Raw genomic sequence first — 115343 nt, forward strand, 5'->3', positions numbered from 1 at the left:
ATAAGAGCAAGCTCTTAATCCATTCGCTCGACTTGCATGTATTAGGCACGCCGCCAGCGTTCATCCTGAGCCAGGATCAAACTCTCCAATAAAGTTAGTTTGTCTAGCATCATAAAATAAAAATTGACGTTTCACGTTGTTTGTTTCGTTCAGTTTTCAAAGAACTACTTAGTCGCTCATTTGCGACTTCCTTATGTTAACATCTTCGTATTTCGATGTCAACTAAGTTTTTCAATTTCTTTTTTGTCGTTTTCTGCGTTTCCGCATCAGCGACGGTTATTAATATATCATGCAGTACATACAGGGTCAATACTTTTTATAAAAAAATTTCACATCCCGTTAAAACTTTAAAACCATGTTCCAAAAACCATTATAGTTTCCCTTCATCCTACTCCACATTTCATATCTTATCACTCTATCACATTTTTCAACGAGTGAAAATTCTAAATTTTATGTTATATTATTGTTATAGGAGTGTGGTGAGAATGGGCATTAAATATTCGAACAAAATCAATAAAATCCGGACCTTTGCATTAAGTTTAGTATTTATCGGTCTCTTTATTGCATACTTAGGAGTCTTTTTCCGTGAGAACATTATTATTATGACAACATTTATGATGGTTGGCTTTTTAGCTGTTATCGCTAGTACTGTCGTTTACTTTTGGATTGGTATGTTATCTACTAAAACTGTACAAATTATTTGTCCAAGCTGCGATAAGCCTACAAAAATGCTCGGTCGTGTCGACGCATGTATGCATTGCAACCAACCTTTAACAATGGATCGAAATCTAGAAGGAAAAGAATTTGATGAAAAATATAATAAGAAGAGCTATAAATCATAGGCACATATGAGTACAGTAAGGAAAATGTATCCTTATAGGGCTAAACATCAAAAGGTGATTTCTTGGTTAAGAAATCACCTTTTGTATTTATTCTTAATTAAATTAGATCTCTACTGAACATTTTAACTCCTTCTGAACTTAGCGTAATTCCCATATATAATAAAGAAAGAGGTTGACGTAAAGCCGTCAGCCTCTTTCTTTATTATATATTACGCCTTATGACACTCTGGACAAACGCCATAAATTTCTAAGCGATGACTATTAATAACGAAGCCTGTTGTTTTTGCAGCTTCCTCTTCAAGTTGTTCCAAACCTCCATAAGGAAAATCAACAATTTTACCACATTTTTCACAAATCACATGATAATGTTGACTTGTAACATAATCAAATCTACTTGAAGCGTCTCCATAAGTTAATTCCTTTACAAGTCCAACCTCTTTAAATACACGTAAGTTATTATAGACAGTTGCAACACTCATATTTGGAAACTTACCTTCTAATGCTTTATAAATGTCATCCGCTGTTGGGTGCGTCATTGATTCCACAAGGTACTCTAAAATAGCATGACGCTGTGGAGTAATGCGTACACCCGTATTTTTCAGCATTTCTAGCGCTTCTTTTAATTCTTCTTTGACCACCGTCATGCACCCCGATTCTATACGGATTATTATTTTATAATTCTTATAAAGAGTGTACTCCTTTTCTTATAAATCGTCAATATTTCTACTATAAGTATGTGGTTTATTTTTGTATATAGCCTTATTCTTATGTATCTTTCCCCATTTTTTATACATTTACATAGAAAAAAAGTGCGACATAATCGCACTTGGAATACTATCATCTGAGGAGGTATGCCCTACACTTCACTTTATGTAAGACAATAAAATATGTATAGACACTCGCCTTACTTCTATATATTTTATCTCCACAATGGATTTACTTTATATAAGAAAGAACATCTTCAATATGTCCCTTCACTTTCACTTTACGCCACTCTTTTACAAGTTCACCGTCTTTATTAATAAGGAATGTAGAACGCTCAATTCCCATGTACTCTTTCCCAAAGTTCTTTTTCAATTTCCAAACATCATACAATTCCGCTACCTTATGATCTTCATCTACTAAAAGTACAAATGGAAGTTCATGCTTCTCAATGAACTTCAGATGTCTGTTCGCTGAATCAGGGCTTACACCAAGAATAACTGTATCTTTCTCTTGAAATAATCCATATGCATCTCGAAAATCACATGCTTCAGTTGTACACCCTGGAGTCATATCTTTCGGATAAAAATATAGAACTACATTTTTACCACGAAAATCAGCTAAGCGAACTTGTTCCCCGTTACTTCCCTCTAATGTAAATTCTGGAGCCATTTCTCCTACTGTGATCATTGTTATCACTCCTACTCTTTTCTTTTACTATAACAAATGCTTCCTTATTTTTCATTGTCTATTACAGACCTCATCACGAAAGCAAACGGTAATGTATATCCAATTAGCGCTTCTCCAATTGCAATCCACCGCCCAATTCCAATTGGAGATATATCACCATATCCAACAGACAATAAAGTAACTGCGCTAAAATATAAACAAATTTCAACGAGTTGAAAAGAGTGAGCGTTTAAGCTTTCTCCATCCTCTTTCAAAACTGCAAAACCCATTTCTTCTAATACAACATAACTTAATCCAAACGCAATTAGTACAGTTGTATAAATCAAAAATAATGTGGCTAGATTATACAGCGAAAAAAAACGCGTTGAATCTGAATAGGAACTCCATAACAATTGGACACTTCTCAAAATAGCAATTGCTACAATTAATAGAATAAATCCCCATAACATGTCCTCCACCTCATTTTATATGTATGAGACAGCCATTGGATTTATCCCTTAGAAAGAAACAAGCTTTTATAATTAATTCCCTGCACCACGGTACCTTTTTACCCCTTGATTCCAAAGAGTAATTGCAATCGTAAAACAGATAACACCAACGAGCGGTGTTGCAAATGCATAGCTATTCCACTCTGTTTTTCTTAAAAAGTACGCTGCTGGATACACTCCGACAAACGCAAATGGTAGGACAAACGTTAAAATGAAGCGAATCACACGGTTATAAATATTAACAGGATAGCGGCCATAATTCCCTATGTTATACATTAGCGGCATAATCGAACTTTTCGCGTCCGACCAAAAACCAAGACTTGCAAGCGTAACAAATATTCCTCCGTATACAAGTGCGCCCCCTCCTACCATCAACAAGAATAAGAAGATATCGTACCAGTAAAAAGATAATTGCAACTCCACTGCTGCGTAGCCCATTACAATCATTCCCGTAATCGCTCCAATTAAAGATTCAAGCTCCATTCTTTCTAAAATAATTTGAAATAAACTATGAATCGGTCTCGTTAATATGCGATCCATTTCTCCTTTAATAATGTAACGATCATTAAAGTCCCATATGTTAAAGAAAGCTGAGAAAATGGCAAACGGCACTAAAAAGAAACCATAAATAAAGATGACTTCTTCTCTACTCCAACCTTTTAATGCTTGCGTATGTCCAAACACAACAAGAATAAAGATTAAATTAACAGCCTGTAGTGATAAATCAGAAAGTAATCCAACGATAAAATCGCCCCGATACTCCAATTTTGTTTTTATATATTGACTTGCATATTGCAAAAATAGTTTTATATATATCATCTCATCATCCCCCTTGTACAATTAGACGTTTTCTCGCCGTTCTCCACATGAGTACAATCGGAATAATAAGTACAATGGCCCAAATTACTTGGAATAATAATGCCTCATACAATTTACTTCCTTGTATACCTTCTGAGAAAATCATACTCGGAATATAACTAATAGCCTGAAACGGTAAAAACATCATTGCCTTTTGGGCCCATAACGGATAAAAACTAATTGGTAATAATAGACCTGAAAACAAATCAATAACAACACGTTTTGCATACATAATTCCGCTATTATTAAATAAGAAGAATGTGAGCATTCCCGTCATTAAATTAATTTGTGTATTAATAATAAAACTAAATATTAAAGATAAGAAGAAATATAACCACGTTTGAAAGTTCGTTGTAATTTGCAATGAAAATAATAAGGTAACGATCACCATACCCGGAATGGAAAAGAAGGCAAAGCGAAATATTCCTTCACCAAGACCTTGCATCACTTTCATCCCTAAATAGTTATATGGACGTATCAGTTCTACCGCTACACGTCCTTCTTGAATCTCCATCGCAATTTCCCTGTCTATATTATTAAAATAAAAAGCACGTGCCATCCACGCAATTGCGATATACGTAGTCATTTGCGAAATAGATAAACTTTCAATATTCTCTTTTCCGCTATAAATTGCTTGCCACAAAAAATAATATGCGCCGATATTAATTGTATAAATTAAAATCCCGCTATAGTAGTTTGTACGATACGCAAGCATCATTAAAAAGCGAATTCGAATCATTTCAATGTACTTACCCATGTTTAATACCTTCCTCATAAATGTTACGAATAATTTCCTCTGTAGACACTTCGTTAATTTTTAAATCTTTAATTTGAAAGGCTTGTACCACTTTAGAAATAAGCATTGAAATAATAACTTCTTCATTCGGTATTTTGGCAATCCACGCGTTTTCCTCTTTCGCTTTCGACCAAACGACATGACTATCTGGCATAACCATTGATAAATCCTGATAAGAAACTGGTGCGACAAACTGAAAATGTATTTCTTTCTCTGCTCCCCACTGCGTACGAAGATTATTTAAAGAACCGTCATACATAATATTGCCTTCATCCAGCATGATAACGCGCTCACATAAAGCTTCAATATCAGTAATATCATGAGTTGTTAATAAAATCGTTGTTTTATAACGTTCATTCATTTCTTTTAAAAATTCACGTATTTTCAATTTCACAAGTACATCTAACCCAATTGTTGGTTCATCTAAAAATAATAACGGCGGATTATGAATTAATGCTGCCGCTAATTCACAACGCATTCTTTGACCTAAAGATAGCTTTCGAACTGGCTTATCTAATAAAGGACCAATATCTAACGTTTCGATCACGTGCTCCATATGTTCTTTATACTGAGCGTCTGATACACCGTACACTTTTTTTAATAAACGAAACGATTCTTGTACCGCAATATCCCACCAAAGCTGTGAGCGTTGCCCGAAAACAACACCAATCGTTCTTACAAATTCTTCCCTCTGCTTATGCGGGTTCATCCCGTTTACTAAAATGTCTCCTGATGTCGGAGTCAAAATCCCCGTAAGCATTTTAATTGTCGTTGATTTACCAGCACCATTCTCACCGATATATCCAACCATTTCACCTTGTTTCACAGTAAAAGATACATCATTTACTGCTGGTACTATTTTATAATTACGATTTAATAAATCGCGAAATGCACCCTTTAAACCTGGACGACTTGAATAGGCTGTAAATTCTTTACGTAACCCTTGTACCTCAATTACCGATTTCATAACCGGACCCCCTTCCTAAATGTCACAACGAATAGTTTACCCAACTGCCTTCTCTATCACAAACAATACGTCTTTTCGAAAAACATGTTAGAATAATACATAGATTTTTGTAAGGAGATGAATGGTAGTGAAATTCACAAAATCAGAAGCATTACATAAAGAAGCTTTAGAACATATCGTTGGCGGTGTTAATAGTCCTTCTCGTTCTTTTAAAGCAGTTGGTGGCGGCGCTCCTGTTGCTATGGAACGTGGAAAAGGTGCTTATTTCTGGGATGTAGACGGAAATAAATATATCGATTATTTAGCAGCATACGGTCCTATTATTACTGGACATGCTCACCCGCACATTACAAAAGCAATTACAACAGCTGCTGAAAATGGGGTACTTTACGGAACTCCAACAGCGCTAGAAGTAAAATTTGCAAAAATGTTAAAAGAAGCAATGCCTGCATTAGATAAAGTCCGCTTCGTAAACTCTGGTACTGAAGCTGTAATGACAACAATTCGTGTCGCTCGCGCTTACACAGGCCGCACAAAAATTATGAAATTCGCTGGTTGTTACCACGGTCATTCTGATTTAGTACTTGTAGCAGCTGGATCTGGCCCTTCTACACTAGGAACTCCTGACTCAGCGGGTGTACCACAAAGTATCGCTCAAGAAGTTATTACTGTTCCATTTAATAATGTAGAAACTTTAAAAGAAGCATTAGATAAATGGGGACATGAAGTAGCAGCTATTCTTGTAGAACCAATCGTTGGAAACTTCGGTATTGTAGAGCCAAAACCTGGCTTCCTTGAGAAAGTGAATGAACTTGTTCACGAAGCTGGTGCACTAGTAATTTATGATGAAGTTATTACTGCTTTCCGCTTCATGTACGGTGGTGCTCAAGACTTACTTGGCGTAACACCAGACTTAACAGCGCTTGGTAAAGTTATTGGCGGCGGACTTCCAATCGGTGCTTACGGTGGTAAGAAAGAAATTATGGAACAAGTTGCCCCTCTTGGACCTGCATATCAAGCTGGTACAATGGCAGGAAATCCTGCTTCTATGGCATCTGGTATTGCTTGTCTAGAAGTTCTTCAACAAGAAGGGCTTTATGAAAAATTAGATGAACTTGGTGCAATGCTTGAAAAAGGAATTTTAGAGCAGGCTGAAAAACATAATATCGATATTACATTAAACCGCCTAAAAGGCGCTTTAACTGTATACTTCACAACAAATACAATTGAAGATTACGATGCAGCACAAGATACAGACGGTGAAATGTTCGGTAAATTCTTCAAGCTTATGCTTCAAGAAGGAGTTAACTTAGCACCTTCTAAATATGAGGCATGGTTCTTAACGACAGAACATACAAAAGAAGATATTGAATATACAATTGAAGCTGTAGGTAGAGCATTTGCTGCTTTAGCAAACAATAAATAATCCCGCCATTAAAAGGAAAAAAGAAAGCACACCTTTCTTTTTTCCTTTTTTCTATTTCATAAATCCCTCATTAATAGTATAATTATTCATAATTATCTGTTTAATTTTTTATATCCTTACTATCTTTGTATACAAGGCTGCTCACGCCTCAAATAGTAAGATTATTCAAACTTTCATAAGAGGGGGGATTGACGGATGCTCAATAAAACAAACACATGGACACCGTCTTTATTTCGAGATTACAAAAATGCGGAACACGATGCGTGTGGAATCGTTTCCGTTATGGAGAAACGAAAAATTCCTACAAAAGAAAATATTGACCTTTGCATACAATCGCTCGTCAAAATGAATCATAGAGCTGGTTTCATTAATGGCGAAGGCGATGGAATTGGTATTCACATTGATGTACCAAAATCACTTTGGAATGAAAAATTAAAAAGTAGCGGATATAATCCAACGATCGTGGATCATCCCCACTTTATCGTTGGACATTTTTTTCTAAACAAAAACGAAAATATAGTTAATTTAAAAAATCATATTCGTACACAACTAAACAACGAAAACTTTGCAATTCTTTTCGAAAGTGATGATGTAATCAACTCCGATGCACTCGGTCCACTTGGTAAACAAGAAGAACCTTTATTTTGGCAAGTTGCTCTTATCGCAGAAAATGAAGTTACAAATATTGAGCAAACATTATTTACAGTAACGATAAAAATAGAAGAAAATGAAGCGATTCATGTTGCTTCCTTAAGTCGTGATCACGTTGTATATAAAGTTCTCGGTGCTGGGGATACACTTGTTGCCTATTACAATGATTTACAACACCCACTTATTGCTTCAACTATGACACTAGGACATAATCGCTATTCTACTAATACATTATCTAACTTCTTTCGTGTACAACCATTTAGTATCCTCGGACATAATGGTGAAATTAACACAATTGCAAAATTACGCGATCAAGCTGAAATGATTCACGTTCCACTTACTGCTGGGGGCAGTGACTCCCAAGATTTAAACCGCACCTTAGAAACTCTACTTGTTCAATACAACTACAGTTTATTTGAAGCAATGGATATACTATTCCCGCCAATTATTAATGAAATTAAACTTTATGAACCACATCTACAAGATTTATATACGTATATACGTGAAGCATGGGGCCATTTTGCACAAGGTCCAGCTGGCATTATTTCACGTTATAAAGATGAAGCTGTTTTCAGCGTGGATTCCCTCGGGCTACGACCAGTATGGAAAGTAGAGACAGAAAGCTCTTATATTTTCTCTTCTGAACCTGGAGTTGTATCCCCAACTGAATATGTAGCAGAACCAAAACCACTCGCTCCAGGGGAAAAAGTCGGACTAAAGTGGAATGAACAAGATGAGCTTGTTCTTTATGAATATGACAAATACCAAGCTCAAGTATATGACCGTTTTAAAAAACGAGTGGATACTAAAGATTATCATTTAAACTTATCTACCCCTGAAACGAAAGAAATCCAAGGATTATGTGATTCTATGCAAGTTGACACAAAACAATACGTTGCTTTCGGATGGGATCGTGAACATATTCAGCTTCTTGAACAGATGGCAACAAAAGGTGTTGAACCAATTCGCTCACTTGGGCATGACTCACCACTCGCTGCACTTGATACTGATAGACGAAATATCGCTGACTTCATTAAGGAAAGTGTAGCTGTTGTTACAAATCCAGCAATCGATCGCGATCGAGAAGTTGAACACTTCTCCACCCGAACGATACTTGGCAAACGTCCAAGTTTATTGGCTGATGCTAAACAGCCATTTGTAGTTGAGATGCTTTCCCCAATCATTTTAGAAGGAAGTGTAGCACAATCTATTGTAGAAGAATTACACACAATTACGTACGAGCAACTTATACAACTATTCAATACTCATAGCTCTATCGCTACAATCTCTGCTACATTCAGTCAGGCAGAAACTTTACAATGTGCCTTAAGTCGAATTAGTTCTGAAGCGATAACAGCCGTGAACGATGGAGCTTCCCTATTATTAATAGACGATGCTGACGCTCACCTAAATGGACGATTATGGATTGATCCGCATTTAGTTACCGCGAAAGTACATCAAGTATTAAGCGAAAATAAATTACGCCGAAACTGCTCTCTCGTTATACGTTCTGGTGCCCTTCGCTCCTTACACGATATCGTCACACTGTATGGATTAGGAGCAGATAGTATCAATCCATATTTACTATTTGCAACCGTAAATGATGGGACAAAAACACCAATTACGAATTTATATCATGCACTTAATAAAGGACTGGAAAAAGTCATTTCAACAATTGGAATCCATGAATTGCGTGGTTACGGTCGCCTCTATTCTTCTATCGGGTTACATGAAGAAATCGCAAATATATTGCAAATTACAAATTTCTTAGGTTCAAATGATTTAGCTTTTTCTCTTGAATCACTTGCTGAAGATGCACAAATGCGAGCGAACGATTATAACAATCCTAAAGTTAGAATGCGAAAATCTTTTCATATATTCCCGCGAATTTGGAAAGCAATCGGCGATGTTGCAAAGGGAAACTCTTATGATGATTACCGTGAAAAATTAAGTGAATTAGAAGAAAATAACCCAATCGCAATTAGACATCTTGTTCAAACGAAAGAAACAAAACATGTCGTTCCGGCTGAAGAAGTGTCCATCAGTATTCAAAATCATGATTTACCATTTATTATTAGTTCCATGTCATTCGGTTCTCAAAATGAAATTGCCTTTCGTGCATATGCAGAAGCAGCCGATCAGCTAAATATGATTAGTTTGAACGGTGAAGGCGGCGAAATTAAAGATATGATTGGAAAATATCCACATACACGTGGACAACAAATCGCGTCCGGACGATTTGGCGTAAACGCCGAACTACTCAATTCATCAAACTTAATTGAAATAAAAATTGGGCAAGGTGCCAAGCCTGGTGAAGGTGGACATTTGCCAGGTTCAAAAGTAACAGCCAAAATCGCTGAAGCGCGTAATGCTACAATTGGCTCTGATTTAATTTCACCTTCTAACAATCATGATATTTATTCCATTGAAGATTTAGCTCAAATGATTACAGAAATTAAAACGGCTAATCAACTTGCAAAAGTAGCTGTAAAAGTTCCTGTCGTCCCTAACATTGGAACAATTGCTGTCGGTATCGCTAAAGCTGGTGCTGATTTTATTAACATTAGCGGATTTGATGGTGGTACAGGTGCCGCACGTATTCACGCATTGCAACATGTAGGGCTTCCTGTAGAAATTGGTGTGAAAGCCGCTCACAATGCTTTATTAGAAGCAAATATGAGACATAAAGTAGAAATTTGGGCTGATGGTGGTATTCGAAGTGTGAATGATGCCTTGAAAATTATGCTCCTTGGAGCAAACCGCATTGGATTTGGTACATTATCCATGATTGCAATTGGCTGTACAACTTGCCGCGGATGTCATCTAGATACTTGCCACGTTGGAATCGCAACACAGATTGAATCTGAAGCTCAAGCGAAAGAACACGGATTACGCCGCTTCGTCCCGCGTGAATTAGAAAGCGCCGTGGCTGGATTATTACATTTATTCACTACTTTTGGCGAAGAACTAAAACGATTAACAGGAAATCTCGGCTATACAAATTTACAAGAAATTGTCGGGCGTTCCGATTTATTAGAACAAGTTCGAGGCAAAAATTTATTAAACTTATGTAATTTACTACAAACGATAGAACATCCATCTGGTACAAAAACAGAACACGTACTAGAAAAACAATTTGAAACAATTCATTCTCCTCATTCAAAAGAATTAGTAGGCGTTGGCGTAGAGCAACGCGTTATGGGTGGTCTAGAATCTTGTTATCGCGTTCGTAGTAAATTATATGAAGACACGAAGCTTGAACCACTTACATTAAAGTATACGAATGGCTCGATTCCTGGAAATGGATTAGGTGCTTACAATAGTGAGAACTTATTTATACACGTAAACGGCGGCGCACAAGATGGTATTGGTAAAACCTCCTTTGGTGGTGGTATTTATATAACGAAAGCAAAAGGAAAAGATGGTCTATATTATAACGGTTCTGTCGGAAAAGGTTTTGGATACGGTGCACAAAAAGGGGCGCTATACGTTCAAGGTAACGCTGATGCTCGCGCTGGCATTCGCCTCTCTGGAGCAGACATGATAATTGGCGGACGCATGATAAAGCCACTCCGCGAAAAAGAACAAGGGAATATAGGAGCATACTCTAATATTAAAGGTTTCGCTTTTGAATATATGACAAATGGGCGCGCGCTTGTTTTAGGAGATCCTGGTCCATGGATTTGCGCTGGTATGACTGGCGGTGTTGTTTATTTACGCCATGATTCAAGCTTAGGTTTAACAGAACAGGCCTTAAAAAGAAGAATCGCAAAAGGAGCAAATGTTACATTACAACCACTTAGTAAAAATGGTGTGCAAGATGTGACCGAGTTATTACTAGATTATATCCGTGTATTAAATGAACATGAGCAATACGAGGAAGTTGCTTTATTGACACCATTATTCGATGATATGCAGCAACAGTTTTTTGAAATCATCCCGAAAAAAGAGCAGGCTGATCCATCTATCTCAACAGAGTGATATGCCTAATTTTCATCTTCAAGAAAAAAATTGACGAAGTACACTTCTCATAGTAATCTATAGTAACAATTTGAAACCTGCTGAAATTCAGCAGGTTTTTTTACTAAAAATTGATGTTTAAAAAGAATTAGGAAAAAGTATAAAATGAATCTTAATTTCTTATTAACGTCACTAAAATATCACTTGCTAACATATTGTAATGAATGTATAGTATCATGTTGTACATTCATTATGACAAGAGAAAGGATCTTATTAAGGGTATGAAACTTGGTGCTCGCATTTTAAAAACGGGTATTGCCATCACATTAGCTTTATTTGCTTGTATTTTACTTAACTTACCGAGTCCAGTATTTGCGGGAATCTCAGCTATCTTCGCTGTTCAACCGTCTGTATACCGTTCGTATTTAACTGCACTTGAACAAATTCAAGCAAACGTCATTGGTGCGGTATTCGCTATCGCATTCGCTACTGCTTTTGGACATAATCCTTTTATTATTGGATTAACATGTATATTAGTAATTGCTCTTACATTGCAATTACGATTAGAAAACACAATATCAATTGCTTTAGTAACAGTTATCGCTATTATGGAGTATCAAGGTGAAGATTTCTTTAGTTTTGCCTTACTTCGCTTTGCGACGATTATGGTTGGAATTATTGCGGCTTCACTTGTAAATTTAGTGTTTATGCCGCCAAAATACGAAACAAAGTTATATCATCGCATCGTTGATAATACAGAAGAAATTGTAAAATGGATTCGAATGAATAGCAGGCAAGCTTCTGATTTTACAACATTAAAAACTGATATTGATCGTATGAAAGAAAAAATGATCAAATTAAACCATTACTATTTGCTGTATAAAGAAGAAAGAAGCTATACGAAAAAAGTAAAGTTCGCAAAAATTCGTAAGCTTGTTTTATTCAGACAAATGTTAGCGACGACAAGTCGTGCTTTAAGTACGTTAAAATCATTACATCGTACTGAAAACGAACTGCGCTATATGCCAGAAGAATTCCAGGAATCTATTCAGAACGAGCTTGATTCATTAACACATTATCATGAACAAGTTTTATTAAAATTTATTGGTAAAGCAAAAAAACAACAATCTGTTGAAATGCTTGATGAAGTTGAAACAGGTAAACAGGAATTAATTGATATCTTTATGGAATATCAAAACAAGGATGATGAAGAGGCATATAAAACATGGCTACATCTCTTCCCTCTTATTTCTGCTATTATTAACTATAGTGAAGAAGTAGAGCATTTAGATTTACTTGTGGATAGCTTCTACACATACCATAAACCAGAAGCAGAACTCAAAATCGATGATAAAAAAGAAGACGAATAAAAAACAGCTCCTTTTACGCTAAAGGAGCTGTTTCTGTTATATGTTGAAGTTGATATAAATTGTGGTAATATCCTCTTTTTTTCATTAATTCTTCATGAGATCCTGTTTCTTTAATTTCACCATCTTCAATGTAAATAATCGTATCCACATGCGTAATCGTCGCCAATCGATGTGCAATTATAATCGTCGTTCGATCAGCAGCTAACGTTTGAAGCGCCTCTTGAATATATCGTTCATTTTCTAGATCCAAAGCGGAAGTCGCTTCATCTAATATAAGTAACGATGGATTCTTTAAAAACACGCGTGCAATCGCTACACGTTGCCTTTGCCCACCAGATAACTTCACACCGCGCTCCCCGACGACAGTATCATAACCATCAGGTAACTCAATAATAAAATCATGAATTTGCGCAGCTTTGGCAGCTGCAATTACTTCTTCCTCTGTAGCTTTCGGATTCCCATATAAAATATTTGCCCCGATTGTATCGCTAAATAACAAATTATCTTGCAGTACAATTCCAATATGGCTACGTAAATTTCTCATATCATACTTTCTAACATCTATCCCATCTACATAAACTACGCCTGAAGAGACATCATAGAAACGTGGGATTAAACTAGCAAGAGATGACTTCCCTCCCCCACTCGCTCCTACAAGTGCTACCTTCTCTCCTGGTAACATAGTTAACGAAAGGTTATGTAATACCTCTTTTTCATCCGAATTGTAACGAAAAGATACATTATCAAATATCACTTCACCATTTAATTTTTTCGTTTGTACCGCACTTGGCACATTCACAATATCGTATTTTTCATCTAATAGTTCAAACACCCGATCCATCGATGCAAAAGACTGTGTTAATGTCGTAGAGGAATTGACAAGGCGGCGAAGTGGACTATACAAACTATCCATATATCCAACAAAGGCAACCATAGTTCCTAAGGTTAACTGCCCCTGAATCACTTCATACGCCGCAAAACCGATCACGAGTAACGGCCCTAAATCTGTTAACGTATTTACTGCCGAAAATGTTCTCGCCGTCCAACTCGTATGTGTTAACGCTTTCGTCAAAAATTCATTATTTCTTTTTTCAAATTGCTTCCCTTCATACTCTTCTAATGCAAAGCTACGTGTCACTTGCATCCCTTGAATACGTTCATGTAAATACCCTTGCATCGTTGCTAACGCTTGTGAACGCTCTTTCGTCAATTTTCGAAGACGCCCGAAAAAATATTTCACTGCCACTACATAAATAGGTAAAATTAATAGCGCAACAAATGTCAATTTTATATTCATAGAAAACATAACAATGATAGCGATAGCAATTGTTGCCGTGTCTAACCAAACATTCATCAAACCAGTAATTACAAAATCCTTCGTTTGTTCTACATCATGAATGACGCGCGAAATAATCTCCCCTGTTTTTGTATTCGAATAATAACGTAAACTCAACTTTTGTAAATGACCAAAAATATGTTTTCGCAAATCATATAGTATTGTATTTGCGATACGCTGCGCAAAATATTGACGATAATATTCAATCGGTGGTCTTAACACTGCAAAAATAAAAAAAGCAATCCCAATCGCTGTTACTAGTTGGGACGTCTTATCTTGAAGTGACCCTCCGCCCTGAATGACATCATCAATAATATATTTTAATAACCACGGCATAATGAGCGGGATGCCGAATTTAACTAGACCAATCATAATCGTAATAGCAATAAGCCATCGATATGGTTTAACAAATTGCAAATATCTTTTTATACCTTGCACATAATCCCCCCTCTAATAGGACAAACCTGCGGGGAAATCCCCTGCAGGTTTGTTTTAATTTCTGTACATTAAATATCTCTCATACCACATATCTACAAAGTCTGGTGCGAATGGCCCTTTTCTTTGATGAATCCATTGTGTTAATTGTGCTACATTTCGTTTTAAAATCGTATCAATCACAGGTGGATATTGCATAATTTGACTATGTTTTTCATATTCATCTTCATCTAAAAGCGTATATGTCATATCTGGATACACTTTAATATCTAAATCATAATCAATATACTTTAACGCTTCAGAATCATATGCAAAAGGTGAGCTTAAATTACAATAATAATATACTCCCTCTTCCCTTAACATTCCAATTACATTAAACCAATAGTTTGCATGAAAATAACAAATTGCTGGTTCACGAGTAATCCATGTTCGGCCATCTGATTCCGTCACTACTGTACGATCATTCGCTCCGATTACAAGGCTCTGTGTCCCTTTTAAAATCGTTGTCTCTTCCCACATTCTATGAATGGAGCCATTATGTTTATAACTATGTATTTGTACTTTTTCTCCTTCTTTGGGAAATCCCATATATGCTCCCTTCCTTCAACTGCAAATGCCCTTTGAACTGCATTCACTTTTTTTCTATTATAACTTTTTTGTCGAAATTTTAAAACTAAAGCGATAAGACTCTATATTTTACACTGAATACGATATCCTTAATCCTATTAAGAAACAAGGATCTTCGCTTAACATTTTATAAAGGAAGAAATGAGAATAAAAAAAGTCCTTCCTCATTTCCATGTAAAGAAGGACCTTTCACCTAAAGGTAACGATATATCTTATCCTAAATTTGAAATCATTTTTTCAGTTTCAAAAGATTGAATTACACTATTTGTTTGCTCTTCAAATTTCTCATGTAATAGCTTGAGCGCTAATTCTGTTCTATATATTTCTTGGCGGATAAAATGTAATTCCTTTTTATCGCACGTATCCTTTTCGCTCATTTCAATTTGCTGATACTTCTCTAGGTGAGCTTGTAACTTCAACAACTCATCCATCGTTTCCAATTGCTCTCCTACCAACTTATCAAAATCGTTCATTACTTACCCCCTTTTGGACTTATTTATCATTTATTATTCCTCATTACATATTTCTAATCTTTAACTTCCTTCTCCTTTGACTACATTTGTTGACTTATTAGAAGTTATGTCGTTCGTTTTATTTTCATTCCCATGACCAAAGCACAAAGAAAACACTTCTCTCGAATTAGAGAAGTGTTTTTCTTTCATTACTGATTTGAACTAGAAGATTGTGATTGTTTTGCAGCTGATTGTGCATTTTGTTTTTTCACAGCATGCACGTCTGTTTCAGTTGCAAATTCAGTACCATAACTAGCGTTTGCACTTTGTGCACCAGAAGCTTGTGCTTTCTTCGCTTCTGATTGTGCGTTTGCTTGTTTTACTGCTTGCACATCTGTTTCAGTTGAAAACTCTGTACCATAACTAGCATTTGTACTTTGAATGCTAGCACCAGAAGTTGCCTTGTTATAACCTTGTTGTTTTTTACTCATCTTTCTCACCTCCACAATCAATAATGTAACCAATTCAACTAGAAGCTATCCGTAATTTTCTTTTGAAAAAATTCCGCATATATCTCTTGTTACTCATTCAAACTATAGAAAATGGAGGTGGGAATATGTATGTAGGACGCGATATGACTGAACTAACGATGGTTTCAAAAAGTGAGTGGAAAGAAGATGAATTGGCTTATTTTCATCATTCATTACAACAGATTCTGCCGTATTTAAATGCAGAAGGTCAAAGTATCTACAAAGAAATTGTAATAGAAATTGAATCAAGAGGCGGCTTACAAGAAGGTGATGCTAGTTGGACTCATGGGACAAAAATTTCTTACGATTAAAAAAGTGTTCCCAACCTGGGAACACTTTTTTTGTTTATCCCGCTTTAATGGGCAGTAAGACCCCCACCTCAAAATGCAGCGAAAGCAAAGAAGTGAGGTGGGGGTCGGGCTGCCCATAAAAGTCCGATTGGTGAGGGCTGATAATCAGTGGGGGATGAAGAAAACCCCCACTGATTAAAGTTTCACTTTATTGCATTGTAATTTTCTCAACACAACTCTCATAAATCGTACGATGCGATTTAGAGAAAGGTAACTGCTCAAATGCTTCTTTCGATACAAATTTCAATGTATCTGTTTCAACAATATCACCAGTTACTTTTCCGTAAAATACGAATATATCCCAAGTACGATGTGTAAACGTATGTTGTACATTCATTGCGTATTCTTCAATAGAAATCGAAAGCTCAAATTTTTCTTTCATATAATCTATAAGCTGTTCCTTCTGATTACGAATCCCTTCGCCAAGTTCAATATTCGGAAACTCCCACATATTAGCTAATAAACCGGTACTTGGACGTTTATTAATGACGTAACGACCATCTTCCGTTTGAAGTACTCCCGCAACAATCGGTACCATCGTAGGGGCTTTCGCTTTACTTTTTACTGGTAATTCCTTTTGAACACCTTCAGCATATCCCCTGCAATGCTCACGTACAGGACAAAGTAAGCATGCTGGATTTTTAGGAATACAAATCAGTGCTCCTAATTCCATCAAACCTTGATTAAAATAAGATGGATTTTCAGCCGAAATAATTTCACGCACAATCTCTTCAAACACTTTTCTCGTTTTTGGTTTTGCAATGTCATCCCATACTGATAAAATGCGAGATAATACACGCATAACATTTCCGTCAACTGCCGGCTCTGGTATACCATAGGCGATACTTAAAATAGCACCTTTTGTATAGGGACCGACTCCCTTTAATTTCTCAATCTTCTTTACATCACTTGGCACAATCCCGCCATATACTTCTTTTACTTCTTTTACGGCTGCATGTAAATTTCGCGCTCTAGAATAATAGCCTAAACCTTCCCATGCTTTTAACACTTCTTCATCATCAGCATTTGCCAAAGCTTCTAGAGTAGGAAACTTCCCCATGAAATTTGCGTAATATGGTTTTACAGCTTCTACCCTAGTTTGCTGCAACATAATTTCCGAAACCCAAACACGGTATGGATCTTTATTTTTACGCCACGGTAAGTCGCGTTGCTCTTTTTCAAACCAACCAATTAAATCATTTTGAAACTGCTCTATGTTAAAATTATTTAATATTTCAAGTGTCAAACTTGGTCCCCCTCATTTTTTTGCATATAAGTACTATTATAAAGATTTTAGGAAAAAATTTAAGTAAGATGACATAGGAAATAGAAGGCAAAGGACTTGAGGTATCGAATAAAAAGAGTTACATTAATAAAAAACGGAGGTGGATTTCTATGGACACAGCCACTCACCTTGTTATGGGCGTTACTCTAGGCAGTTTGGCCACGTTAGATCCAGCCATAGCACAAAGTGATATTGGGCCACAAGCAGTTATGCTTGCTACAATTGCCGGCTCCAATATTCCTGACATCGATACAGTTTTAAAATTGCGTAATAACGCTAAATATATAAGAAATCATCGTGGGATTACTCATTCCATTCCTGCAGTGATTCTTTGGTCTTTCCTTATAAGTGGCATCTCTTTCGCCTTCTTTTCAGACGCTCCATATTTGCATCTACTACTTTGGTCCTTTATTGCCGTCTTTCTTCATGTCTTTGTAGATATTTTTAATGCCTACGGTACACAAGCATTACGGCCCTTCACAAAAAAATGGGTAGCGCTCGGCATCATTAATACATTTGATACCGTCATTTTCTTTATCCATATACTCGCAATTGCTTGTATGCTCGTAGGTTCCCATAAAGGATATACTGCCTTAGCAGCGTATATATTAATGATTGTTTACTACATCGGACGGATTATGATGCATAGAAATATAAGAAGTGTTGTACAAAAACGTTTCAAACATGTTGAGAAGATAATCATTTCTCCTTCTTATCGATTTTATCATTATCATTTAGCAGTCGTTACAAACGATTATTACTACGTTGCTAGATGGCATCGTGGTAACATTATGATCTATGATAAGTTCGATCGGGTACCGTTCCCAGATAATGCTATTATGCGCGCAGCTAAACAAGATGAAAACATCTCAGCATTTTTATCTTTCTCCCCTGTATATCGCTGGGACATTTTCGATTATGATCATTATTATGAAGTTCGATTCATTGATTTGCGATATCGTAGTAAAGACTATTATCCATTCGTTGCGATCGTTCAACTCGATCATAATTTAAATATTATTAGTTCCTATACAGGATGGATTTTTAGTGAAGAAAAACTTCGAAAAAAACTGGAGTTACTTCCACATTAAAAAAAGCGACTTCAGTCGCTTTTTTTAATGTTTCAAATGATCTTCTTGATTGATTAAATGGCTATATTTCGGATTATTTGTACGCATTTCATGAAGGCGTCCTCCATGATTATTAATCCATGATCGCACAACTTGTTCAGTCATTTCTTCTCCTTGATAACGACCTGATTTCGCATAAGTCGTTTGAAAATCTTCCCACAGTAATTCAACCCAAGCACGCGCTTGTGCGTAAGAAAGCTTGTCATTTTTGTCTAATAGTTCTTTCGTTAATGCTTCATAAATATCATTCATGTTCTAGTCTCCTTTACCTAATTATCCCTTCATTTCTAAAGGATAGTTTCTTCTATTTTGCACATTCTATAATTGATACTTCTTCAAGAGGTATCAACTGATGATGAGGAGGGCGTTCGCAATGGGTAAACAAGCCGAATTTTGGTCTGAGTCAAAAAACAACAGCAAAATCGACGGTCAACCGAAAGCGAAATCACGCTTCGCTTCGAAACGACCTAACGGCACAATTAACACGCACCCACAAGAACGTATGCGTGCTGCAAATCAGCAGGAAGAGTAGTAACAAAGTAACTTAACTTCCTACACGAGGTGATAAAGATGAGCTACCGTGATCGCTTAGATAGTCGTTCTGAATTATTTAACCATACGTGGACTCGTCCGAAACATGCAAAAGCGCAAGTTAACGGACAGACGCAACAAACCCAGTCTCTCATTATATTGGCGAATGAATGTAAAAAACGCCAATTTTAGAATCTCCTATCTCCTGTAACGCCTACCAAAGATGAAAACCAGAGAGATATTCGCTCTCTGGTTTTTATTTTTCTTGCAATAAAGAAATCGGTATTCCAATCTCTTCATTATCATTTTGCTTATGTCCCCAAGCAAATACCCCATTGAAATACGTAATTTCAAATAATATACCAGGTTCTTCTACTAATTCATATGTCTCACCGATATGGAATTTGTTTATGTCAGTCATATAAGCGCGAGCCATTGCTATCTTTCGCATTAATACATCGAACTCATTTACAATTCCAAGTTGCTCAGCTTTTATCGCTTGCTCTTTCAAAACCCCAATTTCTTCCCTTAGCTCATATGGTGTCATTTCACTGTAGCGTTTTGGCATATTCATTTTATTCCCTCATCCCTCTTCGCGTTTCATTTGCAAAAATATCTCTATCTCATCGATAGAGAATCCTTTGCGATATAACGCTTGTTTCATCTTATTTTCAAATGTCCAGCCATCATACTTCTTATATTTCTCATAGTATTTATTCCCATGATAGTGTAACGCTTCTTGTTGCTTTTCGTCATCTTTTTCGTCTTTCAATTCTTCTAAACAAATTTGAATCACATCTCTAGAATATCCTTTACGAACGAGCATTTCGTCTAACTTTAGCTTCATTTGTAAAAAGGAATGCTTTTGATAAGATTTCTTCTTCTTTTCTATAAGAATTAAAGCATTCTCAATTTGCTTTTCCTTCGGATATTCTTGTAAACTATGCGTAATAATTAAATCCTGAACACCTTTATTTAACAACTCTCTTTTAATAACCGTTGGACCTTTTCGATTCACATTACTTTGCGTTCTCGTATATAAAATAGCATACTCTTTATCATTAATATATCGGTCATGTAATAATTTCGAAACGACCTCAGAGATGATGGCTTGTCCAACTTCTTTTTTTCGTAAAAAATCTTCTATTTCTAGTTTCGTTCTCATTTGATAGGATAAATAGGAGATTGCTTGTAAATATGCTTTTTGTACCTCTTCATTGTACAAAATATTTCCTAAAGCTATTTCATCAATTTCTAAGCCTTTTTGTAATCCATGTTTTATTAAGATTACTTCATTGACACTAAATCCGTATTCTTCACCTTGACCTTTATCGATATAAATATTAAACCGTTCTTTCGATCGTTTTTGCACTTCTATTTTTGTAATGACAGCCATACTCTCACCTCTCTATTATTTTAACATAGTTAAGGAACGTTTTTGCTTTTCAAGAATATATATAATGAGGAGGAAATAATTGTGAAAATCGCAATTTCTGGTGGTACCGGCTTTATAGGTAAATACCTTTCTACCTTTTTTATTCAAAAAGGATATACTGTTTACATTCTCTCACGAAAAAAAACTGCTGAAACTTCCGATCCTAACCTTCAGTATGTACAATGGACACCAGATTTACACACCTTCCCCCTCTCTTCTATTGATGTAGTTATTAATCTAGCTGGAGAGTCTATTAATAGTAGATGGACAAAGAAACAAAAGAAAGTCATTTTAAACAGTAGAATTCAAACAACAAAAGGACTCATTAAACAATTGCAGGCACTCCCTACAAAACCACACACATTTATTAACGCAAGTGCAATTGGATACTATGGAACGTCTGAAACCGAATCTTTTACAGAACAGCATGTGACTCCTGGAAATGACTTTTTAGCAAATACAGTATATTCATGGGAACAAGAAGCATCTAAAGCACGTGCTCTCGGAATACGGACAATCTACGCAAGATTCGGAGTCGTATTAGGTCCAGACGGAGGAGCCCTTCCAAAAATGCTACTTCCCTATCAATTCTATATCGGAGGTACAGTTGGATCTGGAAATCAATGGTTATCATGGATTCATATAGACGATGTCGCTTCCATGATTGATTTCATCATACACAAAGAAGAAATTGATGGACCGATTAACATTACAGCTCCTGATCCTATAAGAATGAAGGAATTTGGAGAAATCATTGCAACTATAATAAAAAAACCTCATTGGTTACCTGTCCCTTCATTTATGCTTCGTGCTTTATTAGGCGAGATGAGCATACTTGTACTAGAAGGGCAACATGTATTACCTAGTAAAGCAATTGAGTATGGGTATCAATACACATTTCCGTCAATAGACCATGCATTACAAAATATACTTTCGCATACAATGTAGTACTTCTAAAACACAGTTTTACAGAGGGCCCTTTCAAAACTTTTATTTTCTAGCATCCGGAGCATTATTACACAAATAATCTTTCAGTTACTTTCCCTTACATTCCATTAACATTATAAAGTAACAGAAATGAGGTACCTATGAAAATATTGCTCAAACAAGCCATTGTCTATCCTATTACATCCCAAAAATTTCAAGGGGATGTACTCGTTATAGGAGAAAAAATTGCTGAGGTCAAGCCTTCCATTCAACCTACTCAAGATATGACAGTTATAGACGCACGTGCTCTTCATCTCTTACCTGGATTTATTGATGTCCATACCCATCTTGGTCTCTATGATGAAGGTACTGGTTGGGCTGGCAATGATGCAAATGAAACGTCTGAAGTTTCAACACCCCATATCCGTTCTTTAGACGGAATCCACCCTTTGGATATTGCATTTAAAGATGCGGTACAAAATGGAATTACAACTGTTCACGTTATGCCAGGAAGTCAAAACATTATCGGTGGTACGACTTGTGTAATAAAAACAGCCGGAACTTGTATTGATCATATGATCATTCAAGAACCTGCTGGCTTAAAGATTGCCTTTGGCGAAAATCCTAAAAAAGTCCATAGTAATGGAACAAAAGAGTCCATTACGCGTATGGGAATTATGGGATTACTTCGGGAATCATTTTATGAAGCACAGCACTACGGGCATGAAGCAGATTTTCGAATGCTTCCTATTTTAAAAGCATTACGCCGTGAAATACCCGTACGTATCCACGCTCACCGAGCAGATGATATTAGTTCCGCTCTACGCTTTGCAACAGAGTTCAATCTTGATTTACGTATTGAACATTGTACAGAAGGACACTTTATTGTTGAAGAACTTTCAAAACACAATTTGAAGGTTTCAGTTGGCCCCACGCTTACACGCCGTTCTAAAATCGAACTAAAAAATAAAACATGGGATACTTACCATATATTATCAAAAAATGGAGTGGAAGTTTCCATCACAACAGATCACCCCTATACACCCATTCAATATTTAAATGTTTGTGCTGCTGTCGCAGTAAGGGAAGGATTAGACGAAAAAACTGCACTAGAAGGAATCACTATATTTCCAGCGCGAAATTTACGTTTAGAGGATAGAATTGGAAGCATTGAGGCTGGAAAAGACGCTGATCTTGTGCTCTGGACCCATCATCCTTTCCATTATTTAGCCAAGCCTGTACTAACTATGATTGATGGAAAAATAATTTACAAAAAAAATAAAAAAAACTAGTTTATTTTTTTGACTAGATAAAGTATTATACGATTATAAACTGAATGAAACCATAATCAATTTGTGTCGTGATTATCATTTTCAAATTGATGAATGGGGAAGGCAAATGGTGCGCCACCAGCGTTAGAAACTGGTTCTAGTGGGTTCGATTCCCACCCCGAAATTTTTTAAAGATTGATATAAAAATTTCGAGGGTGGGGTGTTTTTTCGTCATGCTACCCTCGTGTGAGGAGGAGTTAGTATGTTGAAAAAACGCGACTTACACGACAGCCACGTTCTATACGAGTTAATGGTGGATCCAGCTGTCTTCCCTTTTGTGCGTCAAAAGGCTTATTCTTATGAGGAATATTTATTTTTAACGAAACAAACGATTGAAGCTGAAGAGCGTGGGGAATTAATTTCACGCACAATTTTAGATGAATGGGGTAACCCTATCGGAACAATTACTTTATTTGATGTGCAAGAAAAAGCCGGATTCCTTGGAACATGGCTTGGCAAACCTTATCACGGAAAAGGCTACAATAAATTGGCAAAAGATTCATTTTTTAGCGAACTTTTCTACGAGTTAGATATTGAAACGATCTTTATGCGTATTCGCAAAATAAATATTCGTTCTATTAAAGCTGCAGAAAAATTACAATATGTAAACCTAGCAAACGAAACAAGAAAAGCCGTTTATGATGAAATTAATGCAAATGAAGAAGTATATAACTTATATGAAATTCCAAAAGATCAATATACACTTGCTACAATGCGAGATACAACGTTCCAAGATTCTCATCACTTAAAAGAAGCGTAATCTAAATTTTCAGAAATAATAATTAACCATTAACATTTTGATATATACGTATATCACCCCATGTCTTTGGAAACGATAAATAGTGACTTTAGGACACGAGGTGATTTGTAATGGATAAAAAGAAACGTGATAAAGCAAAAAACGCATTATCTAGTACACAAGAAGTTCTCTACCAACGAGAATTTCGTAAAGCAGATCGCGCAGCGGGTTATCGCTCGAAAAGTATTTAAAGTGAGAATGAATAATTAGAAGTTCTCCCCCCTAATTATTCATTCTCATTACATATTTTTTCTACGTGATAGAGTAGGAAAAAGGTTCCTTATAAATAAGGAACCTTTTTTATGTGGATAACGTTATCCACATAATTTATAGAATTGTGAATAAATTAGGCAAACCTTTCACCAGTTTATATATCGTAACGCACATCAAATGTTAGAATTGTGGATATTTTTCTAAAAATTGTGGATAATGTGGATATAGTTGTTAATATTCCGACTTTACTGTTTAATGAAAGCGCACTCTTCATGTGGATAAGTCTTTATCTTCGAAAATAATAAAGAACCCTCTTTAAACATACAAAAGAGGGTTTCATATTAAGTAAATGATTGTGCAAGAGCAGGTGATTTAATAGGTATATGATTCGGTTCTACATGGTTTTCTGCCAAAATTGTATCCACAATATGATCAGCTGGCTCTGGACGATAAATGCTTTTCATCGCTTCTTTCATTTGAAGAAGCCTCATATCATCTTGTAATAACGCCTCTGTTTTTGCAAAAACCTCACTATCATCACGAATGACAACTGCAGCCCCTTTTCTTTCAAAGTACATCGCATTTTCATTTTCTTGTCCTGGAACAGGCTTATATAAAATGACAGGTACTTGCAATGCTGCCGCTTCACTTAACGTAATACCGCCTGGCTTTGTAATCATACAAGAAGTAACACGGAATAGTTCATCAATATTTTCTACATAACCAAATACTTTTAATGCATCAGGATTTTTTTCCTGTAACCCTAACAAATCCTGTTTTAACGCTTCATTTTTCCCACAAACAACAACTACTTGTAAATCAGGTACTGACATAAATGATTGGCATAGTTCTTTTACACTTCCTAATACTCCATGAGCACCTGCTACAATTAGTAAAATCTTTTTATTCTTACATAACTGATATTTATTATATATAATATCTGAATTGATCTTTAACTCAAAACTACTACGAATCGGAATTCCAGTTTCAACAATTTGCTCCGCAGGCACACCAATATCAACCATAACTTCTTTTACGTGATCAGTTGCTACAAAATAACGATCTACTTCCCGATGAATCCATATTTTGTGCACACAGAAATCCGTTAATACGTTATACACAGGAATTGAAATACCTGTTTGCTTTTTTAATTCTGGTACAGCTATAATCGGAAACGTATTAATAACAATATCCGGTTTCTCCGCTTGTAAAAGTAATTTCAAACGTTTTCTTCCAAAATTAGCATACCAAGATGCTATTTTTTTATCATAAATTTTTTCCACGCCATAATAAAACAAGCGGTACAATTCTTTTCCTATTGTATAACTTTTTAAATATAAATATTTTGTAATATCGGTTATAACCGGATGTGATTCTCCGAACAAATCGCATACAATTACATCTTTAATTCCTTTTTGGCGAAATGTTTGTTCTAATGTTTTCGCTACTTGCACATGACCGTTTCCGTAATGTGCAGTTAATATTAAAACCTTGGGGTTTTTTATCAAACAAATCCACTCCTAGCTTATTGTTTCTCCATATTGCATATACGACAATAGGAAAAACATTTTCCTTAAAAATTACATAAACAGACTCTAATATTTCTCTTTCAGCTATGTACCTGTCGTGGATATGCAAAGCATATAAGATTGACCCCTTAATCCTATCTGTGCTCATATCTTTACATTATACTTTCCTATAAGAGCTTTCGCAATAACTTACAAATGTTCTCTATTCCATGATACTCACTCTTTTACTTCTTAATTCTTTTTACTATTTTGATTTCCCTTTACAATTATGTAAATTTCTCCACTTATTCCTTACAAAAATATGGATATTCTATTTTCAGTATACTCTTTTCTCCATATATACTCTAGGTTTTATTGTAAAGAAAGCAAAAAGCCTAACCCAACATTTGGATTAGACTGCTTGTAAAATATGTCTTGCTTCTTCTACATTTTTTTCAGTAGGCGGTTCTACATTTGCGAGTGGATACTTATGCCCAAGTGCCTCCCATTTATATACACCAAGCTTATGGTATGGTAGCACTTCAACTTTCTGAACATTAGACAGACTTTGAATAAAACTAGATAGTTTTTGTAGATCCTCCTCATTATCAGTAATACCAGGAACTAATACGTGTCGTACCCAAATCGGTTTATTTTTATCCGATAAATAACGAGCAAATTGTAAAATATGTTCATTTGGTTTTCCTGTTAATTTACGATGTTTCTTTGAATCAATATGTTTCAAATCCAATAAAACTAAATCTGTGTACTCCATTAAAATATCTAGCTTATTTTGGAATTCTGGTTCTTCAGAATAACAACCACCCGAAGAGTCAATTGTTGTATGAATTCCAATTTCCTTACATTTCTTAAATAATTCAATTAAGAAATCTAGTTGTAATAATGGTTCCCCACCACTAACTGTTATACCGCCTCCGGAAGCTTCAATAAAAGGAAGGTAACATGTCACATCCTGCATTACTTCTTCGACTGTTATTTCTTTTCCTTTACCGATCTCCCACGTATCAGCATTATGACAATATTGACAACGTAATAAACACCCTTGTGTAAATATGACATAACGAATTCCTGGGCCATCAACAGTACCACAAGACTCTACAGAATGAATTCTTCCTTTTACCATGTTACTTCCTCCTTTATTGAAACAGCCTCCCTCTGCTATTTATAAAATGCAGAGGGACACTTTTTTCATTTACATGCTTTCATGCATTGTACGGTTAATTACATCGATTTGTTGTTCACGAGTTAATTTAATAAAGTTTACAGCGTAACCAGATACGCGAATTGTTAATTGTGGATATTTCTCAGGATGTTCCATTGCATCCATTAATGTTTCACGGTTAAATACGTTAATATTTAAGTGATGTCCTTCTTTTACTGCATAACCATCAAGCATTGATACTAAGTTACGTACTTGTACTTCATCCTCTTTACCAAGTGCTTTTGGAATAATAGAGAATGTATTAGAAATGCCATCTTGTGCATCTTCATATGGTAATTTAGCTACAGATAATAATGAAGCTAACGCACCTTTTGTATCACGTCCATGCATCGGATTCGCACCTGGTGCAAATGGTTCTCCAGTACGTCGACCATCTGGAGTGTTACCAGTTTTCTTACCGTATACAACGTTAGATGTGATTGTTAAGATTGACATTGTATGAACAGAATTTCTATATGTTTTATGTTTACGAAGTTTATTCATAAATGTTTTCACAAGATTTACAGCAATTTCATCTACACGGTCATCATTGTTACCGTATTTAGGGAAATCTCCTTCAATTTCAAAGTCAACTGCAATTCCGTTTTCATCGCGAATTGGTTTTACTTTTGCGTATTTAATTGCACTTAAAGAGTCTGCTACTACAGATAGACCCGCGATACCTGTTGCCATTGTACGAAGAACATTTGTATCGTGAAGTGCCATTTCAATACGTTCATAGCTATATTTATCGTGCATGTAGTGAATAACATTTAATGTGTTTAAATATAGACCCGCTAACCATTCCATTGTCATATCAAACTTATGCATAACTTCTTCATAATCTAATACTTCAGAAGTAATCGGTGCGTACTCAGGACCAACTTGTGCTTTAGATTTTTCATCTTTACCACCGTTAATCGCATATAGCAATGCTTTTGCTAAGTTTGCACGTGCACCGAAGAACTGCATTTGTTTACCGATTCTCATTGCAGATACACAACAAGCAATCCCGTAGTCATCGCCGTAGTCAGCACGCATAATGTCATCATTTTCATATTGAATTGCTGATGTTTTAATAGACATTTTCGCACAGTAGTTTTTAAAGTTCTGTGGTAATTGTTTAGACCAAAGAACTGTTAAGTTTGGTTCTGGAGCTGGTCCTAAATTATCTAGTGTATGCAAGAAACGGAATGAGTTCTTTGTTACTAATGGACGGCCATCTAATGCCATACCGCCGATAGACTCAGTTACCCAAGTTGGGTCACCAGAGAATAATTCATTATAATCAGGTGTTCTTGCAAATTTCACAAGACGTAATTTCATAATGAAGTGATCCACAATTTCTTGTACGTCTTCTTCTGTTAAAGTACCATTTGCTAAATCTCTTTCAATATAAATATCTAAGAATGTAGAAGTACGTCCAAGACTCATTGCAGCTCCGTTTTGCTCTTTAATTGCTGCAAGATATGCGAAGTATAACCATTGGAATGCTTCTTGAGCAGTTGTTGCTGGCTTAGAAATATCAAAGCCATGAGAAGCAGCCATTTGTTTTAACTCTTGAAGTGCACGTATTTGTTCAGATAACTCTTCGCGTAAACGCATTGTATCTTCACTCATTACACCGCCAGTTAAATTTAAATCTGCTTTCTTCGCTTCAATTAAATGATCTACTCCATATAATGCTACGCGGCGGTAGTCACCGATAATACGTCCACGTCCGTATGCATCCGGAAGACCCGTAATAACACCTGATTTACGAGCAGCTCTCATTTCTGGTGTATAAGCATCAAATACACCTTGGTTATGAGTTTTTCTCCAATCTCTAAAAATACGACTAAGCTCTTTATCCATTTCGTATCCATAAGATTCACAAGCTTGTTCCGCCATACGAATACCACCATACGGTTGTAAAGAACGTTTAAATGGTTTATCAGTTTGGAAACCGACTACTTTTTCAGTCTCTTTATTTAAATATCCTGGTTCATGTGATGTAATAGAAGAAACAATTTTTGTATCCATATCAAGAACGCCACCGTTTTCACGTTCTTTCGTTGTTAAATCCATTACTTGATCCCAAAGTTGTTTCGTTGCTTCAGTTGCTCCCGCTAAGAAAGATTCGTCTCCCTCGTAAACGTTTACATTATTTAAAATGAAATCGCGAACATCAATCTCTGCTTTCCATTTTTCACCTTTAAAGTTTTCCCATGCATTTTTAACATTTTCTAATACTTGAGTCATCCTAATCTCCTCCATTTTTGATTAGTACAGGACTAAGATTTTTTATATAACAGCTTACACACTTAGAATACTACTTTTTTACGAAAGTGAACGAAATAGTTGTGACATGTTTGTGAAATGTTGAGCAAACTACTATATACATAGTGTTAACTTCATTTTAAAGTCTTTAAAATTAACCCTTTCCTTAATTGTATTTTTTTGGTATTCTTATATACGAGTCCTATTTTGTAATATAAAAACAATACCCATTGTAGAGCTGTAATACTCTTATCTCCTAATCTGTTATAGTTTTTATAACAGAACAAAAAAGTGTACATATGTTGTACACTTTTTTGTTACCTATAAAATATCTCTTTTTCTATTTCCATCATGGAATCCACCACGACTGCCTGTTAATACAATTAATTGCTCTAACCCTTCTATATGATCACCAATAATTCGAAGTACAGCTGGTGGATGACCTATTTTAGCAAAATGTTCACTGGGTCGAATACGGTTCATCTTATCGACTTCAACACGACTTACACATGCAACTTCAAATCCTGAAAGAATAGCTTTCACTTGAGCTACACACGGTGCCAGTAAAGATCTATATCCAATTTCTTTCAAACACTTACGACTAAATGCATTCGGTACAGCGATAAGAGAGCCTACGCCTAGATCTTTTCTATCACAAGCTAAATTTAATGCATATTTAAATGCAGTTACAAGATGAAGCGGTACTCTTAAATCTAAATAATGATTTAGATCATTTAATGCAACATCTGTTCCATCTGCAATAGCTTTCGCAAAAGGATATAACTCACTCGCTGGAATAACAAAATCGCCGTCTATAAATAATACAATTTCTCCTTTTGCGAAATACGTTCCAAGTGAGCGCCCCACATCATTTCCGAGTGCTTCTTTATATACGATTGTCGTTGCTCCCTTTTCTTTTGCAATCGTTGCTGTTTGATCAGACGAACCATTTACAACAACGATAATTTCAAAAGGTTCAATTTTGCGAAGTTCTTCTATAACGTTTCCAATTGTTTTCTCTTCATCTTGTACAGGAATAATGACCGATAATTGCTTTCCCTTATACAAATTCGATGTAACGCCCCATCCTTGATAAAAATCTTCAAAATCTAAAGTATGATAGACACTATCTCTTTTCCTATTTCCATCATAATACCCTCCGCGCTCATCGCTACCTACTATTCGCTCCGCTACAGCTTCTATATGGTCACCTATCATCCGTTTTTCAGAATGAGAAAGACCCGTGCCATACGCAGCATGCTCGGTCGGTCGAAATTTATTTGGTGTAATAACGTCAATTGCACAATGTCGACTAATTCTCCATTTGCTTTGAACAAGACGTAAATGAGCGACAATAGGATTAACAAAACATTCATACCCAATGCTTTGAACAACTTCTTTCGTCAACGCATGAGGTACAGATAATAAAGAGTCAATTTTTAACTCCTCACTCTCTAACATTGCATTTAATATTTGGCGCCACACTGTCACTGAGTGCGGTTTTTGTTTCTTTAAAAATAACGCATCCAAATTATTTAAAACGATGTCGGCCTGATCATGTAAAATTGGATTTAGGAATAATTGTAACTTTGAAGTTTGAATAACAAAATCTCCATCTATAAATAGTAATACATCACCTATCGCGTGTTTTGCGCCAACTGCACGGCCCACATCATTCCCCAGTAGCTCTGTATACTTGATTACTTTACACCCTAAACGATCAGCAACCTCTTCTGTACCATCGTTACAACCGTTTGCTACTACAATAATCTCTACTGGATTTAATCCTTTTGCCGATTGAATAACGTCTGAAATCGTATCCACTTCATTACATACAGGTATAATAATCGATAGTGACTTAGCCATTGTTTTCTTCACGAAACCATTTAATAGTTTCTTTCAACCCTTGTTCCCACGTTACTTTCGCTTGAAATTGAACAAGTTCTCTTAATTTCGTTACATCTGGTCTTCTATTTGGAATTTCTTCAAAGCCATGTGGATATACCTCTTCGAAAGGAACTTGAACAATTTTTGAAGAAGAATTCGTTAATTTTTTTATTACTGCTGCTACTTCTTTTATACTCTTTTCATTCTCAGAACCTATATTAATAATCTCACCATTTACCTTCTCATCCATTGCTCGAATCGTTGCCTCTACCGCATCACTTACATACGTAAAACAACGTGTCTGCTTTCCATCTCCATATACGAGAATGTCTTCTCCTCGCAGTGCTGCGCGGATAAATCGTGGGATTACCCCTGCATACGGACCATCTTTCGCTCTTGGACCATAAATATTAAAATAACGAACAATCGTTACAGGTAAACCTTCTAAAGCGTATCCTAAACATAATGTTTCTTCTAACGTTTTACAAATTGCATAACTCCAACGTATTTTAGAGGTTGCACCGTATAATCGATCTCCTTCTTCAGAAAAGGGCGGCTTTGCCTTACCATATACTTCTGAAGTAGACGCAAAAACTACTTTCTTCTTTCCTTTTAGCGCTGCTTGTAAAATGTTTCTCGTTCCATCAAAATTCGTTTCAATAAGCTCTATGCTCTTTTCCATTGTCGTTTTCACACCTAAAATTGCTGCTAAATGAAACACTACATCATGTTGATTTACTAATTCATAAATAGAATTTTTATCTAAAACACTTATTGGAATAACCCGAATTTCTTTCATTAACTCATCATGATATTTATTTTTCCCTTTATAAAAGTTATCAACGATAGTGACATCATAACCTCTTTTCACCAGCTCTTCAGCTAAATGCGATCCAATAAATCCTGCTCCACCTGTAATTAAACATTTCTTACTCATACACTCACCTTCTTTATAATTCCACGTGTATCTACGACTTGCTTTACCCCTTTAAAAACCTTCCAATCGATATTAGAGTGGTCTGTTAAAATTAAAATACAATCCGCTTGTTTAACGACTTGTTCATCCAAAGAAACAGATTGATACACCTTATCTCCAAATTTTGCAGAAGAAATATATGGATCGTGATACGTTATCTCATATCCTGCTTTTATTAACAATTCAATAATTGGCAACGCTGGCGATTCTCTTAAGTCATTTACATCTTTTTTATATGCAATCCCTACAATTAAAACCGTTGCAGGTGATTGCACCACACCTTTTACTTTCCGGACCACTTTCTCTGGCATTTCCTCATTAATTACATGTGCCGCCTCAATTAATTGACTAATTGCTCCATTCTTTTTTATTCTCCACTGGAAATATAAAGGATCTACCGGAATACAGTGTCCCCCTATCCCTGGTCCTGGCCAATACGGCGTAAATCCAAACGGTTTTGTAGATGCCGCTTCAAGTGCCTCATAAAAATCAATTCCTAAACTTTCACATAGTGTATTTAACTCATTTACTAATGAAATATTGACTAAGCGCTGAATATTTTCAAATAGCTTACACATTTCTGCTACTTTTGGGGAGCTAACTGGAACAACTACATCAAATATAGTGCTATACAAAGCCTGTACTTTTTGTTTACACATTTCTGTTTGTCCACTAATGACTTTTGGAATCGTTTGAACTGAATATTGACTATTAGCTGGGTCAATTCTCTCAGGAGAATACCCAATATAGAAATCTTCTCCTACCTTTTTTCCTGTTTGAGAAATAATCGGAATAATAACTTCCTCGAGCGTACCTGGATATGTGGAACTTTCGAAAATGAAGGTTTGTCCTTTTTGAAGGTTTTGTTGTATATAATGCGAAGCTGAAATGAGGGCACTTAAGTCTGGTTCTCTTTGTTCATTAATTGGAGTTGGGACAGTGACAATAACGTAATCACTATTTTGAAAATCAGCAATACCTTGATCCGGTGTATTGACTATTAATTTTTTTCTAGTCAATAAACTTTGTAACAATTTAGAAGAAACATCTGGAATATAACTTTCTCCCTGTATAATTGATTCTATTTTTCTAGTATCTTTATCTAATCCAAGCACTGTATGTCCTCTCTCTGCAAAATGAACTGCCAAAGGAAGACCAACATATCCTAATCCGATAATGGCAACTGTACTACTAACATTCATCTGTATTCTCTTCTTCCTTTCTCAATTGTTGAATGATATTTCTATTCCGCTCTCCATCTGTAAAACTCCCGCGCTCGTCTGTGGATTGCAATAAATATGCAATCGCCTCAAGTTGATCACCGAAAATACGATCAAATGCTGGAATACGCCCATTTACAAATCCATGTTGCTCTGGGCGTACTCGATTTGTTTTTATGACATCTACAAAGTCTACCGCTGTAATAGAAAATCCCTCCAAAATAGCTTTCATTTGAGCTAGTGGTGGAATGATAAGAGAATCATATCCGATTTTCTCTATTACCTTTTTATGCATAGCATGTGGTACTGCCGTTAATGAGTTATTCCATAAATCTGGTCGTTTCGCTACCAAATTCACAAAATATTTTCCCATGCTAATTGGGTCTGCCGGATGAAACATATCTAATAAACACTGTAAATCATTCAATGCCACATCATTTCCATCTTCGATAGCATGTAAAAATGGAATTAGTTTTTTCCCTGGAATAACAAAATCACCATCGACAAATAAACAAATATCGGCCGTAGCATGCATAGCTCCTATCGCTCGAGCTACATTATGTCCGAGTGCTTCCTCAAATTCAATAACAATGACATTCTCTAGCTTCGCTTGTTTAATTGTCTCAACGTCCGCTCCATTCGCAACAACTATAATTTCATCTATACCTGCTTTTTTCACTTCTTGTATAACAGATCTTATAGTCGTCTTTTCTTCTGATACTGGGATAATCGCACTATATTTTGCTTTTTCTCTTTGTAATAAAATTGGTTTATACTTTCCTATAAATTCTCTATCCCTATTTCCTTCCGAAAAACCGCCACGCTTACCATATATTTCGATTACGTATTGCAAAGCACGTAAATGATCCCCCATAATACGGCTAGTCGCTTTCGGATAAGGAGAACCGGGTGATGTACCAGTATGAACAGGACGAACTTTATTTGTATGAATGACATCGACTGAAGCCATATCGACAATATCTACTCCTCTAGACATCGCCATCGCTTGAAATAGTGCTGGGTCCGCTAAATTCCACCAACCAAACTTCTGAATAACTTCCCTACTCATTGCATGCGGAATTGCGATTAAAGATCCAACAACAAGCTCTTTTTTATTTAAATAACGATTCAACATAAATTTGCCAACTGTCGTATAATGCGGTCTCATCTTTAAATAAACGGACCATGTTAAATTATTCACAACAATTTGGTGGCCTTGCTGAATGCCTTTTATAAAACGTTGTAGCTCTTTATTATCAATGACGATATCACCGTCTAAAAACAAAACAATGTCGCCTTTCGCTTCTCTTGCACCAATTGCCCGTCCAACATCATTACCAAGAGAATATTTATAATAAATGACATGGCAATGATGTTGTAAGGCTATTTCTTTTGTTCCGTCTGTCGATCCATTATCTACTACGATAATTTCATATGGTTTCAATTTCTCCACTTCTACTAAAACTTGTGATAAAGTACTCGCTTCATTATGCACTGGAATAATAACTGATACCCTCATACTTGTACCACGCTTACCCTTCCAAGCGAACATAAGAAATGATAGGAATACGTACAACTACATCTTCCGGTGGTCCATAAGAAGGAGAAGTACGAACACTTACTGCCCCGTCTGTCACAGATAACAAAATACCTGCAACAATTTCGGCCGCTGTCACAACTTGCACTAGCTCACCAACATGATTACGTAATTCTTCAGTAAATAACATATATAAGTCTCCTTTCTTACGCTTCTTTAATTGATATAATACTTGTAAATGGTAATAAAACTTCTGTTCCTATTCCTTCTTGCAGTGTTAAGAAATCATCACCAACTGCTACAATTACACCTGTTAACTGTCCAACTGTCACCGTAATTTCTACATTTTTACCTAAATACTGCTCTGCAATTTCTTTAAAAGGTGATGTATTACATTCTTTTAAAATGTTACAAATAATAGATTGAAATCTACTTGATTCAATAAATTCTTCCGTAGCTTGCTTGGAGTTTCTTTGGATAAACCTCGCGAAGTTTTGCGAAAACAAAAGTCGTTCCATAGCAGGCAATAACTTATTATCTAAAAAATAATCTAATTGTCTATTAAACAATCTCGATAACTTTTTCCAATACTTACCGAATAAACACATACACTTCTCCTCCTATTATTTTTAAATTATAAAAATATATCCATACATCTTAATGTATACAAAGCAGACTCTTTTTGTGATAGGTAAGACATACATTTTTCAACGAAACAATATGTTCTAATCACATAAAAAAAAGACTACCTAAAAAGATAGTCTCTTACACTTCAATATTTCGTAACATCGTATAAATGTCATTATTCACTTTACCAAAAGATTTAATGTTGTTTTGAATGTTAGATAATAAAACAACATACACACTACCATTTTTACTAAATCCATTTAAACAGTTCCAGCCTGGCATTACACCGTGATTCGAATAACTTCCCGGGTCTACATACCATCCAAACCCGTAATCTTTTTTTCCACCTGTAAACATTTGATCGTAGCTTTCTTTTGAAATCAACTTTCCAGAGAAGAGCGCTTCATTAAATAAATATAAATCATGGGCACTTGTATATATATCACCACAACCATAAAGTTGTGACATACTTGGAATATTAGGTGTTGTCATATTGTTATTTACTATTTTATAACCTGTCGATGGAAATCTCGTTTGTTCTAGCTCTCTACCAAAACCAGAATGTTTCATACCAGCAGTAGCAAAAATATGTTGTTTAATATACTCTTCTAACGGTTGTCCGCTTACCTTCTCAGCAATATAGGCAAGTATCGAATAGTTAGAATCGGAATACTTCCATTTCTCTCCTGGACTTCCAATGCGCTTTTGCTTTCCTATTCGTTTTATCAATTCTTCATGAGAAATATCCTCTGTTCCCTGCTCGTACTCCGGAATTCCTGATGTATGTGTTAATAAATGTTTTAACTGAATGCCATTACCTTGAGGGAAATCTGGAATATATTTCGCAACCGTATCTTCTACGTTTAATTTATGTTGATCTTTTAATTGCATAATAGCAGTCGCTACAAAAGCCTTTGAAATAGAACCAATATAAAAAGTTGTCTCTGAATTATTCGGTACTTGTTTTTCTTTGTTCGCCATACCGTATCCTTTATTCAAAAGAACTTTTCCGTTCTTCACAATAACCGCTGTCCCGCTAAATCCTGTTTTTTGCAAATATTGATCTAATTGAGCGTTTTCATTAATTTCTTGAGGTGGTCCCTCAGCAGGCTGTTCTGCAGGCTGTTCTGCAGCTTGTGCTTGCTTCGCTTGTTCTTCCTGCTCTATTTGTTTTTTTGCTTCTTGCTTCTTTTTTTCTTCTTTCTTTTTTAGCTCTTCTTGTTTCTTCATTTCTGCTGCTTTTAAAGTTTCTTCTTTCTTATTATGCGCAATAATTTTTGTATACATGAAATATACAAGTGAAAATAGTAAGACGAGAATGATTGTTCTTTTTATGTATACAATCGGCCGACGTGATTTCCCATTCGCATTATTTTTTTCGTGATCCATGATTACTTTTTTCCCCTTATTCACCAATAATTTAATCTCTCTACTAAAGATTTATTTTAGTAGATTATGGATAATCCATTCTATGTCATCCCTACTTTATCACGCACTGCACATATTACCAACCTATATGTATAAAAAAGAAAAAGAAAATTTACAAAAGTAAGATTCCCGTTAAATTTTTAACATAAAAAAAGAGGATATCCTCTAAAAACTGATGTTATCAATCTTTTTGGATATCCTCTTATCTAATTATTTATACGTGTTTTTTCATATCATCGGCAACAGATTCAACATTTGTACCTACGATAACTTGGACACTCGTGTTACTTAATTTCATAACACCTTTTGCACCAGCACGTTTTAATGCTGCTTCGTTTACTTGACCAGCATCTTTCACTTGTAAGCGTAGACGTGTTGCACAGTTATCAATAACTGTTAAGTTTTCTTTTCCACCTAAAGCTGCTACGTAAGTTTCACCAATTGAACCTGCAACTGGAGCTTCTTCGCCTTCAGCCATTTCCTCTTCATCTTCACGACCAGGAGTTTTTAGGTCGAACTTCTTAATTAAGAAGTAGAATACTACAAAGTAAATTGCTGCGTAAATTAAACCGATTCCTGCTAGTAACAATGGTTTTGTTGCAATACCGAAGTTTAAGACGTAATCGATTGCCCCGGCACTAAATGAGAAACCATCATGAATGCCAAGTGTTGTTGTAATGAATAGAGACAGACCTGTTAATACAGCATGAATTCCATATAGTACTGGTGATAAGAACATGAATGAGAATTCAATTGGCTCTGTAATACCAGTTAAGAATGAAGTTAATGCTAGACCACCTAACATACCTGTAACCATTTTACGTTTTTCTGGTTTAGCAGCTGCAATCATTGCGAAACATGCTGCTGGTAAACCGAACATCATAACTGGGAAGAAACCAGTCATGAACATACCTGCTGATGGATCTTTTGCAAAGAAACGTGCAATATCACCATGAACGATATCGCCTGCTGCATTTGTAAAGTCACCAAGTACGAACCAGAAGTATGTGTTCATTACGTGGTGTAAACCAATTGGAATTAATAAACGGTTTAATAATCCAAATAAACCAGCACCAATTGAACCTAAGTTCACGATACCATGTGCCACTGCATCAATACCACTTTGAATTGTTGGCCAAATTTGACCGAATACTAATCCTAAAAGTAACATTACGATTGAAGTAATGATTGGTACGAAGCGTTTTCCTGCAAAGAATCCTAACCATTCTGGTAGTTTAATCTTATGGAATTTGTTGTATAATAGTCCCGCAACAACCCCTGCAATAATACCACCGAGTATGGCCATGTTTATTTTTGGCGTTAACGCCGCTGCTTTTGAAACCTTTGTCATTGTATCTGCTAATTTAGTTGGATCTACTGAACCGACTAAATCTTGAACACTTTTTAATTTATCATTTAACTCTGCTGCTGAATACGTCTTACTTAGAGCATTCGTTGTATTTTGTAAAACAAGATATCCGATTGCTCCGGCAAGTCCAGCTGCTCCACTACCGTCAACAGACAAACCGATTGCAACACCAATTGCAAAAATAAGTGCTAAATTATCAAAAATTGCTGCACCGGCCTGTGCCATAACAGGAATGTTAAATACGTCTTCTTGTCCTAAACGAAGCAATAATCCTGCTGCTGGTAGTACGGCAATTGGAAGCATTAACGCTTTACCAATACGTTGTAGAAACTGCAACATTTTAATTCCCCCTATCAAATTTATGAAATCGTTATCATTATAAGTACGCCTTAGAAAACGCTTTCTATTTACATAACCATAATAACATATAGTTGTATAGATGTGTAGTTTTTATTTTTGAATTTTTTATGGAGAAATCTCCTATTTCCAAACTGTTATATAAAAGGAAAATTCTCCTTTTTCACTACAAAATACGCGAAACGAAAGACCCACTATAGAACATGCAACTTTCGTTTTATCATTCCACTTTTTCATGTTATTATTTATTTCCGAGCATATCGGGAAAAGTAAACTTAGTTAATTCAAAATAGGAGCGTTGGTACTATGCAGTGCATTGAGACAAACAACTTACAACAGTTGTTAGAACAAGTAAAACCATATACGAAAAAAGGAAAGCTTGCTACTTATATCCCCGAACTAGGAAATGCCAATCCAGATGATTTAGGGATTGCCATTTTTCATAAAGAAACAGAATACATCCATGCTGGCAACTCACAAACACTATTCACTCTTCAAAGTATTTCAAAAGTAATTACACTTGCACTTGCCCTTTTAGATCGTGGTGAAGAATATGTATTTTCTAAAGTTGGAATGGAACCAACCGGTGATCCATTTAATTCTATTATTAAATTAGAAACGACAAGTCCTTCTAAACCACTTAATCCAATGATTAATGCAGGGGCACTAGCCATTACAAGCATGTTAGCAGGAAAAGATAATGAAGAAAAAATGGATCGCATTCTTCATTTCGTACGTGAAATAACAGATAATCCTACTATTAATTATTCTTCTAAAGTTGCCAATTCAGAATTAGAGACAGCTTACTTAAATCGTTCACTTTGTTACTATATGAAACAAAACGGAATTATTGATTGTGATATCGAAGAACTGATGGATTTATACACTCGTCAATGTGCAGTTGAGGTAAACTGTATCGATTTAGCGCGTATCGGTTTAATTTTTGCGATGGATGGATATGATCCATATAAGGAAAAACAAATTATCCCTAAGCATATTACAAAGATTTGTAAAACATTTATGGTTACATGCGGTATGTATAACGAGTCTGGTGAATTTGCGATTCGTGTTGGTATTCCCGCAAAAAGTGGTGTAGCTGGTGGCATTTTCGGCTGTGTAAAAGGAGAAATGGGCATTGGTATTTTCGGACCAGCTTTAGATGCAAACGGAAATAGTATCGCTGGCTTTAAAATTCTTGAACTTCTTTCTGCCCAAGAAGGTTGGAGCATTTTTTAATTGAGAGCTATCCTGCTATACTAGCAGGATTTTTTCATTTCATAAAAACCTTAACTGTATCAACTATCCACGCCCGTACAAAAACCGTGCTGAAAGTTTCTCTATATCATGCATATTTGCTCCCCCCTCCTGAATAATATAGTACAACCTAGCGCTATATGTGGAGGTGTGAAAGATGAAACTAATATTTCAAATGGGAAAACAACCTGTTCTTGAAAAAACAATTCTTCTTTTTATATTGAGTATTGTAGAAAGCTTGAAGTTAAAAGTCGTTTCACTCGATGAAGCTCACCGATACATATTCAATTTAGAAGTACTTGAACTATTAATGGATCGGAACATCGATGATCAAGTACTGGAACTTATTCATTTCGGAATGGGACTTGAAGACATTCATCATGTGCTTCCTGAAGAACTTGAACATACAATTGAAGAATTAAAGTGGCTTTGTATCCAAGTATTAAGTGAGTACAGTATGCATGAAGAATCGGAACAATTAATTGAAGATATACGTTAAAAAAAGCACCTATGTAGGTGCTTTTAATGTTTTTTCAAACTATTTTTATACGCTTCAATATTTACTGGTAGCTCTTCCTCTTCCAAAGTATGTTCATTTACATCTTTATGAATGAACGCACCTTTAGGTGGTTGGTGATCATGCCCTTTTTTCTTATGATCAAATGCTTTCCCGCGTCCCATACAAATCCCCCTTTCTTAAAAGAAATCCGTATTAGTATGGAGAAAAGTACGTCGATATATGCAATCCCTTGCCGTATTTCCAAGGAAATACTCGAACCTTGTTTTCTACTCTCCTTACAACAACTGATCAATCCCAATAAAAATTAATAACAATCCTGCAATAACCGTAGCCCATTTCCCTAAGTATTCTGCTAAAAATCGTTTTCCTACATACGCAAATCCACTAATACAAATAAAACTAAATACACCAGAAATAGTTGCTGTAAGCCAAAGGTTCAAGTTTGTTACCCCAGCATCAAATCCACCTGCAATATTATTAATAGACAACGCAATCCCTAAAACAATTGCTTCTGAAAAACTAATCGTTTTTGAACCATCAAAATCTGCTTTTCCTGGATCACGTAAAATTCCCATCAGTACATTACCATCTTTAAAGCCTACGGTATTTTTTTGCCCCAAGAAAGGCTGGCACAAAATAAACACACCGATTATCCCTAAAACGATTGCTCCAATCAAGTTTGCTGTAAACTCTGAAATAAATAACGCAATCCAGTTCCCAAAAAATCCAGCTAATAAAGTAAATAAAAAACCAAAAAATGCGATGATAAAATTGTTGAACCACGAAATTCTAATTTTACGAATGCCATATGCAATCCCAACACCTGCATTATCTAAATTAGAAGCAATCCCAATTAAAAAAATTGAAAATAGACCTGCCGTACTCATAAATAGCCACCCCTTTTTCTCACTTTTCAATGCATCTTATGAAAATGTTGAGCAACTGTGCCTGTCTGTTTCATATACATGTAATAAATGCTCAACATTTTTTCAACAATAAAAAGGAGTGCCTTCGCTATGCCTAAAGAAAATCCAAATGAGCGGCTTAGTAGATTAATAAAAAAACTTTTAAAAGAACGTGCCTTATCTATGCGCCAACTCGGAATGCTTACAAATATTGATCCCGCAACAATCTCAAGAATTATGAATGGTAAACAACAGCCAAAACAAAAACACCTACAAAAATTCGCAGAATGTCTGCAAGTCCCACCCCAATTGTTATTTGATGAAATGTATCCGGATTCTCCTCACATTAATAAAGAAAAGACGGATATGTACACATCTCTTGATACAATTCAGCAAACGCTGCAATCCTCTAACTTATTCGATTTCGACTACACAACAACCCGCGTAAAACAAGAACTTGAAAACTATGAACGATATGCGCAAACAACAGAGGGTGAAAAGCGTATTCACGAAAGTTTTGCAAGCAAGTTAGAACAAATTGATAGTGCTGGTCCTTTCATTGAACAATTAACGGATATGTATCAACAATTTTGCAATGAAACGATTCCAAAAGAAGAGCGTGCAGTTCTTGGCGGCGCATTACTGTATTTCATTTTATCGACAGATATTATTCCCGACTATCTCTTTCCAATTGGTTATTTAGATGATGCAATTGCTGTTGAATTAGCGAAAGAGAAATTAATCGAGCTAAAACGAAAGACATAGAAAAATAAAGAACTATTTCAGTTGTTTCTATCCAACTCTGAAATAGTTCACTAAAAAATCGTACAAGTATACATACCTGTACGATTTCAACATACTAATCTATTTTTTCGTATGACACCATTCGTATATAAATGCTGTTATTACTTTTGTAAATTCAATTAACTGTTCTATTTCTACTTTCTCATTTATTGAATGAGCTTCCTCTAATGTACCTGGTCCGTAAATAACGGCCGGAATATGAAATTCACTAAACCAACCACCATCCGTTACCGTTGCAGACATATCTAAAATTGCATTTTTAGAAAGAATTGATTCGTGTACTGAGCTAAGCGTTTTTATAGCTGCATGTTCACTATCTATTTCTAAAGAAGGGAAAATTTCGCCACGATCCACAATCATTGATTCTCCGCCCCACTTAAATTGTGGTGGATTTTCACTTAGCCATGGATCGGCAGCTGCTACTTTCCCAATATACTCTTCAATTTCTTTTATTATTTGTTCATGTGTTTCATTGGGATAAAAGTGTACTGTTATCCATAACCGGCACTCATCCGCAATAAATGCTGCATGTCTTCCGCCTTCAATAACAGCTGGATTAATTGTTGTTGTTCCAGATGGATAGCCTTCATATGTTTTCATGACTGCCCAGTGACGCTCTAATTCTTGTAAACTTTGCACAATTTTCATCATTTTTTCAATGGCGCTCGCTCCGAATAAACGACCCCCTGCATGGATCATTTGCCTACGTGTTGCATCATGAAACGTTTGCGGGCTTTTCACAGTAATCCATCCAGTAATTACGCCGCCCTGTCCTTGCATATGTAAATCACTCGTATCCACTACGACTGCAAAATCAGCATCATACCCTCTTTTGCAGCATTGAAGTGTACCTGCTTCTCCCACTTCTTCCCCAATTACGGATTGAAAGATTAGATCTCCAGGTAATTCAATACCAGCTTCTTGTAATAGCTGAATAGCAAATAGTGCCCCAGCCAGTCCCCCTTTCATATCTGCCGCACCACGTCCAACTAACCAACCATCTTTTATAAATGGCTCAAACGGATTCGTTTCCCACGCCTCATCTGCCGATACTTCAGCTACATCCATATGTCCATTAATAATAAGACTTTTATGTGTGTCACTTTCTATCCCTTTTTTCACCCCAACAACGTTCGGATCATTCGGATATACATCCCATTTATCAACACTAAAATTTCGTTTTCTTAAAAACTCTGCAACAAATTCTTGCGCCTCATTTGTGTTTCTCGCCGGCGGTGCTGGTGTTTCAAAACGAATTAAGGTTTTTGTAAGCTCTAGTAATTCATCTTTTCGTAAATCAATCTGTTCTAATAGCTGTGAAACTTCTTGATTCATCGCTAATCCCCCTTTGCATACATAGTATGTTTCCAGCTTTATTTTCACAAAAAAAGAGACTGTTTACAATTTTACAGTCTCTAAATTACTCAATATTATAAACTTTCTACTTCTGTTGTATCTGTCTTTTCAATATGTTCTACTTTATGTGCCTTATTTCTTGTCGCACGATAAAACAGTAAGCAAACAATCATAAATGGAATTCCACAATATAACGCCATTCTTTGTTCTGGAATAAAGGCCATACCAACAATTACTGTTACATTTAATACTAATGCAAGCAGTGGTACGAATGGATACAGTGGTGTTTTAAATTTCAAGTCTTTCACATCTCCGCCCTGCTTTATATATGACCTTCTAGCTAATAAGTTAGATAGAGCAATAGATGCCCAAACTAATATCGCTCCGAACCCGGCAATAGAAAGTAGCCATAAATAAACTGTATCTTCCGCATAAATACCTGATAGTAATGAAAGGCAACCTACAATTGTACTTACAATCAATGCATAAATAGGAACACCATTTTTAGATAACTTACCAAAAATCGGACTAATCATTCCTTGATTAGACATAGACCATAGCATACGAGAAGTTGCATATAATCCTGAATTCGCAACGGATAGAACCGCTGTAATAATAACGAAATTGATAATATCGGCTGCATAAGGAATACCAATTTTATCAAATACAACTACAAATGGACTTTCTATTACTCCCGCCTGTTGCCAAGGGAATAATCCTGCAAGAATGAAAATAGATAATACAAAGAACACGAGTATACGCCAAACTGTATTATTAATTGCCTTCGGGATTGTTTTCTCTGGATTTTCACTCTCACCTGCTGCAATACCGACTAGTTCTGTTCCTTGGAAGGAAAAGTTAACAGCAATCATCGTAATTAAAATAGCGGATAATCCATTTGGAAACAATCCACCATAATCAGTAAAACTAGAGAACATTGGTGCTGGTTCATTTCCTTTCATATCTAGAAAACCAAACATCGCTGCCCCGCCCAAAATAATAAATGCAATGATCGTAATTACTTTAATACTTGCAAACCAAAATTCAACTTCTGCAAAACTTCTTGAAGATAACGCATTGATAGCAAAAAGCAGTACCGCAAACACTACGCACCAAATCCATGACGGTACATCTGGAAACCATCGTTTCATTAAAATACTAACTGCAATTAGTTCAATACCTATCGTAGCTGACCAGTTTAACCACGACATCCATCCGACTACATAACCCGCTGCAGGGGAAATGTGCTTCGTTGCATACGTTTGATAAGACCCTGCGTCAGGCATTGCAACAGCTAACTCTCCAAGACAGAGCATCGTTAAATACATAACAAATCCTCCGACAAGATAAGCTACAATCGCTCCTCCAGGTCCAGCTTCATGAATTGTATACCCCGATCCTAAAAAAAGTCCGGTACCAATAACTCCTCCAAGTGCAATCATAAATATGTGCCTGCTCTTCAATTCTCTTTTTAATCCTTGGTTTTGATTCATCATATAAATCCCCCCTTTTCACTTTGTAACCCTATTAAATGTAAGCGTTTCAAAAATTCTTCATCGTAAAATAAATTATTAAAGAGTGCAAAATACATATCATGCTATTAATCACTACCTGTTATTAAAAGATCATCCCTCATTGTTATTAATAACTTTTGATCAGCGATAGCTTGTCCTTCTACTACTTCTAATGATTCAATATACCCACTTATTCCTACCTTAATTTCTACTTTCTGTTTATCTACCGTTTCAATTAACGCTAATTTCTCCCACTCATATACGTAAGAACTTTCCTTAACAAATAACTTCTCTACTTTCCCGTAACAAGGACTATACACGCCTTCTATAACCGTCTTCACTTTATAAATTCCTCCTTCTTATTAGTTGGTACTGAAACGTTGCATATCTCTCCTTTAAAAATTTCAATTATTATTTATGCAAAATGCGTACCAATCTCCAATTCCTATTTAAAATGAAGGTTTCTCACAAAAAAAACTTCATAACCGCAAAATTTTTCTATCATTTAAGAAGTTTTAAAAGGAAAATAGCAAAAAAATTTTGCGGTTTTATAATAATTTTAATAAAATTATAAAAAGTCAGTCTTCATAGGGTGAAATGAGGAGAAGATAATCTATGCGTACAGAAGAAATTAATTTAAAACAGATCATTGAAATGAATATGCTATATGAAACTTTACTCAATGAACTCGATATCGGGATTCATATTATTAATGAGGAAAGTAAAACGATTATCTATAACCGCAAAATGATGGAAATTGAATCAATGGAACGCTCAGATGTGTTATATAAAAATCCTTTAGAAGTATTCGCATTTGAAGAAAATAAAAATAGTACTCTTATAGAAGCATTAAAATTAGGAAAAACAAACAAAAATATAAAACAAACATACTTTAACAATAAAGGGCAAGAAATTACGACGATTAACAATACTTTCCCTATAATAGAAAATGGAAAAATTAAAGGCGCTATTGAAATTTCAAAAGAGATTAGCAATTCTAAACAAACAATGAAAACAAACCTTTCCCGAAAACAAAATAATAAGTTTACCTTTGATCACATAATTGGTGGTTCTGAAGCCATTCAATCAATCATTGCGGAAGGAAAAAGGGTAATTCGTACATCCTCCTCTATACTTCTCGTAGGAGAGACAGGCACTGGGAAAGAACTATTTGCACAAAGTATCCATAATGAAAGCCAGCGTTCAGGCAAACCATTTATTTCACAAAACTGTGCCGCTATACCTGATACACTCATGGAAAGCTTATTATTTGGTACGAACCGCGGTGCATTTACAGGAGCTATTGATAAAGCTGGTTTATTTGAAGAAGCAAACGGAGGAACTTTACTATTAGATGAGATTAACTCATTAAGTCCAGCGCTTCAAGCGAAATTACTGCGAGCTATACAAGAAAAAACAATACGAAGAATCGGAGGCACACAAGAAAAAGAAATTGATGTTCGCATTATAGCAACTATTAATGAAGACCCTCTTGAAGCTATGACACACAATCGATTACGGGAAGACTTATATTATCGATTAAGTGTCGTTACTTTATGCCTCCCGCCGTTACGTGAACGAAAAGACGATATTCCGGCTCTTGTTCAACACTTTATCGAAAAATACAACATTCAATTTGGACTTAGTGTAACAGATGTAGATGTGCATGTAAGAGAATTTTTGTATGCATATGATTGGCCTGGAAACGTAAGAGAATTGGAACATATCATTGAAGGTTCAATGAATTTAGTTGAAGATGAAAACATCATTACAGCGTTTCATCTTCCCACTCGCTTTCGCGAACGAATAAAAAAAGAATTCAATACGCAACCTTCCCTAACTAATAACGATACTGATACACCTAAAACATTAAAACACACAATAGAAGCAATGGAAAAGAACTACATCAATCAAATTCTAAAAGAATATCACGGGAATATCTCACAAGCTGCAAAATTTTTAGGATTAAGTAGACAAAACTTACAATATCGAATTAAAAAATTGCATTTACACATATAAAATAAGACTTTAATCAGTGGCGGTTTTGTCCATCTTCGACTGATGACTAGCCCTCACCAATTAGTCTTTTATTGCCTATTAAAACGGGATCAATCTGTTTCCAAGTACAAATAAAAAAATTGGTAAAATATGATATAATTAACATATAACATACTTGAAAGGAATGATATATATGAGTAGTAATACAAAGTTAAAGTTATTACAATACTTAGCCTTTTTCCCTACCCTTGTATGTATGATGGTACTCATTGATATAAATGCCTATCCTTATGCAAAGCTACTAGCAACAATTAGCGGCTCTTTTGCAGCTATTATGCTTGCTGCTTTTTGGAATTTGAAGATACGTATGAAGAAAGAAAGATCTTCTTAACGCTAAAGCATAAAAAAATCGAGCCTACACAGCTCGATTTTTTTACTGATTATTAAAACTCAACATTCTCCAAATACAAACCACTTGCCTCAGCAAGACAATTAATTTGATTGCGTTGTTTCGCCTCTAAAATGTGTGGAATTGCTTCTGCATCTAATTGTCCTAATCCAACTTCAATTAATGCTCCAACAATTTTTCGTACCATGTTATGAAGGAATCCATTACCACTTACTCTAATTTGTACAAATCCTGCCTCTTCCATCACATCAAGTGTATATACTTCTCGCACCATAGACTTTTTCTTTGATTTTGCATTTGAAAAAGCAGTAAAGTCATGTGAACCAACTAAATGTTTCGCAGCTTCTTTCATGCTTTTCACATTTAATTTCTTATTCACATGCATACTGTATTTACGCATAAATGGATTCGTATGCTCTTCATTCCAAATTTTATACAGATATGTTTTTGCTTTAGAATTGTAACGAGCATGGAAGCGATCATGTACTTCTTCTACATTCGTAATGCTAATATCATTTGGCAAATATTGATTTAAATATTTTTTCACTTTATGTTCCACTAACTTCTCATCACTTTGAAAGTTAGCAACTTGATTCAAAGCATGTACACCAGCGTCTGTTCTACTGCAACCGATAATTTCAATTTCTTTTCCGATCATTTCAGATATGACACTTTCGATTTTCCCTTGAATCGTATTATCGTTATTGCCGAGACGTTGCCATCCTTTAAAACGTGCACCGTCGTACTGAATTGTTAATTTATAATTGTTCATCTTATTCTCCTTCACAGAAAATATTCCCTCATATCATGAGGGAATATGAATAAACTTTACTTTCTAACAAGCTTCACTACATTTTCTACATGAGCTGTGTGCGGGAACATATCCACTGGTTGTACATATTCCACTTCATAGCTCTTCATTAACGCTTGTACATCACGTGCTAATGAAGAAGGGTTACAAGATACGTAAACAACTTGTTTCGGCTTCACTTTTAAAATTGTTTCCAGTAATTTATCATCGCAACCTGTACGAGGTGGATCGACAACAATTACATCTGGACGCCATCCTTCTTTTACCCATTTCGGTAGCCATTGTTCAGCTTTACCTGCTTCATATTTCGTATTTGTAAATCCGTGACGCTTCGCATTTTTTCTTGCGTCTGCAATTGCTTCTGGAATTACATCCATACCACGTACTTCCGCTGCATCATTTGCAAGCCAAAGTCCGATTGTACCAACACCACAATACGCATCTACAATTTTCTCATTGCCAGTTAAAGCAGCGGCTTTTTTCGCTTCATTGTATAAAACAACCGTTTGTTCTGGATTCAACTGGAAGAATGCACGTGCTGATAATTCAAATGATAAATCACCAAGTGTTTCTTGAATTACTTCTTTTCCAGCTAATTTAAATGTTTTATCACCGAAAATAACAGATGTTTTACGCCAGTTTACATTTTGCATAATTGATTTAACAGCTGGCATCTGTTTTTGTACTTCTGCAATAAATTGTTCTTTATTTGGCAACTCTTCTTTTGTTGTAATAAGTGTAACTTGTACTTCCCCTGTTTGAACTGCAGTACGTGTCACAATTGTACGTACTAAACCTTTTTGTTTTTTCTCATTGTAAATAGAAACATTTAATTTTTCTAAAATACGTCTTACAACTTTTGTCGCTTCATTCGTTGCTTTATGTTGAATCATACAATGAGCAATATCAATTAACTGATGTGAATTTTGTTTATACAGTCCTGTAATAACCTTTTCGTCTTTACGCCCCACTTGTAGTTGACTCTTATTACGATAATGCCATGGATTTTCCATGCCAAGCGTCGGACGAATTTTCTCTTCCAAACCGTTGTTCATATACTTCTGGAATGCTTGTACAACGATATCACGCTTTTGATTTAATTGTTCTTTATAGTCTAAATGTTGTAATTGGCAACCGCCGCACTCTTCGTATACCGGACATGGTGCTTTCACACGATGTGGTGAAGCTTTACGAACTTTTTTCACTTTCGCTTCAGCGAAGCCACGCTGAATTTTCGTCGTTTCAGCAACAACTTCTTCTCCTGGTAATGCCCCGGGAATGAAGACAACTTGTCTCTTAAAATAACCAACGCCTTCTCCGTTAATCCCAAGACGTTTAATTGTCACAGGAAACGTTTGACCAACTTCCAACTTACTCTCATGTTGCTTTTGTATCATTATTACACCTCTACTCTATACTTTTCCATAAATATAACGCTGCATAACTGCAGTATGGTTCACACTCTTGTTTCACTTTTTCTAAAAATGCATCATCAGGTTTATCATCTAATTGAAATACACCTTGTACTGCACGCTGAATCCCAATGTCCGCTTTCGGAAACATATTTTTCCGTCCAAGCCCAAACATTAAAAAGTTTTGCACTGTCCATGTACCAATCCCCCTAATTGGTAACAATTGTGCTGCAACCCCTTCTTCTGTTTCGTTTTCTATTCTAGTTAAATCTAACTTACCACCTATAATACACTTTGCTAATCCTACTATATATTCAGCCTTTCGCTGACTAAACTTCTGCTCTCTCAATTCCTCTATTGAAATATTTGCTACTATTTCTGGAGTGGGGAAAAAGAATACACCGTTCTTTTCTGTTCCATATCGTTTCACAAACTGTTCTGTTAACACAGTAGCAAATTTCAAATTTATTTGTTGATGAATGATACAGCGAAGAAGACAAGCAAAATAATCAAATTCTAAAATAATTGGAGTATAAGCATATGTTTCAAATAGTGGACGTAATGATGTGTTTAAAAAATGATTTTGTATATCTTGAAACGGTTCATTCCAATGAAAAATGGCCCTCATTCGTTTCATAACTTTCTCTGGATCTCCTGTCTGACTAGAAATCCAAAACTGTGGATTTTGAACAGTACCAATCCCTTGCAGGCGAACAACAATCTGTTCCTCGTCTATACAAAGCGGGACATAAATAACTTTCTCATCTAATTGAATGACGTTAAGAGGATCAAAAGATAAACGTTTTAATACTTCTTCAAAATGATACGGATACTCTAACGTAACATGTTCGCTCCACATACGTTTCCCCATCCTTTTTACACATCATTATAGCATGAGAAAACCGCAAGCATACATGCTTACGGTTGATTGCTTTTTACTAAGTCATCTAGACTTTTAAAATGATACCCTTTCTCGCGCAAATCATCAATGATTTTCGCAAGTGCTTCTGCATTATCTTTTGATATTGCATGAAGTAATAAAATAGATCCTGGATGAATCATCGTCATAACATTATTATGCGCATATTGCCATCCTCTTTGCTCATCCACTTTCCAATCCAAAAATGCAAGTGACCAAAATACATTATAGTAGCCCATTTCTTTCGTAAGAGCTAACGTTCTTTCACTAAATACGCCGCGCGGAGGACGTACATATTTCACTTCTTTTTGCCCGGTTACTTTTTTAATTTCTTCCGTTACACTCGTTAATTCTTGACGAAGTTTCTCATCATTTACCGCTGTGAAATCAGGATGGCTCCACGAATGGTTTCCAATAATGTGTCCTTCATTCTTCATTCTTAACAATAAATCTTTTTGTGTTTTAATATAATGCCCCGTTACAAAGAAAGTTGCTGGTACTTTTTTCTCTTTTAATACATCTAATATTTTCCCTGTGTATCCATTCTCATATCCATTATCAAATGTTAAATAAATATCCTTTTTCTTCGTATCCCCTAAATAAAAACCACCATTTTTTTGTAGCAAATCTGTATATAACTTTCCTGCATCTGGTACTGTTTCATTTTTAGGGCGCGGGATTCCCCAGTTATGTGGAGTATTTGTATAAGCTAGTGCCGAAACTGGAACAAGTGCCATCATAATTGAAAAAATGAGACCGATATATAACCATTTATGTTTCATAAATAGTCTCCTTTCCATATATAATCGTACTCGTAGTTTCTGTTGCTACGCATTCTTTCATGCTGAACATGTTTTTCTATATATACCAAAAAAATGCATCTCGAATCGTTCGAGATGCATTTTTGTTTACTTAAATACTGGCTCTTTAAAGCTAGCTAATTTTTCAAGTGATGTTTTATCAACATCTGCATGTAAGCTATTACCGTGAGAATCCATCGTTACAACTGCTTTAAATTCATCGATACGTAAATGCCACATTGCCTCTGGAATACCAAATTGTAAGAAATCAACATCTTTCACTTCTTTAATACATTCAGCATAATATTGCGCTGCACCACCGATTGCGTTTAAATATACACCACCGTGTTCTTCTAAAGCTGCTAATGTTTTCGCACCCATGCCGCCTTTTCCAATGACAGCTCTAATACCGAATTTCTTCATAATATCACCTTGGTACGGTTCTTCACGAATACTTGTCGTTGGACCTGCCGCTTTAATTTGCCAATTGTCATTGTCATCTTTCACAACAACTGGACCACAGTGGTAAATAATTTGTCCATTTAAATCTACTGGACAATCGTTATCCATTAAATGCTTATGAATTGCGTCACGACCTGTATACATCATGCCATTAATTGTTACAACATCACCAACGCGAAGTTCACGAATTTGCTCTTCTGTAATTGGCGCTTGTAATACAATTTCACGCTGCTCCGTTTTTTCTTGTACTTCTTGCTCCAGTGTATCTTCACCTTCTTGATATAACCAATCCATAATTTCACCTGTTTCAGGATGGATTGTTACACCAAGGCGACGGTATGCCCAGCAATTATACGCCACAGATACGTAGAAACTAGCTGGCAGACGGTTATACACACCAATTTTACAGCCAAGTAAAGTTGTTTCTCCGCCAAATCCCATCGTACCAATGCCAAGCTTATTCGCATTTTCTAATACATATTCTTCAAGTTGTTGTAATTCTGGGATTGGATTGACATCATCTAATGTACGGAATAATTGATTTTTTGCTAATTCGTAACCTGATGTGCGGTCTCCCCCGATACCAACACCAATTACACCTGCACTACATCCTTGACCTTGTGCTTGATATACCGCATGAAGAAGGCATTTACGAATCCCTTCTAAATCACGGCCAGCTCGTCCAAGTCCTTCTAGTTCACACGGTAAGCTATACTGAATATTTTTATTCTCACAGCCACCCCCCTTTAGGATTAAACGTGCATCAATATAATCTTTTTCCCATTGTTCAAACTTAATAACCGGTGTACCTGGTCCTAAATTATTTCCACTATTGTCTCCAAAAAGAGAATCAACAGAATTTGGACGAAGTTTACCATCTTTTGTCGCCCGCTCAAGCGCATTATAGATAGCTTCCTTCAACTTTAATTGATTCACACCAACTGGTGTATAAATTTTAAACGTTGGCATCCCTGTATCTTGGCAAATTGGCGAGATGTTATCATCAGCCATTTTAATATTATTTGTAATTGTGCCAAGTGCCATCGCAGAACGAGTCCCTGCATTTTCTCGCTCTTTCGCTTGTTGAATCGCACGACGAACATCTTTCGGTAAGTTCGTTGACGTTTCAACAATTAGTTGATACATGCTTTCTTGAAGCTTTTCCATTGTTACTTCCCCCTCAATTGTGAACGCTACCAAAACGTTATGAGCTGAAATTTCCACTATTATGCTCTGCAGCTTTTTATTTGTTTCACGCTATTCAAGCATACATGAAATTTTTCACAACTTGATTATACCTCTTTTTCTATCGTCCTTCTATTATCCGCACAGAAAAAGGCTACCAAATTGGAATTGGCAGCCTTTTTAATATATTATTCGTCTTTTTTAAATTGCTCACATTTTAATTCTAATTCATCTAGCATTGCAAGAAGACGATCTACATCTTCTAATTCTACTTCTTCAGGTTCAATTGTATCAATTACTTCAATGAACATATTTAAACGTTCTTTTAAATATACTAATTGTGTATCTTTATCTTGAATTGCTTTTCCCATGAAGGCACTCTCCTTTTAATTCGAGTTGCTTTTATTATACCGCAAAAATGATTACAATGGGTATGTAATTTCATCAATTTTGTCACGGTTATTCACTATAATGTAAGCCCTCTCTCTTTTTCCTCTAAAAAGTTTCGCTTTATAAAAAGCACATATTCTTCTATTATAGAGGATGGACAAATTGTTATTTCAATAGTCAAAGGAGTATTTCATATGACGATATCACAAAAAATGAAGCCGATTACTCCTTCTTACGATCCATGGGAAGCGTATATGGACCTTGAAGAGTACGGCAAACTACTATTAACAAATGTTGAGTTTACAACAACGACGTTATGCAATATGCGCTGTGAGCATTGCGCTGTTGGTTACACTTTACAGCCGAAAGACCCGAATCCGCTTCCGATGGATCTTTTATTAAAACGATTAGATGAGATTCCTCATTTACGTTCTTTAAGTATTACTGGCGGAGAACCTATGCTTTCAAAAAAATCCGTCGACAACTATGTAACACCACTCTTAAAATACGCCCACGAACGAGGTGTTCGCACTCAAATCAACTCAAACTTAACTATAGATTTAGCACGTTACGAACAAATTATTCCCTATTTAGACGTATTGCATATATCTCATAACTGGGGAACAATTGACGACTTCGTTGAAGGCGGATTTGCAATGATGGAGCGTAAACCTACGTATGAACAGCGTGCAAAATTATTTGAACGTATGATCACAAATAGTAAAGCTCTATCAGATGCAGGTGTACTCGTATCAGCCGAAACGATGTTGAATAAACGAACTCTACCACACATTGAGCATATTCATCGTCAAATCGTTGATGAAATGGGATGTAAACGTCATGAGGTTCACCCAATGTATCCAAGTGACTTCGCGAGTAATCTAGAGATTTTAACAAAAGCTGAAATTCGTGATGCAATTGAACATTTACTAGAAATTCGCGATGAAAATGTATGGATGTTATTTGGAACTTTACCTTTCTATGCTTGTAGCGATGATGAGCGAGACATTGCCACATTTAAAAAATTACAAAAGAGCAAAAATGTAACTGTTCGTAACGATCCAGATGGCCGTTCTCGTTTAAATGTAAATATTTTTGATGGAAATATTATTGTAACGGACTTTGGTGATGTTCCACTTCTAGGTAACATTCAAACAAATACGTTACAAGAAGCGTATGAAAAATGGAGCGCTTCAAAAACAGCAAAATCATTAAGCTGTCACTGTCCAGCAGTAAAATGTCTTGGACCGAATGTTCTTGTAAAAAACAGCTACTATCCAACCGAAGATTTCTTATCAAAAACAGCAAATATTACATTATAAAAAAACGTCAGCTTATAAGCTGACGTTTTTTATCTTATTGCGAATGAGAAGAAGAAATGAATTTAAAATATAAATGATCATGAATTGGGATAGCGGCTCCAATTCCTTGAGAAGTAATATTTTTTACAACAAGCCTTTTTTGATTTCCTTTTAATACGAGATATACTTCTCCAAATGTTACTTTTCCTTTTTCATTTACCGCTGGTGTATAAGCGTATAAATATCCGAGTTGACTCGGGCTAATATTATACACTCTCTCATGTCCTGTACCATAACCAATAGTCGTTTTAAATGAAAGTGGTAATTGTACTTTTTCAAGTGCTTTGAGAAGCATCATTTTTTTCACATCTGCAGCATCTTTCATATCTGCTGTTAAATCACCTTCAACCGTCTTTTGTGTTTCTTGCTTATAGCGTAGTGGATATAGGCGATCTCCTCCGCGATTATCGTACACATTGCGATTTACTTGTTTATATTCCCAATTAACCGATGTATCAATCGATTCATAATGTAAAGCCCATTGCCCTAAATAAATCTTTGCTCGGTACCCTACCGCAAGCGGCGCATTCGAAATTGTTGTTTCATTAAACATTCGAATTAAGTCCGGATTTTCAATTTTAATATTTGCTGTTTTTAATAATTCTTGAGCAAACTTACTCGGCTGTAAACGCGGTAAATCTTGCGCATCATTTGGAAACGTATTGTCTTTAGAAATATTTAAAACAGATGAAGGCATTTTTGTTTCTACTGTTGTCTTTGCAAAGCCACTGTTAGGAAATAATAAAATAAACGAGACCATAGTTGAAAGACATATGCTGTATACTCGTTTCACCTGTCTGGCTCCTTCCTACATAAAGGTATATATACTACTTCGTTTATTGTTTTCTCTGAGCACAATTGTTATGCCTATTTTTCATAATAAATAAAAACCAATTCCCATAATGACATACGCAGCTAATAAAGTACCGCCTTCAAACCAGTTTGTATCTCCATCATTTGAAATCGCAATCGTTAAGAAAACAGCTGTAATCATAGAAACAAGTTCTGGTATTGTAAATACTAAAGGCATCCTTTGCGTGAAAAACATAGAAAGCAGTACTAATACAGGAGCAACAAACATGGCAATTTGTAATGTAGAACCTATCGCAATCTCAACTGCAATATTTACTTTATTTTTATACGCCATAATAATTGCAGATGCATGTTCTGCTGCATTTCCAACAATCGCAACGATAATAACACCTATAAACAATTCTGACCAACCAAATGATTTTGCAACTGTCTCAAATGTATGCACGAGCGCCTCTGACACATAAGCTACCGCAATTGTTGCTATCGCTAAAATGAGTAATGCTTTCCCTTTCGACCACTCTGGTTCTTCCTCATGAGCGACTTCATCACTTTTCTGCTGATATACACCACGGTGCGTAACTAACTTAAATAGCAATGCAGCAAGGTACATAATAATCATAATAATCGAGACACCTATACTTAACTGATACGTCTTTCCAGCGTCCATCTTCATTGAAAAAATCTCTGGAATAACAAATGCTACTACTACAGCAAAGATTAATAAAGCCGAATTATGCCTTGCATCATATACATTAAAACTTTGTCTCTTATATTTAAGCCCTCCCACAAAGAAGGATAGCCCTCCTACTAATAATAAATTTCCAAGTACAGAACCCGTTAAAGAAGCTAACACAACTTCAATTAATCCTGCCTGAAGGGCAAAAATTGAAATGATTAGTTCAACGGCATTACCGAAAGTAGCATTTAATAATCCACCTATTCTAGGACCAGATACAATTGCCAAACTTTCTGTCGCTCTCCCCATAAAACCCGCTAATGCGATAATCGTAATACAATACACAGCAAACATAATTGTTTGAGGCCAATGAAGTGTTTTCCCAAGCACAGACAGTGGTACACCTATAAGAGCCACTATAAGAAATATTTTATTAAACATGCTTTTCATCCTTCCATCGTATGTATTTCTCCTCGATATTATTATTATTCTTCTCCTAACTTGTCCGATTTCATCACAATTGCGTTTAAAAAATTGAATTGAAGAAAACAGTATGAAAGATATTTAAATTACCTTGTTGAAACAGACAGAATTATAAATTATGAAAAGGGGTTAAAATTATGCACTTAAAAGAAAAAATCGCAACTATTATTCAAGGTCAACGTACCGGTGTATTATCTACAGTACGAAATGAGAAACCTCATAGCGCCTTTATGATGTTTTTCCACGAAGATTTTGTACTGTATGTTGCAACAGATCGACAATCAAAAAAGATAACAGATATTAAAAACAATCCAAATGTACATGTACTACTTGGTCGTGAAGGAAAAAAATTAGATGAAGATTATATCGAAGTGGAAGGCTTAGCCTCCATCGAGGAAGACTCCACATTAAAAAACAAGTTTTGGAGTAATAGCTTAAAGCGTTGGTTACTCGGTCCTGAAGACCCTAATTATGTACTAATTAAAATCAATCCCGATACAATTTATTACATCGATGGTGCCGGTACGACGGAGCCCGAGTTTTTACGACTATAAAGTGAAACAAGCCCACCTTTAGGTGGGCTTGTTTTGTCGAAAAGTTCTTCTGAAAAAAACAATAAAATAGGTGGAACTTTCTAAAGATTCTGTTATATAATAGCAGTAACTTAAATAAACTGTATTAAAACAGATTGAGAGGAGAAATAAAATTGATGAAAAGAGAAGAACGTAAAAACATGATTGAGTTTATCGAAAAGAAAAAAGGGATTGAGCGTGACGAATTATTGTTTATGACAGATGATGAAGTAGAACATATTTATAATGTAACGTACTTTTTATATGAAGAAATTGCAGAGTAGTATAATAATCCCCACCTTATGAAAAATATAAGGTGGGGATTATTTCGTTATCTATCCAGCTCTTTGCGAGGCGGTAAAATCCCATTCACTTTATACATGAGAATGATTTTCATGTATAATAATGTAAGATTGGAGGAATTTTACTATGAGTTCATGGCTCTTATTCGCACTATTATCAGCAATTACTGCTGCCCTTGTATCTATTTTCGGTAAGATTGGTTTAGATGGAATCGATGCCAATGTTGCTACGACGGTTCGTTCTATTATTATGGCATTATTTATGGTAGGCGTTATTATTATACAAGGTAAATTTCAAAATATCGGCGACGTACTGCTAAATAAAAAAGCACTGCTCTTTATCACATTAAGTGGAGTTGCAGGTGCTTCGTCATGGCTATTTTATTTTCTTGCCCTTAAAACAGGAAAGGTTTCACAAGTAGCTCCTGTCGATAAATTAAGTGTCGTATTTTCTATCATTCTCGCTATGATTATACTCGGCGAAAAGTTAAACTTTATGACTGGTATTGGTGTTGTCTTTATTACAGCTGGTGTACTATTTATCGCTTTCAGCTAAAAAACCGCTACTCGCGGTTTTTCTTTTTCTTTATGTAAAACCATACGACACATGTAACAACTACTGAAATGGATAAAATCCATATTCCATAATGATGCAAACTATACTCAACGAAACGCCACTTCTCTCCTAACTTCCAGCCAAGTCCAATAAAAACACTTATCCAAATAAGTGCACCACCGTAAGCGTACAAACAAAAACGCCAAAGTGTTAAATTCGACATCCCAGCAAAATACGCTGTTAAATGACGTACTCCTGGGATAAAATAACCAACTATTAAAAGAAATGGGCCATATTTTTCAAATAAAATATGTGTTTTTTCAATGTGATGTTCTTTAATTCTAATTTTCGGTCCATATTTTTTTAAAACAGGGAGTCCAAGTTTTAAACCTAATATGTAGCTTAATGTAATGCCTAACATCGCACCAGCCATCCCACTTAAAAACGCAGCTGTTCCTGACATAACGCCTTTTGAAACGTTATAACCAACGAAGGTCAATAAAAACTCGTCTGGTATCGGTAATCCAACAATCCCGCCAGCTAAAGCTATAATAATTCCAAAATACCCATAATGTGCGATTAACTCGCCAATATGTTGTTCCATTCGGAAGACACATCCTATACACGATCGTTATTCCACATTGTGCCCTTTCTATCTTTCAGACAAACATGGTATACATATTCACTATACATTGTTTTTATAATGAACTCTACTTCTATCCATTCCTTTAGCAGGCAGAAATTGAACTATTAATCAGTGACCTCGCTCATTCTTAGTACACATCAATCACGTGCTAGACTCCCGCCTTCTTTCCTTATATCCATCTCCTCTTGAAGGACTAATCTTACTATCCACAAATACCATGATTAAAAAATAAAAATTCATATGCTTGTTTTTTTGTTACAATAAAGGAAAGTTACTTTTCGCAACGGTTTAACTCTCAGGAAAAATGATATACCTAGCAAAAACATAGTTTGGTCGATATAATGCAACTTCTACCTATTAAAAGAACATGCACCCTTTACATACAACATCATTTTTCTAAATTATACAGGGGGAACGAACATGACCATTGAAAATCAATTTATCCAAAAGGTTTACTATAAAACATTTTTAACAGAAAAAACTTCTACTCCAGTATCAGAAGTACTCGGTGAAGCATATATAAATGAATCTACAAATGAATTCTCCAACATTTCTAATATTCGCTTTGCTCAAGGTGAATTGTATTACCAAAATAAAGACTTTGAAGCAGCAATATTTAAATGGGAGAAAGTAAATAATGAGCTTGCACTTTGGGCAACCAAGAATATTGCAGATGCTTATTTTGAACTAGGATTCTTACCAAAGGCAGAAGAAATGTATCAATCTATCCAAACGGAAGATACAACTCTTACAATGGAAGTTTCCTTACAACTTCTTTCTCTTTATATCGAACAAGATCGTTTAGGTCTAGCATTTAAGACGATTAGTGAGGCTGTTGCATTTCAACCTGACTATCCAAATATTACTTCAATTGCTCGTTCATTCTATGAAAAACAAGAAGATTGGAATAACGCCATCGAACTTGCCGTTCAAGAAGGAATTCGAACAAAATCATTACACTGGTTCGATACTTTAATCAATTATGTGAATCAAGGATTTACGAAACAAATCAAACCAGAATATTTCTATGAATCTTTAAAAGCTTTATATGCAATTGATCAAGTCCAATTTAAGGAACTTGTTATTGCTCTTTGGAACAGCTATCAAAATGAAAAATCACATCTACCTTGGATTCAAACAATCAATCATTTATTCTTACATATTGAAACAGACAACAATGACGATTGGCATGAAATTGTTGAACGCTATCAAGATACGTACTTTGAATTAATTACTGGTGAACATTTCATGCATGAAATGCAAGGACTTGTACCTGACTTATTAACAAATTGGTTTAGTTTAACGAGAGCAAAAGACGCCCTATTCGTCTCTGCTGCAGTGTTAGCGTGGAATGAAGTTTCACCTACAACTTTAGAGTCATTACTCGTAAAAAGTGCGGGAGCCCTACTCTCTAATTCAACAGCTAAAACAAATGTGAATATGGAAACTGTTTCTCATTTATTCGAAACAATTGCTGCATGGGCTGAAAAAAATGATGTAGATTTAAGTCATCAATTTACGTTACTCGTTCATGAACTATGTGATTTAAATGTTACAAAATTACTAATTTCGGGAACTAGTGACTATGATAAATTATCATTCGTCAATTCAATATTAGGAGAGAACATCTTAACTGAAACTATAACAACTCCTATTCTATTTAAAGATGATAGCCAAACTGAAATAACAGAATTCACTGCGTTAGACGTGCACAATATACCGAACTTTGATGAATTCCATCAAATAATGGCTACACCTGAACAATCAGAACTTGAGAACAAATGTATAGAAATTAAATTACCAAGTAGATTTTTGAGAAAGAATAAATTTGCATTTCTTGTTACACCACCTGTTCGAGGACAAGTGGATAAAAACAGCTCATATTTTGAATACTTACAAGCCGCAGATAGCCTTATTTACGTATTAAATTCTTCTTCATCGTTACATGGTGAAGAACTTGATACATTACTTTATTTACGTGAACAAGTACCAAACTTACAAATTCATTTCGTATTACATACAAATAGTGCGGATACGAATGAAAAACTAATGAGTAAGATGAAAGTCCATTTCCCAAATGCGCAGTTCTTCCCATACTCTCCTTCACAAGAGGGGAGCCAACAACTTGGGGACGTGACAGAGTCTATTCTTTCTAATCTAGCAGAACGCGATATAGAACAAGAACGTATCGAAAAACTAATATGGTTTACTCAAAAGACAATCGCATACCTTGTAAATGAACGTGTGGAATTAGAAAATACATTAGTCAAATCAGTACGCTGGAATAAACATATCTCAGTAAAACTAAACGGATTTATTAACAATCTTACTGCTCTTGAAAAAGATAAAATTCGTTCTATTACAGAATCTTATCTTTTAACGAAAGAAGAAATCACAAGAGATATCCATTCTCAAATTCCTGAATTATTACAGAGCTGCTCTGACCTTGTTCAAGAAGATAGTGATTTCAAATTAGTTCATGAAGAATTAAATACTGCGATGAACGAACGAATTCAAAAACATGTACAGCAAGTGCTTCTCCCTAAATTTACTGGGTTTATTCAAGAGTGGATTGAAACAGCACATAATGAATTTATTCAAGCTCAATCTTATTTAGATGAAATGAGTGAAACGTTTAATAAATTATATAAAGAAGAACGAATGAAACTTCCTTGCGATTTCAAATTACTAGATGATTGGCATCGAGATGTTGTACGCATGACCAATAGAATTACAGTATCGAATATCAATATTTTATTACGTTTTACACCGACACAATTTTTCTTAAAGAGTGCAGGAAAACTATTTGGTAACATGCAAAAAAATCAATCTATGCTTGCAAACAAATATAAACAATATATTGAAACGGAAGACTATACGGAAATTGCTCAAACGATTTCAAAACAATTCTTCCTTCAATTTGAAGTATTTGAAGGCGCATTAGAACGAGATATCATGATGTTCTTTAAAGATCCACTTAGCATACTGAAACAAAATGTAGAAGCCGCTCAACTTGAAATACAGGAAGACGAGCAAACATTAGCAACGTTAAGAAGCAACCCAGAAACTTATCACGATCCGTTAGCATTCTTTAAACTGCAACTATTGCAACACAAATTCGTTTTAAGTACGCACAAAAACAATGAAGACGTCTATGAATTTAATGAGTCTCCTACGATTTAACATAAAGTGAAACTTTAATCAGTGGGGGGTCTTCATCCCCCACCTAACTTCCTTGCTTTCGCTGAATTTTGAGGTGGGGGTCTTACTGCCCATTAAAGCGGGATAAAAAACCAAGCAAACTGAAATTTGCTTGGTTTTTTACTTTAATTCATTATTTTCATATGTTCAAATGGATAATAAATTACCGCTAATTCTCCTAATACATCAGCTTTATCAATGAGTCCTAAACCATTTCTACTATCTCTGCTTATTAAGCGATTATCTCCCATAACAAAAATCTTGTTTTTAGGAACTGTAATTGGTCCAAAGTCCTCCGTTAAATTCATAAGTTTTTTTTCAGCTTGTTTTTTATTACTATACAAATACGCTTCCTCTATCACTTCATGATTCACATATAATTGATCATTTCTCACCTCAATAACATCGCCAGGCAAACCAATAACCCTTTTCACATAAAAATTATCTGTCTTTACAACAATAATATCTTCTCTCCCATAACTTTCAAATTGCTTTGCCAACTTATTCACAATCACCTTATCCCCATCTTGTAACGTTGGCTTCATAGACGCCCCTTTTACAGTCGTAGGAAAAAATACGAAAATTTTCGCCAAAAACACGAGCAAACAAGCAATTGCAATTGTTCCAAAGAATTCACGCAAACGTTTTTTCTTTTGCATCATTCCACCATCTCATCATGTTTTTACTTCTATTATAAAGACTTCAACTACTTAATTTCTATAAAATTCTGAATTATAAAATTTGAATATCAAAACTTTAAAATAACACCCTCATAAAATCCTTATTTTTATATACCATATTTTATATGTACCTCACTATTTATAGACAGTAAAATTTGGCTGAAGCAAAATAGTAAAAAAGATACTCTCCAAATAGTCTATCTACTATTTGGAGAGTATCCTTTTATATTCCCACATATACAATACACATTTGAGCCGCTACATATGTAAACCAAATCCAAAGTGGTTCATACTTTAATTTGCGCCCTCCAATATCTGTCACGCCAATAATAAAATCAGAAATCACAAATAGTAAACCACCAAAAGCTGGTATCCACCATATTCCTGTATTCTCATAGTATAAGGCGAATGCAAAGCAAGCCATTCCTCCAACCCACAATCCGTAAATTAGCGCTCCTATCGTAAACAATTTATCTTGTTTCTCATTTCGAATAAAAAAGAACCATCCTATAATGAGAAAGAGTCCGTATGCGAGTAAACCAATCCAAAAACCATTCCATGAAATGCCTGTTTGCAAAAATGCTTTTACATAAAAACAATGCGCAAGCGCGAAAGTAATCATCCCTCCAATTAGCCTGTGACCAATTGGAATTAAACCTGCCATAAATAAATCCCCTACAGTTGATAACGTCATACCTAGTGCAACCCACGTACTATAATCTACTGATGGATCTTGTAACCATATCCAAATTGCACTTGCTGTTAAAGAAAAACTAAGAATAAGACGCACCGCTAAAGGTAACGGCATATTATTTCTTTTCTTTTTTGTCTGTCCTATTGCATAAATTACACCAATTAAAAAAAGAATGATTTGTGCAATTAACACCATGTAAAGTAGATTCATAATATGTTCTCCCCAATAAAATGCTTTTTGTATCTTTTTTCGTTACACCTAGTCTATTATCCTTTTTCTACATAAAAAAAGAAGAACAGTACTGTTCTTCTTTTTTAATCGTTTTCCTGTTATTTATGCTACTTGTTTTTCTTTCTCCATTTTCTGCTTAGCTGGCACCCGATTCACCACTATAATTCCCGCGGCTACACACGCTAAACCGAATAATACAAATGAATGAATTGCTTCGCCTAAAATCATGCTCGATAATAACACACCAAATACGGGTATAAAGAACATGTACATTGATACTTTTCCAACCTTGTTGTACTTCATAATTGTATTCCAAATGCAAAATCCTGCTGCGGATAAGAAAGATAAATAGATAAGCATTAGTATTGCATGTATACTAAATGTAAATGGCATGACTCCAACTTGCAAAGCCCCTATACATAATAGCCCGATAGAACCAAAAATCATTTGGTATGCTGTCATATAGCCAACATCTAATGTTTTACTACCTTCTTTCGCCAATATATTCCCATACGAGTACAACATTGCTGCAATCAGAAGTAATAAACTACCAATTCCGAAATGGAATGACAAACTACCATCACTCGGTACATTTACTAAAACGACACCACAAAATCCGATAGAGACTCCAATTATTTTTTTCATATTGAGCGCATCGTCTTTATATAAGAAGTGCGCGAGTAAAATTTGAAAGAATGATGATGTTCCTGAAATAATAGCTCCTTCAATACCAGAACTATAGCTCATTCCAATATAAAAGCATATATATTGAAGAAATGTTTGAAATAAACCAATTTGTACTAACTGCTTCCCCGTTCCTTTTTTGAAATTCATATCTTTTCCTAACGCTTTAAAGAAGAATAAGAGCATGACTCCAGATAAGAAGAAACGATAACCAGCAAATAATATTTGCTCCCCAACTTCTTGTGGCTGAATTCCAAGTTCAGCATAACTTAATTTAATAAAAGGGAATGCGCTCCCCCATAAAAAAGTCGCTACTATTGCAGCAATAAACACGCCAATCGGATGGGTAAAAAATTTCTCTGTCTTCACTTGTTGTCTTCCTTTCCGATCTTTTTACGAACAATATTCATATATACCAAAGGAACTGTGAAAACACAAGTTTTCAGTTTATACGCAAACAAAAACATATCATCTAACGAAAACATATGCTATACTATAGAATAATTACAACATAATAACTGTTAAAAACAGATTCAACAGAAATGCTGCTATCCATTATGGATGGCAGCTTTCGTCGTTTTATAGGGGTTTCGATTTTGATTATTTTTCTCAATAAGAATTTGGAAGGAGCGAGTAGTAATGAACTCAGAAGTAAAAACATTACAAGTACAAAAGTCTATTTCTCATCCCTCTTTATGGGATACATTAAAGAAACATTATGAACTTATATTTGCAATCGCATCTGGTATTTTCATTTTAGCTGGTTGGTTATTCACAAAGAACGATGTAATGAATGTAGGCATTACTTGCTATATCCTTGCTTATATAGTTGGTGGATATGCAAAAGCGAAAGAAGGTATTGAAGATACAATTGAGGAGAAAGAGCTAAATGTCGAAATGCTTATGCTCTTTGCTGCTATCGGTGCTGCAATGATTGGCTACTGGGCAGAAGGCGCAATTTTAATCTTTATCTTCGCACTAAGCGGTGCGATGGAATCTTATACATTAAGTAAAAGTCAAAAAGAAATCTCAGCGCTTCTTGATCTACAACCGGAAGAAGCATTACGCATTTCAAATGGAAGCGAAGAACGTGTTCCTGTTGGACGATTACAAATTAACGACATTATTCTAATTAAGCCAGGTGAGCGCGTTCCTGCTGACGGTACGATCCATAGCGGTGAAACAAATATCGATGAGGCAGCGATTACTGGTGAACCTATTCCAAATGAAAAAAAACATGGTGATGAAGTATTTGCTGGTACTGTAAACTTACGCGGTGCTATCGAAGTTAAAATTACGAAGCCGAGCGATCAAACATTATTCCAAAAGATTATCCGTCTCGTTCAAAGTGCACAAAGTGAAAAATCACCATCACAACTATTCATCGAAAAGTTTGAAGGAACATATGTAAAAGGTGTACTACTCGTTGTTGCGCTTATGATGTTCGTCCCTCATTTCTTACTAGATTGGAGCTGGAATGAAACGTTTTATCGCGCTATGATCTTACTTGTAGTCGCATCTCCTTGTGCACTCGTTGCTGCCATTACACCAGCAACGTTATCTGCTATTTCTAACGGAGCAAGAAATGGAATTCTCTTTAAAGGTGGCATACATTTAGAACGCCTCGCTTCAGTAAAAGCAATTGCTTTTGATAAAACAGGGACATTAACAGAAGGAAAACCTACCGTAACAGATGTATATGTTCGAGAAAATATGACAGAAAAAGAAGTACTTTCAATTACAGCAGCAATTGAAAGTCACTCTACACATCCTTTAGCTGAATCTATTGTGAAGTATGCACAACATGCGTATGACATTACATTAAAAAAACCAGAAAACGTTGAAGATGTAACTGGTTTTGGGCTAAAAGGAACATTCGAAAACAAAGCTTATAAAATAGGTAAAGCTGATTTTATCGGTGAAGAAACAAAGACATTTCATAATGGTATTTCTGCTTCCCTTGAAAAAGAAGGTAAAACTGTCGTTTATATTAGTGACGAGGATGGCATCCTTGGGCTTATCGCTTTAAAAGATACACTTCGCCAAGAAACGATAGCTGCTATTCGCGAATTAGAAAGCATCGGTGTCGAAGCAATTATGATTACTGGTGATAATGAAGAAACAGCAAAAGCAATTGCCTCTGAAAGTAATATAAAGGAATATTACGCATCATGCTTACCAGAAACAAAAGTGGAAACGATTAAAAAGCTAAAAGAAAAATACGGGACAGTAGCAATGGTCGGAGATGGTATAAATGATGCCCCTGCACTCGCTACTGCTAGCATTGGTGTAGCAATGGGTGAAGGAACAGACGTAGCTTTAGAAACGGCAGACGTTGTACTTATGAAGAACGAATTATCTCGCCTTTCACAAGCAATCCGTTTATCAAAACGAATGAACCGTATTGTAAAGCAAAACGTAATCTTTTCACTAGCTGTAATTGCAATGCTGATTTGTTCAAACTTCTTACAATTTTTAGCTCTTCCATTCGGTGTTATCGGGCATGAAGGAAGTACGATTCTTGTTATTTTGAATGGCTTACGATTATTAAAAGGAAACAAATAAAAACGGGTCCCTCATAGAGGACCCGTTTTTTCTAATGGTAGCTATTATGCCCGTTCGCACTACCACTCGTTTTATGCTTTGGATGCGAACTACTCTTTTGTTTATTGTTATTTTTATTGTTGTGATTCTTTTTATTATTACTCATGAAATATCCCCCCTGTTCCCTATTATTATGGAACAAGAGCTCACTTTTCATTACGGGAATTATTGTCACCCGTCCTATAATGATGGAGTAAACCATTAATTTCACCGCCAAGTAAAATTACCCATCCAGTTAAGTAAAACCATAACATTAAAATAATAATACCACCGAGACCACCATATGTATTGGCGTAATTCGCAAACTTATCTACATAATAAGCAAATGAGTACGATACCACAATCCATCCTACAGTAGCAAATGTTGCTCCTGAAATGACTTCTTTTCTTTTTAACTTTCGATCTGGTGCAAATGTATATAAAAAACTAAACAATGCAAATAGTACAAAGAAACTTGCTACTAATCGTGTAATGCTCCACACGTAAGAAAAACTATCCGATAAACCAATTGCTTTGAATACCGCTGCTCCAATGACTTGTCCAAACACTGGAACAATTAGCGCAAACACAATCATAAAAATAATCGCTAATGTAAACACAATTGATAACGCTCTCGTTTTAATAAAAGAACGTGTTTCCGTTACATCATACGCACGGTTAAAAGCATTCATAACCGCATTTACCCCGTTTGAAGCAAACCATAACATCGATAATAAACCAAATGATAATAAACCACCATTTTGCTGGTTTACAACTTTATCAACGTTTACTTCAATTAAAGACATTGCATCTTCGGGTACATACGGTTCTAATAAATTGAGCACACTTTCTGTTTGAAGGTCAATGAATCCAAGAAGCGTAATTAAGAAAACAAGCCCAGGAAAAATCGCAAGCAAGAAGAAATAAGCGAGCTGTGCTGCCAAGCCCGCTACATCATCGCGCATCGTCCGGTCATACAAATCTTTACCAAACGAATACGTACGATTTCTTCTCACCATTTCTAAAATTTTTCTCATATATGTTTAAACGCTTTTCTTCTCTTCTTTATCTTGCTTTAACTCAATGTACGCTTCAGTTTTTTTTTCCTCTACATTGGAGTCTTTCATAAATAGTTCACGCGCTTCTTTCATACCACCATCTTCAGCAACTACTGGCTCTTCTTCTGCTTTCAGTTCATCTACTTTTGGAGATACAGCTTGAATTTCAATCGTTTCTGGCTTCTCTGCTGGTTCAACTTTTTTCTTACTAAAAATTTCTTTCGTTTCTTTTAACGTCTCTACAACAGAAGGCGTTAATTTTTTAATTTCTGCTACTTTCGCTTTCACCACATTTAAATCAGCAAGTTCGCGTCCTTTATCTGTAACAGTTTGCACTTTTTCTTTGATCTTTGCATTTTCACCAATTTCAATCATCTTTGTTTTTGCTTTTTCTGCAGTATTTTTTACTTTTTCACGGTTTTCTTTCTTCAACATAGATACAGCTACACCTGCAGCTACACCAATCGCAATGTTTCGAGCAATATTATTTTTCTTTGCCATATTCCTTCACCCTTTCATTTCTTATGTTAGAAAGTATTTCTTTCTAAGCTTCCTCATATTCCTTGTTCATTTCGAATGAAAGCTAATAGCTTTGCACACCCTTCTGTTACAAGGTCATATACTTCTTGGAAATTCCCTGTATAGTAAGGGTCGGGAACGTCTGTCCAGCCACCGTCTGGAACAAAATCGGACAGCCTACCAATATAGCCTCCAGTTTTACCTAAACTTTTTAAATCTGCTATATTCTTGTTGTCCATGGCAATAATATAATCAAACTTTGTTAAGTCTTCTTTTTCTACTTGCCTTGCTTTAATTCCTTCAAAAGTGACTGCATTTTCTTTTAAAATTTTTTGTGTTCCTTTATGTGGCGGATGGCCAACATGCCAATCTCCAGTTCCTGCAGAATCAATGACAATTTTCTCTTCGAGTCTCTCTTTTACGACAAGATCTCGAAAAATCGCTTCTGCCATAGGAGAACGGCAAATGTTCCCAAGACAAACAAACAATACTTGAACCATATTTTTGTTTCTTCCTTTCTTGGTGCATTTCTTTATATATACTTATAGTATAAACAACCAATTAGTGAATATAAAGGAAATCCCTACTAATTTAATAGGATTGAAAAGATTCATTAACGAAAATGATAAAAAATGTTAAGATAGCCTTATGTTATTTTAAAGGGGGACACTTCGGTGGATTTATCCGTAAAGTCAGAAGAAAACGTTGAATATATGGTTGAAGCTATTAAAGAAAAATTACGTATGGTTAATGCTGGAGCGATGAGAGCTGCTAGCTTTAATGAAGAAATGTATGAAGACTTACGTGACATTTATGAGCATGTTATGAAACGTGAAACATTCAGCATTAGTGAAATGCAAGCTATTACAGAAGAATTAGGTACATTAATTAAAAAGTAAAGGAGCCTCGTTTATGAGGCTCTTTTTTTACTTCCAACAAATTCATGACAACTCTTCTCTTTCCCTCAATCAGCTGTAAAATATTGTACAATAGAAGTAGAACCTCACCTTAGATTTTTTCTCCATACATACTACTCACAAATAATAGCAACACTACCATTGCTAACTGTTTTTACTGGAGGTGCTTACTTATGAGCAATTGGTACAGTAAGACGAAAGACCAAACATTAATTGACTTAGAAACAAATGAACAACACGGTTTAACAGAAGAAATTGCAAGTGAACGTTTAAAGCAATACGGTTTTAATGAATTAGCTACAAAACAAAAACGCACTTTATGGCAACGTATTTTCGCCCAAATTAATGACGTCCTCGTATATGTCCTTATTATTGCTGCCCTTATTTCAGCCTTTGTAGGTGAATGGGCTGATGCAAGTATTATTGCGCTCGTTGTAGTTTTAAATGCTGTTATCGGTGTCGTCCAAGAATCGAAAGCAGAACAAGCTTTAGAGGCATTGAAAAAGATGGCGACACCTAAAGCTATCGTCAAGCGAGATGGTGAACTAAAAGAAATTCCATCTGAGCGCGTCGTTCCAGGTGATATCGTTATGCTCGACGCCGGACGATATATCCCATGCGATTTACGCCTGATCGAAACCGCAAATTTAAAAGTTGAAGAATCTGCTCTAACTGGTGAATCTGTCCCTGTTGATAAAGATGCAATCTACCACCCTTCCATGCAAAGTGATGAACAAGTACCACTCGGTGATCAAAAGAATATGGCCTTTATGTCTACTCTTGTTACATATGGACGAGGCGTTGGTGTTGCTGTTGAAACTGGAATGAACTCACAAATTGGTAAGATTGCTACCTTGTTACATGAAGCAGACGATGATATGACACCACTTCAAAAAAGCTTAGCACAAGTCGGAAAGTATTTAGGCTTTGTTGCTGTAGCTATTTGTATCGTGATGTTTCTCATCGGCTTTTTACAAGGACGAGATACACTAGAAATGTTTATGACTGCAATTAGTTTAGCCGTTGCAGCTATTCCAGAAGGTTTGCCAGCTATCGTTTCCATCGTTCTTGCAATTGGTGTGCAGCGTATGATTAAACAAAATGTTATCATTCGGAAACTACCAGCTGTTGAAGCTCTCGGTTCTGTCACAATTATTTGTTCAGATAAAACAGGTACGTTAACACAAAATAAAATGACCGTTACTCACTTTTATAGTGATAACACATACGATCAATTAGAAAATTTAAACGTAAATAATGATGTGCAACGTCTATTGTTAGAAAATATGGTGCTATGTAATGATGCATCTTACAATAATGACTCACAAACGGGAGACCCGACTGAAATTGCTCTTCTCGTTGCCGGGAGCACCTTTAATATGCAAAAAGATCATTTAGAAAAAATACATGAACGTGTAAATGAGCTACCTTTTGATTCAGATCGTAAAATGATGTCAACCGTGCATACATATGATGAAAGCTACTATAGCATGACGAAAGGTGCTATCGATAAACTCTTACCTCGATGTACCCACATATTTAAAAACGGTAAAATCGAGGTTCTAACAGATGCTGATAAAGATCAAATATTAGAAGCCGCTGGGTCAATGTCTCAAGAAGCTTTAAGAGTACTTTCATTCGCATTTAAACAATACAATTCAAACGATGTGGATATAGATCATCTCGAAGAAAATCTCATCTTTATTGGGCTTGTCGGTATGATTGATCCACCGCGAACTGAAGTAAAAGATTCAATTACAGAATGTAAAAAAGCCGGTATTCGCACAGTTATGATTACTGGTGACCATAAAGATACCGCCTTTGCAATTGCTAAAGAACTTGGCATCGCTGAAGAAATATCTGAAATTATGATTGGAACTGAATTAGACAACATTTCAGATACAGAACTAGCAAACAAAATTGATCGCTTACATGTATTCGCTAGAGTCTCTCCAGAACATAAAGTAAAGATCGTAAAAGCATTACGTGCAAAAGGCAATATCGTTTCTATGACTGGTGATGGCGTCAATGACGCTCCATCTTTAAAACAAGCAGATGTTGGCGTAGCGATGGGCATTACAGGAACAGATGTTGCAAAAGGGGCAGCGGATGTCGTATTAACAGATGATAATTTCTCATCTATCGTGAAAGCTGTTGAGGAAGGTAGAAACATTTATCGTAACATAAAAAAATCAATTCTCTTCCTACTCTCTTGTAACTTCGGAGAAATTATCACTTTATTTTTAGCCATTTTACTCGGCTGGGCAACACCACTACGACCTATTCACATTTTGTGGGTGAATTTAATTACAGATACGCTGCCTGCATTATCACTTGGGGTTGATCCTGAAGATCCTGATGTGATGAAGGAAAAACCACGACATGCGAAAGAAAGCTTATTTAGTGGTAGCGTTCCTTTCCTTATTTTCAATGGGGTTGTCATTGGCCTTTTGACGCTAATAGCCTTTATCGCCGGAGCAAAGTTCTATACTGGAGATACACATCTATTCCCTCTTTTCCCAGAGCAAATTGATGAGGATGCTCTATTACACGCTCAAACGATGGCATTTGTCGTTCTTAGTTTTTCTCAGCTCGTTCATTCATTTAACTTGCGTTCAAGAACGAAATCGATCTTTTCAATTGGGATTTTTACAAATAAATATTTAGTCTTCTCCCTTCTTATCGGTGTTCTTATGCAAGTTTGTATCATCTCCATTCCGCCCCTTGCAAATATATTCGGTGTGCATGCATTAACGATGCGAGATTGGGGATTTGTTCTCTTATTAAGTATCATTCCGCTTGTTGTGAATGAAATCATTAAATTAGTGAAGAAAAACTAAAAGGCAATGAGGACTATTCCTCATTGCCTTTTCGTTTACCCCACTGATTAAAGTTTCACTTTATCCTTGTAATTCTTTTTTAATGTTCTCTGTTAATGTAGCCATACGTTTGCGGCTTTCTTCACGCTCACGTTTATTTTGTTCTTCAATTTGTTGTGTTTCTTGCATACCTCTTGAAATAATGTTCCAAGTTTCCTCAAGTGTTTCCATCTTAATACTAGAAGAACCTGATAACCTCGCTACTTCCACACTTTGCGTCGCGATATTTTGTGCATTTTTCTTAAGTAATTCATTTGTACGGCGATCCAGTTCAGCCATAGAATCTGCAACAAGCTTTTGACGCTTCGCATTTACCGCTTGAATGATACCATTTTTAAAGATAGGGATCGTTGTAATAAATGCTGTATTGATTTTACCAATTAATTTATTATTACCACGTTGAATCATACGAATTTGTGGTGCTGTAAGTAACGCAACCATACGTGCTTTTTCTAAATCATCAATACGCTGTTCTAAAATTTCAACAGAGTTTTTAAGCGACTCTAATTCAATACCTGCTAATTGATCATTATTACGTACACGCTCTTCATACATCGGAACTAACTCTGTATTTAAACGCTCTAATAACATTTCTCCTGCTACTACGTATTTTTCTAAGTCTAAATAATATTTTAAGTTTTGCTCATATAAACCATCTAACGTACCAATTGATTTTTTCATTTCATCTTGATACTTTGTAATTTCCACATACACTTTATCAATTTCACGGCCCATCGTTTGATATTTGCTAAAGATTTGTTCAATCATTTTATCCGCTTTTTTGAACATACGTGAGAAGAAACCGCTTTTCTCTTCCGCAAAGTCTTTGCTATCGAATCGGTCCATAATTTTACCAAGCTGTTTTAATAATTCACCAGAATCTTCTATCTTTGATAATGACATTGTATGTAAAATTTGATCAGCAAAACGTGAAATTTCCATAGAAGGTTCTTTTCCAAGTTCAATTAATTCTAATTGATCTTTAATATCTACCGCATTATAAATACGTTGTACATCCGCATCTTGTCTAAGTTGCAAGCGAACATCTTGTGCTGTTTGCTCATTTAATTCTGTTTTCGAATCTAGTACGACTGGGTTATTCATATGGTATTCTCCCTTTCCTTATAAAAATGGACGAAATAGTCCTTTTATTGTTTGTGATAAATTTTTATAGGCTGATGAACCATGAAACTCAAGATCGAAATTAACTTCTTCAAGCCAATGTGAATCAAATGCCCCCGCTTCAATATATGGTTCAATATCGTTTCTTCCCGTTGGATTGAAATGGAATACATCTACTCCAATTTGATTTAAAAATAGTAATAAAACAGCATCAGAACGAGTTAACTCTCCACTCTTCTCATTATTAAATATAACAATTTTCGGTACATCTTGTGAATAATCAAATTTCTCAAGCTGCTCTAAAATATTCGGTGGTATTTGAGAAAGTTGCGCGAAAACATATAGCGCTACATCTTGTTTCGTCTCTTTTGCAATTGGTTTACACATTTCGCTTTCACACGTATGGATAATCGCTTCTGCAATACCATGTTGTAATCCTTCTGGCAATCGTTTGTGTGGCCACCAATGACTGTTCATAATTAAATCTGGATGCAATTTTCCCCCACGGTCTAATGCATCTCGATAATGGTATTGGAAATTTGCTTTTTGTTCTTTCGTAAACGGAAATGTATTAATTAATAAACTGTTATCAAATGATGTAACAGCCTTTAATCGTTGAAAATACTCTTTATCATTCTTTGAAACACCTGATATTTTCGCAAATAAGGAAGGGATATAAATGTGTTTATTTTCAACAAAGAATGTCGGGCGTACAAACGCCTTTTCTTTCGTAATTAAAAAGAGTTCATCATATGTTGTTTTTAATGTACGAGCTACAGGCGTATAGGAACGGAATTGCCATGGCTTGTACAGCAGTGAATTATCGTGGTGAAGTACTTGCTCAATTTCTTTTGAAGCTTGATACGCTACTGTTGCAACACGCTCGCGGCGGCGATCTGGAAATGGTTCAAGAGCAATACGGCCTGGATGAGACATAATAAATGTCCTTCCCTCTTCATCGACATTCTCAAATCCATCTTTTCCTTCTGGGTGATAATAAAGTACATCGCAGCCGAGCATAATAAGAAAGTATAAGAAATATATACGGCTTTCCTGTGCATCACCGTACCAAACAATACGCGGCATTTGTTTCTTATAGTTAATCGTAGAGAACCACTTCGCTACGTAATTTTCGCTTAATTTAATCATGTCGATTAAGAAACGACGAAAGCCTTCTGTCTTTAAAGATTGATTATGTTGTTTCTCATATAATTTCAATACAGAAATAAATGTCGTATGTATATAATGTTGTAAATCAGGATTATCTACTTTCGGCAAAAGTTGTTTCCCAGATAAGTGTGCCACTAGCCTATTTACTGTTAGACCATTTGGTGCTTCTTGATGTAATCCGAACACTTCTTGAATATGACGAAGTTTTTCCGAATCGATTACTTTATTTAAATTTTGTTCATGTAAAACTTCAATTCCTTTCGCTTCACTATAATCAAATAGTTCATTGAAATATTCATCTACATCATTAGGAACGCCAAGGATTCGACATGCTATATAACTAAATTTCATCTCATTCTCTGTCAGCTCATATTGTGGACGTTTTTCTAAAAGCGTTTCAAATTGCTTTAAATCTGATTCATCTTTTAATGCATATGGTTGAAGTGTAAAACGTGAAAACACAACAGTTCACCTCCAAAAACATTTACTTTTTCTAAGTCTTTCTTCTATTATAAACTATTTCTGTCTATAAAAAATGGGCGCTCGTAAAACGAGCAAACCCATTTCAATTATTTATTGTCTTCTTTAGTAGCTGCAACTTCTTCTTTAGCTTGTCCAGAATTCTTCATGTAGTGAAGTATAAATGTTGCTCCAAATGCTACAACTAAAATAATGAAGAACACTGTATGGCTTATTTCAATATGAATGACAGACAATAACATTTTTGCTGCGATAATTAAGATTAAAATATATGCTGTCGTTTCAAGTTCTGGAATACGCTCTAACAATTTTAAGAATACACCAGCGATACCGCGCATCATTAAAATACCGAGCATTCCACCTAATAATAGAATCCAAACTTCATTTGATACACCAAATGCAGCAAGTACGCTATCTACAGAGAATGCGATATCCATTAATTCAACCATCGCAACTGTTCCCCAGAAGACACCAAACATTCTGAAGAGAACACTGTTTTGGTTCATACCATGAGCTTCCTCTTCTTCTGCATTACCTTTTCGTTTATCAATAAAGTATTTAACTGAAAGCCATGCTAAGTAAAGTGCACCTAACACTTTTACCCATGCTAATTTAATTAAGAACATTCCAATTCCAATTGCGATAAATCGAAATACATAAGCTCCAATAAGTCCATAGAATAATGCTTTTTTACGTTTTTCTTCCGGAAGGTGTTTTACCATTACCGCTAATACAAGTGCGTTATCAGCAGATAACAATCCTTCAAGTACAACAAGTGTACCTATTAATCCCCAAGATACTGGATCCTGCAACACTTTAATCCACATGTCCAAGTCGAAAAATTGAGCATACGTATCAAGGATTCCTTGCAAAATACTCATCTTACCTTTATCCCCTATTCTTTGCTAGATTTATAGAAAGGTCAAAAAAAGGAAACGAATATCGTTTCCTTCCTATGCATCCAAGCCATACGCTCTTACAAGCGCACCTAAGCCACCTTGGAATCCGCTTCCTACTGCATTAAACTTCCACTGTCCATTATGACGGTATAATTCACAAAAGACAACTGCTGTTTCAATGGAGAAATCTTCCCCTAAATCAAAACGAAGAACTTCTTCATTCGTTTCTTCATTCGCTAAACGAACGAACGCATTTCCTACTTGTCCAAAGTTTTGACTACGGCCTTCTGCATCATAAATTGTAACTGTAATAGCAATTTTGTGCACATCTGCTGGAACTTTCTTTAAGTCCACAACAAGTTGTTCATCGTCACCTTCACCTTCACCTGTGCGGTTATCTCCTGTATGTAGAACAGATCCACAAGGAGACTGTAAATTGTTATAGAAGATAAAATCAGTTTCCTTCGTACATTTTCCGTTCACATCTAATAAAAAGGCAGATGCATCTAAATCGAAATCAGCTCCACCATCATAAGATTTAATATCCCAACCAAGACCAATTACTGCTTTCGTTAAGCCAGGGCTTGTTTTACCTAAATCGATTTTCTGTCCTTTTTGTAACTGAATGGCCATGTATATTCACCCCTATATTTTAATCTTTAAAAATATATCCATTAGCAAATATATATTTACTAATGGATAGCTAAATCTATTACTCTACATCTAAACCGAAATTGTTACATAGAGACGCTAATCCACCTTGGAATCCACTTCCGATTGCATTGAACTTCCAGTCACCTGCATGGCGGTATAGTTCACCTACTACAACAGCTGTTTCAATAGAGAAATCTTCTCCTAAATCGTAACGAATTAACTCTGCATTCTTTTCTTCATCTAAAATACGTACGAAAGAGTTAGAAACTTGACCAAAGTTTTGGCTACGACCTTCTCCATCGTAAATTGTAATTGTGAAACAAATACGTTCGATATGTGCAGGTACATTTTTCAAATCTACTTTGATAGATTCATCATCGCCTTCACCTTCGCCAGTTCGGTTATCTCCTAGATGTTCTACAGCACCATTCGCACCTTTTGGGTTATTATAGAAAACAAAATCTTCTGCTCCTGAAACTTTACCGTTCGCACCTACTAAGAAAATACTAACATCTAAATCAAAATCAGCTTGTCCATCATAACGATTTGTATCCCAACCAAGTCCTACAAGAACTTTTGAAAGACCTGGATTCGTTTTTGTTAAGTCTACCTTTTGTCCTTTTTTCAATGAAATTGATGCCATACACAATTCCTCCTCGGTTTATTTTATTGATAACGTGATACAATCTCACTTAAGTTTTTATCTTGTGTGCCTTCCCCAACAGCTGAAAACTTCCATTCACTTCCGTGGCGATACATTTCACCTGCAATTAGAGTCGTTTTGCCAGCATAATTATCCGATAAATTATAGCGTGCGAATTCTTCACCAGTTTGCGGGTTTTGAATACGAATATATGCATTACGAATCATCCCGAAATCTTGACGACGATTTACACAGTCATAAATATTTACAACGAACACTAAACGATTAATACGGCTTGGAACTTTATGTAATTCTACGAAAATTGTTTCGTCATCACCAGCGCCTTCACCTGTTAAATTATCTCCTGAATGAATAATACTACCACAAGTAGAAAGCTTGTTTCCGAAGTAAACTAAATCGTTTTTATTTAAAAAACGATCCCCTTCTAACATAACAACAGATGCATCACAATCTACATTTGGTTTACTTCCAAATAATGAAGACAGAAACCCACCTGATTGCCCAATTGGATCCCAGCCTAAGCCAACCTGTAGTTTTGCTACTTTTGGTTGTCCTTTCGTTAAATCGATCTTTTGACCTTTTTCTAAAATAATAGGCATGCAGTTTCTCCCTTTCTACAAAGCATTTTCCAAATCGGAAAATATTGTATTCTTCCCTTATATTGTAGCATTATTTACCTAGTGATAAAAAGGATAAATTCTCAGTTATATGAAAACATTCATATAATTTACTTATGATGATGTAAGAAGTGGTAAATAGCACCAACCATTCCTGCACAATTACCGTTTTGCGCAAGTTCAATCTCACAATTACTATAAATCTCTTTATTTAAGTATTTACTGACCTCTTCTTTTACTTCTTTTAAAAACTCATTTCCTCTAGCGGTAATTCCTCCACCAATAATAATTGTTTCTGGATTAAAAATATAAGCAAGATTACTAATTCCAATCGCTAAATGTTTAAAGAACACCTCAACTACTTGCGTAACTTCCCTATCTCCTTTATCATACAGTTCGAAAATCGTTTTCCCATTCCAATCACCTTCTCCTTTATATTTTCGGACAAGATGAATTAACCCTGAAACGGAAGCGACCTCTTCAAACGCTTTTCCTTCTATTAACATATTTCCCCATTCACCAGCACTAAACGAATGCCCTCTATATAACTCTCCATCTATAAAAATTGCTCCTCCAATACCAGTTCCAAGGGTGAGCATAATAAAGTTTCCTTTCTCTCTTCCACTACCATTCCACTTTTCTCCAAACGCTGCACAATTCACATCATTATCAATGGATACAGGAACTTTTAATACCTCTTGCAATCTATTCATAATAGGAATCATACTATAGCCCGGAATATGATCCACACCTCCCGTCACAATCCCTTTATTAACGTCAACAATTCCCGCCGTACTAATACCAATTCCCCAAACCTTATGTTCCCCCATTAATTTTTTTGAGAAAAGAATGAGTTTTTGAATGATTTGTTCTCCGCCCAAATGAATTTCTGTTGGAACTGTTTTATGCTTTAGTACTGTTCCCGTTTCTGAAACAATTCCATATTTAATGTGTGTACCACCAATATCAAATGCAATATACTCTTTCATCTGCTGTCACTTCCTCTACTGTAATGGGTGTAAAATTCCCACTACTTTACTATTATAAAGAATTTACACTAACTCTTTTCTCTCTTTAGAAATACACCACCTTTTTCTATATATAGTTTTTTTTGTATAAAACTCTTTTTCCTATGAAATATTACAAAGGGATGTATTTTAGATGGAATATTAATTTTTCAGGAGGAAATCAATGACGAAAATTTTTATTTTAGCATCAACTCTTTCTTTATCTTTTTTTAGTGGTTTAAATATTGGTAATGCAGCAACAGAAAACTTCTCTCCAGTAACAAATGCGATTGTACAAAATAACGATCATTTCGCAGAAGGTAACTCAAAAGATAATAATAAACCACCAGGAAACGGTGGTTCTCAGGACGATAGTGGTTCTGGTGGCAATGGTTCCGGCGGTAGCGGTTCTGATGGCAGTGGTTCTGGTGGCAATGGTTCTGATGGCAATGGCTCTGGCGACAACGGCTCTGGCGGCAACGGCTCTAGCGACAACGGCTCTGGCGGCAATGGCTCCGGCGACAACGGCTCTGGCGGCAATGGCTCGGGTGGCAATGGCTCTGGCGGCAACGGCTCTGGCGGCAACGGCTCTGGCGGCAACGGCTCTGGCGGCAATGGCTCGGGTGGCAATGGCTCTGGCGGCAATCGTGGTAAAGGCGATAGCAGTTCTCAAGGGGGAAATGACTCTCATGGAGGTAATCGTGTTAAAGGCGATAGCAGTTCTCAAGGAGGAAATGGCTCTCAAGGTGGCAATAGTTCCCAAGGTGGTAACGTAAAAGATAACGCGAAAAAACAAGGCGATAAGTTACCGAATACTGCAACACATTATCCTGCATCTATTTTAATGGGACTTTCAACATTCCTAATTGGTATGTTACTATTCATTCGCCGTAAAAACGCAAAATAAAAACATATCCTTCCATCTTAAAAATACATGAAACAAATTGTAAAACTAAAAAGGACTTTGGATTGCATTTTATTATGCAGCCTAAAGTCCTTTTCATCCTTTCTATCCAAAAGAGCATTAATACGCTTTTCCCCAATACACCATTTGTTTCGCTTCTTTACCACAACAAATACATTCATCAGCTAAATGCTCTTGCTCAAAAGGCATACAGCGAGAAGATACTCCGACTTCTTCTTTTAATTTCTCTTCACAAGCTAGTTCCCCGCACCACATCGCCTTAATAAATCCTTGCTTTTCATCAGCTACTTTTTTCATCTCTTCAAACTTCGTCACACTATACGTATTTTCATCACGAAATACTTTTGCTTTATTAAATAAAGAGTTATGAATTTCCTCAAGTAGTGCTGGAATACGTTCTTCTAATTGATCCATTGATATAAACTCTTTTTCTTTCGTATCTCTTCTTACGAGTACAACTTGATTCTTTTCAATATCTTTAGGACCAACTTCTAATCGAATTGGAATACCTTTCATTTCATACTCATTAAATTTCCAACCTGGTGTTTTATTACTAGCATCTATTTTTACTCGTGCAACCTTTTGAATATGTCCTTGTAACTCTATCGCTTTCGCCAAAACTCCTTCTTTATGCTGCGCAATCGGTACAATAACAACTTGCACTGGTGCAACTTTAGGAGGCATTACAAGCCCATTATTATCACTATGAACCATAATCAGTCCACCTATCATTCTCGTTGATACGCCCCAAGATGTTTGGTGTACATATTGCCACTTACCGGTACGATCTAAAAATTTAATATCAAATGCTTCAGAGAAATTCGTTCCAAAGTTATGGGATGTTCCTGTTTGAAGTGCTTTCCCATCATGCATTAAGCTTTCAATCGTATAAGTTGCCTTTGCTCCCGCAAATTTTTCTTTTTCTGTTTTTTGTCCTTTAATTACCGGTATCGCTAAATAGTCTTCACAGAAAGAAGCATATAGATTTAAAATATTTAATGTTTCAGCTTGAGATTCTTCTGCTGTTTCATGAATTGTATGTCCCTCTTGCCATAAGAATTCCGTTGTGCGAAGAAATGGCCTCGTTGTCTTTTCCCAACGAACTACTGAACACCACTGATTATATAACTTTGGCAAATCATTATAGGATTGCACAATTTTTGAAAAGTGCTCACAGAATAAAGTTTCAGATGTAGGGCGTATACAAAGTCTTTCTGCTAATTTTTCATCCCCCCCATGTGTCACCCATGCTACTTCAGGAGCAAATCCTTCTACATGATCCTTCTCTTTTTGTAATAAGCTCTCTGGGATAAACATTGGCATATACACGTTTTCATGACCGGTTGCTTTTAACTTCTCATCCATAACTTTCTGCATATTTTCCCATAAGGCATAGCCGTACGGACGTAGAATCATACACCCTTTTACACTTGAATAATCAACAAGTTCTGCTTTTTTTACAATATCTGTGTACCACTGTGCAAAGTCCTCTTCCATCTTCGTAATCGCTTGTACTTGTTCTTTTGCCATAGTCAGTCTTCCTCCTTCTAGAAAATACAAAAAAGCCCGCGTCCCTAAATAGGGACCGAGCTTTGCCGGCGTTACCACCCTGATTCATGCACAAAATTGTGCATGCTCTCTTTTTGATAACGGGAAATTCCCGCTGCATATGCAGAACGCAAAGGTAGGTTCCATGTTGTCTTTTTAAGAATCTTTCAGCCTGACGGATTCTCTCTCTGCTAAAAAGGTTGAACATATACTAGTCCTTTTTCATCGTTATAACAAAATAAATTTGTTGAATATCATAATATAAATTTCACTTCAAAACAAGAGTGAATTTTCTTATTTTTATATATTCTTTTCATTTTTTACAGTTTTATACGTAGCTTTTTCGTGATATTTTTAAAAGTTGATGTGCAATCATACCAATAAGTGTACCAAGTAGGACGAAGAAACCAATAAACCCATACCCCATTCCTTCCCATCCACCAATAACCATCATTGTAACAGGAAAGGATGCTAAACAAAGAAGTATTAGACTAAGTGCAAATATAATATCGAACTGCTTGTCTGGAAACCGTTTCTTTAGTAAATACGAAATAGCAAATACAAGGATAATTGTGATTCCGCCAATGATGTAAAATATACCAAATCCATCTAACCAGTCCATACCATTCCCTCCTTCCATAGATTCCCTTATACTTATTATATGTTCAACTTTTCTGAAAATAAATAATAAATTTTATTTAAAAACATATTTTTATTACTAGGTATTAATAGTAGTATATAGTAATAGGTTTTATATAATTAGGAGGATTACTTTATGGATAAAGCATTAACGAATCGTGTCATCATTTTATCATTCGACTGTTTATCAGCTTTAGATTTTCCTATACTACAAAAATTACCTCACTTCCAATCTCTAATCAAAAAGGGTACGGTTGTCGAAAAAGTAGAACCAATTTATCCTTCTGTAACATACCCAAGTCACTCAACAATCGTAACTGGTAATTACCCTAATAAACATGGTGTTGTTAGCAATACGTTACTTCAACCTGGACGTGAATCACCCGATTGGCATTGGTACCGAAAATCAATACAAGGAACAACGTTATATGATGAAGCACATAAAGCAAATTTAAAGACTGCTGCCCTTCTATGGCCTGTTACCGGCAGAGCAAATATTGATTACAATTTACCAGAAATCTTTCCAAATAGACCGTGGCAAAATCAAGTTTTAGTTTCATTATTTAGCGGTAGCCCGCTATATCAATTAGATTTAAATCGTCGTTTCGGCCATATACGAAATGGATTGTCACAACCTGAACTCGATGATTTCGTCCTTGCTTCTACTGTGCATACAATCCAGACGAAAAAGCCTAATGTCATGTTTGTACATTTCACCGATTTAGACACCCAAAGACACTATCACGGCTTTGAATCCAAAGAAACAATAGCCGCAATTCATAGACATGATGAGCGACTAGGGAAAATTATTCAAGCTTTAAAAGACAGTGGACTATACGAAGAGAGCACTATTATCGCTCTTGGTGATCATAGCGCTTTAAGTGAAAACAAAGCCATTCAATTAAATGTACTATTTCATCAAAAAGGGCTTATCTCTATAAATTCAAAAGGAAAATTAGTAGATTGGAATGCTTATTGCCAAAGTTGCGATGGGTCCGCCTATGTATATGTGAAAGACAAAAACGATACTGATACAATTCGAGAAATACAACTACTCCTTGAAGAACTGCTTCAAAATAAACAAAACGGTATTGAATTTATACTTCATGATGAGGATGCGAAGGAATGCGGTGCAGATGGTAATTGTTTATTTATGTTGGAAGCACGAGAAGGATATTATTTCACTGAAAACTATACAGGAGATTTTATAAAAGAAATTACTGAAAAAGATGTTACGCCTAGTAAAAAATATACATTTGGTACGCATGGATACTCTCCAACAAAACCTAACTATGAAACAATTTTTATAGCTGCTGGGAAAGGAATAAAAAGCGGCATTACCATACCGTATATGAGACTTATTGATGAAGGCCCAACTATCGCTAGACTACTCGGTTTACACTTAGGTGAAACAGACGGATCAATTGTAGAGGATTTACTCCAATTGTAAAGAACTGTGTATATATGTAAAAGTTATGTAAAAATCATCACTGTTTCTCTTTTTATAATTTTTATTTTTGTACACTGTTAGTAGAACAAATTTAAGGGGGAACATTATATGAAAAAAATGTCCAGACAAGAAAAAAGCTGGATATTATACGATTGGGCGAACTCCGTATATTCGCTCGTCATTACAACTGCATTATTTCCAATTTACTTTAAAGCAGCTGCAAAAGAAGCTGGACTATCTGGGGCAACTTCAACAGCATATTGGGGATATGCAAACTCGTTCGCAACACTTTTAATTTCTATACTTGCTCCTATTCTCGGCACAGTTGCTGATTATAAAGGATTTAAAAAACGATTTTTCACATTCTTCTTTGGACTCGGTATCGTATTTACAAGTATGCTAGCAGTCGTCCCAACATCTCAGTGGTACTTATTACTAGGATGCTATATGCTCGCATTAGTCGGTTTTGCTGGAGCAAATATTTTTTATGATGCATTTTTAGTAGATGTCACTTCTGAAGATAGAATGGATCGAATTTCTACGAGAGGTTTCGCCTCAGGCTATATTGGGAGTACTATTCCATTTATCGGTTGTATCGCTCTTATCATTCTTGCTCAAAAAGGAACTATCCCTTTATCAGTTGGCATTGCTAGTCAAATTTCATTCGCAATAACAGCTCTTTGGTGGGGATTATTTACAATTCCAATGCTAAAAAACGTAGAACAAACGCACTATATTGAACGTCACCCAAGACCAATTACAATGAGCTTCAAACGCCTTGCTGATACTTTTAAAAATATTAAAGAATATAAAACGGTCTTTATGTTCTTAATTGCTTACTTTTTCTATATTGATGGGGTCGATACAATTATTACTATGTCCACCGCTTACGGAACAGACCTCGGTATTAGTGCAACAAATCTATTAATCATATTATTCGTCACACAAATTGTAGCTTGTCCATTCGCTTTATTGTACGGAAAACTATCGGAGACATTTACCGGTAAAAAAATGCTATATGTCGGTATTATTATTTACATCATTATCTGCATATATGCTTATTTCTTAAAAACGACACTCGATTTCTGGATTTTAGCAATGTTAGTTGCTACTTCTCAGGGCGGGATTCAAGCACTTAGTCGTTCCTATTTTGCAAAACTAGTACCTAAAGAATCTGCAAATGAATTTTTTGGATTTTATAATATATTTGGCAAATTTGCCGCGATTATGGGTCCAGTATTAGTCGGTGTTACAACGCAATTAACAGGAAAAACAAATGCTGGTGTTCTTAGTATTATTGTGTTGTTTATTATCGGTGGATTTTTATTAACTAAGGTCCCTGAAAATAATACATCTGTTACACCACCTAATCCGAAAACTAAAACGCTATAAGAAAAAGATCCTCTTCATGCAAGAAGAGGATCTTTTTTATCTATAACGTCTTACAATTAAAAACTCAACAGCCGGCTTTACAACTATCGCAGCACATAACGCAAACAATAACGGTATGTTATGAAAATCAATCCATCTATTAAACCCTACCGATGCGAAAAACAAGCCAAAAATTAATACAACGAGTACATAATATGTAACATTGGCACTTGTTTTTAATACATGTTTTTCTAAATCATCTTTCTCCTCAGTATCCCCTTCGACGCTATGTGATGCCAAACTTTTAAATAGATAATGTAACGCGATGCTACAAATAAATAGTGCATACCAGTTTACTTGAAGTTCAGTTAACCAATAGTAAAGTGCATACACTAACGTACCTATAGCAACTAATATAGTAACGAAAAGGCTTATCTTTTCTTTCCCCAACAACTACTCCCCCTACTGCTTGTACAAAAATAGTTTATCAACAGTTGTTCCTAATACTTCCGCTAAACGAAAAGCTAACGCTAAGCTTGGATCATATTTATTATTCTCAATTGCATTTATCGTTTGTCTAGAAACCTTACATTTATCAGCTAATGCGCCTTGTGAAATATTATTTTCAGTGCGTAATTCATAGATTTGATTTTTCACACCATTTCTCCTAACCTGTAAAATCGTTTTTACATCATCAGTATATAATTGGCTCATATAGTTGTCAAAAGTTCGCCAAAGAAAAAGTGAGCACTTCTGCTCCCTTACAATAGTTATTTCGACGCTAACGAATTTGTTAGTTCCTCTTTATTAGTGACATCTTCTTTCTTTATTTGCATGCGTAGAACTGGCCCTATTGCTAATAAAATAAGTGCCATTGCTATACAAAACACAATAACTAGTGATGTCATTTCCTTTAATCCTCCAGCTAAAGCAGTACCAATTAGCATAGCTCCCATAAACAGCGGTAAAATCGTCCCATTTACTCTTCCAACCATATTTTCTGATACAAGTTGAATCATAAGCGTACCGACAACGATATTAACACAGGCTAAACAAATACCTGTTCCAAATCTCATGAAACTAGTAATCCAAAATGATGTAGATAGCCCTTCTACTAAAAATGACATCGCTAATATGCCCATACCGAATACGAACATTTTTTTCGGGTTCACTTTTGAAGCGAAAATCGCAGCAACAATACCACCAATTAACATACCTATTCCATCAGCTGCAGCTAAATATTGAACTGCTTCCTTTTCCATTCCAAGGCGTTCTATTACAAGAAACACTTCTAATGGCGTTGTTAATCCAACAGCTAAGCCTATAATGGTGAAAGTAATTGTAATCATACGTAAATTTTTCGTATGAAGAACGTATTTCCACCCTTCTTTTATATCATTTTTTAATGAATCTCTCGCCACTTGCTCTTGTTCAACCCATTTCGGTAAAAATGAAAGAGCGATAGCAGATAACAAAAATAAAATGATTAAGCTATATAGTGACGTAAATAAACCAAGTTGTGTATACACAAGTGATCCTACCACTGGTCCAAAAATCATAAATAATGACTGTAATGTTTGGTTAAATGCAATCGCATTCGCTACCTGTTCTTCCTTTACGTAGCGCTTAAATATACGCGAAGATGATGGCTGAGAGAACTGGCCTACAATCGCTGAAATGAGTGTTGCAAAAAATATAGCCTGCCAATAATCCAGTTTTAACAACAGGACAATTCCTATAATAGACATTACACTTAATACATCTCCAGCGACCATTGTTCTTTTCGGATTCCAGCGATCAGCTAGCGCACCACCGATAAATGAGAAAATAAAAATAGGTGCATATTCCATAACCGATAACAATGAAACGGAAACTGGATCATTATTCGTTCGCTCCATTATGAAATATAGAAGGGCCATATTTCTGATCCAAATTGCAAATTGTTGTAAAATATCAGACGCCATAACGAGCATAAATGCTCGGTTTTTAAATAAAGCGTTCATTTTCATTCCCCTTTCATAAACCGACCGTTCGGTCTAATTTATTTTATAGAAAAGCAACTGACTTATTATTCAGCTGCCATTCCTTTTAACAATACATCTATTGCCTTTTTATAAATACGTTTCAACTCTTTATAATCTAACTCGTAGTAAAGTACTCCAAGCCCTGATAATAATCCATTCACAATATACATAAGATCGCGCGTATTATCTTCACGAAACTCTCCAGACTGTATGCCTGCTTCAATTAGTTTCTCAAACATAACATATGATTCTCTAGTTAAAGCTAATAGTTCATCCAAAATCTCTTTACTTACAACTTGGCTCATAGAGAATTCCTCTATTGCATTTGAAATTGGTTGCTGTATGTCCTCTACATGATATTCCGCGAGACCATATAATTTTTCAGTATTCGTACTATACGACTTCTCTTTTTCATTCCATTTTTCAAGCCAATCATACGTATGCTGTTTTACCACAAATAAAAATAATTCTTCTTTACTTTTAAAGTGATAATAAATACTTCCTTTACTTCGTTCTGTAATTTCACAAATCTCTTCCATAGATGTAGCTGCATAGCCCTTCTGTGAAAACAGACTTTCTGCTTTATATGCAATTTCTTTCTTTATCTCTTCTGCACTTCTTCTCATATTCACACCTCTTTAAACCGACCGTTCAGTCTAATGATAACAAATTAAAAACCTCTATTACAAGAGGCTATATTCCTTATTTAAGAAAACGTACTTTCAAACCACGTTCGAATCATGTGTATGATTCCAATTTTAAATCCTAATTTACCAAGAAATACGCCTCCCGCAGCTAATAAAAATAACATTACTTTCCCCTTGTTTTTCACTTTCGGCTCCCTTTTCATTTCCATTCCCCTTAGTATGTTAAAAGTATTTAATCAAACGTTTGTTTAACTGTTTTTATGCATATGTAAGCCAACTAATCAAACGTTTGTTTAAAAAGAAATACGCCTATATAAGGCGCATTTTCATCAATCACCGCCACCACCGCAGCTTCCCCCACTATCTCCACCAAAAGACCCTCCACAATCATGTGAACCTCCATCATGCGAGCTATCATTATCAGATCCAGCAAAGAAAAATAGCGGTGATGAGTTGTTAGATGAATTATGAATGTTATTTTGTTTTGTAAGATTTACCTTCTTTTTGTTTGATCGAACTGCTGTTAAGATTGTTCCAACTACAACAAATAATAGTATGACAATAATAAATTCCATATAAAAGCCTCCCTTATTCCTCGAATAATTGAATGGTTCTCTCTAGATTTTCAAGTGAAATGAAGCGCGATTCACGAAGGATCTCTTTTCCATTATAAAATAATAAAACGGTTGGTCCTGTAAATACTGCATATCGTCCCGCAATCTCTTGCATGTCTTGTAGTAATATTTCTACTTTCTCTACGTAATCATAATTCTCTAATACGCTATTTACTTTTCTTAGCATAACATCACAAACACCACAATTTTCTGTTTTAATAAACAGAAGTACTAATTGTTGTTCTTCAATATATGTCGCTAATTCTTCAATCGTTTCAAATGTATTCATCTTATCCCTCTTAGCGTAATTTACGAAATACTTTATCTTGATACATACGAAAAGCTGAACTATCTTTAATCTTTCTCTTTTCCATTACCTGCTGAAAACGAAGCGTTTTTGCTGTTAACTCTTCTTGTAATTTTTTTCTCTCTTCTTCATCATAACAGCAAGCAATTAAGTCTTCTATTTTTAATATATCTTTTTGTAGTTCCATTTCTGGTGGAATCATTCCCGCATTTTTTAAAATTTTATAACTCATTCTAAGTTCTGGAGGTACCATTGAAAGGTCTTCTAATTGTAGTGGTTTTCCTTTTCCCGGAATATGATCAAGATCTCCATTCCGTATTGCTTGCCGAATTTTTTCTTCAGCAATATTCAAAAACGCATCCACACCATTCGCTCCTTTACATATTTTTACTATTATTTTACATGATATTTTCTCAACTTGCTATGCCATTACAAGTTGAACTCATACAATTTTTTCTCAAATTTAATTACAAGGAGCCTTTTCCTCCCTAATCAATATTTTATTTTCATATGCAGTCTGTATTAGAGCCATTTAATATTGAGAAAATCTTTTCGAATCAAATAAAGCGTTTACATCAAATCTTACATTTGCTACGATTTAATCACCCCAGCTCCCTTGTATAGACTTCGTGATGTCTGATCATTTTCATCTAGACGTTTCATACGTCTAGATTCATTGTGATTTATTGGCGCATGCCTTTAAATATATCTTTTACTTTGAAAGGAGAAATGACTATGAAATCAAAAAAATTTACACTGCTATTACTATCCCTACTACTCTTCTTACCTCTTTTTCTCACAAACTTTATTACTCCAAATGTCGCATTAGCAGATTCACCAAAGCAAGGTCAAAAAATTGTTGGGTATTTTCCTTCATGGGGGATTTACGGACGTAATTATCAAGTTGCAGACATTGATGCATCAAAGCTAACTCATTTAAACTATGCTTTCGCTGATATTTGCTGGAATGGAAAACATGGAAACCCTTCTACTCACCCCGATAATCCAAATAAACAAACGTGGAACTGTAAAGAATCTGGTGTACCACTGCAAAATAAAGAAGTCCCTAATGGTACTCTCGTACTCGGTGAACCATGGGCTGATGTCACAAAATCTTATCCTGGCTCAGGTACAACTTGGGAAGATTGTGATAAATACGCACGCTGCGGAAATTTCGGCGAACTGAAACGATTAAAAGCTAAGTATCCTCACTTAAAAACAATTATTTCCGTTGGTGGCTGGACTTGGTCTAACCGCTTTTCTGACATGGCCGCTGATGAAAAAACAAGAAAAGTATTCGCTGAATCTACAGTCGATTTCCTACGCGAATATGGATTTGACGGCGTTGATTTAGATTGGGAATATCCGGGCGTAGAAACGATTCCTGGTGGTAGTTATCGTCCTGAAGATAAGCAAAACTTCACCCTACTCCTTCAAGAAGTTCGAAATGCATTAACGAAAGCTGGTGCAGAAGATGGTAAACAATATTTACTAACAATTGCATCAGGTGCAAGCCAACGTTACGCTGATCATACAGAGCTAAAGAAAATCTCTCAAATACTGGATTGGATTAATATTATGACATATGATTTCCACGGTGGATGGGAAGCTACTTCTAACCATAATGCAGCTCTATACAAAGATCCAAATGACCCAGCAGCGGATACGAATTTTTACGTAGATGGTGCGATAGACATTTATACAAATGAAGGGGTTCCAGCTGATAAACTCGTATTAGGTGTACCTTTTTACGGACGCGGATGGAAAAATTGCGGAAAAGAAAATAACGGCCAATACCAACCTTGTAAGCCAGGTAGTGATGGAAAACTCGCTTCTAAAGGAACTTGGGATGATTATTCTACCGGTGACACAGGTGTGTACGATTATGGTGATTTAGTAGCTAATTATGTTAATAAAAATGGTTTTGTTCGCGGATGGAACGATGTGGCGAAAGTACCTTATTTATATAATGCAACTACAGGTACATTTATTAGCTATGATGACAACGAATCTATGAAATATAAAACAGACTATATAAAGACAAAAGGTTTAAGTGGTGCAATGTTTTGGGAGCTTAGTGGTGACTGTCGCACAAGTCCAAAATATAGTTGTAGTGGACCAAAATTACTTGATACGTTAGTAAAAGAATTACTAGGTGGACCTATTACTCAAAAAGATATTGAGCCACCAACAAACGTAAAAAATATTGCTGTAACAAATAAAAATTCAAACTCAGTTCAATTAAACTGGACGGCATCTACTGATAACGTAGGAGTTACGGAATATGAAATTACTGCTGGAGAAGAGAAGTGGAGTACAACAACAAATAGCATTACAATTAAAAACTTAAAATCTAATACAGAATACAAATTTTCAATACTAGCAAAAGATGCTGCTGGGAATAAATCACAGCCTACTTCTATTATTGTAAAAACAGATGATGCTAACACAACACCTCCTGGTGGAAATAGCAACGCTACCTTTTCAGTCACTTCAAATTGGGGAAGTGGTTACAACTTCTCGATTGTAATTAAAAATAGTGGAACGACCTCTATTAAAAACTGGAAATTAGAATTTGATTATAACGGCAATTTAACACAAGTTTGGGATTCTAAAATTAGTAGTAAAATAAATAATCATTACGTAATTACGAATGCAGGATGGAATGGTGAAATTCCTCCTGGTGGATCGATTACAATCGGAGGAGCAGGAACAGGCACTCCTGCTGAACTTGTAAATCCATCCATTAGCGAAAACTAAACGTAACTTCCAATAATTATTTCACTAAAGTTTGAATTTAGGTTTGATTCCTCTCTCCTAAATTCAAACTTTTAATTTTATGAAAAATCACAAATTAACATTATAATAACCTATTATAACTATATTTAGTTTACAATATGAAGTTCGTGTGAAGTTCACCTGAATTTTACATGAATTTCCTTTAAGCTCTATTGTCTTCCTATACTAATCACATTATCCTTTACATATAGGAATTATTTTCATTCCATTTCAAACTATCTATATATACATAAAGAAGGATAGTCGCCTATTAGGGAAAGGCATCTAGTATTATTATAAATATAAACATAACAAAAGAAAAAGCACGCTTATAAGCGCACCATAAGAGTGCTTCTTCATACAATTCTCATGTAAGAGTTCTCGAAAATCATGTTAATCACAAAGAAAAGGCATTAGCTTATACAAGCTAATGCCTTTTCTTTATTCATATTGTTCAGTATTCCATTCTTCTATATTCCATACTTTTGTTATCCATGCTTCATAGAAAGAAGGCTCATGTGATACAAGTAAAACGGTTCCTTTATATCGTTGTAACGCTTCCTGCAACGCCTTCTTTGTTTCTATATCCAAATGATTAGTTGGTTCATCTAAAATTAAAACATTGCTTTTCGTTACGATAAGTTCGCATAAACGTACTTTCGTTTGTTCCCCGCCGCTTAATAAACGAATAGGTTTTAATACGTGTTCTTCTTTCAATCCACATTTTGCTAATGCTTGGCGTACTTCTTTCCTTGTCATATCTGGTCGTTCTGCCCAAATTTTCTCTAATGGTGTTGTTTCTGAAGCAAACTCTTCCTGTGCAAAATAGGCAGGATTTACTCGCTCGCCAACAGAAATTGAACCACTTAGCGGTTTTATTTGACCTAATAATGTTTTTAACATCGTCGTTTTTCCAATTCCATTATGACCAATAACCGCTATCTTTTCGCCCTTTTTTACTTGTAAATTCAACTCTGGACATAACGGATCACTATAACCTATCCTTAGTTTCTCAGCTTGCAATATACGACTCACCGGCTCCTCATAAACATTGAAATCAAAACGGGATCGAGTTACATGAGTAACCTTTTCAACCCTTTGCATTTTCTCCAATACTTTCTCTCGACTTTTAGCCTGTTTCGCTTTTCGAATTTTATTTTTTTGAATAAATGTTTCTAACTGAGAAATTTCTTTTTGTTGTTTCGCATACGCCGATTGTAATTGTTTCTTTTGCACTTGATAACTTTGTACAAACTTTTCATAATTTCCTACGTATCGCTTTACTTTCCCTCCTTCTAGATGATAAATAACATTTGTAATACTGTTCAAAAATAGTTCATCATGCGAAATGATCACATAAGCTTTTTCATACAGTCTCAAATATGATTGCAACCATTCTATATGAGCTGTATCTAAATAGTTTGTTGGCTCATCTAGCAATAAAACATCAGCTTTTTCTAAAAGGAGCTTCCCAAGTAATAACTTTGTTCGCTGTCCTCCACTTAACTTTGAAACATCCTTTTTAAGCCCTATTTCAAATAACCCTAAACCGACTGCTATTTCTTCAATTTCTGTATGAATGTGATAGAAATTAGAGCTTTCCAATATAGTTTGTAATTCTCCATATCTTACTAACAGTTTTTCTATTTCTTCTGCCCCATCCATTTCTTCTGCAATTTTTAACATTTCGCGTTCAATCGCATACAAAGCCGAAAATGCACTTTGTAAATATCCTTCAATTGTGATCCCCTCTTGTAAATCCACATGCTGCTGTAAAAAACCTATCTTCACATGTGGAAACCATTCAATTTTCCCATCATCATGTATAAGTTCTCCTGTTAAAATCTTTAACAATGTTGATTTTCCAATTCCATTTTCCCCTACTAATCCAATATGCTCGCCCTTTAATAGTCGAAAACACGCATCATATAAAATGGTTTTTTCACCATACGAATGACTTAAATTTTCTACTGTTAATATACTCATTTTTTTCTCTCCTTTACTTATAGCTCATAAGCTAAATAGAGAGCGCAACAGTATAAAGCCTTATTTAATTGTGCATATAAAAAATGGGTAAGGTGAATACACCTTACCCATTACATATTATCGTAAGAAAGGATTAAGGTTCTTTACCTGCTGTCTTCAATTTAGCTTAATCGATAAAAATGGGCAGACTTCTCCCGTATCAAGCTAAAACCATTTGAAGAACAGTTGATAAAGTCATTTTATCCTTTCACTCCTTTAACATTTGTTATATTAAGAGTATAAACTACTCTGTTATATTCTATTCTCTACTTTTCCTTTTGTTCCTTCTCCCCTATAAAAAAAAGCCTCTTAACAGTAATCATACCAAAAACTGTTAAAAGTCTTTTTCTATTTTTTCATATAAGGAGCTAATACTCTCAAAATTTCTTCCTTATCCTTCTTTAACTCAAGTGATGTTAACATATCCATCGTTCTCGGCCTAGGTAATTTCACTTGTACCTCGCCAACTATTGATGCTGGTCTTTGAGATAAAATAAATACGCGATCCGAAAGTAAGATTGCCTCATCTAAGTCGTGTGTAACCATAATGATTGTTTGCTTCTCTTGGTGCCAAGAGTTTAAAAGCCAGCTATGTACTTCCATTTTTGTAAAAGCATCTAATTTACCAAAAGGCTCATCAAGTAACATAATTGGCTTTTCACATAAATATGTGCGCAGAAAACTAATTCTTTGACGCATCCCTCCAGACAATTCATCTGGATAATGGTCTGCATATTCATCTAGTTCAAACTGCTTTAATGCTTCCATTCCTTCTGTCAGCCTTTGTTTTTTCGGCTTCCCTTCAATTTCTAACGGAAGAATGATATTTTGTAAAGCTGATCGCCACGGTAGTAATAAATCCTGTTGCGGCATATAACTTACAACATCTTGCTCTTTCATTTGCTTATCGTTATACGTTACACTTCCACTTGTTGGATTTTCAATATTTGCGATCATATTTAATAGTGTGCTCTTCCCACAACCACTCGGTCCTACAAAGGAAACGAACTCTCCCTCTCGTATAGAAGCACTAATATTTGCTAATACATTCTTGCCATCGAAAGATTTCACAATATCTTTTATTTGTAATCCACTCATTTTTCACTTGGAAGGAACTCATTTGTAAAGGCATCTTTCACATCAATTTTCTTCTTAATAACTTTGTTATCATATAAGAAATTCATGTAATTCGTCCAAACTTCTTCCTTCTGTACTCCCCACGCTTTTGCATCATCTTGATACTTCGTACTTAACCATTTTTGACTTTCTTGTACTAAATCTTTATTTACATCTGGAACAGCTTTAATTAAAATATCAGCAGCTTTTTTCGGCTCTTTAATTGCAAAATTATAACCCTCTGTCGTTGCACTCATAAACTTTTTCACAAAGTCTTTATCTTGCTTCGTATGTTTTTCACTCGTAATCATAACAGGACTATAGAAATCAAGCGCTGGATCTAAGTCTTTCACCATAATCGTATTTAACTCTTTTCCTTGGCGCTTCGCTTCAATTCCATCCCATCCGTAATAAATCCATTCAAAGTCTGCATCACGACCAATTGATTTAAAGAAATCTGTTTGTCCTAAGATGATTTTTTCCACTTTATTATAATCAGCTTGATTTTTCTCCATGATTGTCTTTAATGTAGCTTCTTCCGCTGGTCCTCCCCAACCTCCATAACGTTTACCTTCAAAATCTTTCGGTGAAGTCATGTTATCTTTCTTAAGCGATGCAAAAGCTGAAGTGTTATGCTGAATAATCGCTCCTACAGATACAACAGGAATACCTTCCACACGAGCCAACGTTACATTTTCTTGTGCGCTTATTGCGAAGTCAGCTTTTCCTGAAGCTATCATTTGCTCCGCTGTCACATTATCACCAGGCTGAATAATTTCTACATCTAAGCCTTGCTTTTTATAATAATCTTTCGCTTGTGCTACATATAAGCCAGTATGATTCGTATTCGGAAACCAATCTAATACGACTTTTACTTTTTGATCTTTACTTGCACTTTCTTCTTTCTTCGCCGGATTACATCCAGCTACACCTACTGCTAATAAGGCAGCCAACATAACTTTTAAACCTTTTTTCATTTTCTGCCGTCCTTTCTATATATCCATGGTGCTGTTATTCTTGCCATAAACTCCACGATAAAATACAGACATAATGTCACCATTACAATAATTGCTGCAACACCAAATACTCGGGCTGTTAAAAAGGATTTCGTAGCCCTTGTAAGCATAACTCCTAATCCTTCACTGGCACCGAGCCATTCTCCAATAATCGCTCCCATTACGCTATATGTAACTGCAATTTTTAAACCGGAGAAAAAGTATGGAAGCACTGCTGGAAACTTTACTTTCTGGTAAACTTGCCATTTCGTTGCCTTCATCGTTTGCAACAACTTCAACATATTTTTATCTACCGTTTGAAAACCTTCTAAAATGCTAAGCGCAATCGGGAAGAAACAAACGAGTATGACTACCATTACTTTCGGTAGCATTCCATATCCAAACCAAATAATAAATAACGGTGCAAGTACAACGATTGGAATTGTTTGCGAAATAACAAGCAACGGATTTATTAAAATACGAAATAAAGGGATAACGTCCATAAGAATTGCAATGCTTGTCCCAATTAAAATCGCAAAGAACAGTCCAATTATAACCTCTTGCAGCGTCTGCATCGTATTCGGTAATAGTAAATCTTTCATTCCAATTAATTCTTGAACAATGGCAGAAGGCTTCGGTAAAATCCACGGTTCAATTTTAAATACTGAAACAGATCCTTCCCATATCGCAATGAGAAGGATAAGCCAAATTGCTGTAATTATTTTAGATTGCTTCTGGTTTTGCATATTCATCACGGTACTTCCAAACTTTTTCATCTATCGTTACACCAGTGCTTGGACGATAATGGATTTTAATAGAAGTAATCACTTCTTCTGCTCCAGCGTCCACACAAGCTTGTTGTGCACGTTTAATGATATCAAGAAGTACATCTAATTCTCCTTCCAGCGTCGTTTCCATTGCCCCTACTTCATAACGAACTCCCGATTGTTGTACAACCTCAATCGCTTTATCAACAACAGAATACACATCTTTATTCTTTGCTTGTGGTACTACTGAAAACGAAATTGTAACTTGTTGTGACATAATAAAATCCCCCTTATGAAATTAAATTTTAAAACAAGAAAAGGCTTTCCTACTGCGTAGGAAAGCCTTGTATGCAAGTTATTATAGAATAACATATGCTACATCACTTTAAGTAACTCCCTACGCTGGCATTATCCAGATCAGGTTGAGGGTCGATGTTTGCTCACATCCTCTCAGCCAATTGGCTCCCCGGTCCTTAATTCGTTTTCATTGTAGCATGATTTATTTTATTGAACAAACAAAAGCATGTATAATCATTTCATTTAACTTTTGAATTCCCCAATTAACTCTTGTAACTCCTGTGAGAGCCAGCTTAAAGAACTGGCTAATTCAGCAATATCCTGTACAGACATTTCCTGTTCTTTCATGATTTCTTCAACATTACTACTACTATTCGCATAATTATTTGCAATAAGTGATAGTTCATTTACAACACGAACAATATTTTGGCTATTTTGCAATATATTATTTGAATTGCTAGAAACAACTCCAACTTGATTGGTAACAATTTGTGCTGATTTCGAAATTTTTTCAAAGAAAGCACCACTACTTTCAACAAGTTTCATTCCAGACTCTACTTCTTTTGAGGTTTTTTGCATTGAAACAACAGCTTCTTCCGTTCCTGCTTGTGTTTCCCCTATTAATTTTGCTATATCTGTTGCTGATGCTTCCGTCTGCTCTGCTAATTTACGCACTTCATCAGCAACAACGGCAAATCCCTCTCCAGTTTCCTCAGCACGTGAAGCTTCAATAGTAGCATGTAAAGCTAGCGAATTCGCTTGATTTGAAATACTTGTAATTACAGTTACAATATCACTAATTTCTTTTGATCTTACTTCCAAAGAATAAATGATAGAAGATAAATCTTGTACTGCATTTTGTATTATGTTCATTTGATTCATCGTCTGTTCAATAATACCATTTCCTTTTTCTGAATGATGCTTCGTACCTTCAGACTCTTCCGTCATTTGTTTTGCAATATTAGTTATCTCTTCCATCCTATCTTCCATTTCATATACAATATCTAAATACTTTGGTACTGACGTTTCTTGCAATTGAACGCCAGCCCTTAACTCAACTATAGAACTTACGATTCCTTGGACTGCCATGCTATTTTCTTTCGTACTCACTGACAATTCTTGTGAAGATGAGGAAACCTGTTCTGCTGTCTGCTTCACTTTATCTATAATTCCTTTAAACTTCTCGATGGTATTATTAAAATACGCATTAATAATACCAATATCATCTGGTCTTTCCTCTAATTTAATACTTAAATCACCTTCACCAACTCTGCGTAATCCTTCACGTAAATCCCGCAATGGAGCAAGTGCGTTACGTACGATTAAGAATTGAATAACAGTTGCAATTAAAACAGAAATACAAATAAACATTAAACCTTGTATAATGAATTTTTCCTTTGTAATAGGAACAATAGAAGCATCTACATCGGCTGCAACAATTGCCACAATATTTCCGTCTCCATCTTTAATTGGCTCTAATATCGTTACCCATGATCCTAATAGATCTTCATATACTACTGTCATGTTTGCTTTTTTCGTGCTCATTACCTTATCGTATGCTTTCATCCAAAGATCTGGTTGTTTATAATATTCTCCCGGCCTTACTTCAACAACATTTGCTAAGTCTGTAGACAAGTCGACGATTAGTAACTCACCTTTTTCATTTTTTTTTGCTCCAACAATATAGATTTGTCCAACGCTATTCAATTCTTCCGTTGCTTCATCTAATTTCTCTGTTAACTTCTCTCTCTTTTCTCTTTGTGCCACTGGGTCTTTTGTAACATCTCTCACTATTTCTTCGTCTAATTTATGTAATACCGTATCCCCTGTTTCAAAAGAATGCCTTTCAAATATAGACATCATGCTATTTTGAAACATGTTAAAACTTAACGCTCCCATAGTACCAACAAGCGTCAAAATAACTAACACAGTTAACAATACATTCTTTTGAAGAAATGATAGCTTGTGCCAATATTTTTTCATTCACATCACCTTTCTTAATTAACTTAATATAAAGGAAAACTATTAAAATAGAAACCTTATCAACAACTGATAAGGCTTCTCATTTGTTTGCAAATAAAAAAAGACCAATGAAAAAGCATTGGTCAAGACCAACCCTATCCGTCCGGTAACTGGCTAGCGTAGCCTTTCGGCCTTAGCTCCTGTAGTTTTGCGTCCTAATGTTTCCATCAGTTTGCCTTTCTCGCTGAACGAGTTGAACGATATGGGAGTTCTATGAGAATTACATTATTCTCTATCAAAGATTACAACATAAAAATTAAAATGTCCACCTATTTAGAGATACAAATGTAAAATTTGGCTGTATTATTTTTTCAAAATAATTTAACAAAGTACGTGAATGTTACATTTCTTGTGTTATATAATAAAAAATGTATATAACACAAGGATTGTTTTGAATATTTATTTTAATTTTCTTTTAAATTAAATTATTCGAATATATCTTAACTAATGAATTTCGGAGGTAGTTTATCATGTTTTGGCTACAATTTCTTACGTTACTACTCTGCATCTTTATTGGCGCACGCCTAGGCGGAGTTGGTCTAGGGGTAATGGGTGGCGTTGGTATGGCAATACTTGTTTTCGTCTTCCACTTACAACCTACAGCTCCTCCTATTGATGTAATGCTTATGATTTTAGCAGTAATTACAGCTGCTGGTGCACTCCAAGCCGCTGGAGGAATGGAATACCTTGTTCATCTGGCTGAGAAAGCATTACGAAAAAATCCAAAACGCATTACATTCTTTGCTCCAATTGTTACTTATTTATTCACACTTTGTGCGGGAACTGGTCACGTTGCTTATTCTGTACTTCCTGTTATCGCAGAAGTCTCTCGCGAATCTGGAATTAGACCAGAACGACCAATGTCAATTGCCGTAATTGCTTCCCAACAAGCAATTACAGCTAGTCCTATATCAGCTGCAACAGTTGCACTTTTAGCAATGTTAGCTGACTATAAAATCACTTTATTAGATATTTTAAAAGTAAGTATCCCTTCTACTTTTATCGCTTGTATGATAGCTGCATTTGTTGCTAGCAAGATGGGGAAAGAATTAAATGAAGACCCTGAATACTTAAAACGATTAAAAGAAGGAATGATTCCTAAGATTGAAAAGAAAAAAGAATTTGTTGGTGTAAAAGGCGCTAAATTATCAGTTATCCTTTTCCTAGTAGGAACTTTTCTTGTCGTACTTCTCGGTTCATTTGAAGTACTTCGTCCAGGATGGATAGTTGATGGGAAGTTAGCCCGTCTTTCCATGCCAAACACAATTGAAATGGTTATGTTAACGATTGCAGCTCTTATTATTATTTTCTGTAAACCAAATGTAGAAAGCATCGTGTCTGGTAACGTCTTTAAAGCGGGGGCAACAGCAGTTGTTGCTATTTTCGGTATCGCTTGGATGGGAGATACTTTCTTTAACGGAAACTTAAATATGATTCAAGGATCAATTCAGCATCTAGTAACAAGTGCGCCATGGCTATTTGCCATCGCATTATTCATTCTATCTATTTTACTATATAGCCAAGCCGCAACAGTACGTGCTTTAATGCCTCTTGGATTATCACTCGGTATTCCACCAGCACTACTGATCGCGATGTTCCCTGCAGTAAATGGATATTTCTTCATTCCAAACTACGGAACAATCGTTGCTGCCATTAACTTTGATCGTACTGGTACAACTGGCATTGGTAAATATGTTTTAAATCATAGCTTTATGATTCCAGGCCTAATCGCAACATTCACTTCTATCGGAATTGGAATGCTCTTAATATCAATTATGTTTTAAAGAAAAAGCACAAACCTACAAATTTACAGGGTTTGTGCTTTTTTAATCAAACGTTTGTTTAAATATTTTTAGCTGTCCATTCTGTTCTTTACTATTTTTGTGAAGTTCCCTTTTCCTACAAACTCCTACTTACTTCCTCTACTAATTTCTTCGTACTTTCATAAGCAGATTCCGCTAAACTAATCGCAGAAATAACGGAAACACCATCCGCACCTGCTTCTATAACCGAAGCGGTATTTTCAATTGAAATGCCCCCAATTCCGACAATCGGTATTGTAATTCCTTGTTCTCTAAAATGAGCTAAACCTTTCGTTCCTTGCACTACTTTCGTATCTTTTTTCGTACTCGTTGGAAAAATAGGTCCTACACCTAAATAGTCAGCCCCATTTTCAATTGCCCAGCGTGCTTCTTCAATTGTATGTGTAGATACACCAACAATCTTATCACCCATTTTTTCACGAACAGAGGTAATTCCTTCATCATCTTGCCCAACATGCACGCCATCTGCATCTAACTCGAGAGCTAGTTCCACATCATCATTTACAATGAACGGTACACCGTACTCCTTACAAATTGCTTGTAGTTCTTTTGCAAAACAAATGCGTTCCTCTTCCGTTAAAGCGCCTTCCCCCTTTTCACGAAATTGAAAAATTGTTATACCACCTTCAAGTGCATCTCTCAATATTTGCAGTGGATCCTTCGTACAATTGTTACTTCCCATAATAAAATATACGGATAACAACTTAGACATTTCTGACTTTGAAATACGTGACATTTATTTTCCCTCCTTACTATATAACCTCAATTTTCCCATACTTCTCTATATCACCTGAAGTCGTATTCGCTAACTGATTCAAAAATTCAATTTGAAAACTACCAGGTCCTTTTTCCACCGTCTTGGCAGCTGCCAGTTCCGCAGCTACCCCATAAAACGTTAATGCCGCTACCGCTGCCTTTACATAATCCTTTTCTACCGCTACAAATGCTCCTATTACAGAAGTTAGTAAACAACCTGTTCCCGTAACTTTCGTTAAAATAGGATGACCGTTTCGAATGAGAACAGTTCGCTCTCCATCTGTAACAACATCTTCTTTTCCAGTAATCACCGCAACTGTATTCAATTCATCCGCTGCCTGTTTTGCAATACTTACGACATTACCATTTCCAGCACCAGCGTCTACCCCTTTAATTTCCCATCTCTCATTAATGACGTTCGCTATTTCAGCTGCATTTCCGCGAATAATCGCTAATTCAATTTCAGCCGGAATATGTCTCGCAACTTCTGTTCGATACGATGTTGCTCCTGCACCAACTGGATCAAACAGTACTGGTACATTGTTCACATTTGCTGATTTACCGGCAAGTAACATCGCTTCTACTTCTTCCGGACGAAGTGTTCCCATATTTAATACTAACGCTCCAGCAATGCTAGCCATTTCTGCCACTTCTTCTTTTGCATACGCCATTACAGGCGATGCCCCTAACGCTAACAAACCGTTAGCTGTAAAATTTGTTACAACAACATTTGTAATATTATGAACGAGCGGATTAGATTCTCTCACCAAATCCACTACTTTACTAATTTCTTTCCTATTCATCCTTCTCATCTCCTAACTATAGTTATGGGAGATACACAAAAAGGCACTTTGCGCGTACGCAAAGTGCCTGAACATGTGCTTTTACACTCTCCCTACGCTGGCATTATCCAACAGGTTCAAATGGTCAATGACGGACTAGTCATACTCTCAGTTTGTATCCACAAACTCCCATGTGTTTAGTATTCTTCTACTTCAAAGTCTACTCTTATTCTAGTAAAATAACAAGTTCTTTACTTTTCTATTTAATATAGAAGCAACTAATAAAACAATACGCATAATAACTATCTATTTCTCACAGTCTCATCATGGTGCATATTATGTTCTGTCACGATCATTCACTTTCAAACAGATGTTATCCCATTAAAAAACGTTCAAATCTGGAGCGAAACTGAATCTCAAGAAGATGTATGCTATAGTTAACGTATGGAAATTTGAAAGGATGTTTTAAATATGTCAAAAAGCGTTGTAATCGCTGAAAAGCCTTCCGTTGCACGAGATATTGCACGTGTACTGAAGTGCGATAAAAAGGGAAACGGCTACCTTGAAGGTAGTAAATATATTGTGACTTGGGCTTTAGGTCATCTCGTTACATTAGCAGATCCAGAAAGCTACGATGTGAAATATAAAAAGTGGAATTTAGAAGATTTACCGATGCTACCTGAGCGTTTGAAATTAACAGTTATTAAACAAACAGGGAAACAATTTAATGCTGTAAAAAGTCAGCTTCTTAGAAAAGATGTAAATGAAATTATTGTAGCGACAGACGCTGGGCGTGAAGGAGAATTAGTCGCTCGTTGGATTATTGATAAAGTTCGAATTAACAAACCAATTAAACGTCTATGGATTTCATCTGTTACTGATAAAGCAATTAAAGATGGTTTCGCTAATTTAAAACCAGGTAAAGCATATGACAATTTATACGCTTCAGCTGTCGCACGTTCAGAAGCTGACTGGTATATCGGTCTTAACGCGACTCGAGCTTTAACGACTCGCTTTAATGCCCAGCTTAACTGTGGCCGTGTGCAAACACCTACTGTTGCTATGATCGCTAATCGTGAAGATGAAATAAAGAACTTCAAAGCTCAAACTTACTACGGCATTGAAGCTCAAACAACAAATCAATTAAAACTAACGTGGCAAGATGCAAATGGCAATAGCCGCAGTTTTAATAAAGAAAAAATTGATGGTATTGTAAAAGGTTTAGATAAACATAATGCTACTGTTTTAGAAATTGATAAAAAACAGAAGAAGTCATTCTCTCCTGGTCTTTACGATTTAACTGAATTACAACGTGATGCAAATAAAAAGTTCGGTTACTCTGCGAAAGAAACATTAAACATTATGCAGAAATTGTATGAACAACACAAAGTGCTAACGTACCCTCGTACAGATTCACGCTATATTTCATCTGATATCGTTGGAACACTTCCAGAACGTCTAAAAGCATGTGGTGTTGGAGAGTACCGTTCCTTAGCACATAAAGTATTACAAAAGCCTATCAAGGCTAATAAATCATTTGTTGATGATAGTAAAGTAAGTGATCATCACGCAATTATTCCAACAGAAGGATACGTTAACTTCTCCGCCTTCACAGATAAAGAACGTAAAATTTATGATTTAGTTGTAAAACGTTTCTTAGCTGTTTTATTCCCAGCATTCGAATACGAACAACTAACGTTACGCACAAAAGTCGGTAATGAAACGTTCATTGCACGCGGAAAAACAATTTTACATGCCGGTTGGAAAGAAGTATATGAAAATCGCTTTGAAGATGATGATGTAACTGATGACGTAAAAGAACAACTTTTACCTCGCATCGAAAAAGGCGATACATTAACTGTAAAGTTGATTATACAAACATCAGGTCAAACGAAAGCACCTGCACGTTTTAACGAAGCAACTTTACTTTCAGCAATGGAAAATCCTACAAAATATATGGATACGCAAAATAAACAACTTGCTGATACGTTAAAATCAACTGGTGGATTAGGTACTGTAGCAACGCGTGCTGATATTATTGACAAGCTATTCAATTCGTTCTTAATTGAAAAACGTGGTAAAGATATTCACATTACTTCAAAAGGCCGTCAGTTACTTGATTTAGTACCAGAAGAGTTAAAATCACCTACACTAACTGGTGAGTGGGAACAAAAGCTAGAGGCAATTGCAAAGGGTAAACTGAAAAAAGAAGTATTCATTTCCGAAATGAAGAACTATACGAAAGAAATTGTTTCTGAAATTAAATCGAGTGATAAAAAATATAAACATGACAATATTTCAACGAAGTCTTGTCCAGATTGCGGTAAACCAATGCTAGAGGTAAACGGCAAAAAAGGAAAAATGCTCGTTTGCCAAGACCGTGAATGTGGTCATCGTAAAAATGTCTCTCGTACAACAAACGCTCGTTGTCCGCAATGTAAGAAAAAATTAGAATTACGTGGTGAAGGTGCTGGACAAATCTTCGCATGTAAATGTGGCTATCGCGAGAAATTATCCACATTCCAAGAAAGACGTAAAAAAGAATCTGGAAATAAAGCTGATAAACGCGACGTTCAAAAATATATGAAACAACAGAAAAAAGAAGAAGAACCATTAAATAACCCATTTGCAGAAGCATTAAAAAAATTAAAATTTGATTAAATAAAAAGGTTCCTACCGCTATCGGTAGGAACCTTTTATGTTAGTGAATGATTTTACTTCCTTTTGCATTCTCAACGAATTTTTCGCTTGATTTGTTAATTGGTGTTTTCAGTAATAGCGCAGCTACAATCATAACTACTACGAAAGCACTTAACACAAGTAAATCTCGCGTCACGATATCCCAAAGCATTCCGCCAACTGTTTCACGAATTGCGCTAATTGCGTATGTGAATGGTAAGAACGGATAAATCGCTTGGAAGAACGCCGGTGTCATTTGAATTGGGAATGTTCCGCCCGATCCTGCTACTTGCAGTACAAGTAAAATGATCGCCATCGATTTCCCAACGTTTCCGAAAATAGAAACGAGTGAGTATACGATACAAACGAAGACTCCACCAATAAATAAACTAAATAATACAAACCAGAATTTATCGACTACGTACGTACCGAGTAAGAATATATCTCCCATTGATACGATAAACGCTTGTGAAAGACCTATCGTTAAGAATGTTAATAAACGTCCGAAGTAAACTTCATGGCTCTTATAATTCGCGCCTTCTTCATGTACTTCTACTGTTAATAATGAAACCATTAATAATGCGCCTACCCATAATGCAAGCACTGTATAGAATGGTGACATTGCTGAACCGTAGTTCGGCATTGCAAATAATTTATTCTCTTTTAAATTTACTGGATTCGCAAAGTAATCACTTTGCTTCTCAACATCGTTTTTCAATAAGCGTATGATGTCTTTTAAATCCTCTTCAGATTCAAAATCACGAATTTTATCTGCCAATTCTTTAATCTTTTTCTCAGTAGCTGGCATTTCAGCTTTAATGTCTGTTAATTTCTTTTTACCGTCTACTAAGCCTTTTGATGAATCTTCTAGTATTTTTTTAACATCTGGAAGCTTTTTGTCTGCTTCTTTTAAAATTTGAGATGTGTTTTTAGACATCTCTTTTGTACGAGCAATTGCTTCATTAAAGTTTGGAACGATTTCTGAATCGTATTTAGCTAAGATGTCACCTATTTGACCCGAAACATCTTTAGATACTTTATTAATACTCTCAATAACATCTGCCGCCGGTTTTTGACCTTTATTAATAGCGTCAATTCCCTTATCAGTTAAATCGATTCCTTTTTGAAGACCATCTTTTACTTTATTCACTTGAGAAATCATGTTCTTCGTGTTCTTGTCACTATTTACATCTGCTAAAACTTTATTTGTACCTTCCAGAACTGGAATCATGTCATTAAATAAATTCCACGCTGCTTTGAACTGTCCATTTAAATCATTTAAGGCTACTTTTGTAGAGTCTAATCCATTAACACCTGCGTTGCTTAAGTCTTCTCTTGCTTTTCCAAGTTCTGTTTTTAATCTGCTGTAATCACTTACAGCCTTATCGTACTTTTCTCTACCATTATCTAATGCCTCATTTGTTTGATTTACTAACTCATTCGCTTTTTTTATATCTTGGTTTAAATTACCTCTAAGTTGTTGCGCATCTTCTTTTACACCTTCAGCCTTATCTTTCAATTGTTCGGCTGTACTTACTGCTTTTTCAAAATCAGTTACGAATGTTGCATTATAATCTGCTTCTGCTTGATTTACCAAGTTATTTATTGCATCCAACTTTTTATTAGTAGCATCTCTTACATCTTTTTTCACTTCTTGCCCTGTACCAATAATATTGGCAATATCTTTAACGCCACCATTTGCATTTTCGATAGCTGATTTAAGGCTTGTTAATCTTTCTATTCTCTTTTGGAAGAATTCTTTTCCAAAATCAGTTGATGCCGACTCTTTAAATTTAGTAAAGACATCAATTACATATGAAACACTATCCGCACGTCCTTGCAGCGTCTCAGAAACATTATTAAGATCTTGTTTCGCTTTTTCCGGATCAAAATTATCATTTTGCAACCCGTTTATAACACCTTGTGCGTAAGTTGTTCCAACACGTATTGAGCTGAAAACATTATTTACAGTTTGATCAATATTTTTAGCAATATTCTTATACCCATCACCATTCACTTGCGGTAACGCTGGAATTTCTGGTATTTGCGGTATTTGTGGAAGAGTTATGTTAGGTAACACTGGGAATTTAGCTGGATCTGGAAGTGTCAGATTAAAATCAAATGAAGGATTTTTTAAGTAATCCGTAATTTTCGCTGCAGCATCCAATCCCTGCTTCGTTACAATTAAATTATTCTTAATAGTTCCTGGAGCACGATTCAATGTTTCATCGTTTCTCGCAAAGAATGCATCTAAGCTCTTAAGTGTATCCTGACCATCATTAATAACACTCTCTACAACCGGCAACTCTTTCTGCGCTACTTTCACAACATCCTCTGCTCGAGTCGCATCATCTAACGCCTTATCCATAAGTGTATTCATTTCTGGGAACTGCGCTTCTAACTTAAATACAAGATCTTTTACTTTCTCGATACTTGGTAAGTTTGTTTCTAAATCGATTCCAAGGTCATTGAAGATTTTAAAAATCTCACCGTTCGCTGTTTTAACAAAGTTTTTACTAATTTCTTCTGTAATACCTGATGCACCTTTTGCTGTAATTTTCGGTGCAATCGCATTTACCTTTTCATTTACATAGTAATCAAGTTCTGGTTTCTGTGGATTTTCATCCAGAACAGTTGCAATCTTTTCAGAGAAGTCTTTTGGGATTGTAATGCTTGCATAGTAATCCCCGCGTTCCACTCCGTAAATTGCTTGTTTTTCATCTACAAATTTCCAGCCAAGATTTTTGTTTTTCTTCAGAGAATCTACAATCTCGTTCCCGATATTGATATCTTTTCCTCTTAAATTAGAGCCTGCATCTTCGTTAGAAACTGCAATGGGAACTTCTTTTGTATTTCCATATGGATCCCAAGAAGCTTTAATGTTAAACCATGCATATAACGATGGTAAAATCATTAACCCTACAACAATAACAATTGCAGCCCAATGTTTTGCTACATTCCGTAAATCTGTCTTATAAATACGCCAAATTTGTTTCATAGAAGTTATCACCTAATTATATATTTTTCCTTCTTTAGAAAATGATACATACATTTTGCAATTATATCACTTTCTACATCGTGGATTAACCGAAAACGAACTATTTTTTCCCATTAACTTTGACTTACTACATTATATAACGAAGTAAGTCAAAGTATGAATACAAAATGACCAAATCGGTTTTACATTCAATAATAACAAATATATAGGAAATGTCATAAAAAATACAAGTATTTTCTCTTGGAAATACTTGTATTCTTCAAAAAAATCCTCACAGCTTTTTATCAACTGTGAGGATTTCTTCTATTATATATCTACTTGTACTTCTACACCGAAATGATCTGAAATTACATTTCGGTTTGTACCATTAAAAATAACTTTTGAAGAACGAACTTTTTCACTTCGGTTACACAATATTAGATCGATTCGTAGATTATGTTTATTTTCATCCCAACCAGCAATTTCCCCTTGGACAGTTGTTCCTTCATCCTTCTCTATTGCTAGTTCATATGTGTCATGCAAACCTTTTTGCATCATATATTCATAGCCCTCACCTTGCAAACGGGCATTATTATTAAAATCACCCATTAAGAAGGAAATTCCATTGCTATCTACATGCTCCATCAAACGATTCACTTGATCTTTAAATGATTCTTCTTCATCATTCCACCAACCGAGGTGGCAAGAGTAAAACGTGATGTTCTTACCATTATAAGCAATTGTTGCACTTACAATTTTGCGTGTTTTCCAATACGTTGTATCCTTATTTTCTGAAATAAAGAACGTATCTTCTTTTACAACATTATGCTTCGTTATAATCGCTAATCCTTCTTCATACACATCATAACCAATATGAGAGAAATCCCAAGTAATATTGTAATCTTTTACATGTAACGCATTTAACTCTTCTAATAGTAAAAGCCCAAAATTATCTTCTTTCTTGTTACCGCATACATTTTTAGCCCCTATCGACTGACTTACTTCTTGCAATGCGATAACATCGTACTCTTCTTCTTGAATGACTTTAGCAAGATATTTTATCTTTTCTATTTGATTTTCTTCTTGCCAAGAGTGACAGTTTAAAGTTAGCAATTTCATATTATTACGCACCTAACATATCTTGAATGTCTGACTTTAATACGTCAGCTTTCGGGCCATATACCGCTTGTACACCTTTATCTTTTACGATAAGTCCTAAAGCACCATTTTGTTTCCACTGCGCTTCTGGTGCAACAACATCTAAATCTTTTACTGTTACACGTAAACGTGTCATACAAGCATCTACGTCAGCAATATTTTCTTTTCCACCTAATAAATCAATAACCTTTGTTGCTAATGAACCATCTTGTACATTTCCTGTTCCTTCTGATGCCTCATCTTCATTATCAATATAGTTACCTGCACGTCCTGGTGTTGGTAAGTTGAACTTTTTAATTAAGAAATTGAATAATGTAAAGTTCAGACCGAAGAATACTAATGAAACGATAACGAAATTGATTAAATCTCTAGTTAGTCCTGCATTAACCATCATCGGTGTACGAGTAATTAACTCAATGAATCCGAATGCATGAACACGTAAGTTAATTAAATCCGCTAACGCGAATGCAAGTCCTGTTGTAATTGCATATACAACATATAATACTGGAGCAATAAACATGAACATGAATTCAATTGGTTCTGTTACACCTGTTAAGAATACTGCTAATGCTGCTGATAAGAACATTGGTTTATATTTTGAACGTTTTTCTTTATCAACATTACGGAACATCGCGAAAGCAATACCCATTAATGCTGCTGTTGAACCGATAACTTGTCCAGCTTTGAAACGAGCTGGTACAACGTTATTTAATAAATCGTTATATGCTTTTGTATCTCCATTTGCTAATAAGTTATTTAAATCTGTAATCCATGCAAGCCATAAAGGATCTTGTCCTGCTACAACTTGTCCAACTTTTGAGCCAGTTAACATCGTATATGTTCCACCTAGCTCTGTATAGTTCATCGGAATTGTTAACATATGGTGTAAACCGAATGGTAATAGTAAACGCTCTAACGTTCCATATACAAATGGTGCAACAATTGGTGCACTATCTTTTGAAGCTGCAATCCAGCGACCAAATTCATTTAATCCACTTTGGATGAATGGCCATAAAAGTGATAATACAATTGCAGTTACTGTAGACCAAACAATTACAACGAATGGTACGAATCGTTTTCCATTAAAGAATGCTAATGCTTGTGGCAGTTTGTTATAGTTATAATATTTGTTATATAAAGTAGCTCCTAAGAAACCTGTGATAATCCCTACGAAAACTCCCATGTTCAATGCTGGTGCACCAAGTACAGAAGTAAAGTAATCTTTTACAATTAAATCTCCTGCTAATACTGAAGAAACTTTCGCTTTTGAATCCGCTAACATTTCAGCGTTTACGCCAAATATAGCTCCTGTAATTCTATTCGTTAAGACGAATGCTAATAGCGCTGCAAATGCACCACCTGCGCGATCTTTCGCCCAAGATCCCCCAATTGCTACTGCGAATAAGATGTGTAGATTAGTAATAATTGCCCAACCGATGTCTTCCATTACGCGAGCGATTGTATGAACTGCGTTAATATCCCCAGCAGACATTCCAATTAACTTACCGATAGAAATCATTAAACCAGCTGCTGGCATTACAGCTACAACAACTAATAACGCTTTCCCGAACTTTTGCCAAAAATCAAAAGACGTAATTTTCATCTGTTCTTCCTCCCCTTTATTTATAACAACATAATGATTTAAATTATAATTTCTGTTTCTGTTATGAAAACGATTCCTCATGTTACTTCATTTTTATCTTTACGCAACCGTTTTCATAAATCTATTTTAATAAAAGCGTTTTCACTTTGCAATAGAAATTTATTATTTTTCATAAAAAAAGATGCTCTAAGAGCATCTTTTTTTATTATGAAATACGATAAACCCTTGTTTCATAAGGCTTTAACGTGATTGAAGTTACTTGTTCATGTTCCGCAACTTCATAGTTATTTAAAAGCAAACGTTTGCGTTCTAGTGCAAATGAATCCTCATTATATACAGCTTCCTCTTTTGAGATATTACTAATTACAATGATTTTTTCATCGTTTAATGTACGAGTATATGCATAAATTTGCGGATCATCTTCTAAAAGTAAATCGTACGTACCGTAATTCAGTACATCGTGCTCTTTTTTCAAGGCAATCATTTTCTTATAGAAATTGAAAATAGAGTTTTCTTCATTTTTCTGCTTTTCAACATTAATCTCTTTGTAGTTTTGATTCATACTAAACCAAGGTGCACCTGTTGTGAAGCCAGCATTCATCTCATCGTTCCACTGCATAGGTGTACGTGAATTATCGCGGCAAGAAGCCCATATAATTTCCATCATATCTTGATGTGATACGCCCTCTGCAATTTTCTCACGATATAAATTTTTAGTTGCAACATCATCGTAATCTTCAACATTTGGTAATTGGACATTTGTCATCCCAATTTCTTGTCCCTGATAAATAAACGGTGTACCGTGCATAAAGAAATACATTGCTCCTAGAGCCGTTGCACTTTCACGCCAATATTGTTTATCATCTCCCCAAGTTGAAACGATACGCGGCTTATCGTGATTCTCAATATATAAAGCATTCCATCCTTTATTTTCTAACCCTTTTTGCCATTTCGTTAATACCTTTTTCAGCCCTACAACATCAAGATCTTTCTTCTTTTCTGCATCCCATAAACTTAAATGTTCGAATTGGAATACCATATTGAACTTACCTTGCTCTTCTCCAACCCAAAGCTCAGCATCTTCAATCTTAACGCCATTCGCTTCACCAACAGTCATAATATCGTACTTAGAAAATGTATTTTCTTTTAATTCTTCTAATAAAGGTTGAATACCATCCACATTCATATGTTTATCAAAAGATGGAACATACTTTAGTCCTTTTGGATTTGGCATATCTTTAAAGCCGTCTTCTTTTTTAATATGGCTGATTGCATCTACTCGGAAACCATCAATTCCTTTATCAAGCCACCAATTAACTGTATCGTATAGCACTTCTCGAACTTCTTTATTCTCCCAGTTTAAATCTGGTTGTTTACGCGAGAATAAGTGTAAATAATATTGTCCTGTTACTTCATCATACTCCCATGCCGAACCATTAAAAATACTTTCCCAGTTGTTTGGTTCTGCACCATCTTTACCATCATGCCAAATATACCAATCACGCTTCGGATTGTCTTTAGATGAACGAGACTCAATAAACCATGGATGTTCATCACTTGTATGATTAATAACTAAATCAATAATAAGCTTCATATCACGTTTATGAACTTCATCTAGTAAAGCATCAAAGTCTTCCATCGTCCCAAACTCATCCATAATATCTTGATAATCACTAATGTCATAACCATTATCATCATTAGGTGACTTATACATTGGACAAATCCAAATTACATCTATTCCCAAATCTTTTAAATAATCCAGTTTCGCAATAATACCTTGTAAATCTCCAATACCATCACCATTTGAATCCATAAAGCTACGTGGATAAATTTGATAAGCAACCGCTTCTTTCCACCATGTCTTATTCATAGTCATTCTCTCCTTTTGCATCCCATCGGAATTTTATGCAAACGTTTTCGTAACACTATCATAACAAAATATGAATAGTTTGCAACTGTTTTCATTGAACTCTATGTAGTTTCTTTATTCTTATGCTTTATTTATTTCTCACAAAGGCAAATCTCATTCTTCTCATCTCCTTGTCCACGCTTATTACAAACCTTGTTCATATATAAAAAAGGAAGAACAAAAATGCTGTTCTTCCTTTTCACATTGAAAATCGTTCAATTGTTTGTTTCAAGTCTGCTGCTTGTTTCTCTAAATCCTTTAATAATTGATCGATCGCTATCATATTTTTAGATTGTTGCAACGTTACACGTGCTACTTCTTGTGAACCAGCTGACGTTTCTTCAGCAATTGCTGCTACGGCCTTCGTCTGTGCCCCTGTTTGATGAATGTGACTCACTTGTTCATTCATATAGCTACTAATTTGCTTCGTTGCATCCGCTACTTCCATAACACTTGATGACATTTCTTTTAAAATTAATTCGGTAGCTTCCCCACGTTTCGCCTCTTCCTTAGCTATTTTCACTTGTTCTGTCATTTTCGTTGCAACTTGTTGCACTTCCTCTTGCATATTCCGTAATAACTGCGATATATTTCTTGCAGAATGGTCACTTTCATCTGCAAGTTTACGTACTTCTTCAGCTACAACGGCAAAGCCCCGTCCATGCTCTCCAGCACGAGCAGCCTCAATAGAAGCATTAAGTGCTAATAAATTCGTTTGGCTAGCAATCTCACTCACAACAGATACAATGTGTTCTACTTGTTTCATTCTTTCCTCTAACTTCTGTACATTTTGCATTGAATCTTCATTTTCTTTCGCCAATGTTTGAATACCTTGAATTAAAGACGTAAAGACACCAGTACTATGCCCTAAAGCTTGAACCATTTCTGAAGACAACTCATCAGACTGTTTCGCTTTCTCTTCTACTTCACTTGCAATAGAAGTTGTTGTATCAACAGCGGAAACAATCGCTTGAATTGATGCCGCTGATTGCTCAGCGCCAGAAGAAATCTCTGCAAGAGTTTCAGAAACACCTTGTGCTTGTTTCGTTGCTTCGCCTGTTTGTTTTCTAATTTGCTGTACTTGATTGTTTGTATACGAAAATGTTGTATCAATATTTTTTACCATGCCCCTTAAGTTCCCAAGCATCATATTAAATGCAACACTTAAAGATTTAATTTCATCATCAGTCTTCGGTAACGGAACATCTTCACGAATGTCTCCTTCAGCCGCTTTTCTCGCCGCCTCCTCTAACTTTCGAAGCGGTTTAATTAAAAATACGGCTGCTCCATATGCTAAAATTCCAGACCATACTACTCCTAATAGCATAACGATAATATTATATGCAGTTTGACTTACATAACTTTGAAAATAATCATATATCACATAAATAAAAAATATACTTGTTGAATATGTAATTAAAGCTAAAACTGTAGTGAATAGCATAAGTTGTGTACGTAAGCCAAAGGAAAATGCCTTCCTTTCTTTTTCCATCTCTTCTTTCCCCCTTTTTATAAGTAATATAAGTACTACCTATATATTATTATCCATATTTTCTTTATAGAAAGATATACAGATTTCTATTTTTTTATTTACATATTAATCACATTACTTTTTCTGTATATAATATGTAAATAATGTATAATTTTATTTGGATGCCCATTATATATTCAACTAAATAATTTAAGGTTAGGTGATTCTATGTTAAAAATTCTATATCGATTAAACGTTATAAACAGATTAATATTATTAGTAGCAGTACCCATTATTTCCATATTAATTATTAGCGTTGTAAATTATATGAATTTACAACACATGCACAAACAACTTCAAACAGTATATGTCGATCGGCTACAACCTATTAAATGGCTTGGATCTATTGAGAGTAGCCTGTACCAAGAATTTAGTTATGTAAAGGAACTCATTATTACTGAAGATGAAAATCGACGTACTACAATTTTAAATAAATTAAATGATACAAATAAAGAAACCGAAAAATTACAGGCTCAATACGAAAATACATATATAACAGGCGAAGAAAAAAAACTCCTTAGCCAATATAAAGAAAAACTAGAAAACTATAAAAAACATCGTGCTCAAATGCTAGATTTCATTAAAGAGAATAAACTGAATCAAGCATATTCATTCTACCTAACTACAGTTGAACCTAATTTATCAGCTACAGTAGGCGCTTTAAAAAATCTTAGTGATTATAATGAAAAGTTAGCTGAAGGTCTGTATAACGACAGCGAACACTCTTATAAACAAGTGATAAGCATAACTATTATTTTATTCATTGCCTGTTTAGTTCTTTGCATTCTTATCTCCTTATTTACTGCTAAATCAATTATAAATCCAATCAATTCATTACGGAGCATAATGAATACAGCTGGAAAAGGGGATTTAACCATTGCCGTACCAAAACAATATCATCATGAATTTGGTCATATGTTTAATAGTTTTGATCAAATGATATCAAACTTACGACAAATTATTAACAATGTGATTCAAACAAGTGCAAAAGTCAAAAGCTCTACAAATCATATTGTTGAAACAGCAACCGTTTCCTCTTCCACTATGGATAACATCGCAAATGCAATGAAACAGTTGTCTCACCATATTAATGATCAGTCTGCAAATATTAAAGATAGTTCTACAGCAATGGATGAAATAGCAAATGGAGTGCAAAGCATAGCTGAATCTTCTACAACGATTTCAAACTTAGCTATTTCTACTTCTGATAAGGCGAATGTAGGAACTGAAATCATTGAAAAATCCATTTCTCAAATGACAACTATCCATACTGTCATGGATGAAATATATAAAGTAGTAGATCAATTGGTTGTTCGTACGCAAGATATCGATAAAGCATTACAAACTATTACTTACATTTCTGAACAAACAAATCTATTATCTTTAAATGCCGCAATTGAATCTGCCCGCGCTGGTGAACATGGAAAGGGATTTGCTGTTGTATCTGAAGAAGTTCGTAAACTTGCTGAACAATCAAAACAAGCAGCTACAGATATTACAAAACTTAATTTACTTGTACAAAATGATACAAAAGATGTAGTCAACGTTATGGGGAAAGGACAACAAGAAATTCAAGAAGGCATTCATACTGTGCAAAATGCAAAATTAGCATTCCATAATATTGTGGACCATATTAATGAAGTTACAGATCAAATACAAGATATAACAGCAAGTGCAGAAGAAATGTCAGCAAGCTCAGAAGAAATAAATAGTGCCCTTATTAATATCTCTTCAATTTCACAAAATATAGTTTCGGAGACTAATCATACATCCCAATCTTCACAAGCTCAGTCAGTATCAATACAGGACATTACAAATATGTCTCTTCAAATGCAAAAACTTGTTGACGAATTAGAAAAGTCTGCAACTCAA

General features: G+C 35.4%; 107 protein-coding genes, 1 rRNA gene, 2 pseudogenes, 3 riboswitches and 1 other annotated feature (1 of these 114 running past the window's edge). Of the genes and pseudogenes, 32 read left to right on the plus strand and 78 right to left on the minus strand.

Going from position 1 to position 115343, the window contains the following annotated elements; translation table 11 throughout:
* Window positions 1-92: ribosomal RNA gene (locus ACTFNE_RS19345) — 16S ribosomal RNA — on the minus strand; the annotation flags it as partial.
* Window positions 93-485: 393 nt separating this feature from the next.
* Between ACTFNE_RS19345 and ACTFNE_RS19350 the strand changes: the two genes are divergently transcribed.
* Window positions 486-842, plus strand: coding sequence for a YgzB family protein (locus tag ACTFNE_RS19350; protein ID WP_000511742.1), 357 nt, complete (start codon window positions 486-488; stop codon window positions 840-842).
* A gap of 209 nt (window positions 843-1051) precedes the next feature.
* Here ACTFNE_RS19350 and perR read toward each other — a convergent pair whose 3' ends face one another.
* The 6 genes from perR to ACTFNE_RS19380 form a co-directional block, all read right to left on the minus strand.
* Window positions 1052-1480, minus strand: coding sequence for a peroxide-responsive transcriptional repressor PerR (perR, locus tag ACTFNE_RS19355; RefSeq protein WP_000237831.1), 429 nt, complete (start codon window positions 1478-1480; stop codon window positions 1052-1054).
* A gap of 298 nt (window positions 1481-1778) precedes the next feature.
* The gene (gene bcp / locus ACTFNE_RS19360; protein WP_000633720.1) at window positions 1779-2234 is read right to left on the minus strand and encodes a thioredoxin-dependent thiol peroxidase; all 456 of its coding nucleotides are present in this window, start codon (window positions 2232-2234) and stop codon (window positions 1779-1781) included.
* A 44-nt stretch (window positions 2235-2278) separates the two neighbouring features.
* Window positions 2279-2683: a potassium channel family protein gene (locus ACTFNE_RS19365; protein ID WP_000964357.1), complete on the minus strand. Its 405-nt coding sequence runs from the start codon at window positions 2681-2683 to the stop codon at window positions 2279-2281.
* Window positions 2684-2755: 72 nt separating this feature from the next.
* Entirely contained in the window at window positions 2756-3541 is a 786-nt protein-coding gene (locus ACTFNE_RS19370; protein WP_000639354.1) for an ABC transporter permease, read from the minus strand.
* A gap of 4 nt (window positions 3542-3545) precedes the next feature.
* Entirely contained in the window at window positions 3546-4337 is a 792-nt protein-coding gene (locus ACTFNE_RS19375) for an ABC transporter permease (RefSeq protein WP_000521517.1), read from the minus strand.
* A complete protein-coding gene (locus tag ACTFNE_RS19380; RefSeq protein WP_000843646.1) occupies window positions 4330-5343 on the minus strand; it encodes an ABC transporter ATP-binding protein in 1014 nt (337 codons plus the stop codon). Before ACTFNE_RS19380 ends, ACTFNE_RS19375 begins: the two co-directional genes overlap by 8 nt.
* Before the next feature lie 121 nt (window positions 5344-5464).
* On the opposite strand from ACTFNE_RS19380, the gene hemL reads away from it, so the two are divergent.
* From hemL to ACTFNE_RS19395, 3 genes are all read left to right on the plus strand, one after another.
* Window positions 5465-6769, plus strand: a complete 1305-nt coding sequence (gene hemL / locus ACTFNE_RS19385; RefSeq protein WP_001974515.1) for a glutamate-1-semialdehyde-2,1-aminomutase — start codon at window positions 5465-5467, stop codon at window positions 6767-6769.
* A 195-nt stretch (window positions 6770-6964) separates the two neighbouring features.
* Complete coding sequence (locus tag ACTFNE_RS19390; protein ID WP_144533266.1) at window positions 6965-11401, plus strand: glutamate synthase-related protein; 4437 nt, start codon at window positions 6965-6967, stop codon at window positions 11399-11401.
* A 260-nt stretch (window positions 11402-11661) separates the two neighbouring features.
* On the plus strand, window positions 11662-12750 hold the full coding sequence (locus tag ACTFNE_RS19395; protein WP_000765784.1) for an aromatic acid exporter family protein: 1089 nt from the start codon (window positions 11662-11664) through the stop codon (window positions 12748-12750).
* A gap of 13 nt (window positions 12751-12763) precedes the next feature.
* Here ACTFNE_RS19395 and ACTFNE_RS19400 read toward each other — a convergent pair whose 3' ends face one another.
* The 4 genes from ACTFNE_RS19400 to ACTFNE_RS19415 form a co-directional block, all read right to left on the minus strand.
* Window positions 12764-14524 (minus strand): ABC transporter ATP-binding protein, encoded by a 1761-nt coding sequence (locus ACTFNE_RS19400; protein WP_001161627.1) that lies wholly within the window; start codon window positions 14522-14524, stop codon window positions 12764-12766.
* Between the two features lie 54 nt (window positions 14525-14578).
* Complete coding sequence (gene ntdP / locus ACTFNE_RS19405; protein WP_000506628.1) at window positions 14579-15109, minus strand: nucleoside tri-diphosphate phosphatase; 531 nt, start codon at window positions 15107-15109, stop codon at window positions 14579-14581.
* Window positions 15110-15360: 251 nt separating this feature from the next.
* Entirely contained in the window at window positions 15361-15621 is a 261-nt protein-coding gene (locus tag ACTFNE_RS19410; protein WP_000997582.1) for a YgaB family protein, read from the minus strand.
* A 188-nt stretch (window positions 15622-15809) separates the two neighbouring features.
* A complete protein-coding gene (locus ACTFNE_RS19415) occupies window positions 15810-16091 on the minus strand; it encodes a gamma-type small acid-soluble spore protein (RefSeq protein WP_000039045.1) in 282 nt (93 codons plus the stop codon).
* A 125-nt stretch (window positions 16092-16216) separates the two neighbouring features.
* On the opposite strand from ACTFNE_RS19415, the gene ACTFNE_RS19420 reads away from it, so the two are divergent.
* Window positions 16217-16441: a hypothetical protein gene (locus ACTFNE_RS19420; protein ID WP_000289263.1), complete on the plus strand. Its 225-nt coding sequence runs from the start codon at window positions 16217-16219 to the stop codon at window positions 16439-16441.
* 187 nt (window positions 16442-16628) lie between these two features.
* Here the strand turns inward: ACTFNE_RS19420 and mutY are convergent, their stop codons facing one another.
* Window positions 16629-17726 (minus strand): A/G-specific adenine glycosylase, encoded by a 1098-nt coding sequence (gene mutY, locus ACTFNE_RS19425; protein ID WP_000171401.1) that lies wholly within the window; start codon window positions 17724-17726, stop codon window positions 16629-16631.
* Between the two features lie 149 nt (window positions 17727-17875).
* Here mutY and ACTFNE_RS19430 point away from each other — a divergent pair, with 149 nt between their 5' ends.
* Entirely contained in the window at window positions 17876-18856 is a 981-nt protein-coding gene (locus tag ACTFNE_RS19430) for a metal-dependent hydrolase (protein WP_270705178.1), read from the plus strand.
* Between the two features lie 24 nt (window positions 18857-18880).
* Here the strand turns inward: ACTFNE_RS19430 and ACTFNE_RS19435 are convergent, their stop codons facing one another.
* Window positions 18881-19147, minus strand: a complete 267-nt coding sequence (locus ACTFNE_RS19435) for a YfhJ family protein (RefSeq protein ID WP_000998157.1) — start codon at window positions 19145-19147, stop codon at window positions 18881-18883.
* Between the two features lie 121 nt (window positions 19148-19268).
* On the opposite strand from ACTFNE_RS19435, the gene ACTFNE_RS19440 reads away from it, so the two are divergent.
* A complete protein-coding gene (locus ACTFNE_RS19440) occupies window positions 19269-19427 on the plus strand; it encodes a small, acid-soluble spore protein K (RefSeq protein ID WP_000517891.1) in 159 nt (52 codons plus the stop codon).
* A 38-nt stretch (window positions 19428-19465) separates the two neighbouring features.
* Window positions 19466-19618, plus strand: a complete 153-nt coding sequence (locus ACTFNE_RS19445; protein WP_000122093.1) for a YpzG family protein — start codon at window positions 19466-19468, stop codon at window positions 19616-19618.
* 64 nt (window positions 19619-19682) lie between these two features.
* Here ACTFNE_RS19445 and ACTFNE_RS19450 read toward each other — a convergent pair whose 3' ends face one another.
* Together ACTFNE_RS19450 and recX are read right to left on the minus strand one after the other, a co-directional pair.
* Entirely contained in the window at window positions 19683-20000 is a 318-nt protein-coding gene (locus tag ACTFNE_RS19450) for a YfhH family protein (protein WP_001057035.1), read from the minus strand.
* 9 nt (window positions 20001-20009) lie between these two features.
* Entirely contained in the window at window positions 20010-20822 is an 813-nt protein-coding gene (gene recX / locus ACTFNE_RS19455) for a recombination regulator RecX (protein WP_000268520.1), read from the minus strand.
* Between the two features lie 81 nt (window positions 20823-20903).
* On the opposite strand from recX, the gene ACTFNE_RS19460 reads away from it, so the two are divergent.
* The 4 genes from ACTFNE_RS19460 to ACTFNE_RS19475 all read left to right on the plus strand — a co-directional run bounded on the left by ACTFNE_RS19460 (window position 20904) and on the right by ACTFNE_RS19475 (window position 24109).
* Window positions 20904-21809, plus strand: a complete 906-nt coding sequence (locus ACTFNE_RS19460) for a TIGR01777 family oxidoreductase (protein ID WP_270705177.1) — start codon at window positions 20904-20906, stop codon at window positions 21807-21809.
* A 140-nt stretch (window positions 21810-21949) separates the two neighbouring features.
* On the plus strand, window positions 21950-23080 hold the full coding sequence (locus ACTFNE_RS19465) for an amidohydrolase (protein WP_000698301.1): 1131 nt from the start codon (window positions 21950-21952) through the stop codon (window positions 23078-23080).
* Window positions 23081-23321: 241 nt separating this feature from the next.
* Entirely contained in the window at window positions 23322-23879 is a 558-nt protein-coding gene (locus ACTFNE_RS19470; RefSeq protein ID WP_000914738.1) for a GNAT family N-acetyltransferase, read from the plus strand.
* A 110-nt stretch (window positions 23880-23989) separates the two neighbouring features.
* On the plus strand, window positions 23990-24109 hold the full coding sequence (locus ACTFNE_RS19475) for a YfhE family protein (protein ID WP_000358480.1): 120 nt from the start codon (window positions 23990-23992) through the stop codon (window positions 24107-24109).
* A gap of 363 nt (window positions 24110-24472) precedes the next feature.
* Here the strand turns inward: ACTFNE_RS19475 and ACTFNE_RS19480 are convergent, their stop codons facing one another.
* From ACTFNE_RS19480 to ACTFNE_RS19535, 12 genes are all read right to left on the minus strand, one after another.
* Window positions 24473-25639: a diglucosyl diacylglycerol synthase gene (locus tag ACTFNE_RS19480; protein WP_000594702.1), complete on the minus strand. Its 1167-nt coding sequence runs from the start codon at window positions 25637-25639 to the stop codon at window positions 24473-24475.
* A gap of 412 nt (window positions 25640-26051) precedes the next feature.
* The gene (gene pflA, locus ACTFNE_RS19485) at window positions 26052-26783 is read right to left on the minus strand and encodes a pyruvate formate-lyase-activating protein (protein WP_000238472.1); all 732 of its coding nucleotides are present in this window, start codon (window positions 26781-26783) and stop codon (window positions 26052-26054) included.
* Window positions 26784-26852: 69 nt separating this feature from the next.
* Window positions 26853-29102: a formate C-acetyltransferase gene (pflB, locus tag ACTFNE_RS19490; protein WP_000195487.1), complete on the minus strand. Its 2250-nt coding sequence runs from the start codon at window positions 29100-29102 to the stop codon at window positions 26853-26855.
* Between the two features lie 339 nt (window positions 29103-29441).
* Window positions 29442-30986, minus strand: a complete 1545-nt coding sequence (locus ACTFNE_RS19495; protein WP_001129993.1) for a glycosyltransferase family 2 protein — start codon at window positions 30984-30986, stop codon at window positions 29442-29444.
* On the minus strand, window positions 30979-31944 hold the full coding sequence (locus ACTFNE_RS19500) for an NAD-dependent epimerase/dehydratase family protein (protein ID WP_000037033.1): 966 nt from the start codon (window positions 31942-31944) through the stop codon (window positions 30979-30981). Before ACTFNE_RS19500 ends, ACTFNE_RS19495 begins: the two co-directional genes overlap by 8 nt.
* A complete protein-coding gene (locus ACTFNE_RS19505; protein WP_270705176.1) occupies window positions 31941-33185 on the minus strand; it encodes a nucleotide sugar dehydrogenase in 1245 nt (414 codons plus the stop codon). The genes ACTFNE_RS19500 and ACTFNE_RS19505 overlap by 4 nt, the downstream gene beginning before the upstream one ends.
* Window positions 33175-34755, minus strand: coding sequence for a glycosyltransferase family 2 protein (locus ACTFNE_RS19510; RefSeq protein ID WP_141108625.1), 1581 nt, complete (start codon window positions 34753-34755; stop codon window positions 33175-33177). Before ACTFNE_RS19510 ends, ACTFNE_RS19505 begins: the two co-directional genes overlap by 11 nt.
* Window positions 34736-34930 (minus strand): hypothetical protein, encoded by a 195-nt coding sequence (locus ACTFNE_RS19515; RefSeq protein WP_000899480.1) that lies wholly within the window; start codon window positions 34928-34930, stop codon window positions 34736-34738. The genes ACTFNE_RS19510 and ACTFNE_RS19515 overlap by 20 nt, the downstream gene beginning before the upstream one ends.
* A gap of 16 nt (window positions 34931-34946) precedes the next feature.
* Window positions 34947-35348 (minus strand): hypothetical protein, encoded by a 402-nt coding sequence (locus ACTFNE_RS19520; RefSeq protein WP_000335513.1) that lies wholly within the window; start codon window positions 35346-35348, stop codon window positions 34947-34949.
* A gap of 157 nt (window positions 35349-35505) precedes the next feature.
* Window positions 35506-36756 carry a serine hydrolase domain-containing protein gene (locus tag ACTFNE_RS19525; RefSeq protein ID WP_270705175.1) on the minus strand — a complete coding sequence of 417 codons (1251 nt, stop codon included), beginning with the start codon at window positions 36754-36756 and terminating at the stop codon, window positions 35506-35508.
* A 253-nt stretch (window positions 36757-37009) separates the two neighbouring features.
* Window positions 37010-38503 (minus strand): N-acetylglucosamine-specific PTS transporter subunit IIBC, encoded by a 1494-nt coding sequence (gene nagE / locus ACTFNE_RS19530; RefSeq protein WP_000938883.1) that lies wholly within the window; start codon window positions 38501-38503, stop codon window positions 37010-37012.
* A gap of 141 nt (window positions 38504-38644) precedes the next feature.
* A complete protein-coding gene (locus tag ACTFNE_RS19535; RefSeq protein ID WP_001992445.1) occupies window positions 38645-38758 on the minus strand; it encodes a hypothetical protein in 114 nt (37 codons plus the stop codon).
* 69 nt (window positions 38759-38827) lie between these two features.
* On the opposite strand from ACTFNE_RS19535, the gene glsA reads away from it, so the two are divergent.
* Window positions 38828-39757: a glutaminase A gene (gene glsA, locus ACTFNE_RS19540; RefSeq protein ID WP_001149849.1), complete on the plus strand. Its 930-nt coding sequence runs from the start codon at window positions 38828-38830 to the stop codon at window positions 39755-39757.
* Window positions 39758-39932: 175 nt separating this feature from the next.
* A complete protein-coding gene (locus ACTFNE_RS19545) occupies window positions 39933-40274 on the plus strand; it encodes a DUF3969 family protein (protein ID WP_000766603.1) in 342 nt (113 codons plus the stop codon).
* Between the two features lie 23 nt (window positions 40275-40297).
* On the opposite strand, the gene ACTFNE_RS19550 is transcribed toward ACTFNE_RS19545, so the two are convergent.
* Both ACTFNE_RS19550 and ACTFNE_RS19555 read right to left on the minus strand, forming a co-directional pair.
* Window positions 40298-40456, minus strand: coding sequence for a hypothetical protein (locus ACTFNE_RS19550; RefSeq protein ID WP_000532409.1), 159 nt, complete (start codon window positions 40454-40456; stop codon window positions 40298-40300).
* A 114-nt stretch (window positions 40457-40570) separates the two neighbouring features.
* A complete protein-coding gene (locus tag ACTFNE_RS19555; protein WP_270705174.1) occupies window positions 40571-41182 on the minus strand; it encodes a manganese efflux pump in 612 nt (203 codons plus the stop codon).
* Between the two features lie 129 nt (window positions 41183-41311).
* Between ACTFNE_RS19555 and ACTFNE_RS19560 the strand changes: the two genes are divergently transcribed.
* Window positions 41312-41965, plus strand: coding sequence for a helix-turn-helix domain-containing protein (locus ACTFNE_RS19560; RefSeq protein WP_270705173.1), 654 nt, complete (start codon window positions 41312-41314; stop codon window positions 41963-41965).
* Between the two features lie 99 nt (window positions 41966-42064).
* Here the strand turns inward: ACTFNE_RS19560 and ACTFNE_RS19565 are convergent, their stop codons facing one another.
* The 3 genes from ACTFNE_RS19565 to ACTFNE_RS19575 form a co-directional block, all read right to left on the minus strand.
* Window positions 42065-43339 carry an acetylornithine deacetylase gene (locus ACTFNE_RS19565; RefSeq protein WP_270705172.1) on the minus strand — a complete coding sequence of 425 codons (1275 nt, stop codon included), beginning with the start codon at window positions 43337-43339 and terminating at the stop codon, window positions 42065-42067.
* Window positions 43340-43434: 95 nt separating this feature from the next.
* Window positions 43435-44856, minus strand: coding sequence for an amino acid permease (locus ACTFNE_RS19570; RefSeq protein ID WP_000981864.1), 1422 nt, complete (start codon window positions 44854-44856; stop codon window positions 43435-43437).
* Window positions 44857-44960: 104 nt separating this feature from the next.
* A complete protein-coding gene (locus tag ACTFNE_RS19575) occupies window positions 44961-45215 on the minus strand; it encodes a biotin/lipoyl-containing protein (protein WP_046199054.1) in 255 nt (84 codons plus the stop codon).
* A 274-nt stretch (window positions 45216-45489) separates the two neighbouring features.
* Between ACTFNE_RS19575 and ACTFNE_RS19580 the strand changes: the two genes are divergently transcribed.
* Together ACTFNE_RS19580 and ACTFNE_RS19585 are read left to right on the plus strand one after the other, a co-directional pair.
* Entirely contained in the window at window positions 45490-46893 is a 1404-nt protein-coding gene (locus tag ACTFNE_RS19580) for a sigma-54 interaction domain-containing protein (protein WP_046199053.1), read from the plus strand.
* A gap of 172 nt (window positions 46894-47065) precedes the next feature.
* Window positions 47066-47263, plus strand: a complete 198-nt coding sequence (locus ACTFNE_RS19585) for a hypothetical protein (RefSeq protein ID WP_046199052.1) — start codon at window positions 47066-47068, stop codon at window positions 47261-47263.
* 52 nt (window positions 47264-47315) lie between these two features.
* Here the strand turns inward: ACTFNE_RS19585 and truA are convergent, their stop codons facing one another.
* The 6 genes from truA to ACTFNE_RS19615 form a co-directional block, all read right to left on the minus strand.
* The gene (gene truA / locus ACTFNE_RS19590) at window positions 47316-48053 is read right to left on the minus strand and encodes a tRNA pseudouridine(38-40) synthase TruA (RefSeq protein ID WP_046199051.1); all 738 of its coding nucleotides are present in this window, start codon (window positions 48051-48053) and stop codon (window positions 47316-47318) included.
* Window positions 48054-48109: 56 nt separating this feature from the next.
* Window positions 48110-49489, minus strand: coding sequence for a 23S rRNA (uracil(1939)-C(5))-methyltransferase RlmD (gene rlmD, locus ACTFNE_RS19595; protein WP_000615223.1), 1380 nt, complete (start codon window positions 49487-49489; stop codon window positions 48110-48112).
* A gap of 10 nt (window positions 49490-49499) precedes the next feature.
* The gene (locus tag ACTFNE_RS19600) at window positions 49500-50363 is read right to left on the minus strand and encodes a DNA-3-methyladenine glycosylase family protein (protein WP_270705171.1); all 864 of its coding nucleotides are present in this window, start codon (window positions 50361-50363) and stop codon (window positions 49500-49502) included.
* A gap of 59 nt (window positions 50364-50422) precedes the next feature.
* Window positions 50423-51205, minus strand: a complete 783-nt coding sequence (gene pdaA / locus ACTFNE_RS19605; RefSeq protein WP_000681213.1) for a delta-lactam-biosynthetic de-N-acetylase — start codon at window positions 51203-51205, stop codon at window positions 50423-50425.
* Between the two features lie 126 nt (window positions 51206-51331).
* Window positions 51332-52852, minus strand: coding sequence for a class I fumarate hydratase (gene fumA / locus ACTFNE_RS19610; RefSeq protein ID WP_270705170.1), 1521 nt, complete (start codon window positions 52850-52852; stop codon window positions 51332-51334).
* A 206-nt stretch (window positions 52853-53058) separates the two neighbouring features.
* Window positions 53059-53241, minus strand: coding sequence for an SE1561 family protein (locus ACTFNE_RS19615; protein WP_000513558.1), 183 nt, complete (start codon window positions 53239-53241; stop codon window positions 53059-53061).
* Between the two features lie 213 nt (window positions 53242-53454).
* Between ACTFNE_RS19615 and yfkAB the strand changes: the two genes are divergently transcribed.
* Window positions 53455-54582 carry a radical SAM/CxCxxxxC motif protein YfkAB gene (yfkAB, locus tag ACTFNE_RS19620; RefSeq protein WP_000156010.1) on the plus strand — a complete coding sequence of 376 codons (1128 nt, stop codon included), beginning with the start codon at window positions 53455-53457 and terminating at the stop codon, window positions 54580-54582.
* 34 nt (window positions 54583-54616) lie between these two features.
* On the opposite strand, the gene ACTFNE_RS19625 is transcribed toward yfkAB, so the two are convergent.
* Both ACTFNE_RS19625 and cax read right to left on the minus strand, forming a co-directional pair.
* Window positions 54617-55414: a YfkD famly protein gene (locus ACTFNE_RS19625; RefSeq protein ID WP_001992424.1), complete on the minus strand. Its 798-nt coding sequence runs from the start codon at window positions 55412-55414 to the stop codon at window positions 54617-54619.
* Between the two features lie 81 nt (window positions 55415-55495).
* Window positions 55496-56551: a calcium/proton exchanger gene (gene cax, locus ACTFNE_RS19630; RefSeq protein WP_000482147.1), complete on the minus strand. Its 1056-nt coding sequence runs from the start codon at window positions 56549-56551 to the stop codon at window positions 55496-55498.
* A gap of 179 nt (window positions 56552-56730) precedes the next feature.
* On the opposite strand from cax, the gene ACTFNE_RS19635 reads away from it, so the two are divergent.
* From ACTFNE_RS19635 to ACTFNE_RS19645, 3 genes are all read left to right on the plus strand, one after another.
* Complete coding sequence (locus tag ACTFNE_RS19635; protein WP_000550222.1) at window positions 56731-57147, plus strand: pyridoxamine 5'-phosphate oxidase family protein; 417 nt, start codon at window positions 56731-56733, stop codon at window positions 57145-57147.
* Between the two features lie 155 nt (window positions 57148-57302).
* Window positions 57303-57449 carry a BH0509 family protein gene (locus tag ACTFNE_RS19640; protein ID WP_000817786.1) on the plus strand — a complete coding sequence of 49 codons (147 nt, stop codon included), beginning with the start codon at window positions 57303-57305 and terminating at the stop codon, window positions 57447-57449.
* A gap of 145 nt (window positions 57450-57594) precedes the next feature.
* Window positions 57595-58023: an EamA family transporter gene (locus ACTFNE_RS19645; protein WP_000100309.1), complete on the plus strand. Its 429-nt coding sequence runs from the start codon at window positions 57595-57597 to the stop codon at window positions 58021-58023.
* Between the two features lie 7 nt (window positions 58024-58030).
* Here the strand turns inward: ACTFNE_RS19645 and ACTFNE_RS19650 are convergent, their stop codons facing one another.
* Window positions 58031-58627: a DedA family protein gene (locus ACTFNE_RS19650; protein WP_000434856.1), complete on the minus strand. Its 597-nt coding sequence runs from the start codon at window positions 58625-58627 to the stop codon at window positions 58031-58033.
* Window positions 58628-59089: 462 nt separating this feature from the next.
* Between ACTFNE_RS19650 and ACTFNE_RS19655 the strand changes: the two genes are divergently transcribed.
* Window positions 59090-61852: a tetratricopeptide repeat protein gene (locus tag ACTFNE_RS19655; RefSeq protein WP_270705169.1), complete on the plus strand. Its 2763-nt coding sequence runs from the start codon at window positions 59090-59092 to the stop codon at window positions 61850-61852.
* A gap of 143 nt (window positions 61853-61995) precedes the next feature.
* Here the strand turns inward: ACTFNE_RS19655 and lepB are convergent, their stop codons facing one another.
* The 3 genes from lepB to ACTFNE_RS19670 all read right to left on the minus strand — a co-directional run bounded on the left by lepB (window position 61996) and on the right by ACTFNE_RS19670 (window position 64528).
* Entirely contained in the window at window positions 61996-62532 is a 537-nt protein-coding gene (gene lepB / locus ACTFNE_RS19660; RefSeq protein ID WP_270705168.1) for a signal peptidase I, read from the minus strand.
* A 241-nt stretch (window positions 62533-62773) separates the two neighbouring features.
* The gene (locus ACTFNE_RS19665; RefSeq protein WP_001051050.1) at window positions 62774-63454 is read right to left on the minus strand and encodes a lysoplasmalogenase; all 681 of its coding nucleotides are present in this window, start codon (window positions 63452-63454) and stop codon (window positions 62774-62776) included.
* Between the two features lie 123 nt (window positions 63455-63577).
* A complete protein-coding gene (locus ACTFNE_RS19670; protein ID WP_270705167.1) occupies window positions 63578-64528 on the minus strand; it encodes a DMT family transporter in 951 nt (316 codons plus the stop codon).
* A gap of 270 nt (window positions 64529-64798) precedes the next feature.
* Between ACTFNE_RS19670 and ACTFNE_RS19675 the strand changes: the two genes are divergently transcribed.
* Window positions 64799-66724 (plus strand): heavy metal translocating P-type ATPase, encoded by a 1926-nt coding sequence (locus tag ACTFNE_RS19675; RefSeq protein ID WP_270705166.1) that lies wholly within the window; start codon window positions 64799-64801, stop codon window positions 66722-66724.
* Window positions 66725-66909: 185 nt separating this feature from the next.
* Here the strand turns inward: ACTFNE_RS19675 and ACTFNE_RS19680 are convergent, their stop codons facing one another.
* Genes ACTFNE_RS19680 through ACTFNE_RS19690 form a run of 3 tightly spaced genes read right to left on the minus strand, consistent with a single transcriptional unit; the run spans window position 66910 to window position 68819 of the window.
* Window positions 66910-67779, minus strand: coding sequence for a YihY/virulence factor BrkB family protein (locus tag ACTFNE_RS19680; RefSeq protein WP_046199045.1), 870 nt, complete (start codon window positions 67777-67779; stop codon window positions 66910-66912).
* Window positions 67780-67785: 6 nt separating this feature from the next.
* A complete protein-coding gene (locus ACTFNE_RS19685) occupies window positions 67786-68301 on the minus strand; it encodes a DUF4075 domain-containing protein (RefSeq protein WP_001085393.1) in 516 nt (171 codons plus the stop codon).
* A gap of 53 nt (window positions 68302-68354) precedes the next feature.
* The gene (locus ACTFNE_RS19690; RefSeq protein WP_270705165.1) at window positions 68355-68819 is read right to left on the minus strand and encodes a low molecular weight protein-tyrosine-phosphatase; all 465 of its coding nucleotides are present in this window, start codon (window positions 68817-68819) and stop codon (window positions 68355-68357) included.
* 174 nt (window positions 68820-68993) lie between these two features.
* Here ACTFNE_RS19690 and ACTFNE_RS19695 point away from each other — a divergent pair, with 174 nt between their 5' ends.
* Window positions 68994-69218 (plus strand): DUF1128 domain-containing protein, encoded by a 225-nt coding sequence (locus tag ACTFNE_RS19695; RefSeq protein WP_000366197.1) that lies wholly within the window; start codon window positions 68994-68996, stop codon window positions 69216-69218.
* A gap of 191 nt (window positions 69219-69409) precedes the next feature.
* On the plus strand, window positions 69410-72076 hold the full coding sequence (locus ACTFNE_RS19700; RefSeq protein WP_270705164.1) for a cation-translocating P-type ATPase: 2667 nt from the start codon (window positions 69410-69412) through the stop codon (window positions 72074-72076).
* A 60-nt stretch (window positions 72077-72136) separates the two neighbouring features.
* On the opposite strand, the gene ACTFNE_RS19705 is transcribed toward ACTFNE_RS19700, so the two are convergent.
* The 7 genes from ACTFNE_RS19705 to ACTFNE_RS19735 form a co-directional block, all read right to left on the minus strand.
* Complete coding sequence (locus tag ACTFNE_RS19705; protein ID WP_001064413.1) at window positions 72137-73219, minus strand: toxic anion resistance protein; 1083 nt, start codon at window positions 73217-73219, stop codon at window positions 72137-72139.
* 18 nt (window positions 73220-73237) lie between these two features.
* On the minus strand, window positions 73238-74869 hold the full coding sequence (locus ACTFNE_RS19710) for a YceG family protein (protein WP_000492873.1): 1632 nt from the start codon (window positions 74867-74869) through the stop codon (window positions 73238-73240).
* A 107-nt stretch (window positions 74870-74976) separates the two neighbouring features.
* The gene (locus tag ACTFNE_RS19715; RefSeq protein WP_000025699.1) at window positions 74977-75768 is read right to left on the minus strand and encodes a TerC family protein; all 792 of its coding nucleotides are present in this window, start codon (window positions 75766-75768) and stop codon (window positions 74977-74979) included.
* Between the two features lie 72 nt (window positions 75769-75840).
* A complete protein-coding gene (locus tag ACTFNE_RS19720) occupies window positions 75841-76419 on the minus strand; it encodes a TerD family protein (protein ID WP_001007531.1) in 579 nt (192 codons plus the stop codon).
* Window positions 76420-76498: 79 nt separating this feature from the next.
* Window positions 76499-77083, minus strand: a complete 585-nt coding sequence (locus ACTFNE_RS19725) for a TerD family protein (protein ID WP_000146722.1) — start codon at window positions 77081-77083, stop codon at window positions 76499-76501.
* 23 nt (window positions 77084-77106) lie between these two features.
* Window positions 77107-77703, minus strand: a complete 597-nt coding sequence (locus tag ACTFNE_RS19730; RefSeq protein WP_001121583.1) for a TerD family protein — start codon at window positions 77701-77703, stop codon at window positions 77107-77109.
* A 128-nt stretch (window positions 77704-77831) separates the two neighbouring features.
* Complete coding sequence (locus ACTFNE_RS19735; RefSeq protein ID WP_270705163.1) at window positions 77832-78710, minus strand: ROK family protein; 879 nt, start codon at window positions 78708-78710, stop codon at window positions 77832-77834.
* A 202-nt stretch (window positions 78711-78912) separates the two neighbouring features.
* Between ACTFNE_RS19735 and ACTFNE_RS19740 the strand changes: the two genes are divergently transcribed.
* Window positions 78913-79635, plus strand: coding sequence for an LPXTG cell wall anchor domain-containing protein (locus tag ACTFNE_RS19740; RefSeq protein ID WP_270705162.1), 723 nt, complete (start codon window positions 78913-78915; stop codon window positions 79633-79635).
* A gap of 117 nt (window positions 79636-79752) precedes the next feature.
* On the opposite strand, the gene proS is transcribed toward ACTFNE_RS19740, so the two are convergent.
* Together proS and ACTFNE_RS19750 are read right to left on the minus strand one after the other, a co-directional pair.
* The gene (gene proS, locus ACTFNE_RS19745; protein WP_001040954.1) at window positions 79753-81183 is read right to left on the minus strand and encodes a proline--tRNA ligase; all 1431 of its coding nucleotides are present in this window, start codon (window positions 81181-81183) and stop codon (window positions 79753-79755) included.
* A gap of 47 nt (window positions 81184-81230) precedes the next feature.
* Window positions 81231-81436: a binding site (T-box leader), on the minus strand.
* Between the two features lie 93 nt (window positions 81437-81529).
* The gene (locus ACTFNE_RS19750; RefSeq protein ID WP_000383851.1) at window positions 81530-81823 is read right to left on the minus strand and encodes a YesK-like family protein; all 294 of its coding nucleotides are present in this window, start codon (window positions 81821-81823) and stop codon (window positions 81530-81532) included.
* Window positions 81824-81976: 153 nt separating this feature from the next.
* Between ACTFNE_RS19750 and ACTFNE_RS19755 the strand changes: the two genes are divergently transcribed.
* Together ACTFNE_RS19755 and ACTFNE_RS19760 are read left to right on the plus strand one after the other, a co-directional pair.
* Entirely contained in the window at window positions 81977-83290 is a 1314-nt protein-coding gene (locus ACTFNE_RS19755) for an alkaline phosphatase family protein (RefSeq protein WP_270705161.1), read from the plus strand.
* A 108-nt stretch (window positions 83291-83398) separates the two neighbouring features.
* Window positions 83399-84682 carry an MFS transporter gene (locus tag ACTFNE_RS19760; RefSeq protein ID WP_270705160.1) on the plus strand — a complete coding sequence of 428 codons (1284 nt, stop codon included), beginning with the start codon at window positions 83399-83401 and terminating at the stop codon, window positions 84680-84682.
* A gap of 36 nt (window positions 84683-84718) precedes the next feature.
* Here ACTFNE_RS19760 and ACTFNE_RS19765 read toward each other — a convergent pair whose 3' ends face one another.
* The 8 genes from ACTFNE_RS19765 to ACTFNE_RS19800 all read right to left on the minus strand — a co-directional run bounded on the left by ACTFNE_RS19765 (window position 84719) and on the right by ACTFNE_RS19800 (window position 88617).
* A complete protein-coding gene (locus ACTFNE_RS19765) occupies window positions 84719-85111 on the minus strand; it encodes a hypothetical protein (RefSeq protein WP_000514010.1) in 393 nt (130 codons plus the stop codon).
* A 12-nt stretch (window positions 85112-85123) separates the two neighbouring features.
* Window positions 85124-85375, minus strand: a complete 252-nt coding sequence (locus ACTFNE_RS19770; RefSeq protein WP_001996603.1) for a helix-turn-helix transcriptional regulator — start codon at window positions 85373-85375, stop codon at window positions 85124-85126.
* Window positions 85376-85431: 56 nt separating this feature from the next.
* The gene (locus ACTFNE_RS19775) at window positions 85432-86664 is read right to left on the minus strand and encodes an MFS transporter (RefSeq protein ID WP_046199038.1); all 1233 of its coding nucleotides are present in this window, start codon (window positions 86662-86664) and stop codon (window positions 85432-85434) included.
* A 65-nt stretch (window positions 86665-86729) separates the two neighbouring features.
* On the minus strand, window positions 86730-87311 hold the full coding sequence (locus tag ACTFNE_RS19780) for a TetR/AcrR family transcriptional regulator (protein ID WP_001254445.1): 582 nt from the start codon (window positions 87309-87311) through the stop codon (window positions 86730-86732).
* Window positions 87312-87391: 80 nt separating this feature from the next.
* Entirely contained in the window at window positions 87392-87535 is a 144-nt protein-coding gene (locus tag ACTFNE_RS19785) for a hypothetical protein (protein WP_046199037.1), read from the minus strand.
* A gap of 126 nt (window positions 87536-87661) precedes the next feature.
* Window positions 87662-87907, minus strand: coding sequence for a hypothetical protein (locus ACTFNE_RS19790; protein WP_000394365.1), 246 nt, complete (start codon window positions 87905-87907; stop codon window positions 87662-87664).
* A 13-nt stretch (window positions 87908-87920) separates the two neighbouring features.
* Complete coding sequence (locus ACTFNE_RS19795) at window positions 87921-88235, minus strand: thioredoxin family protein (RefSeq protein ID WP_001091215.1); 315 nt, start codon at window positions 88233-88235, stop codon at window positions 87921-87923.
* Window positions 88236-88245: 10 nt separating this feature from the next.
* On the minus strand, window positions 88246-88617 hold the full coding sequence (locus tag ACTFNE_RS19800) for a J-domain-containing protein (protein ID WP_046199036.1): 372 nt from the start codon (window positions 88615-88617) through the stop codon (window positions 88246-88248).
* A gap of 371 nt (window positions 88618-88988) precedes the next feature.
* Here ACTFNE_RS19800 and ACTFNE_RS19805 point away from each other — a divergent pair, with 371 nt between their 5' ends.
* Window positions 88989-91013: a glycosyl hydrolase family 18 protein gene (locus ACTFNE_RS19805; protein WP_046199035.1), complete on the plus strand. Its 2025-nt coding sequence runs from the start codon at window positions 88989-88991 to the stop codon at window positions 91011-91013.
* A 459-nt stretch (window positions 91014-91472) separates the two neighbouring features.
* Here ACTFNE_RS19805 and ACTFNE_RS19810 read toward each other — a convergent pair whose 3' ends face one another.
* The 6 genes from ACTFNE_RS19810 to ACTFNE_RS19835 form a co-directional block, all read right to left on the minus strand.
* On the minus strand, window positions 91473-93017 hold the full coding sequence (locus ACTFNE_RS19810) for an ABC-F family ATP-binding cassette domain-containing protein (protein WP_046199034.1): 1545 nt from the start codon (window positions 93015-93017) through the stop codon (window positions 91473-91475).
* A 387-nt stretch (window positions 93018-93404) separates the two neighbouring features.
* Entirely contained in the window at window positions 93405-94154 is a 750-nt protein-coding gene (locus ACTFNE_RS19815; RefSeq protein ID WP_046199032.1) for an ABC transporter ATP-binding protein, read from the minus strand.
* On the minus strand, window positions 94151-95149 hold the full coding sequence (locus tag ACTFNE_RS19820; RefSeq protein WP_046199031.1) for an ABC transporter substrate-binding protein: 999 nt from the start codon (window positions 95147-95149) through the stop codon (window positions 94151-94153). The genes ACTFNE_RS19815 and ACTFNE_RS19820 overlap by 4 nt, the downstream gene beginning before the upstream one ends.
* A complete protein-coding gene (locus ACTFNE_RS19825) occupies window positions 95146-95919 on the minus strand; it encodes an ABC transporter permease (protein ID WP_001057153.1) in 774 nt (257 codons plus the stop codon). Before ACTFNE_RS19825 ends, ACTFNE_RS19820 begins: the two co-directional genes overlap by 4 nt.
* A complete protein-coding gene (locus tag ACTFNE_RS19830; RefSeq protein WP_000082897.1) occupies window positions 95891-96211 on the minus strand; it encodes an MTH1187 family thiamine-binding protein in 321 nt (106 codons plus the stop codon). Before ACTFNE_RS19830 ends, ACTFNE_RS19825 begins: the two co-directional genes overlap by 29 nt.
* A gap of 100 nt (window positions 96212-96311) precedes the next feature.
* Window positions 96312-96413, minus strand: a riboswitch (TPP riboswitch).
* 61 nt (window positions 96414-96474) lie between these two features.
* The gene (locus tag ACTFNE_RS19835) at window positions 96475-98214 is read right to left on the minus strand and encodes a methyl-accepting chemotaxis protein (RefSeq protein ID WP_046199030.1); all 1740 of its coding nucleotides are present in this window, start codon (window positions 98212-98214) and stop codon (window positions 96475-96477) included.
* A gap of 141 nt (window positions 98215-98355) precedes the next feature.
* A riboswitch (cyclic di-GMP riboswitch) is annotated at window positions 98356-98440 on the minus strand.
* A 283-nt stretch (window positions 98441-98723) separates the two neighbouring features.
* On the opposite strand from ACTFNE_RS19835, the gene ACTFNE_RS19840 reads away from it, so the two are divergent.
* The gene (locus ACTFNE_RS19840; protein ID WP_046199029.1) at window positions 98724-100037 is read left to right on the plus strand and encodes an anaerobic C4-dicarboxylate transporter family protein; all 1314 of its coding nucleotides are present in this window, start codon (window positions 98724-98726) and stop codon (window positions 100035-100037) included.
* A gap of 115 nt (window positions 100038-100152) precedes the next feature.
* Here the strand turns inward: ACTFNE_RS19840 and thiE are convergent, their stop codons facing one another.
* Together thiE and thiM are read right to left on the minus strand one after the other, a co-directional pair.
* Window positions 100153-100812, minus strand: a complete 660-nt coding sequence (gene thiE / locus ACTFNE_RS19845; RefSeq protein WP_270705159.1) for a thiamine phosphate synthase — start codon at window positions 100810-100812, stop codon at window positions 100153-100155.
* A 16-nt stretch (window positions 100813-100828) separates the two neighbouring features.
* On the minus strand, window positions 100829-101635 hold the full coding sequence (gene thiM / locus ACTFNE_RS19850; protein WP_001080177.1) for a hydroxyethylthiazole kinase: 807 nt from the start codon (window positions 101633-101635) through the stop codon (window positions 100829-100831).
* 72 nt (window positions 101636-101707) lie between these two features.
* A riboswitch (TPP riboswitch) is annotated at window positions 101708-101817 on the minus strand.
* A gap of 268 nt (window positions 101818-102085) precedes the next feature.
* Between thiM and topB the strand changes: the two genes are divergently transcribed.
* Entirely contained in the window at window positions 102086-104275 is a 2190-nt protein-coding gene (topB, locus tag ACTFNE_RS19855) for a DNA topoisomerase III (protein WP_046199027.1), read from the plus strand.
* 40 nt (window positions 104276-104315) lie between these two features.
* Here topB and ACTFNE_RS19860 read toward each other — a convergent pair whose 3' ends face one another.
* The 6 genes and pseudogenes from ACTFNE_RS19860 to ACTFNE_RS19885 all read right to left on the minus strand — a co-directional run.
* On the minus strand, window positions 104316-107291 hold the full coding sequence (locus tag ACTFNE_RS19860; RefSeq protein WP_270705158.1) for a YhgE/Pip domain-containing protein: 2976 nt from the start codon (window positions 107289-107291) through the stop codon (window positions 104316-104318).
* A gap of 306 nt (window positions 107292-107597) precedes the next feature.
* Window positions 107598-108389 (minus strand): endonuclease/exonuclease/phosphatase family protein, encoded by a 792-nt coding sequence (locus ACTFNE_RS19865; protein ID WP_270705157.1) that lies wholly within the window; start codon window positions 108387-108389, stop codon window positions 107598-107600.
* A gap of 4 nt (window positions 108390-108393) precedes the next feature.
* Window positions 108394-110031, minus strand: coding sequence for a PTS transporter subunit IIBC (locus ACTFNE_RS19870; RefSeq protein ID WP_029437299.1), 1638 nt, complete (start codon window positions 110029-110031; stop codon window positions 108394-108396).
* Between the two features lie 205 nt (window positions 110032-110236).
* Window positions 110237-111901, minus strand: coding sequence for a glycoside hydrolase family 13 protein (locus ACTFNE_RS19875; RefSeq protein WP_270705156.1), 1665 nt, complete (start codon window positions 111899-111901; stop codon window positions 110237-110239).
* 238 nt (window positions 111902-112139) lie between these two features.
* Window positions 112140-112712, minus strand: a pseudogene (locus ACTFNE_RS19880) (methyl-accepting chemotaxis protein); the annotation flags it as partial.
* A 369-nt stretch (window positions 112713-113081) separates the two neighbouring features.
* Window positions 113082-113432: pseudogene (locus ACTFNE_RS19885) on the minus strand (HAMP domain-containing protein); the annotation flags it as partial.
* A 207-nt stretch (window positions 113433-113639) separates the two neighbouring features.
* On the opposite strand from ACTFNE_RS19885, the gene ACTFNE_RS19890 reads away from it, so the two are divergent.
* Window positions 113640-115343, plus strand: the 5' portion of a protein-coding gene (locus ACTFNE_RS19890) for a methyl-accepting chemotaxis protein (RefSeq protein ID WP_071727016.1). The gene runs 12 nt beyond the window's last position; only the first 1704 of its 1716 coding nucleotides appear in the window; its start codon is at window positions 113640-113642; its stop codon lies beyond the right edge, outside the window.

This window comes from Bacillus cereus group sp. MYBKT111-2, from assembly GCF_051915205.1.
In the GTDB taxonomy this organism is placed as follows: Bacteria; Bacillota; Bacilli; order Bacillales; family Bacillaceae_G; genus Bacillus_A; species Bacillus_A paranthracis.

Excerpts from the sequence above, each read along its gene's own strand:
- ACTFNE_RS19755 (WP_270705161.1), top strand. The coding sequence starts at position 81,977 with ATGGATAAAGCATTAACGAATCGTGTCATCATTTTATCATTCGACTGT.
- ACTFNE_RS19820 (WP_046199031.1), bottom strand. The coding sequence starts at position 95,149 with ATGAAAAAAGGTTTAAAAGTTATGTTGGCTGCCTTATTAGCAGTAGGT.
- ACTFNE_RS19430 (WP_270705178.1), top strand. The coding sequence starts at position 17,876 with ATGGACACAGCCACTCACCTTGTTATGGGCGTTACTCTAGGCAGTTTG.
- ACTFNE_RS19580 (WP_046199053.1), top strand. The coding sequence starts at position 45,490 with ATGCGTACAGAAGAAATTAATTTAAAACAGATCATTGAAATGAATATG.
- ACTFNE_RS19720 (WP_001007531.1), bottom strand. The coding sequence starts at position 76,419 with ATGGCCATTCAGTTACAAAAAGGACAGAAAATCGATTTAGGTAAAACA.
- pflB (WP_000195487.1), bottom strand. The coding sequence starts at position 29,102 with ATGACTCAAGTATTAGAAAATGTTAAAAATGCATGGGAAAACTTTAAA.
- ACTFNE_RS19740 (WP_270705162.1), top strand. The coding sequence starts at position 78,913 with ATGACGAAAATTTTTATTTTAGCATCAACTCTTTCTTTATCTTTTTTT.
- ACTFNE_RS19785 (WP_046199037.1), bottom strand. The coding sequence starts at position 87,535 with ATGAAAAGGGAGCCGAAAGTGAAAAACAAGGGGAAAGTAATGTTATTT.
- lepB (WP_270705168.1), bottom strand. The coding sequence starts at position 62,532 with ATGATGCAAAAGAAAAAACGTTTGCGTGAATTCTTTGGAACAATTGCA.
- ACTFNE_RS19445 (WP_000122093.1), top strand. The coding sequence starts at position 19,466 with ATGAGCTACCGTGATCGCTTAGATAGTCGTTCTGAATTATTTAACCAT.
- ACTFNE_RS19415 (WP_000039045.1), bottom strand. The coding sequence starts at position 16,091 with ATGAGTAAAAAACAACAAGGTTATAACAAGGCAACTTCTGGTGCTAGC.
- ACTFNE_RS19655 (WP_270705169.1), top strand. The coding sequence starts at position 59,090 with ATGACCATTGAAAATCAATTTATCCAAAAGGTTTACTATAAAACATTT.
- ACTFNE_RS19395 (WP_000765784.1), top strand. The coding sequence starts at position 11,662 with ATGAAACTTGGTGCTCGCATTTTAAAAACGGGTATTGCCATCACATTA.
- pflA (WP_000238472.1), bottom strand. The coding sequence starts at position 26,783 with ATGGTAAAAGGAAGAATTCATTCTGTAGAGTCTTGTGGTACTGTTGAT.
- ACTFNE_RS19390 (WP_144533266.1), top strand. The coding sequence starts at position 6,965 with ATGCTCAATAAAACAAACACATGGACACCGTCTTTATTTCGAGATTAC.
- bcp (WP_000633720.1), bottom strand. The coding sequence starts at position 2,234 with ATGATCACAGTAGGAGAAATGGCTCCAGAATTTACATTAGAGGGAAGT.
- ACTFNE_RS19585 (WP_046199052.1), top strand. The coding sequence starts at position 47,066 with ATGAGTAGTAATACAAAGTTAAAGTTATTACAATACTTAGCCTTTTTC.
- ACTFNE_RS19810 (WP_046199034.1), bottom strand. The coding sequence starts at position 93,017 with ATGAGTATATTAACAGTAGAAAATTTAAGTCATTCGTATGGTGAAAAA.
- recX (WP_000268520.1), bottom strand. The coding sequence starts at position 20,822 with ATGGCTGTCATTACAAAAATAGAAGTGCAAAAACGATCGAAAGAACGG.
- ACTFNE_RS19515 (WP_000899480.1), bottom strand. The coding sequence starts at position 34,930 with ATGTTATTTACTGAAGAATTACGTAATCATGTTGGTGAGCTAGTGCAA.
- ACTFNE_RS19730 (WP_001121583.1), bottom strand. The coding sequence starts at position 77,703 with ATGCCTATTATTTTAGAAAAAGGTCAAAAGATCGATTTAACGAAAGGA.
- ACTFNE_RS19725 (WP_000146722.1), bottom strand. The coding sequence starts at position 77,083 with ATGGCATCAATTTCATTGAAAAAAGGACAAAAGGTAGACTTAACAAAA.
- ACTFNE_RS19780 (WP_001254445.1), bottom strand. The coding sequence starts at position 87,311 with ATGAGAAGAAGTGCAGAAGAGATAAAGAAAGAAATTGCATATAAAGCA.
- ACTFNE_RS19600 (WP_270705171.1), bottom strand. The coding sequence starts at position 50,363 with ATGTGGAGCGAACATGTTACGTTAGAGTATCCGTATCATTTTGAAGAA.
- ACTFNE_RS19635 (WP_000550222.1), top strand. The coding sequence starts at position 56,731 with ATGCACTTAAAAGAAAAAATCGCAACTATTATTCAAGGTCAACGTACC.
- ACTFNE_RS19640 (WP_000817786.1), top strand. The coding sequence starts at position 57,303 with ATGAAAAGAGAAGAACGTAAAAACATGATTGAGTTTATCGAAAAGAAA.
- ACTFNE_RS19805 (WP_046199035.1), top strand. The coding sequence starts at position 88,989 with ATGAAATCAAAAAAATTTACACTGCTATTACTATCCCTACTACTCTTC.
- ACTFNE_RS19690 (WP_270705165.1), bottom strand. The coding sequence starts at position 68,819 with ATGGTTCAAGTATTGTTTGTTTGTCTTGGGAACATTTGCCGTTCTCCT.
- ACTFNE_RS19795 (WP_001091215.1), bottom strand. The coding sequence starts at position 88,235 with ATGAATACATTTGAAACGATTGAAGAATTAGCGACATATATTGAAGAA.
- fumA (WP_270705170.1), bottom strand. The coding sequence starts at position 52,852 with ATGGAAAAGCTTCAAGAAAGCATGTATCAACTAATTGTTGAAACGTCA.
- ACTFNE_RS19555 (WP_270705174.1), bottom strand. The coding sequence starts at position 41,182 with ATGAGTACGGCAGGTCTATTTTCAATTTTTTTAATTGGGATTGCTTCT.
- ACTFNE_RS19735 (WP_270705163.1), bottom strand. The coding sequence starts at position 78,710 with ATGAAAGAGTATATTGCATTTGATATTGGTGGTACACACATTAAATAT.
- thiM (WP_001080177.1), bottom strand. The coding sequence starts at position 101,635 with ATGAATAGGAAAGAAATTAGTAAAGTAGTGGATTTGGTGAGAGAATCT.
- ACTFNE_RS19835 (WP_046199030.1), bottom strand. The coding sequence starts at position 98,214 with ATGAAAAAATATTGGCACAAGCTATCATTTCTTCAAAAGAATGTATTG.
- hemL (WP_001974515.1), top strand. The coding sequence starts at position 5,465 with ATGGTAGTGAAATTCACAAAATCAGAAGCATTACATAAAGAAGCTTTA.
- ACTFNE_RS19705 (WP_001064413.1), bottom strand. The coding sequence starts at position 73,219 with ATGAATAACCCAGTCGTACTAGATTCGAAAACAGAATTAAATGAGCAA.
- ACTFNE_RS19440 (WP_000517891.1), top strand. The coding sequence starts at position 19,269 with ATGGGTAAACAAGCCGAATTTTGGTCTGAGTCAAAAAACAACAGCAAA.
- ACTFNE_RS19860 (WP_270705158.1), bottom strand. The coding sequence starts at position 107,291 with ATGAAACAAATTTGGCGTATTTATAAGACAGATTTACGGAATGTAGCA.
- truA (WP_046199051.1), bottom strand. The coding sequence starts at position 48,053 with ATGAACAATTATAAATTAACAATTCAGTACGACGGTGCACGTTTTAAA.
- ACTFNE_RS19870 (WP_029437299.1), bottom strand. The coding sequence starts at position 110,031 with ATGAAAATTACGTCTTTTGATTTTTGGCAAAAGTTCGGGAAAGCGTTA.
- thiE (WP_270705159.1), bottom strand. The coding sequence starts at position 100,812 with ATGTCACGTATTTCAAAGTCAGAAATGTCTAAGTTGTTATCCGTATAT.
- ACTFNE_RS19375 (WP_000521517.1), bottom strand. The coding sequence starts at position 4,337 with ATGGGTAAGTACATTGAAATGATTCGAATTCGCTTTTTAATGATGCTT.
- cax (WP_000482147.1), bottom strand. The coding sequence starts at position 56,551 with ATGTTTAATAAAATATTTCTTATAGTGGCTCTTATAGGTGTACCACTG.
- ACTFNE_RS19715 (WP_000025699.1), bottom strand. The coding sequence starts at position 75,768 with ATGAGTATTTTGCAAGGAATCCTTGATACGTATGCTCAATTTTTCGAC.
- ACTFNE_RS19775 (WP_046199038.1), bottom strand. The coding sequence starts at position 86,664 with ATGAACGCTTTATTTAAAAACCGAGCATTTATGCTCGTTATGGCGTCT.
- ACTFNE_RS19370 (WP_000639354.1), bottom strand. The coding sequence starts at position 3,541 with ATGATATATATAAAACTATTTTTGCAATATGCAAGTCAATATATAAAA.
- ACTFNE_RS19875 (WP_270705156.1), bottom strand. The coding sequence starts at position 111,901 with ATGAATAAGACATGGTGGAAAGAAGCGGTTGCTTATCAAATTTATCCA.
- ACTFNE_RS19565 (WP_270705172.1), bottom strand. The coding sequence starts at position 43,339 with ATGAATCAAGAAGTTTCACAGCTATTAGAACAGATTGATTTACGAAAA.
- ACTFNE_RS19675 (WP_270705166.1), top strand. The coding sequence starts at position 64,799 with ATGAACTCAGAAGTAAAAACATTACAAGTACAAAAGTCTATTTCTCAT.
- ntdP (WP_000506628.1), bottom strand. The coding sequence starts at position 15,109 with ATGGGATTTCCCAAAGAAGGAGAAAAAGTACAAATACATAGTTATAAA.
- pdaA (WP_000681213.1), bottom strand. The coding sequence starts at position 51,205 with ATGAAACATAAATGGTTATATATCGGTCTCATTTTTTCAATTATGATG.
- ACTFNE_RS19680 (WP_046199045.1), bottom strand. The coding sequence starts at position 67,779 with ATGAGAAAAATTTTAGAAATGGTGAGAAGAAATCGTACGTATTCGTTT.
- ACTFNE_RS19520 (WP_000335513.1), bottom strand. The coding sequence starts at position 35,348 with ATGTGTTTATTCGGTAAGTATTGGAAAAAGTTATCGAGATTGTTTAAT.
- ACTFNE_RS19465 (WP_000698301.1), top strand. The coding sequence starts at position 21,950 with ATGAAAATATTGCTCAAACAAGCCATTGTCTATCCTATTACATCCCAA.
- proS (WP_001040954.1), bottom strand. The coding sequence starts at position 81,183 with ATGGCAAAAGAACAAGTACAAGCGATTACGAAGATGGAAGAGGACTTT.
- ACTFNE_RS19615 (WP_000513558.1), bottom strand. The coding sequence starts at position 53,241 with ATGGGAAAAGCAATTCAAGATAAAGATACACAATTAGTATATTTAAAA.
- ACTFNE_RS19500 (WP_000037033.1), bottom strand. The coding sequence starts at position 31,944 with ATGAGTAAGAAATGTTTAATTACAGGTGGAGCAGGATTTATTGGATCG.
- ACTFNE_RS19450 (WP_001057035.1), bottom strand. The coding sequence starts at position 20,000 with ATGAATATGCCAAAACGCTACAGTGAAATGACACCATATGAGCTAAGG.
- ACTFNE_RS19770 (WP_001996603.1), bottom strand. The coding sequence starts at position 85,375 with ATGAGCCAATTATATACTGATGATGTAAAAACGATTTTACAGGTTAGG.
- ACTFNE_RS19830 (WP_000082897.1), bottom strand. The coding sequence starts at position 96,211 with ATGTCACAACAAGTTACAATTTCGTTTTCAGTAGTACCACAAGCAAAG.
- ACTFNE_RS19825 (WP_001057153.1), bottom strand. The coding sequence starts at position 95,919 with ATGAATATGCAAAACCAGAAGCAATCTAAAATAATTACAGCAATTTGG.
- ACTFNE_RS19495 (WP_001129993.1), bottom strand. The coding sequence starts at position 30,986 with ATGGCTAAGTCACTATCGATTATTATACCTGTATGTAATGAAGTGGAT.
- ACTFNE_RS19510 (WP_141108625.1), bottom strand. The coding sequence starts at position 34,755 with ATGTTCGCTTGGAAGGGTAAGCGTGGTACAAGTATGAGGGTATCAGTT.
- ACTFNE_RS19545 (WP_000766603.1), top strand. The coding sequence starts at position 39,933 with ATGAAACTAATATTTCAAATGGGAAAACAACCTGTTCTTGAAAAAACA.
- ACTFNE_RS19650 (WP_000434856.1), bottom strand. The coding sequence starts at position 58,627 with ATGGAACAACATATTGGCGAGTTAATCGCACATTATGGGTATTTTGGA.
- yfkAB (WP_000156010.1), top strand. The coding sequence starts at position 53,455 with ATGACGATATCACAAAAAATGAAGCCGATTACTCCTTCTTACGATCCA.
- ACTFNE_RS19435 (WP_000998157.1), bottom strand. The coding sequence starts at position 19,147 with ATGAATGATATTTATGAAGCATTAACGAAAGAACTATTAGACAAAAAT.
- ACTFNE_RS19750 (WP_000383851.1), bottom strand. The coding sequence starts at position 81,823 with ATGGACTGGTTAGATGGATTTGGTATATTTTACATCATTGGCGGAATC.
- ACTFNE_RS19420 (WP_000289263.1), top strand. The coding sequence starts at position 16,217 with ATGTATGTAGGACGCGATATGACTGAACTAACGATGGTTTCAAAAAGT.
- ACTFNE_RS19365 (WP_000964357.1), bottom strand. The coding sequence starts at position 2,683 with ATGTTATGGGGATTTATTCTATTAATTGTAGCAATTGCTATTTTGAGA.
- ACTFNE_RS19525 (WP_270705175.1), bottom strand. The coding sequence starts at position 36,756 with ATGGATCACGAAAAAAATAATGCGAATGGGAAATCACGTCGGCCGATT.
- ACTFNE_RS19550 (WP_000532409.1), bottom strand. The coding sequence starts at position 40,456 with ATGGGACGCGGGAAAGCATTTGATCATAAGAAAAAAGGGCATGATCAC.
- ACTFNE_RS19410 (WP_000997582.1), bottom strand. The coding sequence starts at position 15,621 with ATGAACGATTTTGATAAGTTGGTAGGAGAGCAATTGGAAACGATGGAT.
- ACTFNE_RS19840 (WP_046199029.1), top strand. The coding sequence starts at position 98,724 with ATGTTTTGGCTACAATTTCTTACGTTACTACTCTGCATCTTTATTGGC.
- ACTFNE_RS19815 (WP_046199032.1), bottom strand. The coding sequence starts at position 94,154 with ATGAGTGGATTACAAATAAAAGATATTGTGAAATCTTTCGATGGCAAG.
- ACTFNE_RS19760 (WP_270705160.1), top strand. The coding sequence starts at position 83,399 with ATGAAAAAAATGTCCAGACAAGAAAAAAGCTGGATATTATACGATTGG.
- ACTFNE_RS19475 (WP_000358480.1), top strand. The coding sequence starts at position 23,990 with ATGGATAAAAAGAAACGTGATAAAGCAAAAAACGCATTATCTAGTACA.
- topB (WP_046199027.1), top strand. The coding sequence starts at position 102,086 with ATGTCAAAAAGCGTTGTAATCGCTGAAAAGCCTTCCGTTGCACGAGAT.
- ACTFNE_RS19790 (WP_000394365.1), bottom strand. The coding sequence starts at position 87,907 with ATGGAATTTATTATTGTCATACTATTATTTGTTGTAGTTGGAACAATC.
- ACTFNE_RS19700 (WP_270705164.1), top strand. The coding sequence starts at position 69,410 with ATGAGCAATTGGTACAGTAAGACGAAAGACCAAACATTAATTGACTTA.
- ACTFNE_RS19665 (WP_001051050.1), bottom strand. The coding sequence starts at position 63,454 with ATGAATCTACTTTACATGGTGTTAATTGCACAAATCATTCTTTTTTTA.
- rlmD (WP_000615223.1), bottom strand. The coding sequence starts at position 49,489 with ATGATACAAAAGCAACATGAGAGTAAGTTGGAAGTTGGTCAAACGTTT.
- ACTFNE_RS19470 (WP_000914738.1), top strand. The coding sequence starts at position 23,322 with ATGTTGAAAAAACGCGACTTACACGACAGCCACGTTCTATACGAGTTA.
- ACTFNE_RS19570 (WP_000981864.1), bottom strand. The coding sequence starts at position 44,856 with ATGATGAATCAAAACCAAGGATTAAAAAGAGAATTGAAGAGCAGGCAC.
- ACTFNE_RS19380 (WP_000843646.1), bottom strand. The coding sequence starts at position 5,343 with ATGAAATCGGTAATTGAGGTACAAGGGTTACGTAAAGAATTTACAGCC.
- ACTFNE_RS19505 (WP_270705176.1), bottom strand. The coding sequence starts at position 33,185 with ATGAATGTTAGTAGTACAGTTGCCATTATCGGATTAGGATATGTTGGT.
- nagE (WP_000938883.1), bottom strand. The coding sequence starts at position 38,503 with ATGTTGCAGTTTCTACAACGTATTGGTAAAGCGTTAATGCTTCCAATT.
- ACTFNE_RS19350 (WP_000511742.1), top strand. The coding sequence starts at position 486 with ATGGGCATTAAATATTCGAACAAAATCAATAAAATCCGGACCTTTGCA.
- glsA (WP_001149849.1), top strand. The coding sequence starts at position 38,828 with ATGCAGTGCATTGAGACAAACAACTTACAACAGTTGTTAGAACAAGTA.
- ACTFNE_RS19685 (WP_001085393.1), bottom strand. The coding sequence starts at position 68,301 with ATGGCAAAGAAAAATAATATTGCTCGAAACATTGCGATTGGTGTAGCT.
- ACTFNE_RS19645 (WP_000100309.1), top strand. The coding sequence starts at position 57,595 with ATGAGTTCATGGCTCTTATTCGCACTATTATCAGCAATTACTGCTGCC.
- ACTFNE_RS19560 (WP_270705173.1), top strand. The coding sequence starts at position 41,312 with ATGCCTAAAGAAAATCCAAATGAGCGGCTTAGTAGATTAATAAAAAAA.
- ACTFNE_RS19865 (WP_270705157.1), bottom strand. The coding sequence starts at position 108,389 with ATGAAATTGCTAACTTTAAACTGTCACTCTTGGCAAGAAGAAAATCAA.
- ACTFNE_RS19535 (WP_001992445.1), bottom strand. The coding sequence starts at position 38,758 with ATGAAAAAGTGGAATGATAAAACGAAAGTTGCATGTTCTATAGTGGGT.